Origin of the sequence: Reyranella sp., from assembly GCF_965229815.1 — a bacterium.
Taxonomy (GTDB): Bacteria; Pseudomonadota; Alphaproteobacteria; order Reyranellales; family Reyranellaceae; genus Reyranella.
The window spans coordinates 1,517,437-1,629,717 of the sequence record NZ_CBDDJN010000006.1; the positions used below are offsets into that span (position 1 = coordinate 1,517,437).

General features: G+C 68.7%; 107 protein-coding genes and 3 pseudogenes (2 of these 110 cut by a window edge). 51 read left to right on the top strand and 59 right to left on the bottom strand.

Going from position 1 to position 112,281, the window contains the following annotated elements; translation table 11 throughout:
- The 5 genes from ACO073_RS18615 to ACO073_RS18635 all read right to left on the bottom strand — a co-directional run.
- Positions 1–325, bottom strand: partial view of a VWA domain-containing protein gene (locus tag ACO073_RS18615; protein WP_421999196.1) — the start only. 668 nt of this gene lie to the left of the window's left edge; only the first 325 of its 993 coding nucleotides appear in the window; it begins with the start codon at positions 323–325; its stop codon lies off the left edge, out of view.
- Positions 319–762, bottom strand: a complete 444-nt coding sequence (locus ACO073_RS18620) for a DUF4381 domain-containing protein (RefSeq protein ID WP_421999197.1) — start codon at positions 760–762, stop codon at positions 319–321. The genes ACO073_RS18615 and ACO073_RS18620 overlap by 7 nt, the downstream gene beginning before the upstream one ends.
- On the bottom strand, positions 759–1,697 hold the full coding sequence (locus tag ACO073_RS18625; RefSeq protein ID WP_421999199.1) for a DUF58 domain-containing protein: 939 nt from the start codon (positions 1,695–1,697) through the stop codon (positions 759–761). Before ACO073_RS18625 ends, ACO073_RS18620 begins: the two co-directional genes overlap by 4 nt.
- Before the next feature lie 31 nt (positions 1,698–1,728).
- Entirely contained in the window at positions 1,729–3,369 is a 1,641-nt protein-coding gene (locus ACO073_RS18630; protein WP_421999201.1) for an arylsulfatase, read from the bottom strand.
- A gap of 195 nt (positions 3,370–3,564) precedes the next feature.
- Positions 3,565–4,539, bottom strand: coding sequence for an AAA family ATPase (locus ACO073_RS18635; RefSeq protein WP_421999203.1), 975 nt, complete (start codon positions 4,537–4,539; stop codon positions 3,565–3,567).
- Between the two features lie 450 nt (positions 4,540–4,989).
- Here ACO073_RS18635 and ACO073_RS18640 point away from each other — a divergent pair, with 450 nt between their 5' ends.
- The 3 genes from ACO073_RS18640 to ACO073_RS18650 all read left to right on the top strand — a co-directional run bounded on the left by ACO073_RS18640 (position 4,990) and on the right by ACO073_RS18650 (position 8,836).
- Positions 4,990–6,630 (top strand): arylsulfatase, encoded by a 1,641-nt coding sequence (locus ACO073_RS18640; RefSeq protein ID WP_421999205.1) that lies wholly within the window; start codon positions 4,990–4,992, stop codon positions 6,628–6,630.
- A gap of 128 nt (positions 6,631–6,758) precedes the next feature.
- Positions 6,759–7,511 (top strand): hypothetical protein, encoded by a 753-nt coding sequence (locus ACO073_RS18645; RefSeq protein WP_421999206.1) that lies wholly within the window; start codon positions 6,759–6,761, stop codon positions 7,509–7,511.
- A 101-nt stretch (positions 7,512–7,612) separates the two neighbouring features.
- The gene (locus tag ACO073_RS18650; protein WP_421999208.1) at positions 7,613–8,836 is read left to right on the top strand and encodes a cation:proton antiporter; all 1,224 of its coding nucleotides are present in this window, start codon (positions 7,613–7,615) and stop codon (positions 8,834–8,836) included.
- 6 nt (positions 8,837–8,842) lie between these two features.
- Here ACO073_RS18650 and ACO073_RS18655 read toward each other — a convergent pair whose 3' ends face one another.
- Positions 8,843–9,271, bottom strand: a complete 429-nt coding sequence (locus tag ACO073_RS18655) for a DUF333 domain-containing protein (RefSeq protein ID WP_421999209.1) — start codon at positions 9,269–9,271, stop codon at positions 8,843–8,845.
- A gap of 116 nt (positions 9,272–9,387) precedes the next feature.
- On the opposite strand from ACO073_RS18655, the gene ACO073_RS18660 reads away from it, so the two are divergent.
- Positions 9,388–10,449: a serine hydrolase domain-containing protein gene (locus ACO073_RS18660; protein WP_421999211.1), complete on the top strand. Its 1,062-nt coding sequence runs from the start codon at positions 9,388–9,390 to the stop codon at positions 10,447–10,449.
- A gap of 155 nt (positions 10,450–10,604) precedes the next feature.
- Positions 10,605–12,053, top strand: coding sequence for a DHA2 family efflux MFS transporter permease subunit (locus ACO073_RS18665; RefSeq protein ID WP_421999212.1), 1,449 nt, complete (start codon positions 10,605–10,607; stop codon positions 12,051–12,053).
- 16 nt (positions 12,054–12,069) lie between these two features.
- Here the strand turns inward: ACO073_RS18665 and ACO073_RS18670 are convergent, their stop codons facing one another.
- A complete protein-coding gene (locus tag ACO073_RS18670) occupies positions 12,070–12,564 on the bottom strand; it encodes a TspO/MBR family protein (RefSeq protein ID WP_421999214.1) in 495 nt (164 codons plus the stop codon).
- Positions 12,565–12,569: 5 nt separating this feature from the next.
- Positions 12,570–13,241, bottom strand: a complete 672-nt coding sequence (locus ACO073_RS18675; RefSeq protein ID WP_421999215.1) for a DUF1345 domain-containing protein — start codon at positions 13,239–13,241, stop codon at positions 12,570–12,572.
- 168 nt (positions 13,242–13,409) lie between these two features.
- Here ACO073_RS18675 and ACO073_RS18680 point away from each other — a divergent pair, with 168 nt between their 5' ends.
- The 4 genes from ACO073_RS18680 (at position 13,410) to ACO073_RS18695 (ending at position 17,993) form a co-directional block, all read left to right on the top strand.
- Entirely contained in the window at positions 13,410–14,192 is a 783-nt protein-coding gene (locus ACO073_RS18680; protein WP_421999216.1) for an orotate phosphoribosyltransferase, read from the top strand.
- Between the two features lie 169 nt (positions 14,193–14,361).
- A complete protein-coding gene (locus tag ACO073_RS18685; protein WP_421999218.1) occupies positions 14,362–16,008 on the top strand; it encodes a peptide ABC transporter substrate-binding protein in 1,647 nt (548 codons plus the stop codon).
- 87 nt (positions 16,009–16,095) lie between these two features.
- The gene (locus ACO073_RS18690; protein ID WP_421999219.1) at positions 16,096–17,073 is read left to right on the top strand and encodes an ABC transporter permease; all 978 of its coding nucleotides are present in this window, start codon (positions 16,096–16,098) and stop codon (positions 17,071–17,073) included.
- Positions 17,070–17,993, top strand: a complete 924-nt coding sequence (locus tag ACO073_RS18695) for an ABC transporter permease (protein ID WP_421999221.1) — start codon at positions 17,070–17,072, stop codon at positions 17,991–17,993. The genes ACO073_RS18690 and ACO073_RS18695 overlap by 4 nt, the downstream gene beginning before the upstream one ends.
- A gap of 18 nt (positions 17,994–18,011) precedes the next feature.
- Here ACO073_RS18695 and ACO073_RS18700 read toward each other — a convergent pair whose 3' ends face one another.
- The 4 genes from ACO073_RS18700 to ACO073_RS18715 form a co-directional block, all read right to left on the bottom strand.
- Positions 18,012–19,031, bottom strand: a complete 1,020-nt coding sequence (locus ACO073_RS18700; RefSeq protein ID WP_421999223.1) for a TauD/TfdA dioxygenase family protein — start codon at positions 19,029–19,031, stop codon at positions 18,012–18,014.
- A 31-nt stretch (positions 19,032–19,062) separates the two neighbouring features.
- Entirely contained in the window at positions 19,063–19,602 is a 540-nt protein-coding gene (locus tag ACO073_RS18705; RefSeq protein WP_421999225.1) for a hypothetical protein, read from the bottom strand.
- An 81-nt stretch (positions 19,603–19,683) separates the two neighbouring features.
- On the bottom strand, positions 19,684–21,354 hold the full coding sequence (locus ACO073_RS18710; RefSeq protein WP_421999227.1) for an ankyrin repeat domain-containing protein: 1,671 nt from the start codon (positions 21,352–21,354) through the stop codon (positions 19,684–19,686).
- Positions 21,355–21,519: 165 nt separating this feature from the next.
- A complete protein-coding gene (locus ACO073_RS18715) occupies positions 21,520–22,011 on the bottom strand; it encodes a GFA family protein (RefSeq protein ID WP_421999228.1) in 492 nt (163 codons plus the stop codon).
- Positions 22,012–22,105: 94 nt separating this feature from the next.
- On the opposite strand from ACO073_RS18715, the gene ACO073_RS18720 reads away from it, so the two are divergent.
- Positions 22,106–23,161, top strand: a complete 1,056-nt coding sequence (locus tag ACO073_RS18720; protein ID WP_421999230.1) for a Dyp-type peroxidase — start codon at positions 22,106–22,108, stop codon at positions 23,159–23,161.
- A 132-nt stretch (positions 23,162–23,293) separates the two neighbouring features.
- Here ACO073_RS18720 and ACO073_RS18725 read toward each other — a convergent pair whose 3' ends face one another.
- The 4 genes from ACO073_RS18725 to ACO073_RS18740 form a co-directional block, all read right to left on the bottom strand.
- Positions 23,294–31,864: a GH36-type glycosyl hydrolase domain-containing protein gene (locus tag ACO073_RS18725; RefSeq protein ID WP_421999232.1), complete on the bottom strand. Its 8,571-nt coding sequence runs from the start codon at positions 31,862–31,864 to the stop codon at positions 23,294–23,296.
- A 275-nt stretch (positions 31,865–32,139) separates the two neighbouring features.
- Positions 32,140–33,609 carry a DUF2252 domain-containing protein gene (locus ACO073_RS18730; RefSeq protein WP_421999234.1) on the bottom strand — a complete coding sequence of 490 codons (1,470 nt, stop codon included), beginning with the start codon at positions 33,607–33,609 and terminating at the stop codon, positions 32,140–32,142.
- 22 nt (positions 33,610–33,631) lie between these two features.
- Complete coding sequence (locus ACO073_RS18735; protein WP_421999235.1) at positions 33,632–34,750, bottom strand: HlyD family secretion protein; 1,119 nt, start codon at positions 34,748–34,750, stop codon at positions 33,632–33,634.
- A 10-nt stretch (positions 34,751–34,760) separates the two neighbouring features.
- Positions 34,761–35,078, bottom strand: a complete 318-nt coding sequence (locus ACO073_RS18740; RefSeq protein ID WP_421999237.1) for a DUF3302 domain-containing protein — start codon at positions 35,076–35,078, stop codon at positions 34,761–34,763.
- Positions 35,079–35,401: 323 nt separating this feature from the next.
- Here ACO073_RS18740 and ACO073_RS18745 point away from each other — a divergent pair, with 323 nt between their 5' ends.
- Positions 35,402–38,638, top strand: a complete 3,237-nt coding sequence (locus ACO073_RS18745) for a PAS domain S-box protein (protein ID WP_421999239.1) — start codon at positions 35,402–35,404, stop codon at positions 38,636–38,638.
- Between the two features lie 21 nt (positions 38,639–38,659).
- Here ACO073_RS18745 and ACO073_RS18750 read toward each other — a convergent pair whose 3' ends face one another.
- Together ACO073_RS18750 and ACO073_RS18755 are read right to left on the bottom strand one after the other, a co-directional pair.
- Entirely contained in the window at positions 38,660–39,649 is a 990-nt protein-coding gene (locus tag ACO073_RS18750) for a lytic transglycosylase domain-containing protein (protein WP_421999240.1), read from the bottom strand.
- Positions 39,650–39,656: 7 nt separating this feature from the next.
- Positions 39,657–40,301, bottom strand: a complete 645-nt coding sequence (locus ACO073_RS18755; protein WP_421999242.1) for a TetR/AcrR family transcriptional regulator — start codon at positions 40,299–40,301, stop codon at positions 39,657–39,659.
- A 100-nt stretch (positions 40,302–40,401) separates the two neighbouring features.
- Here ACO073_RS18755 and ACO073_RS18760 point away from each other — a divergent pair, with 100 nt between their 5' ends.
- Entirely contained in the window at positions 40,402–40,932 is a 531-nt protein-coding gene (locus tag ACO073_RS18760) for a DinB family protein (protein WP_421999244.1), read from the top strand.
- Entirely contained in the window at positions 40,929–41,324 is a 396-nt protein-coding gene (locus ACO073_RS18765; protein WP_421999246.1) for a cupin domain-containing protein, read from the top strand. Before ACO073_RS18760 ends, ACO073_RS18765 begins: the two co-directional genes overlap by 4 nt.
- Positions 41,325–41,331: 7 nt before the next feature.
- Here the strand turns inward: ACO073_RS18765 and ACO073_RS18770 are convergent, their stop codons facing one another.
- Positions 41,332–41,823 carry a CBS domain-containing protein gene (locus tag ACO073_RS18770; protein ID WP_421999247.1) on the bottom strand — a complete coding sequence of 164 codons (492 nt, stop codon included), beginning with the start codon at positions 41,821–41,823 and terminating at the stop codon, positions 41,332–41,334.
- Positions 41,824–41,990: 167 nt separating this feature from the next.
- Here ACO073_RS18770 and ACO073_RS18775 point away from each other — a divergent pair, with 167 nt between their 5' ends.
- Together ACO073_RS18775 and ACO073_RS18780 are read left to right on the top strand one after the other, a co-directional pair.
- On the top strand, positions 41,991–42,614 hold the full coding sequence (locus ACO073_RS18775) for a hypothetical protein (protein WP_421999249.1): 624 nt from the start codon (positions 41,991–41,993) through the stop codon (positions 42,612–42,614).
- 133 nt (positions 42,615–42,747) lie between these two features.
- On the top strand, positions 42,748–44,448 hold the full coding sequence (locus ACO073_RS18780) for an HAD-IIB family hydrolase (protein ID WP_421999251.1): 1,701 nt from the start codon (positions 42,748–42,750) through the stop codon (positions 44,446–44,448).
- Positions 44,449–44,481: 33 nt separating this feature from the next.
- Here the strand turns inward: ACO073_RS18780 and ACO073_RS18785 are convergent, their stop codons facing one another.
- The 8 genes from ACO073_RS18785 to ACO073_RS18820 form a co-directional block, all read right to left on the bottom strand.
- Complete coding sequence (locus ACO073_RS18785) at positions 44,482–44,979, bottom strand: host attachment protein (protein ID WP_421999252.1); 498 nt, start codon at positions 44,977–44,979, stop codon at positions 44,482–44,484.
- Positions 44,976–45,161: a hypothetical protein gene (locus tag ACO073_RS18790; protein WP_421999253.1), complete on the bottom strand. Its 186-nt coding sequence runs from the start codon at positions 45,159–45,161 to the stop codon at positions 44,976–44,978. The genes ACO073_RS18785 and ACO073_RS18790 overlap by 4 nt, the downstream gene beginning before the upstream one ends.
- Before the next feature lie 65 nt (positions 45,162–45,226).
- A complete protein-coding gene (locus tag ACO073_RS18795) occupies positions 45,227–45,688 on the bottom strand; it encodes a PPC domain-containing DNA-binding protein (protein ID WP_421999255.1) in 462 nt (153 codons plus the stop codon).
- Between the two features lie 68 nt (positions 45,689–45,756).
- Complete coding sequence (locus tag ACO073_RS18800) at positions 45,757–47,379, bottom strand: amidase family protein (RefSeq protein ID WP_421999256.1); 1,623 nt, start codon at positions 47,377–47,379, stop codon at positions 45,757–45,759.
- A 126-nt stretch (positions 47,380–47,505) separates the two neighbouring features.
- Positions 47,506–49,926, bottom strand: coding sequence for a TonB-dependent siderophore receptor (locus ACO073_RS18805; protein WP_421999258.1), 2,421 nt, complete (start codon positions 49,924–49,926; stop codon positions 47,506–47,508).
- 157 nt (positions 49,927–50,083) lie between these two features.
- A complete protein-coding gene (locus ACO073_RS18810; protein ID WP_421999260.1) occupies positions 50,084–51,124 on the bottom strand; it encodes a FecR family protein in 1,041 nt (346 codons plus the stop codon).
- A gap of 55 nt (positions 51,125–51,179) precedes the next feature.
- Positions 51,180–51,677 (bottom strand): sigma-70 family RNA polymerase sigma factor, encoded by a 498-nt coding sequence (locus ACO073_RS18815; RefSeq protein ID WP_421999261.1) that lies wholly within the window; start codon positions 51,675–51,677, stop codon positions 51,180–51,182.
- Between the two features lie 197 nt (positions 51,678–51,874).
- Complete coding sequence (locus ACO073_RS18820; protein ID WP_421999263.1) at positions 51,875–52,909, bottom strand: hypothetical protein; 1,035 nt, start codon at positions 52,907–52,909, stop codon at positions 51,875–51,877.
- Between the two features lie 235 nt (positions 52,910–53,144).
- On the opposite strand from ACO073_RS18820, the gene glk reads away from it, so the two are divergent.
- Positions 53,145–54,068, top strand: a complete 924-nt coding sequence (glk, locus tag ACO073_RS18825) for a glucokinase (RefSeq protein ID WP_422002177.1) — start codon at positions 53,145–53,147, stop codon at positions 54,066–54,068.
- Here glk and ACO073_RS18830 read toward each other — a convergent pair.
- Together ACO073_RS18830 and ACO073_RS18835 are read right to left on the bottom strand one after the other, a co-directional pair.
- The gene (locus tag ACO073_RS18830) at positions 54,061–54,429 is read right to left on the bottom strand and encodes a YciI family protein (protein WP_421999265.1); all 369 of its coding nucleotides are present in this window, start codon (positions 54,427–54,429) and stop codon (positions 54,061–54,063) included. The two genes, glk and ACO073_RS18830, sit on opposite strands and share 8 nt — an antisense overlap.
- A gap of 122 nt (positions 54,430–54,551) precedes the next feature.
- Positions 54,552–55,475, bottom strand: coding sequence for a YwqG family protein (locus ACO073_RS18835; RefSeq protein WP_421999266.1), 924 nt, complete (start codon positions 55,473–55,475; stop codon positions 54,552–54,554).
- A 149-nt stretch (positions 55,476–55,624) separates the two neighbouring features.
- On the opposite strand from ACO073_RS18835, the gene ACO073_RS18840 reads away from it, so the two are divergent.
- The gene (locus ACO073_RS18840) at positions 55,625–56,557 is read left to right on the top strand and encodes a 1-phosphofructokinase family hexose kinase (protein WP_421999268.1); all 933 of its coding nucleotides are present in this window, start codon (positions 55,625–55,627) and stop codon (positions 56,555–56,557) included.
- On the opposite strand, the gene ACO073_RS18845 is transcribed toward ACO073_RS18840, so the two are convergent.
- Positions 56,554–56,763 carry a hypothetical protein gene (locus ACO073_RS18845; protein WP_421999269.1) on the bottom strand — a complete coding sequence of 70 codons (210 nt, stop codon included), beginning with the start codon at positions 56,761–56,763 and terminating at the stop codon, positions 56,554–56,556. The two genes, ACO073_RS18840 and ACO073_RS18845, sit on opposite strands and share 4 nt — an antisense overlap.
- Before the next feature lie 408 nt (positions 56,764–57,171).
- Between ACO073_RS18845 and ACO073_RS18850 the strand changes: the two genes are divergently transcribed.
- From ACO073_RS18850 to ACO073_RS18875, 6 genes are read left to right on the top strand one after another with little or no spacing between them, the layout of a single operon-like run.
- Positions 57,172–57,750 (top strand): cytochrome c oxidase assembly protein, encoded by a 579-nt coding sequence (locus tag ACO073_RS18850; RefSeq protein WP_421999270.1) that lies wholly within the window; start codon positions 57,172–57,174, stop codon positions 57,748–57,750.
- Entirely contained in the window at positions 57,743–58,852 is a 1,110-nt protein-coding gene (locus ACO073_RS18855; RefSeq protein WP_421999272.1) for a c-type cytochrome, read from the top strand. Before ACO073_RS18850 ends, ACO073_RS18855 begins: the two co-directional genes overlap by 8 nt.
- Entirely contained in the window at positions 58,849–59,823 is a 975-nt protein-coding gene (locus tag ACO073_RS18860; protein ID WP_421999274.1) for a cytochrome c oxidase subunit II, read from the top strand. Before ACO073_RS18855 ends, ACO073_RS18860 begins: the two co-directional genes overlap by 4 nt.
- Positions 59,810–60,883: a sodium:calcium antiporter gene (locus tag ACO073_RS18865; protein WP_421999275.1), complete on the top strand. Its 1,074-nt coding sequence runs from the start codon at positions 59,810–59,812 to the stop codon at positions 60,881–60,883. Before ACO073_RS18860 ends, ACO073_RS18865 begins: the two co-directional genes overlap by 14 nt.
- A gap of 5 nt (positions 60,884–60,888) precedes the next feature.
- A complete protein-coding gene (ctaD, locus tag ACO073_RS18870) occupies positions 60,889–63,426 on the top strand; it encodes a cytochrome c oxidase subunit I (protein ID WP_421999277.1) in 2,538 nt (845 codons plus the stop codon).
- Complete coding sequence (locus tag ACO073_RS18875) at positions 63,426–63,761, top strand: hypothetical protein (protein WP_421999279.1); 336 nt, start codon at positions 63,426–63,428, stop codon at positions 63,759–63,761. Before ctaD ends, ACO073_RS18875 begins: the two co-directional genes overlap by 1 nt.
- A 62-nt stretch (positions 63,762–63,823) precedes the next feature.
- Here ACO073_RS18875 and ACO073_RS18880 read toward each other — a convergent pair whose 3' ends face one another.
- Positions 63,824–64,141: a plasmid stabilization protein gene (locus ACO073_RS18880; protein WP_421999281.1), complete on the bottom strand. Its 318-nt coding sequence runs from the start codon at positions 64,139–64,141 to the stop codon at positions 63,824–63,826.
- A gap of 182 nt (positions 64,142–64,323) precedes the next feature.
- On the opposite strand from ACO073_RS18880, the gene ACO073_RS18885 reads away from it, so the two are divergent.
- On the top strand, positions 64,324–65,199 hold the full coding sequence (locus ACO073_RS18885) for an SDR family oxidoreductase (RefSeq protein ID WP_421999283.1): 876 nt from the start codon (positions 64,324–64,326) through the stop codon (positions 65,197–65,199).
- A gap of 299 nt (positions 65,200–65,498) precedes the next feature.
- On the opposite strand, the gene ACO073_RS18890 is transcribed toward ACO073_RS18885, so the two are convergent.
- The gene (locus ACO073_RS18890) at positions 65,499–66,113 is read right to left on the bottom strand and encodes a hemerythrin domain-containing protein (RefSeq protein ID WP_421999285.1); all 615 of its coding nucleotides are present in this window, start codon (positions 66,111–66,113) and stop codon (positions 65,499–65,501) included.
- A gap of 98 nt (positions 66,114–66,211) precedes the next feature.
- Here ACO073_RS18890 and ACO073_RS18895 point away from each other — a divergent pair, with 98 nt between their 5' ends.
- The 3 genes from ACO073_RS18895 to ACO073_RS18905 all read left to right on the top strand — a co-directional run bounded on the left by ACO073_RS18895 (position 66,212) and on the right by ACO073_RS18905 (position 70,021).
- A complete protein-coding gene (locus ACO073_RS18895) occupies positions 66,212–66,817 on the top strand; it encodes a cysteine hydrolase family protein (RefSeq protein WP_421999287.1) in 606 nt (201 codons plus the stop codon).
- Between the two features lie 8 nt (positions 66,818–66,825).
- Complete coding sequence (locus tag ACO073_RS18900) at positions 66,826–67,191, top strand: DUF6766 family protein (protein WP_421999289.1); 366 nt, start codon at positions 66,826–66,828, stop codon at positions 67,189–67,191.
- Positions 67,192–67,825: 634 nt separating this feature from the next.
- A complete protein-coding gene (locus ACO073_RS18905) occupies positions 67,826–70,021 on the top strand; it encodes an ATP-binding protein (RefSeq protein ID WP_421999291.1) in 2,196 nt (731 codons plus the stop codon).
- 141 nt (positions 70,022–70,162) lie between these two features.
- Here ACO073_RS18905 and ACO073_RS18910 read toward each other — a convergent pair whose 3' ends face one another.
- Positions 70,163–71,449: a sensor histidine kinase gene (locus ACO073_RS18910; protein ID WP_421999293.1), complete on the bottom strand. Its 1,287-nt coding sequence runs from the start codon at positions 71,447–71,449 to the stop codon at positions 70,163–70,165.
- 2 nt (positions 71,450–71,451) lie between these two features.
- The gene (locus ACO073_RS18915) at positions 71,452–72,105 is read right to left on the bottom strand and encodes a response regulator (protein ID WP_421999295.1); all 654 of its coding nucleotides are present in this window, start codon (positions 72,103–72,105) and stop codon (positions 71,452–71,454) included.
- Between the two features lie 83 nt (positions 72,106–72,188).
- Between ACO073_RS18915 and ACO073_RS18920 the strand changes: the two genes are divergently transcribed.
- The 5 genes from ACO073_RS18920 to ACO073_RS18940 all read left to right on the top strand — a co-directional run bounded on the left by ACO073_RS18920 (position 72,189) and on the right by ACO073_RS18940 (position 77,146).
- A complete protein-coding gene (locus tag ACO073_RS18920; RefSeq protein WP_421999297.1) occupies positions 72,189–72,869 on the top strand; it encodes a hypothetical protein in 681 nt (226 codons plus the stop codon).
- A complete protein-coding gene (locus ACO073_RS18925; RefSeq protein WP_421999299.1) occupies positions 72,866–74,005 on the top strand; it encodes an FAD-dependent oxidoreductase in 1,140 nt (379 codons plus the stop codon). The genes ACO073_RS18920 and ACO073_RS18925 overlap by 4 nt, the downstream gene beginning before the upstream one ends.
- 5 nt (positions 74,006–74,010) lie before the next feature.
- Positions 74,011–74,646, top strand: a complete 636-nt coding sequence (locus ACO073_RS18930) for an NAD(P)-dependent oxidoreductase (protein ID WP_421999301.1) — start codon at positions 74,011–74,013, stop codon at positions 74,644–74,646.
- 93 nt (positions 74,647–74,739) lie between these two features.
- Complete coding sequence (locus ACO073_RS18935; protein WP_421999303.1) at positions 74,740–75,324, top strand: TetR/AcrR family transcriptional regulator; 585 nt, start codon at positions 74,740–74,742, stop codon at positions 75,322–75,324.
- 22 nt (positions 75,325–75,346) lie between these two features.
- A complete protein-coding gene (locus ACO073_RS18940; RefSeq protein ID WP_421999304.1) occupies positions 75,347–77,146 on the top strand; it encodes a CocE/NonD family hydrolase in 1,800 nt (599 codons plus the stop codon).
- A 253-nt stretch (positions 77,147–77,399) separates the two neighbouring features.
- Here the strand turns inward: ACO073_RS18940 and ACO073_RS18945 are convergent, their stop codons facing one another.
- The 3 genes from ACO073_RS18945 to ACO073_RS18955 form a co-directional block, all read right to left on the bottom strand.
- Positions 77,400–78,116 carry a class I SAM-dependent methyltransferase gene (locus ACO073_RS18945; RefSeq protein ID WP_421999306.1) on the bottom strand — a complete coding sequence of 239 codons (717 nt, stop codon included), beginning with the start codon at positions 78,114–78,116 and terminating at the stop codon, positions 77,400–77,402.
- A 113-nt stretch (positions 78,117–78,229) separates the two neighbouring features.
- Entirely contained in the window at positions 78,230–79,339 is a 1,110-nt protein-coding gene (locus tag ACO073_RS18950) for a CobW family GTP-binding protein (RefSeq protein WP_421999309.1), read from the bottom strand.
- Positions 79,336–79,824 carry a Fur family transcriptional regulator gene (locus tag ACO073_RS18955; RefSeq protein ID WP_421999311.1) on the bottom strand — a complete coding sequence of 163 codons (489 nt, stop codon included), beginning with the start codon at positions 79,822–79,824 and terminating at the stop codon, positions 79,336–79,338. The genes ACO073_RS18950 and ACO073_RS18955 overlap by 4 nt, the downstream gene beginning before the upstream one ends.
- 46 nt (positions 79,825–79,870) lie before the next feature.
- On the opposite strand from ACO073_RS18955, the gene hisI reads away from it, so the two are divergent.
- Both hisI and ACO073_RS18965 read left to right on the top strand, forming a co-directional pair.
- Positions 79,871–80,380 carry a phosphoribosyl-AMP cyclohydrolase gene (gene hisI, locus ACO073_RS18960; protein ID WP_421999313.1) on the top strand — a complete coding sequence of 170 codons (510 nt, stop codon included), beginning with the start codon at positions 79,871–79,873 and terminating at the stop codon, positions 80,378–80,380.
- Positions 80,381–80,410: 30 nt separating this feature from the next.
- On the top strand, positions 80,411–80,689 hold the full coding sequence (locus tag ACO073_RS18965) for a hypothetical protein (protein ID WP_421999315.1): 279 nt from the start codon (positions 80,411–80,413) through the stop codon (positions 80,687–80,689).
- Between the two features lie 34 nt (positions 80,690–80,723).
- On the opposite strand, the gene ACO073_RS18970 is transcribed toward ACO073_RS18965, so the two are convergent.
- The 7 genes and pseudogenes from ACO073_RS18970 to ACO073_RS19000 all read right to left on the bottom strand — a co-directional run bounded on the left by ACO073_RS18970 (position 80,724) and on the right by ACO073_RS19000 (position 86,210).
- Complete coding sequence (locus ACO073_RS18970) at positions 80,724–81,395, bottom strand: hypothetical protein (RefSeq protein WP_421999317.1); 672 nt, start codon at positions 81,393–81,395, stop codon at positions 80,724–80,726.
- 279 nt (positions 81,396–81,674) lie between these two features.
- Positions 81,675–82,187, bottom strand: a complete 513-nt coding sequence (locus ACO073_RS18975) for a hypothetical protein (RefSeq protein ID WP_421999318.1) — start codon at positions 82,185–82,187, stop codon at positions 81,675–81,677.
- Positions 82,188–82,335: 148 nt separating this feature from the next.
- A pseudogene (locus ACO073_RS18980) lies at positions 82,336–82,803 on the bottom strand (iron-containing alcohol dehydrogenase); the annotation flags it as partial.
- Positions 82,804–82,818: 15 nt separating this feature from the next.
- Entirely contained in the window at positions 82,819–83,064 is a 246-nt protein-coding gene (locus tag ACO073_RS18985; protein WP_421999320.1) for a hypothetical protein, read from the bottom strand.
- Between the two features lie 36 nt (positions 83,065–83,100).
- Complete coding sequence (gene zigA / locus ACO073_RS18990) at positions 83,101–84,309, bottom strand: zinc metallochaperone GTPase ZigA (RefSeq protein WP_421999322.1); 1,209 nt, start codon at positions 84,307–84,309, stop codon at positions 83,101–83,103.
- Positions 84,299–84,937 (bottom strand): DUF1826 domain-containing protein, encoded by a 639-nt coding sequence (locus tag ACO073_RS18995; protein ID WP_421999324.1) that lies wholly within the window; start codon positions 84,935–84,937, stop codon positions 84,299–84,301. Before ACO073_RS18995 ends, zigA begins: the two co-directional genes overlap by 11 nt.
- A gap of 628 nt (positions 84,938–85,565) precedes the next feature.
- The gene (locus ACO073_RS19000) at positions 85,566–86,210 is read right to left on the bottom strand and encodes a cation transporter (RefSeq protein ID WP_421999325.1); all 645 of its coding nucleotides are present in this window, start codon (positions 86,208–86,210) and stop codon (positions 85,566–85,568) included.
- Positions 86,211–86,277: 67 nt separating this feature from the next.
- Between ACO073_RS19000 and ACO073_RS19005 the strand changes: the two genes are divergently transcribed.
- Positions 86,278–86,703 (top strand): MerR family transcriptional regulator, encoded by a 426-nt coding sequence (locus ACO073_RS19005; RefSeq protein WP_421999327.1) that lies wholly within the window; start codon positions 86,278–86,280, stop codon positions 86,701–86,703.
- A 49-nt stretch (positions 86,704–86,752) separates the two neighbouring features.
- Here ACO073_RS19005 and ACO073_RS19010 read toward each other — a convergent pair whose 3' ends face one another.
- Complete coding sequence (locus ACO073_RS19010) at positions 86,753–87,115, bottom strand: hypothetical protein (protein WP_421999329.1); 363 nt, start codon at positions 87,113–87,115, stop codon at positions 86,753–86,755.
- Between the two features lie 24 nt (positions 87,116–87,139).
- Complete coding sequence (locus ACO073_RS19015) at positions 87,140–87,391, bottom strand: ArsR/SmtB family transcription factor (protein ID WP_421999330.1); 252 nt, start codon at positions 87,389–87,391, stop codon at positions 87,140–87,142.
- Positions 87,392–87,593: 202 nt separating this feature from the next.
- On the opposite strand from ACO073_RS19015, the gene ACO073_RS19020 reads away from it, so the two are divergent.
- The 4 genes from ACO073_RS19020 to ACO073_RS19035 are packed head-to-tail and all read left to right on the top strand — an operon-like array spanning position 87,594 to position 90,805.
- Positions 87,594–88,472 carry a metal ABC transporter solute-binding protein, Zn/Mn family gene (locus ACO073_RS19020; protein ID WP_421999331.1) on the top strand — a complete coding sequence of 293 codons (879 nt, stop codon included), beginning with the start codon at positions 87,594–87,596 and terminating at the stop codon, positions 88,470–88,472.
- Positions 88,469–89,263, top strand: a complete 795-nt coding sequence (locus tag ACO073_RS19025) for a metal ABC transporter ATP-binding protein (protein WP_421999332.1) — start codon at positions 88,469–88,471, stop codon at positions 89,261–89,263. The genes ACO073_RS19020 and ACO073_RS19025 overlap by 4 nt, the downstream gene beginning before the upstream one ends.
- The gene (locus ACO073_RS19030; RefSeq protein ID WP_421999334.1) at positions 89,250–90,068 is read left to right on the top strand and encodes a metal ABC transporter permease; all 819 of its coding nucleotides are present in this window, start codon (positions 89,250–89,252) and stop codon (positions 90,066–90,068) included. The genes ACO073_RS19025 and ACO073_RS19030 overlap by 14 nt, the downstream gene beginning before the upstream one ends.
- Positions 90,069–90,118: 50 nt before the next feature.
- A complete protein-coding gene (locus tag ACO073_RS19035) occupies positions 90,119–90,805 on the top strand; it encodes a superoxide dismutase (RefSeq protein ID WP_421999336.1) in 687 nt (228 codons plus the stop codon).
- Between the two features lie 13 nt (positions 90,806–90,818).
- Here the strand turns inward: ACO073_RS19035 and ACO073_RS19040 are convergent, their stop codons facing one another.
- The 4 genes from ACO073_RS19040 to ACO073_RS19055 form a co-directional block, all read right to left on the bottom strand.
- A complete protein-coding gene (locus ACO073_RS19040; protein WP_421999338.1) occupies positions 90,819–92,324 on the bottom strand; it encodes a hypothetical protein in 1,506 nt (501 codons plus the stop codon).
- Positions 92,324–92,965 (bottom strand): hypothetical protein, encoded by a 642-nt coding sequence (locus ACO073_RS19045; protein WP_421999340.1) that lies wholly within the window; start codon positions 92,963–92,965, stop codon positions 92,324–92,326. Before ACO073_RS19045 ends, ACO073_RS19040 begins: the two co-directional genes overlap by 1 nt.
- Before the next feature lie 161 nt (positions 92,966–93,126).
- A complete protein-coding gene (locus ACO073_RS19050) occupies positions 93,127–93,606 on the bottom strand; it encodes a host attachment protein (protein ID WP_421999342.1) in 480 nt (159 codons plus the stop codon).
- Positions 93,607–93,634: 28 nt separating this feature from the next.
- Positions 93,635–93,910: a hypothetical protein gene (locus tag ACO073_RS19055; RefSeq protein WP_421999344.1), complete on the bottom strand. Its 276-nt coding sequence runs from the start codon at positions 93,908–93,910 to the stop codon at positions 93,635–93,637.
- Between the two features lie 119 nt (positions 93,911–94,029).
- On the opposite strand from ACO073_RS19055, the gene ACO073_RS19060 reads away from it, so the two are divergent.
- Both ACO073_RS19060 and ACO073_RS19065 read left to right on the top strand, forming a co-directional pair.
- On the top strand, positions 94,030–95,712 hold the full coding sequence (locus ACO073_RS19060; protein ID WP_421999346.1) for an MBL fold metallo-hydrolase RNA specificity domain-containing protein: 1,683 nt from the start codon (positions 94,030–94,032) through the stop codon (positions 95,710–95,712).
- Between the two features lie 58 nt (positions 95,713–95,770).
- Positions 95,771–96,466, top strand: a complete 696-nt coding sequence (locus ACO073_RS19065; protein WP_421999348.1) for a CBS domain-containing protein — start codon at positions 95,771–95,773, stop codon at positions 96,464–96,466.
- A 19-nt stretch (positions 96,467–96,485) separates the two neighbouring features.
- Here the strand turns inward: ACO073_RS19065 and ACO073_RS19070 are convergent, their stop codons facing one another.
- A complete protein-coding gene (locus ACO073_RS19070) occupies positions 96,486–97,226 on the bottom strand; it encodes an isochorismatase family cysteine hydrolase (RefSeq protein ID WP_421999350.1) in 741 nt (246 codons plus the stop codon).
- Positions 97,227–97,379: 153 nt separating this feature from the next.
- Between ACO073_RS19070 and ACO073_RS19075 the strand changes: the two genes are divergently transcribed.
- Complete coding sequence (locus ACO073_RS19075) at positions 97,380–98,348, top strand: antibiotic biosynthesis monooxygenase (RefSeq protein WP_421999352.1); 969 nt, start codon at positions 97,380–97,382, stop codon at positions 98,346–98,348.
- A gap of 240 nt (positions 98,349–98,588) precedes the next feature.
- Here ACO073_RS19075 and ACO073_RS19080 read toward each other — a convergent pair.
- Positions 98,589–98,702 (bottom strand): annotated as a pseudogene (locus tag ACO073_RS19080) (oxidoreductase); the annotation flags it as partial.
- 787 nt (positions 98,703–99,489) lie between these two features.
- Here ACO073_RS19080 and ACO073_RS19085 point away from each other — a divergent pair.
- Positions 99,490–100,560, top strand: coding sequence for an endonuclease/exonuclease/phosphatase family protein (locus tag ACO073_RS19085; protein ID WP_421999354.1), 1,071 nt, complete (start codon positions 99,490–99,492; stop codon positions 100,558–100,560).
- Positions 100,561–100,737: 177 nt separating this feature from the next.
- On the opposite strand, the gene ACO073_RS19090 is transcribed toward ACO073_RS19085, so the two are convergent.
- Positions 100,738–101,175: a VOC family protein gene (locus ACO073_RS19090; protein ID WP_421999356.1), complete on the bottom strand. Its 438-nt coding sequence runs from the start codon at positions 101,173–101,175 to the stop codon at positions 100,738–100,740.
- 88 nt (positions 101,176–101,263) lie between these two features.
- Between ACO073_RS19090 and ACO073_RS19095 the strand changes: the two genes are divergently transcribed.
- Positions 101,264–102,112 (top strand): SDR family NAD(P)-dependent oxidoreductase, encoded by an 849-nt coding sequence (locus ACO073_RS19095; protein ID WP_421999358.1) that lies wholly within the window; start codon positions 101,264–101,266, stop codon positions 102,110–102,112.
- A 443-nt stretch (positions 102,113–102,555) separates the two neighbouring features.
- A complete protein-coding gene (locus ACO073_RS19100) occupies positions 102,556–103,734 on the top strand; it encodes an abortive infection family protein (RefSeq protein WP_421999360.1) in 1,179 nt (392 codons plus the stop codon).
- Between the two features lie 44 nt (positions 103,735–103,778).
- On the opposite strand, the gene ACO073_RS19105 is transcribed toward ACO073_RS19100, so the two are convergent.
- From ACO073_RS19105 to fghA, 3 genes are all read right to left on the bottom strand, one after another.
- Positions 103,779–104,447 (bottom strand): Shedu anti-phage system protein SduA domain-containing protein, encoded by a 669-nt coding sequence (locus ACO073_RS19105; protein ID WP_421999362.1) that lies wholly within the window; start codon positions 104,445–104,447, stop codon positions 103,779–103,781.
- Positions 104,448–104,450: 3 nt separating this feature from the next.
- Positions 104,451–104,603: a hypothetical protein gene (locus ACO073_RS19110; RefSeq protein ID WP_421999364.1), complete on the bottom strand. Its 153-nt coding sequence runs from the start codon at positions 104,601–104,603 to the stop codon at positions 104,451–104,453.
- 207 nt (positions 104,604–104,810) lie between these two features.
- Complete coding sequence (gene fghA, locus ACO073_RS19115; protein ID WP_422002179.1) at positions 104,811–105,656, bottom strand: S-formylglutathione hydrolase; 846 nt, start codon at positions 105,654–105,656, stop codon at positions 104,811–104,813.
- A 142-nt stretch (positions 105,657–105,798) separates the two neighbouring features.
- Here fghA and ACO073_RS19120 point away from each other — a divergent pair, with 142 nt between their 5' ends.
- On the top strand, positions 105,799–106,062 hold the full coding sequence (locus ACO073_RS19120; RefSeq protein WP_421999366.1) for an antitoxin: 264 nt from the start codon (positions 105,799–105,801) through the stop codon (positions 106,060–106,062).
- Positions 106,059–106,465: pseudogene (locus ACO073_RS19125) on the top strand (type II toxin-antitoxin system VapC family toxin). Before ACO073_RS19120 ends, ACO073_RS19125 begins: the two are co-directional and overlap by 4 nt.
- 429 nt (positions 106,466–106,894) lie before the next feature.
- On the opposite strand, the gene ACO073_RS19130 reads toward ACO073_RS19125, so the two are convergent.
- Positions 106,895–108,523, bottom strand: a complete 1,629-nt coding sequence (locus ACO073_RS19130) for an ABC-F family ATP-binding cassette domain-containing protein (protein ID WP_421999367.1) — start codon at positions 108,521–108,523, stop codon at positions 106,895–106,897.
- Between the two features lie 76 nt (positions 108,524–108,599).
- Positions 108,600–108,968, bottom strand: coding sequence for a hypothetical protein (locus ACO073_RS19135; RefSeq protein ID WP_421999369.1), 369 nt, complete (start codon positions 108,966–108,968; stop codon positions 108,600–108,602).
- Positions 108,969–109,189: 221 nt separating this feature from the next.
- Between ACO073_RS19135 and ACO073_RS19140 the strand changes: the two genes are divergently transcribed.
- Positions 109,190–109,360, top strand: coding sequence for a hypothetical protein (locus ACO073_RS19140; protein WP_421999371.1), 171 nt, complete (start codon positions 109,190–109,192; stop codon positions 109,358–109,360).
- Positions 109,361–109,826: 466 nt separating this feature from the next.
- On the opposite strand, the gene ACO073_RS19145 is transcribed toward ACO073_RS19140, so the two are convergent.
- Positions 109,827–110,255, bottom strand: a complete 429-nt coding sequence (locus ACO073_RS19145; protein ID WP_421999373.1) for a hypothetical protein — start codon at positions 110,253–110,255, stop codon at positions 109,827–109,829.
- A gap of 435 nt (positions 110,256–110,690) precedes the next feature.
- On the opposite strand from ACO073_RS19145, the gene ACO073_RS19150 reads away from it, so the two are divergent.
- The 3 genes in view from ACO073_RS19150 to ACO073_RS19160 are tightly spaced (at most 3 nt apart) and all read left to right on the top strand, a layout consistent with a single transcriptional unit that may run on beyond the window.
- The gene (locus ACO073_RS19150) at positions 110,691–111,152 is read left to right on the top strand and encodes an Rrf2 family transcriptional regulator (protein ID WP_421999374.1); all 462 of its coding nucleotides are present in this window, start codon (positions 110,691–110,693) and stop codon (positions 111,150–111,152) included.
- Entirely contained in the window at positions 111,142–112,035 is an 894-nt protein-coding gene (locus ACO073_RS19155) for an NAD(P)/FAD-dependent oxidoreductase (protein ID WP_421999375.1), read from the top strand. Before ACO073_RS19150 ends, ACO073_RS19155 begins: the two co-directional genes overlap by 11 nt.
- 3 nt (positions 112,036–112,038) lie before the next feature.
- Positions 112,039–112,281, top strand: partial view of a class I SAM-dependent methyltransferase gene (locus ACO073_RS19160; RefSeq protein WP_421999377.1) — the 5' end (the start) only. It continues 426 nt past the right edge of the window; only the first 243 of its 669 coding nucleotides appear in the window; its start codon is at positions 112,039–112,041; the stop codon falls past the right edge of the window.

A 112,281-nucleotide genomic window follows, 5' to 3' on the forward strand; every position in this document is an offset into this window, starting at 1 on the left:
CCGTGTCCATCGAGCCCGAGAGATCGACCAGCAGCAGCAGGTCGCGCGCCGGCTTGTCGTGATGCACGGGCGGCTCGACCCATTGGGGCCGCACCAGCGCGGCCACCGCCAGCAGCCAGGCGAGCACCAGCACCGCCGTGCGTCCCGCGCCGCGCCGCCCGACGACGACCCCGGCGCGCGGCTGCTGGCCCGTGAGCGACGCCAGACGGGCGAAGAACGGCACCCGCACGCCGGCACGACGCTCAGCGCGCGCGGGCGCCAGCCACCAGACGAGCAGCGGCAGCGGCAACAGGAGACCGAGCCAGGGATAGGCGATGCTCAGCATCGGTGGTCCCGCAGCCAGGCCCGGGCCGCCAATCGCGCCCCGTCCTGCTCGCTCGCCGTCGCCGAACCGCCGAAGGCAAGGGTCTCGATCGCCCGGCCCGGTCCCGAGGAGAACGCCGTCGTTCGACCGCTGCGGTCGAGGAAGGCGAGCCATGCCTCGCCGCTCAGGGGCGCCACTTCGGCGCGCGGCCAGGCCACCAGCGCGGCGCGCTTCAGCACCGCCGAGATGTCCGAGGCCGCGGCGTCCGCCAGCATACGCAGCGCCTCGCGGCGATAGGCATTGCGCCAGTAGCGTTGCACCCCCGCCAAGACCACCAGGAGGACCAGGGCCAGGAGAGCGGCCGCGAGTACCCACCAGCCGGGCGCCGGCGGCCACAGGGATACGTCCGGCGGCAGGGCGAGGTCGCGCAGGTTGGCGAGGTCGGCGGGGTCGTTCATGCCGCCCGCCGGCGGTGGGACAGCCGGTGGCCCAGCAGCTCGCGCATCTGGTCGGCGACGTCGCGATGGGTCGTGATCGGCAGGACCGGGATGGCGTGGTGCAGGGAGAAGCGCTCGACACGCGCCCGTTCCGCGGCGGCCTCACCGGCAAAGCGCCGGCGCAGCTCGCGCGCCGACAGGTCGATCTCGACCTGCCGGTCTCCCTCTGCCAGGACGGTGCGACCGATGTCCGGCAGCTCGGCTTCCAGCGGATCCTGCACCAGGATGGCCAGCGCATCGTTGTGCGCGGTGATCTCGGTCATGGACCGCACGGTCTTCCCATCGGCGCCGGCCATGTCGGAGATCAGGCACACCAGCCAGTCGTGATTGGCGAGCCGCGCCGCGTGCCGCAGCGCGGCGTTCAGCAGCGTCGCGTCTGGCGGTGGCCCTTCCGCCGACAGCAGGCGGTTCTGGCGCACGACCTCGGCCAGGATACGGCGCACGCCCGCCTCGCGCGCCCGCGGCCGGATCTCGACGAAGCCATGCTCGGAGAAGACGATGGCGCCCACGCGGTCGCCGAGCGAGGTCACGCGGAAGGCCGCCAGGGCCGCGGCTTCCGCCGCGGCGACCGACTTCATCGCGTGGCGGCTGCCGAAGAACATCGACTGCCGCTGGTCGACCAGCAGGAGCACGCTGCGGTCGCGTTCCTCGGAGTAGACCCGGACATGCGGCTCGCCCCGGCGGGCCGTCGCCGCCCAGTCGATGGTGCGCGTGTCGTCACCCTCGAAGTAGTGGCGCAGCTCCTCGAAATCGAGGCCTCGGCCGCGCAGCCGCGAGGCATGGCGTCCCGTCAGCAGCGAGTGCACCGGCTGGCGCGGCAGGAAGCTGAAGCCGCGCGCACGATGGCGCAGGCGCGTCAGTTCATCCAGGGCGACGGTGGCGCGCGCCCCTGCCATCTTCAGCCGGTGACGTCCCCCGCGCGCCGGCTCATCGTGGCGCCAGGGATTCGAGCTGTTTCAGCCGCCTCAGCGCCGCCTGCTGCTGCAGCAGGCTGTAGTTGATTCCCGCCGCATTGAGCGAATTGCCGAGCTGGTAGGGATACTGGTCGAAGTCGGCGAAGAAGTCCTTGATCTTCGACTGGATCGGCACCAGCAGCCAGATCTGGCGGGCGAAGAAGTCCATGGCGTTGCCGCCCTCCTTCAGCCCCCGCTCGTAGGGATCCATGCGCAGGTTGGTGATCATCGCCCAGGACGGCACCTCGCGCAGCGCCGTGGCGATGTTGCCCTCGGACGACACAGCGAAGCTGACCTTCCAGTCGTTCCAGCGGATGGCATTGAGATTGCCGCCCTGGTCGAAGTAGTAGATCGCATCGCGCGGCCCGGTCTTCTCCTCGCCCTTGAAGAAGGGCAGGAAGTTGTAGCCGTCGAGATGGACCTTGAAGGTCTTGGATCCTGCCTGGAAGCCGGTCTTCATCTTCTCCTTGATGTCGGGCAGGCCGGCGGCCGCGCAGAGCGTCGGGAACCAGTCGAGCAGCGAGATCGGCGCATTGACCTGCGTGCCGGGTTTGATCACGCCCGGCCAGCGCACCATCATCGGGATGCGGAAGCCGCCTTCCCAGGTCGTGCCCTTCTCGCCGTGGAACATGGTCATGGCGCCGTCGGGCCACAGCGCGATCTCGGCGCCGTTGTCGGTCGTGTAGAGCACGATCGTGTCGTCGGCGATCTTGAGGTCGTCCAGCAGCTTCAGGAGCTGGCCGACATGCCCGTCATGCTCGACCATGCCGTCGGCGTGGATGCCCATGCCGGTCTTGCCCAGCGATTCCTTCTTGAGATGGGTGAAGACGTGCATGCGGGTGGAGTTGAACCAGCAGAAGAATGGCTTGCTGGCCTTGCTCTGGCGGTCGATGAAGTCCTTGGCGGCCGCCAGGAACTCCTCGTCCACCGTCTCCATGCGCTTGGTGTCGAGCGGGCCCGTGTCCTCGATCTTGCCGTCGGCCGAGGACTTGATGACGCCGCGCGGGCCGTACTTCTTCCGGAACTCGGGATCCTTGGGATAGAAGTAGCCCTCGGGCTCCTCCTCGGCATTGAGGTGGTAGAGGTTGCCGAAGAACTCGTCGAACCCGTGCGCGGTCGGCAGGTGCTTGTCCTGGTCGCCGAGATGGTTCTTGCCGAACTGGCCGGTCGCATAGCCCTGCGTCTTCAGCACGTCGGCGATGGTCGGCATCCAGTCCTCGATGCCGTGCGGATCGCCCGGCATGCCGATCGTCAGCAGGCCGGTGCGGAACGGCTCCTCGCCGATGATGAAGGAGGCGCGGCCGGCCGTGCAGCTCTGCTGGCCGTAGGAATCGGTGAAGATCGCGCCTTCGGCGGCGATGCGGTCGATGTTGGGCGTGCGATAGCCCATGAGCCCCATCGTGTAGGCGCTGATCTGCGGAATGCCGATATCGTCGCCGAAGATCACCAGGATGTTGGGCTTCTTGCCCGTCGAGGGCGTGGCCTGCTGCGCCTGGGCCTGCTGCACCGCGCCACCGGCGGCCAGCGTGCCGACTGTGGCGAGGGCAGTGCCCGCGAGCAGCATGCGGCGCCGGCCCGTGCCCTTCCCTTCGTCGATCTTGCGTTCTTCGCTCATGATTCACCTCGTCCATCCAAGCGACCAGAGATGCGGCATCTCACGATGCCTCGAAGCTACGCGCACAAGCCGACACGGCACCCCGATACCCACGAGGATGCAGACAGGCTAGCAACGGCGAGGCCGCGACACCAATCCTTTGCACGGAGCGAACATGCGCGGCGCATCGTTTTCGATGCAGTCTCTGCATCGTGCTCACCCCGCCACGGCGACTTGCCGGACGATCTCGTCGATGACCTGATCCTTGCCGATGCCATCGGCCGCCGCCTCGTAGCTCAGCGTCACGCGATGGCGCAGGCAGTCGTGAGCGACGTCCTGGACGTCGGCCGGGAGGACGTGGTCGCGCCCCCGGAGCCACGCCAGCACTCGCGAGCAGCGGTCGAGCGCGAGCGAGCCGCGCGGACTGGCGCCGATGGTGATCCAGTCCTTGAGCCTGTCGCCGAAATCGGCCGGCCGCCGCGTCGCGGCGACGAGCGCCACGATGTAGTCCTCCACGGCGGTGACGCTCTTCACCGCGTCGATCTCGGCGCGCGCGGCGAAGATCGCCGCCTGCGGCACGGGTGGCGGTGGCGCCGCCTTCGCCCCCTGCGCCGCCTCGCCGCGCACGAGCTGGAGCACCTTCACCTCGTCGGCGTCGCTCGGATAGTCGATACGCACGTGCATCAGGAAGCGGTCCATCTGCGCCTCGGGCAGCGGGTAGGTGCCCTCCTGCTCGATCGGATTCTGGGTCGCAAGCACCATGAAGAGGTCGGGCAGCGCGTAGCGCTTGCCGGACACCGTGACCTGCCGCTCCTCCATGGCCTCGAGCAGCGCCGACTGGACCTTGGCCGGCGCGCGATTGATTTCGTCGGCCAGCACCAGATTCCCGAAGATCGGACCCTGGCGGAACTGGAAGGTGCCCGCCCCCGCGCCCTGGCTGAGATAGATCTCGCCGCCGGTGACGTCGGACGGCAGCAGGTCGGGCGTGAACTGAATGCGACTGAATTGCGATTCGAGCGCCCGCGACAGACTCTTGATCGCGCGTGTCTTGGCGAGGCCGGGCAGGCCTTCGACCAGCACGTTGCCGTTGGCAAGCAGCGCGACGACGAGACGCTCGACCACCCGCTCCTGGCCGATCACCGACTGGTTCACGCGCCGCTGGATGTCCTCGATCTGCTCACGGGCTGACATGGCATGCTCGACGTCCGTAGGCCGGCCCGGACGGTGACAATGCACCGTCGGCCATCACTCAAGTGGTGGCATGGCTCCCGCCCTCGGTGCAAGACCCGTCTCGCAACGCCACGCTCAGCCTCGAGGACCACAGCACACTCTCCAAGTTTTCAAACCGCATGGCTCTCGGCACGATTGCATATCTCCCGTGGAGTTGGGAGACGGATGGTGCGTGCTTTGGGGATTCGCCGTAACCTCGACACGTCCTGGTAAACGGACTTGGATGGTATCGCATTCTTGAATGTGAGCACGGCGAGCGATGTCGGCCGTCGTCCAATCCCGCATCCGTCGATGCGCGGAAGTTATTGGACTGAAAGCGGGTTCGGCTCGACCTTGAAATCCATCCAGCGGCCGAACTCCGGGCCCTGCGTAAGCGCGTGCGCGTCACTCCACCTTGCGAGGAGACTCTCTATGAGCACAGAAACTCCCAGCGGCCCTTCGCCGACGCCCTCTCCGCGCGACGTTGGGCGGCGCAATATCCTTCTCGGCGGCACCACGCTGGCCGGCGGCGCGGCCTTTGGCCTGGCGCCCACTCAGCTTGCCCAGGCGCAAACCCCACCAACGTCCCAACCTTCGGGAGGCGGCAAGCAGCCCAATGTTCTCGTGATCTGGGGCGACGATATCGGCATCTGGAACATCAGCCACAACAGCCGGGGCATGATGGGTTACGAAACGCCCAACATCGACCGGATCGCCCGCGAAGGACTGGCCTTCACCGACTACTACGGCCAGCAGTCCTGCACCGCCGGCCGCGCCGCCTTTCTCGGCGGCAACGTCCCGGTGCGGACCGGCATGACCAAGGTCGGCCTGCCCGGCGCCAAGGAGGGCTGGCAGAAGACCGACGTGACGATCGCCACCGTCATGAAGAGCCGCGGCTATGCGACCGGCCAGTTCGGCAAGAACCACCAGGGCGACCGCGACGAGCACCTGCCGACGCAGCACGGCTTCGACGAGTTCGTCGGCAACCTCTATCACCTCAACGCCGAGGAGGAGCCGGAGAATCGCGACTACCCGAAGGATCCCGAGTTCCGCAAGAAGTTCGGCCCGCGCGGCGTGATCAAGGCCACGGCCGACGGCAAGATTGAGGACACGGGCCCGCTGACCAAGAAGCGCATGGAGACGATCGACGAGGAGACGCTGGCCGCTGCCGTCGACTTCATCGACCGCCAGAACAAGGCGGGCAAGCCGTTCTTCTGCTGGTGGAACGCCACACGCATGCACTTCCGCACCCACGTGAAGAAGGAGCACCAGGGCATCTCGGGTCCGGACGGCGACGAGTATCACGACGGCATGGTCGAGCATGACGGCATGGTCGGCCAGCTGCTGAAGAAGCTCGACGATCTCGGCATCGCCAACGACACGATCGTCTTCTACTCGACCGACAACGGACCCCACTACAACACCTGGCCCGATGCCGGCACGACGCCGTTCCGCAGCGAGAAGAACTCGAACTGGGAGGGCGCCTATCGCGTGCCGGCCTTCGTGCGCTGGCCGGGGCAGTTCCCCGCGGGCAAGACCCTGAACGGGATCGTCAGCCACGAGGACTGGCTGCCGACGCTAGCCGCCGCGGCCGGGGATCCCGATATCAAGGACAAGCTGCTGAAGGGCGTCCAGCTCAACGGACGCACCTACAAGAACTACATCGACGGCCACAACATGCTCGACTACTTCCGCGGCCAGGCGAAGGAATCGCCGCGCAAGGAGTTCATGTACGTGAACGACGACGGCCAGGTCGTGGCCATCCGCTACGATGCGTGGAAGGTCGTTTTCCTCGAGAATCGCGGCCAGGCCTTCGAGGTGTGGCGCGAGCCTTTCGTCGAGCTCCGCGTCCCGCTCCTGTTCAACCTGCGGCGCGACCCGTTCGAGCGGGCGCAGCACAATGCCACCGTCTACAACGACTGGTTCCTGTCGCGGGCGTTCATCATCGTGCCCCTGCAGGCGTTCGCCACCAAGTTCCTCCTGTCGATGAAGGATTATCCGCCCAGCCAGACACCGGGATCCTTCAATCTGGAGAAGGTGCAGAAGCAGCTCCAGTCCGCGAGCGGCGGATAGGCTCGCCGAGGTCGCAGCCCTGGCGGGGGCCAGGGCTGCGACCACAGGCGGTCACCGCGGTCCGTCGCACCGGCATGGGCGCGGCTCGAAAGCCGCGCTAGTGTGGTGGCGTAACAGGGGGGAGTTGCTTGGTACCGGAGCTCATCCAGGCCGCGCTGCTGCTTGCCGGCGCGATGGTCGCCAGCGAGATCGGCTTTCAGCTGGGGCGCCTTTCGGGGCCGCGCGACGAGGCCTTCAGCAAGCAGCTGAGCGTCATCAGCGGCGCCACCTTCGCCCTGGTCGCCTTCCTCATCGGCTTCGGCTTTTCGGGCGCGGCGACCCGTTATGTCGACCGTCTCGACCTGGTGGTCAAGGAAGCGAACGCCCTCGGCACGGCCTACCTGCGGGCCGACGTGCTCCCGCAGCCGGCGCGTGGCGAGTTGCAGTCAGCGCTGAGGGACTATGCCCGCGGCCGGGTGGCGCTCCTGAAGACGGAAACGCGAGAGGAGGCCCAGCCCCTGCTGCAGGCGGTCGGCCCCGAGCAGCAGCGGATGTGGGAGATCGCTCTGCGGGGATCGGGCGGCAACGCGCAGATCATGCGCCTCGTCCTGCCGCCGCTCAACGAGGTCATCGACCTTCACACCACCCATCTGGCGTCGGCGCGGCGCCACATCCCGACCGCGATCATGGTGGCCCTGCTGATCAGCGCCGCCCTTTCTCTTGCCCTCGCCTCCTTCGCCAACGGCCAAGCCGGCCGGCGCTTCCCGGTCCTGAACTTCGTCTACGGCTTCGCCCTGGCGACCGCCCTGTGGATGACCATCGACCTCGACCATCCGCGCCGGGGCCTGATCCAGGAGACCATCCAGCCGCTGATCGAGACCCTGCAATCGATGAAGTCCTGACCCTCCCAGTCGGGAGGCGGCAAACCCCTCCCGCGGATTTGCATGGTTGATCCGGCCAACGGCGCACTACTATTGCGACCGGTCGAACCGGAGGCAACCACTTGGAGTTTCTCACGCATCTGCCGTCGCTGACGGCATTTGCCTTCACGCTGATGCTGACGCTGCTGCTGCCCCGGTTCATGGAGCGCCTGCGTCTTCCCGGACCGGTGGGGTATATCCTGGCCGGGATCATCCTCGGTCCCCATGCGCTCGGCGTCCTCAACCCGGACGGCAAGGTCGTCACCTTCTTCGCCGATCTCGGCAAGCTGCTCCTGATGTTCTTCGCCGGCTTCGAGGTTGACATCGCCCAGTTCAACCGGGCCCGCCGCAAGGCCGCGACCTTCGGCCTGCTCACCTTCGCCTTTCCCTTCGCGCTGGCCGTCGCGGTCGCGGCCTCGTTGGGCTATCCGCCCAACGCCTGCGCCGTGATCGGCGCCATCCTGGCCTCGCACACGCTTCTCGGCCTGGCCGTGGTGAAGAAGTTCGACCTGATGGGGCGCGAGGCCGTGGTCGTCACCATCGGCGCCACGGTGCTGACCGACATGGTGGCGATCCTCGTGCTCGCCATCTGCCTGCCGATCCACCTGCACGGCTTCCAGCCGAAGGCCGTGCTCGCGGTGCTGGGATGGCTGGTGCTCTACGTACCCGGCATCCTGTTCGGACTGAGCTGGCTCGCCCGGCACGCGCTCACCCGCCTGGGCACGACCAAGGCGGCGCGGACGCTGATCATGCTGACGGCGATCGCCATCGCCGCGCAGGTCGCCGAATGGATCGGCATGGAGGGCATCATCGGCGCCTTCCTCGCCGGCGTCGCGCTGAAGCGGGCCTTGGGCGAGGACACGGGCGACGATTCGCTCGAGGTGATGAGCCATGCGCTGTTCATCCCGATCTTCTTCATCGCCGCAGGGTTCCTGGTCGACTTCACGCTGTTCTTCACCACCCTGCGCGACCAGCCCGCGCTGGTCATCGGCGTCCTGGTCGCGCTGTTCGCCGGCAAGTGGCTGGCGGCCCAGGCGGGCGGCCGGCTGTTCGGCTACGGTCCGGCCGACCGCGGGCTGATGTTCGGGCTCACCGTGCCGCAGGTCGCGGCCACCTTGGCCGTGGCGCTGGTGGCCTACGGCACGCGCGACCCGGCGGGCCGCCGGCTGATCGACGAGCCGATGCTGAACGCCACCGTCGTGCTGGTGATCGTGTCGTCGATCCTCGGCCTCGTCATCACCGAGCGGATGGCGCGGAAGTCGCGGCCCTCCGCGCCCGAGCCGACAGCGGCCGCCGTCGCAGACTGACGCGGCTCAGCGCCCGCAGGCGCCGCGCCAGTAGGCCACGGCATCACAGACCTTGCCCCCCGGCAGGGCGCATTTCCCCTGCTCGTCGGGCAGGTTGCCGTTCGCCGCGACCGTGTAGCGTCCGCCGGTGATGGCGCAGTAGCGGCCGGCCGGGGTGACATAGCCGGTCACGCGCAGTCCGCCCTTCGGGCATTCGCCGCGGAACAGCGCCCATTCCTCGCACTGGTAGTTGTCCTCGAACAGGCAGACGCCGAACTGGCCGCCGTCGGGCCGCCGCTCGATGGCGAGCCGGCCGCCTTGCGCGACGCAATTCTCGGAGGCCGGATTGGCAAGGCGCGGCGCCGGTGTCGACCGCCCCGGTGCCTGGGCACCGGCAGAACCACCGGCCGCCACCGCGATGACCGCGCAGGTGATGAGCAGGACGGAGGGGCGCATGCGCTTCATCCTAGAGCGACAGAAGCGGCGATGGAATCCCCGACCACCCCGGGGCGCGCTTGCGGTTCGCGCCGGCGCGGCAGCAGAGTGGCGGCATGCTTCGACGACGCGTCCTGATGGCATCGATTGCCGCGAGTTCGCTCGCCGGCGTCGCGCCGGCGCAGGACCGATCGGGACTGCAGGATCGCCTCACCCGCCTGGCACGGCGCCATCGGATCCCGGGCGCGAGTGCCGCCGTGCTGCTCGACAGCGAGATCGTCGGCCGCATGGCCGTCGGCGCCGATCCGGACACGCTGTTCCAGGCCGCCTCGATCAGCAAGACGGCGAACGCGGTCGTCGTGCTGCGACTGGCCGAGCAGGGCCGGCTCAGCCTCGACGCGCCCGTCAACGCGATGCTGCGCAGCTGGTCGCTGCCCGGCGCCGGCGCCGGGGCGGTAACGCCCCGCCTGCTGCTCAGCCATCGCGCCGGAACCACGGTCGCGGGCTTTCCCGGCTACGTCCCGGACGGGCGCCGACCGGACCTGCGGCAGATCCTCGACGGCCTGCCGCCGGCCAACACGCCGCCGGTCCGCGTCGCCTGGCCGCCCGGCCAGGCCTTCCGCTATTCCGGCGGCGGCACGATGGTGCTGCAGCGCCTGGTCATGGATGTCTCGGAACGCGACTACGACGACCTCGTTCGCGACCTCGTGCTGTCGCCGGCCGGGATGACGCGCAGCGGCTTCTTCCAGCCGCCGTCGCCCGCCGTCACCGACAGGGCGACCGCCCACGATGGCGACGGGCGGCCCCTGCCCGGCGGCTTCCACGTCTACCCCGAGCACGCAGCCGCGGGACTCTGGAGCACGCCGTCGGAACTCGCTCGTCTGGCCCTGATGATCGCCGCAAGCTGGCGCGCCGGCGGAGTCCTGTCTCGGTCCATGGCCCGCGCCATGGCGACCCCCGTCGGCGGCGGTCCGACCGGCCTCGGGCTGTTCGTCCGCGCGCGCGGCGGCGACAGGCCGCCGTGGCTCTATCACTACGGCGTCAATGCCGGGTTCCGGTCGATCCTCGTGTTCGCCGCCGACGGCAGCTTCGGCCTAGCCCTGATGACCAACGGCGAGGGCGGTCGGCAGCTCATCCCGGCCTTCCTCGCGGATGCCTTCGCGGCCCACGGACAGGATCCTTTCCGCCCCGCCGAGTGAAGCCGCGCGCGGGCGGCGCGCCGCTCCCCGGCAAGGGAGATGTGCACCGATCCTGTTTGCACATCGAATGCCGACGCCGGCAAACTGACTTCCTCTCTCCCGGCCGCCGTCGGGCGGGCGGATCGGCCGGGCGCTCTCCCGGCCGCGGGACGAGGATGGCGTCAACGATACCGATCGCATCGCCCGACGAGGCGCTGAAGAGGCTCCTGCCGTGGCTGGTCGGCGTCGCATTCTTCATGCAGGCGCTCGACATGACGATCCTGAACACGGCGGTGCCGGCCATCGCCCACGCCATGGACGTCCGGCCGCTCAGCGTGAAGTCGGTGCTGGCGAGCTACATGCTGAGCCTCGCCGTGTTCATTCCCGTCAGCGGCTGGCTGGCGGACCGATTCGGGACGCGACGCGTCTTCGCCGGCGCGATCGCCCTCTTCACCCTCGGCTCGGTCCTGTGCGGCCTGTCGGACAGCCTCGACATGCTGATCGCCTGGCGAGTCCTGCAGGGTGCGGGGGGCGCCATGATGATCCCCGTCGGCCGCCTGACCCTGGTGCGGACCTACGACAAGAGCGACCTCGTGCGGGTGCTGAGCTTCGTGGCCCTGCCGGCCCTGGTCGGGCCGTTGATCGGGCCGGTGCTGGGCGGCCTGATCGTCTCCTATCTGGACTGGCGCTACGTCTTCTACGTCAACGTCCCGGTCGGCCTGCTCGGCCTCGCCTTCGTCGCCCGCCGGCTGCCCGACTACCGCGAGGCGTCGGTGCCGCCGCTCGACGCCGTCGGCCTGGTCCTGTTCGGCGGCGGCGTCGCCCTGCTCTCCTACGTGCTGGAGATCTTCGGCGAGCATGAGCTGTCGGCCGTGGAGATCCTGGCGCTGTTCGTCGTTTCGCTGCTGCTTCTCGCGCTCTATGGCGTGCGCACGACGCGTGTCGCCCACCCGATCCTCGACCTTTCGCTGTTCCGCGTGCGCACCTTCCGCGCCGCGGTGGTCGGCGGCTTCGTCGCGCGGCTCGGCATGGGCGGCGCGCCGTTCCTCTTCCCCCTGCTCTACCAGATCGGCTTCGGCCTGACGCCGGTCCAGTCCGGACTGCTGATCCTGCCCCAGGCCATCGCCTCGATCGGCCTGAAGCGCTTCGTGCCGGCGATCCTCGAGTGGCTGGGCTTTCGCGCCGTCCTGGTCGGCAACACCGTGCTGCTCGGCCTGATGATGGCATCCTTCGCCACCGTGGGCGTCGCGACGCCGATCTGGCTGATCGTCCTGCAGGCCCTCGCCCTCGGCTTCTTCATGTCGCTCCAGTACAGCGCGATGAACAGCCTCGTCTTCGCCGATGTCGCCACCACCCGGACAAGTGCTGCCAGCACCATCGCTGCCGCCGGCCAACAGCTCTCGGCGAGCTTCGGCGTGGCCGTGGCCGCGCTCACGGCCGCGTTCTTCGTCCCGCCCCAGCTTCACTCGCATCCGGCGGCGATCGTCGACGGCGTCCATCACGGCTTCCTGGCGCTCGCCGCCCTGACCATCCTGTCGGCCGCGACCTTCATGGAGCTGCGCGCCGACGACGGCCAGGACGTGAGCCGCCATCCTGTCGACCCCCACCCCGTGCACGAGCATTGAGCGGGTGGCCGACCTGTCAGGCCGTCGGGTTGAGCCGCCAGATCGAGATGTTGAGGACGGTGGCGAAGGCGACCCAGGCGAGATAGGGCAGCATCAGCAGCGCGGCAAGCCGGTCGACGGGGCGGAAGGCGAGCGCCGTCACGATGACTCCGACGTCGAGCACCACGATCGTGGCCAGGGCGGCGCCGATCTTCTGCAGGCCGAAGAACACGACGCTCCAGCCGAGGTTCAGGACGAGCTGCATGGCGAACAGGGTCAGCGGACCGCGCGTCATCTCGCGGTCGCCGCTGCGCCAGACCCGCCAGGCCGCGACGCCCATCAGGACGTAGAGCACCGTCCAGACCGGCCCGAACACGGCATTGGGCGGGTTGAAATCCGGCTTGGCGAGGTCGGCATACCAGGTCCGGACGCTGGTTTCCGTGACGGCGCCGCCCAGCGCGCCGATGCCGAGGCAGAGCAGCACGAACAGGGCGAGGGCGATGAGGTCGACGGTGCGGCTTTGGGCGGTCATGGCGCTCAGGACAGGAGGCTCGCGCCGACATTGATGGTCAGCGCCAGGATGGCGGTGTTGAACACGAAGGCCACGATGCCGTGCAACATGGTGAGATGGCGCATGGCGCGCGAGACGGTGCCGACGTCGCCGGTCTGGGCGGCACAGCCGATGACGAAGGAATAGTACAGGAAGTCGCGATAGTCCGGCGGCCGCCCGCCCGGGAAGTTGAGCCCGCCGGGCCCGTCCTCGTCGGGCCGGTAGTAGACATTGGCATAGTGCAGGGTGAACACGAGATGGGTGAAGGTCCAGGACAGCGCGACCGTGAGGCCGGTCAGGACGATGCCGCCGACCAGCGACTGGCCGTGCGCCCCGAGGCCCGGCAGCTCGGCGGCGATGCACACGAAGCTGGCCGCGGCCGATGCCACCACCAGGGCCAGGATGATCCAGTCGCCCTCGTCGTACAGGGCGGCCCGGTCGTGGCAATGCTCGACCGTGGAATGGGCGATCATCCACAGGGTGGCCGAGATGTAGAGGAGCGCCGTCAGGTCCCAGGCCAGGATCAGACGGGTCGTCTGTCGCAGGTCGGGCGGCAGGACCAGGAGGAGGACGAGCCCCGCCAGGACCGACAGGAGAAGGCGCTTGCGGCCGACGGCGAAGCGGACGATCCGCCAGTCGCGATAGGACGTCGTCGTCATGCGCTCCAGTTCTCCCCCCGGGGCCGGCACTCTGCCACCCGGTGGCCCCCCGCCACCAGTACCGGCATGCAACGGCTGGGTCGCGCGAGTCTCCCTTGCCGGTCCTGTGGATGAACGCTAAACACACGGCCGTCATCTAGTCGCGAGCCGCATGGGGGAAAAGGCAGCATGGCGACGAAGAAGAAGGCCAAAACGCCTGCCGCCGGGACTTCAAGAAAGCCGGCCAAGCAACTGAACGGCAACGGTTCTTCCGGGAGGGCAAGTCCGCTTGCCGAGGCCCGGGACACGGCCCGGCTGCTGCTCGAGATCGAGGCCATCCACTGCCGGCCCGACAACCCGTACATCTTCACCTCCGGGCGGGCGAGCCCGGTCTACATCGACTGCAGAAAGCTGATCTCCTACCCGGAAGCCCGGACCAAGATCATGGCCCACGCGCTGAAGGCCATCGACCGGGACATCGGCTGGAGCAAGATCGACGTCGTGGCTGGCGGCGAGACGGCCGGCATCCCCTTCGCCGCCTTCCTGGCGGCGCTGGCCAAGAAGCCGATGATCTACGTGCGCAAGCAGCCCAAGGGTTTCGGGCGCATGGCCCAGATCGAGGGCGACCTGAAACCGGGCAAGCGCGTGCTGCTGGTCGAGGATCTGGCGACCGACGGCGGCAGCAAGCTGGTCTTCATCGAGGCCCTGAAAAAGGCCGAGGCCAAGGTCACCGACTGCTTCGTCATCTTCCACTACGGCATCTTCCCGCAGAGCATCGAGATGCTGGCCGCCGGCGGCGTCAAGCTTCACGCCCTGGCGACCTGGTGGGATGCCCTCGAGGCGGCGGAGCGCCACAAGTACTTCGACGAGCGCGGCCTCACCGAGACGCGCGCCTTCCTCGAGGCGCCGGAGAAATGGTCGGCCAGCCATGGCGGCCGGCCGCCGGCACCGCGATCGCTGATGGGGCGCTGAAGCGCGGCGCCGGGCGCGCCACTCCCGTGGCGGCGGCACCTCTTTGGAGCGCGGACCTCCAGGTCCGCATCATGATCATGAGCGGACCTGGAGGTCCGCGCTCCGAATGACGCGCCAGCAGGCACGTGAGGTTGCCTCACGGGTCGACGGATGCGACGGTGCGGCGGAGATGATCCGCCGCTTTTTTCTTGTCGCCCTCGCCCTCGTCGGGTTCGCCGGCCCCGCCCTCGCCAAGGACGAGCTCGTCGTCGGCATGACCCAGACGCCGGGCACCTGGAACCCGCTGATCAGCTCGATGCTGGCCAAGTCGCTGATCAGCAACATGACCTCGCGGCCGATCACAGCCTACGACCCCCGGTCGCGGCTGGTCTGCCTGGTCTGCACCGAGCTGCCGACCATCGAGAACGGCAAGGCGCGCGTCATCGACCTTCCGGACGGAAAAAAGGGCATGGAGGTCGACGTCGAGCTGCGCGACATGCGCTGGGGCGACGGCGTGCCGGTGACCGCGAAGGATGTCGCCTTCACCCTGGAGGTCGGCCGGCATCCGCTCTCCGGCGTCGCATCGGCGGAGGCCTACAAGCGCATCCTGAAGTTCGACGCGCGCGACGACCGGCATTTCACCATGACGATCGACCGCGTCACCTTCGACTACAACAGCATCGGGCTTAACATCCTGCCGGCCCACATCGAGAAGCCGATCTTCGACGCCGATCCGGCCGAGTACCGCAACAAGACCGCCTACGATACCGATTCGACCAATCCGGGCCTCGCCTTCGGCCCCTTCCGCATCGTCGAGATCGTGCCCGGCAGCCGCATCACCCTCGAGCAGAATGCGAGCTGGACGGGCGAGAAGCCGCACTTCAAGCGCATCACCGTCAAGATCATCGAGAACACCGCCGCGCTCGAGGCCAACCTCCTGTCCGGCAATGTCGACTACGTGCTCGGCGAGCTCGGCCTGTCGCTCGACCAGGTGCTGGCCTTCGAGAAGCGGCACAAGGACAAGTACGACTTCATCTACAAGCCGGCCCTGATCTACGAGCACATCGACGTCATGCTCGACAACAAGCTGCTGCAGGACCGGCGCGTGCGGCAGGCGATGCTGATGGCGATCGACCGCAAGGCGATCTCCGACAAGCTCTTCGAGGGCAAGCAGCCGGTGGCCAACGGGCCGATCAGCCCGCTCGATCCGATGTACAGCACCGAAGCCCGTCACTATGCCTACGATCCGGCGACGGCGCGCAAGCTCCTCGACGCGGCCGGGTTCGCCACCATCCGCAACGGCGTGCGGCAGGATGCCGGCGGCGAGCGCCTGTCGGTCGAGATCACGACCACCGCCGGCAACCGCGTCCGCGAGCTGGTGGCGCAGGTGATCCAGAGCCAGATGCGCCAGGTCGGTATCGACGTGCGCATCAAGGCCGAGCCACCGCGCGTCTTCTCGGCCGGCCTGAACCGCCGCCAGTTCAGCGGGCTCGCCATGTACGCCTGGGTGCAGCAGCCGCAGGGCGTGCCGCGCTCGCTCCTCTTCTCGACCGAGATCCCGACCGCCGAGAACGCCTGGAGCGGCCAGAACTATCCCGGCTATCGCAACAAGGCGATGGACGAGGCGCTCGATGCCGCCGAGCGCGAGCTCGACGAGACCAAGCGCAAGGCGATCTTCGCCACCATCCAGAGCATCCACGCCGAGGACCTGCCGGTGCTGCCGCTGTTCTTCCGCGTCGATCCCTTCGTCATCCCCAAGCCGCTGAAGGGCGTGGTGCCGACCGGCCATCTCAACAGCTCCACCCTGTGGGTCGAGCAGTGGCGCTGGGAGAACTAGGTTGATGCCGGGGACGCGTCACTCCCGTGGCGCGATCATCCGTCGGTGCAGGCGAAGACGCGCGACGGAAGTCGCGCGCGCCCAGCCGTGAGCCGCTACCTCGCCAGCCGCGCCGTGCAGACGGTGGCCACGCTCGCGCTGATGAGCCTCGTGGTCTACCTGCTGATCGGCCTGATGCCGGGCGATCCGATCGACCTGATGATCGCCGGCGACCCGCACATGACCAGCGAGGACGCGGCCCGCCTGCGCGCTGTCTACGATCTCGACAAGCCCCTGCTCGACCGCTACCTCACCTGGGCCAGCCGGGCGCTGCAGGGCAATTTCGGCTACTCGCGCTCGTACAACCTGCCGGTGCTGACGGTCCTCTGGCCGCGCCTGCTCAACACCTTCGTGCTGGCCGGCCTTGCGTTCGTGCTGGCGATCGCGATCGCCTTGCCGCTCGGCATCGCCGCCGCCGAGCGGCCGCGCAGCACCGCCGACTACCTGATCAACCTGCTCTGCTTCGCGGGAATCTCCACCCCGCCCTTCTGGCTCGCCCTGCTGCTGATCACGCTGTTCGCCGTCAGCCTGGGCTGGCTGCCGGCCGGCGGCATGGCCGACGTGCGCGCCGGGACGCCGTGGTGGACGGCGCTCGGCGAGCGGCTGCGCCACCTGGCCATGCCGATGGCGACCCTGACCCTGGTGCAGCTCGGCGCCTACACGCGCTTCGTGCGCGGCGCGATGATCGAGGTGCTGCGCCAGGACTATGTGCGCACGGCGCGGGCCAAGGGCGTGCCCGAGCGCGGCGTGCTGTGGCGCCACGCCTTCGCCAACGCGCTGGCCCCGGTGCTGACCATCCTCGCCTTGTCGTTCGGCGGCCTGTTCTCGGGCGCGCTGATCACCGAGACCATGTTCGCCTGGCCGGGCATGGGCAAGGCGATCTACCAGGCCATCCTCGAGAACGACTACAACCTCGCCCTGGTCGGGCTTCTGATCGCCACGCTCGCCACCCTGCTCGGCAACCTGCTGGCCGACCTCGCCTATGCCTGGGTCGACCCGCGCGTGTCGCTGGCCGAGAAGCCATGACCGTGGGGACGGCGATCGCGACGACCAGCCCGCGCCGACTGTTCTGGTCGCGCCTGGCGCGCCATCGCCTGGCGCTGTTGTCTCTGGCCTTTCTCGCGGTGCTGCTGGCGCTGTCGCTGGCTGCCCCGCTGATCGCCGACCTGCGCGGCGTCGACCCGGCGCAGACCGACCTCTTCAGCCGCTTCGAGCCGCCGTCGGCCACCCATTGGCTCGGCACCGACGAGCTCGGCCGCGATCTCTTCCAGCGCCTGCTCGACGGCGGCCGCGTGTCGCTGCTGGTCGGCCTGTCGGGCGCGCTGCTGTCGGCGGTGATCGGCGCCCTGATCGGCGTCGTGGCCGGCTATCTCGGCGGCCGGCTCGACAGCCTGCTGATGCGGCTGACCGACGGCGTCATCGCGCTCCCGCTCCTGCCGCTCCTGATCGTCCTGGCCGCCGTCGACCCGTCCAAGCTCGGCGTGCCGGCCGAGATCGCGCAGTCCGAGACCTTCTCGCTCTACCGCATCGTCGTCATCGTCGGCCTGACCGGCTGGACGACGGTGGCCCGGCTGGTGCGCGCGGAGACACTGTCGCTCAAGGCCCGCGATTTCACCCGCGCCGCCCAGGCGCTGGGCGCGCGCCCCGGGCGCATCATGTTCCGCCACATCCTGCCCAACACGGCGGGCTCGCTGGTCGTGGCCACGACACTGTCGATCGGCAGCCTGATCCTGCTCGAGTCCACCCTCTCCTTCCTCGGCCTCGGCACCCAGCCGCCGGCGGCGAGCTGGGGCAACATGCTGACCGGCGCGCAGGAGCTGCTGCAGCAGGCGCCGGTGCTGGCGCTGCTGCCGGGACTGCTGATCTTCCTCACCGTGATGGCCTTCAACTTCCTGGGCGACGGGCTGCAGGACGCGCTCGACCCGCGCAGCGAGCGCCGCCAGTAGCGCGACCGGCAGCGCCGCTCAGTCGGCGGCGGCCTCCTCGGGGATCCAGCTCCGCTTCTCGCCGTCGTAGAGCGGGCCGGGATTGCCGCGCACCGTGGTGCGCCACATCATGCGCTGCTCGTTGGCCGCGTCGTACCAGGTCGCGGTGTGGATCAGGCAGCGATTGTCCCACACCAGCAGGTCGCCCTCGGTCCAGTCGTGGACGTAGACGAACTCGGGCCGCGTGAAGTGCGCCATCAGCTCGTCGAGCAGGCGCGCGCCGGCGCCGTTGGGGCCCGGCTCCATGCCCACGAACGGACCCTCGAACCAGTCCATCTGGCTGCGCTCGCAGACATAGAGCGCCTTGCGGCCGGTCACCGGATGGACGCGCACGACGGGCTGCGGCTGCGAGCGCTCGTGCCGGGCAAAGGACCCGGGCGTGCGGCCCGCCTCGGCGGCCTCGCGGTCGCGGCCCGTGCCGGGCTGGGCATGCAGGCCCTGCAGCGTCTCGACCCGCGCCTTCAGCGGTGTCGGCAGCGCCTCGTAGGCGAGGACGCCCGAGGCGAACAGGGTCTGGCCGGTGCCGCGCGACACCGGGTTGGCGGCATAGAAGAGCGAGATGTCGGGCGGCGGCCGGCGATAGCTCTGGTCGGTGTGCCAGCCGTGGCGATGGGGATACTGGACCGGGAAGCCGCCGTCGGCGGTGAGCGGCGGCTCGGGCCGGTCGGGCGGCGGCCGCGCGCCCGGCACCATGTTGGTCACCATCAGGATCTCGGGCACGGTCGGATGGGCCATGTTCAGCCGCGTCAGCAGCGTGCGGTAGTTCTCGACCTCGCTGCCCAGCCGGGTGCTCAGGCGCACCAGCAGGCCGGGATCCTCGGCGATCTCGAAAAGGCCCGGCACCAGCAGCAGGCCGCCCGCCTCGGCCAGCGCCTCGGGCAGGCCGTCGGGCAGCTTCGCGGTCAGAGGCGATGAAAGGCGCACGGTCGCGCCGAACGCGGCGCCGGGAAGGGGCGAGGTGATGGAGGAGATGTCGGTCATGGCCTGTGCCCGGGCCATACAATATCCATGCCGCCCGCCGCCGCGGCGATCACCCCTGCAGCAACGGCGTACCCCTGGCGACCACGTTCACGTCGTAGGGCTCCTCGTGCAGCGTCTCCGGATCCCACATGCTGCGCTTCGCGGTCAGAAACGGCCCGTCATAGACGTGGATCGCGGCGCTGATCTTGCCCAGCGGGTTGATCACCGAATGCACGATGTCGGCGCCCAGCAGCGTCACGTCGCCGGTGCCCAGCGCCTCGCCGCCTGCCGGCTCGATCGGGAAGCGGGCGCCGTCCGGCATGCGGCGCCAGAACGTGTTGTCCTCGCGGCCGCCGTACATGCCGATCACCGCGCGCATGCGATGGTCGTGCGGCAGCGTCACCTGCATCGGTGACCAGGCGAGGCTGATCACCGTGAGGTCCGGCGCCTTGTGCAGGACCTTCACGCCCGGCCGGTCCGGCGCGCCCAGCGCGGCCACGACGGAGGACGGGTCGGAGACGGCGCGAGCCACGACCTCCTTCATCGCCTGGCGGGAACGCTCGCCCAGGGTCGTGCGCAGGTCGGCGACGAACTGGTCCAGGCTGAACATGCGGGCTCTCCTCGGCGGCGGCAGGCTTGCATGCTGCCCGGTTTGCGGCGGCGAGGCCACCGCGGCATCGTTCCGCGGCCTTCACGGCGGCCCGCTCCGCCGGGCCTGACGCTCGCGCAGGAAGTCGGCGAGCTCGATCATCCCTCGCTTCCTGAAGCCTTCCTCGGCCGTCAGGCCGCCGGCGGCGTCGCGGATCTCCGGATCGGCGCCGCGATCGAGCAGGAAGGCGGCCATCTCCATCGCATCGTCCTCGTTCGGCGGCAGCGCGAAGAGCGGCGTGTATCCCATGCGGTGACGGGCGTTGACGAGGCCGGGATCGCCGTCGAACAGGTGGGCCAGCCTGGCCTGGAAGCCGAGATAAGTCAGGTTGTGCACGTCACGGCTGAGGGGAGCCAGAAAGGCCGCGATCTCGCGCCGGTCGAAATGGGCGGCGTAGCCCATCGCCCCGTCGCCGACGCTCGTCGTGGGCCGGTCGATGTCGGCCCCGCGGGCGACCAGCAGCTCGACCACCGCCAGCGACCCGCCGGCAACGGCGGCCTGAATCCCGCGCTGACCGATCTCGTCGGCGACATCGACGTCCACGCCCAGCTCCAGCAGCAGCGACACGACGTCGGCCCGGCCGCCACGGGCGGCCGCGAGCATCGGCTTGGGATCGCGCAGACAGTCGGGCTGGTCAGCCGCGATCGCGCGCGCCGCCGGCCGGTCGAGGCTCATGCACGCGGCCTGGAAGGCGGACAGGCCCTCCAGGGTTGTCCGTTCCGCACCCGCTCCTTCGAGCAGCGTCGCCATCACGACATGGCCGTGGATCAGGGCCTCCTCGCGCTGGGGCCGCTTCGAATAAGCGTGAAGGCTGTTGGGATCCGCCCCATGGGCCAGGAGCCATTCGGCCCGTCGGAGGTGATTGTTGGCCGTGGCATTGCCGAGCAGGTAGTCGAGCACGTTGCCCGCGACGAGGACGCCCGTCTCGGCCCGCCATGCGTCGAGCCGGCCCTGCCGTTCCGATCGGGTCCAGAGAAACTCCAGCCAGCCGGTATCGTCCTCGGTGATGGACGTGTTGTAGAGCGCCTGGGGGTCGAACGGGTCGGCCCCCCGCTCGATCAGCAGCGCCGCCAGCTCCCTCGCCTGCGGATGCGGCGGCTGGATGCCTTCGCCCTCGCCGATCGGCCCGGTCAGAGCGGTGAAGGCCGGCTCGCCCCAGGGACCGATCCAGCGGGCGTTGGGATCGGCGCCGTGGTCGAGGAGGAGCCGCGCGATCTCGACGCTCCGCGTCTCGCTGCCCGGCAGCCTCGAGTAAGCCAGGTAGAGCAGCGGCTCACGGTCGAGCGGTCCACCTTTGCGGTTGGCGGCGGCAGGATCGGCGGCGAGTCGCCGCGCGACCTCCGCCACATTGCCCGTGGCCGCCGCGGCATGGAGACTGTCCCGCCCGATTTCCGGCCAGCGAGTCAGGAGGCGCGCGCCGCCGGCGTGATCGCCCGCCCAGTCGGCCGACCGCAGCACGAGCTCGACGCGCTCGGCGTGGGAACGCCGGGCATCCTTCAGGGCCTGGGACACCACCGCCCAGCCGGGCAGACCATATTCGCGGGCCAGCGCCAGCTGAACGTCACGAAGGCCCGGCTCCGCCGGCGCCTCCGGCGTCACGGCAAGCAGCCGACGGCGCGCCATCGCATCGCCGGCCTGCAGCGCCTTGAGCCAGCGCTTGGCTTCCTTCTTGAGGGAATCGGGAGTCGAGCGGACGGTGAGCTTGCGGCTCATGGGCATCTTCCTTCCGTATCGCCTGGCGTCCGCTGAAACAGGCCGGAAGAAGAGGCGTGAAACGACTAGATCATTTCAGCATGGGTGGGAGCCAGCTCCCTTGCCGCGGACCGGTGGCGCCCCACGGCGCTCTGCGCGGATCATCCGTTGCCGGACTTGTCGTTGTCAACGAACCACGGTCCGCTTGCGCCGCCGTGGGCCCGTCCACAGCACGCCGGGAAAGCCCTTCAATGGTTTCAAGGGCTCGCCGCGATAGGCCCATTCGGGCTGGTCCTCGATGTTCACGTGGTAGAGCGGCTCGCGCCCGGTCCCGGCATCAAGCAGCGCGCGCGGCACGTTCACCATCTGCGGCGAGCGCTTGCGGGCATAGAAGACCGGGGTGCCGCAGCCGCCGCAGAAGGCGCGGACGTCGCCGGTCGCCGGGTCCTCGAAGCGCACCAGGCTGCGCGCGCCCCGGGCGAGGCGGAAGCGGCTGCGCCAGCAGCCGACATAGGTCGCGTAAGCTGCGCCGTGCGCCCGCCGGCTGACGCGCGAATGGTCGTGCCATGCCCAGCGTGCCGGCACGCCGATCTCGACCGCGACCTTGCCGCACAGGCACTGGCCGGTCGCCATGCCGGGCCCTCGCCTGCCCTCCGCTCCGGCGGTTGCCCGGACCATCTCGCCTCCCACTCAACCTTTCTCCGCGTGTTTGCGCTCGACCTTCCGACGCCGCAAGATGGCCGGCCACCGACCAGAGTCTCAGGAGCGCTGCGTGCCGTCCACGATATCCCAACCGGTCGCCGCGCCGCTGACGCGCGCCGCCATCTTCCTGGTCGTGACGATGAAGGACGGGCCGGACGCCGAAGCCGCCGTGAAGGGAGTCTGTGCCGACCTGTCGGCCCTGCTGCGCGCCGTCGGCTTCCGCGACCTCGACGGCCGGCTGAGCTGCGTCATGGGCATCGGCTCGGACGCCTGGGACCGGCTGTTCGGTGCGCCGCGCCCGAGGGACCTGCATCCGTTCCGCGAGATCAAAGGCCAGCACCACGCCGTGGCGACGCCCGGCGACCTCCTCTTCCACATCCGGTCCATGCGCATGGACCTCTGCTTCGAGCTCGCGACGCAGATCATGGCGCGGCTGGGCGACGCCGTCTCGGTCGCCGACGAGGTCCACGGCTTCAAGTACTTCGACGACCGCGACCTTCTGGGCTTCGTCGACGGCACGGAGAACCCGGTCGACCAGGAGGCGCTCGACGCGACGCTGATCGGCGAGGAGGATGCTACCTTCTCGGGCGGCAGCTACGTCATCGTCCAGAAGTACCTGCACGACCTCAAGGGCTGGAACGCCGTGCCGGTCGAGCAGCAGGAAGGCTTCGTCGGCAGGACCAAGCTCGGCGACATCGAGCTCGACGACGCCGTGAAGCCCACCTTCGCCCATGCGGCACTGACAACCATCGTGGAGAACGGCGAGGAGCAGAAGATCGTGCGCGCCAACATGCCGTTCGGCGAGGTCGGCAAGGGCGAGTACGGCACCTATTTCATCGGCTACGCCCGCTCGCCGCGCCGCACCGAGCAGATGCTGGAGAACATGTTCGTGGGCAAGCCGCCCGGCAACTACGACCGGCTGCTCGACTTCAGCCGCCCCGTGACCGGCACGCTGTTCTTCGTGCCGACCGCGACGTTTCTCGACGAGGTCGTGGCGGCGCCGGCGGACCCGGCGCCGGAGCCCGCGTCGGACGTTCCGCCCCCTACGGCCGCCGAATCGCCGGCCGACCGTGCGATCACAGGCTCGGATGGATCCCTCGGCGTCGGTTCGCTGAAGAAGAGCTGACCATAACCTGTTCGGTCAGGAACGGGTGAACGCGCCGGACCGTTCTCGTCCGCATCATTTCCTCGCCCAATCCGCAGGCCGCCGCCGCGCGCCGGCCCGGGCCTGCGATCAAAGACGAATGCGTGCGCCCCGTCAGCCGGCGGCTTCCGCCTCGTCGACCGCTTCGGCCGGGACCGCGCCCAACGTTACGGCGATCGCCTGCACCGCGCCGCCTGCCGCGAGGCGCAGCCGCGCGCGGCCGGCCACCGGGCGAAAGGCAGCGCCGTCGACCCCTACCGCCACGACGCCCCGGCTGACGCCCCCGGGGTTCGCGACCGTAATCTCGTAGAGGGCGCCGCGATAGCGGAGCGTGAGCGCGAAGCCCGGCCAGGACCGCGGCACGCAGGGATCGATCACCAGCCAGTCGCCTTCGACGACCAGGCCCAGGATCGATTCCACGCCAGCCCGATAAAGCCAGCCGGCTGAGCCCGTGTACCAGGTCCATCCGCCGCGCCCGACATGAGGCGGCATCGAGTAGACGTCGGCCGCCGCCACGTAGGGCTCGACCTTGTAGCGCAGCACGCCGGCGCGCGTGGCCGTGTGGTTGACCGGATTGATCAGCGTGAACAGCTCCGCGGCCTTGTCGCCCTCGCCGAGCGCGGCGAACGCCATGATCGACCAGGCGGCCGCATGGGTGTACTGGCCGCCATTCTCGCGGATGCCCGGCGGGTAGCTCTTGATATAGCCCGGATCGCGCGAGGTCCGGTCGAACGGCGGTTCGAACAGCAGCGCGAGACGGTCGCCGCGATGCACGAGGCGGTCGTCAACCGCCGCCATCGCCCGGGCGGCGCGGTCCGGCCCGGCCGCACCCGAAAGAGTCGCCCACGACTGCGCGATGGCGTCGATGCGGCATTCGTCGCTGCCGGCCGAGCCCAGCGGCGTGCCGTCGTCATAGAAGCCGCGGCGATACCATTCGCCGTCCCAGCCGTCGCGCTCGAGCGCTACGCGCAGGGCCTCGGCATGTGCCGTCCAGGCGGCCGCGCGCCGGTGCTCACCGCGCGCCTCGGCCAGTGGCACGAAGGCCCTGAGCGCGGCATGCAGGAACCAGCCCAGCCACACGCTCTCGCCCTTCCCGCCCTCGCCGACCCGGTTCATGCCGTCGTTCCAGTCGCCCGTGCCGATCAGGGGCAGACCATGCGCCCCGATTGCCAGGCTGGCATCGAGGCCGAGCGCGCAATGCTCGAACAGGCTCGCCTTGGCGTCCGCACGGTCGGGCTGGAAATAGAGGTCGTGGTCGGCCGGCTTCAGCGAAGGCCCGGCGAGGAAGGGCACCTCGGCATCGAGGATGGCGGCGTCGCCCGTGGTCCTGACATGGTGCGCGGCAACGGTCGCCAGCCATGCCTTGTCGTCCGAGATCCGGGTCCGCACGCCTTGGCCCGCGATCGGGAACCACCAATGCTGGACGTCGCCCTCCACGAACTGGCGGCCGGCCGCCCGCAGGATGTGCTCTCGCGCCAGTTCCGGCTTCACCACCGCCAGCGACATCGCGTCCTGCAGCTGGTCGCGGAAGCCGTAGGCGCCGCCGGCCTGGTAGAAGGCCGACCGCGCCCAGGTGCGGCAGGCCAGCGACTGGTAGAGGAGCCAGCCGTTCAGCAACAGGTCGAGCGCGGGATCCGGCGTCCTGACCTGCACGGTATCGAGGACGCCGTTCCAGAAGTCGACGACGGTGCGGTGTGTAGCGCCAGGATCGGCGGTCCGGTAGCGCGCGATCAAGGCGCGCGCGTCGGCCACGTCTGCGCCCTGGCCGAGAAGGAAAACGAACTCGGTCGTCCCCCCGCGTGGCAGATCCACCGACGCCTGAAGCGCGGCGCACGGATCGAGGCCGGCGCCGGAACGCTGCGCCAGGACTGCCGACCCCGCCAGCGCCGCCGGCCAGTCGAGGCTGCCGTTGCGGCCGACGAATTCTGTGCGGTCGGCGGTCCATGCGACCTGCCGGCCGCCGAGGTCGGCGAAGGCAACCCTCGTTCCGTGATGCTGATTCCAGGGATTCCGTGCCAGGAGGGCGCCTGTCTCGCCGTCCCGTTCGGTGATGACCGTGGACGCCGCCGCGCCGCGCGACAGGCCGAGCACCCATTCGACATAGGCGGTGAGCTCGAGGCGGCGCGGGCTTCCCGACAGGTTCCGAAGGACCAGGCGCGAAATCTTGACCGGATCGTCGGGGGCCACGAACTGCAGCAGCTCGAGCACGATTCCGTTGGCGATGACCTCGAAGCGGCTGTAGCCGCGGCCATGGCGGGCGATGTAGGTCGCCCCTTCCTGTCGCGCCGGCCGCGCGGTCGGCCCCCACAGGGCGCCGCTGTCGAGGTCTCGGACGTAGAAGGCCTCGCCCGCCTGGTCGGAGACGGGATCGTTCGACCAGGGCGTGAGCTGGTTGTCGCGGCTGTTCTGCGACCAGGTATAACCGCCGCCATCGGCCGCGACCTGGAACCCGAACGAGGGATTGGAAACGACGTTTATCCACGGCGCCGGCGTCGTCTGGCCGGGCCCCAGCACGGTGACATACTCCCGCCCGTCCGGCGAGAAGCCTCCGAGGCCGTTGAAGAACTTCAGCGCACCGGTCGCGGCGGGGGTCGACGTGGAAGGCACGAGGGCCGGCAGATTGCGGCGCGGCGGCGGCTGGCCGCGCGCCGCCGGCGCCAGTTCGAGCTGGTCGGCGAGGCTGCCTCGCCCGCCTAGAAGCACGACGCGGGCGAATGCGATCAGAAGCGCCCGCGTCTCCGGCGAGATCAGGTCGGTACGCAGGGCGAAGACGCCGCCATCCTGCGGTTCGGCTCCGCCAGGACGGCGCGCGCGGCTGCCCCGCACCAGAGCCTCCACCGTCACCTGCAGATCCTGTACATACGAGGCGCTCCGTTCGTTCAGCACGACGAGGTCCACCGCCAGACCCTTCATCCGCCAGTATTCGTGGGCGCGCAGCATCTCGCGGACGATGCCGATCTCCTCGATCTGGTCGATCCGGACCAGCACGATCGGCAGGTCGCCGGAGATGCCCTGGGCCCACAGGACCGGCGGCGGGGCGAGGCCCCGGCGGATCGCTTCCGGCGGTGCCCGCAAGGCGGGATTGGCGTAGAGGACGTGGCCAGCCAGCCGCTGGTAGCGGCCGGCCTCCGTGGCGCTCACGTCGAGGTGGCGCAATTCGACCTGGGCCTGGGTCCAGGCCAGCGTGGTGGCGCGGACGAAGGCGTTGGCGTCGCGGTGCTTGTCGATGAGGTCGAGGAGAGCCGCCCGCGACGCCGCCACCATCGTCCAGTAGGCGATGCGCACGGAGCCGCCGGCCGGCACGTGCAGCCGCCGGCGCAGGGCGAAGATCGGGTCGAGGACCGTCCCGACGGTCCCCGAAAGAGGCCGACCGTCGACAATGGCTACCGCCTCCCCGACCTCGTTGCCGCGCCCGAGAAAGCGCGCGCGGTCCGTCTCGAACTCCTGTGTGCCCTCTGCCTGGCCCTCGACGACGGCCAGATGAGCGGCCCACAGTTCGGGCTCGTCGGCGGCGCGGCGCCGTCGCGTGGCGAGGATGGCTCCAGCTTCGGCAAGATGCTCGGTATGCACGAAGAGCTTGGAGAAAGCCGGATGGGCGGCGTCGGCGGCGCGCGTCGCCAGCACGATCTCGGCATAGGAGGTGACTTCGATGACCCGGCCCGCCGCTCCTGAATTCGTGATCGTGAGCCGCCGCACCTCGGCATCCTCCTCAGGCGACACGACGATATCGAGGCGCGTGTCCAGGCTTCCGTCACGGCGCATGAACTCGACGCGGTCCTCCGCAAACATCACGTCGTGGCGATCCGGGCGTACGCCGCAGGGCCGGAAGGTCGGCGACCACACCGCGCCGCTCTCGACGTCGCGCAAGAAGAGGTAGCTGCCCCAGTCGTCCCGGGTCACGTCCTCGCGCCACCGCGTCACGGCGTAGCGGCCCCACAGGCTGAAGCCCGACCCCGCCGCCGTCAGCATCACCGAGTATCGCCCGTTCGACAGGAGATGGACCGAAGGACTGGCGGCATGGGGATTGTGCAGGCGGCGGACCGCGGCCACTTCACGCTCGGCCACGCCGCCGCCCGCGCCGTCCTCGGCGCGGCGCTGGGTAGCCGCAACCGTGCGCGGCGCGCGCTCTTGCAGCAGCAGCTCGGTCGCCTGCACCTTCGGGTCAGCGTGAAACCGGGAACGAATGATACCGCCCAGCAAGGCATTGGCGATGGCGACGATGGTCATCCCCTGATGATGCGCCATGCTGGCCCGCACGATCACCGCGCCCTCGCCTTTCGGGACTCGGCCCGGCGTGAAGTCCACCGCCTCGTAGAAGCCGAAGCGCGAACGCGCGCCGAGAGCCGCCAGCCGCTCGAAGTTGGCCACCGCTTCGTGCGGCTCGACCATGGCGGCGAGCGCCGTGGCATAGGGGGCGACGACGGCGTTCTCGCCCAGACCGCGCTTGAAGCCGAGCCCCGGCACGCCGAAGTTCGAGTACTGGTAGGTCAGCTCCTTGTCGCGCATGTTGTAGGCGGATTCAGAGATTCCCCAGGGCAGTCCGAGGCCCGCCGCGTACCGAATCTGTCGCCGGACGACCAGCCGGTTCGTCCTTTCGAGCAGGCTGCCGAAAGGCGCCCGCATGACCAGCGACGGCATCAGGTACTCGAACATCGAGCCCGACCACGAGACCAGCGCCGCACCTCGGCCCACCGGTACGGTCTCACGGCCGAGGCGGAACCAGTGGCGGGCGGGAATGGCACCGGCCGCGATGGCCATGAAGCTCGCCAGCCTCGCCTCCGAGGCGAGTAGGTCGTAGCAGTTGGGGTCGAGCCGATCCTCGGCCACGAGATAGCCGATCGACAGGAGGCGGCGCGATCGGTCGAAGAGGAACGCGAACTCCATGGCCTCCGCCAGGCAGTGCGCGGTTCGCTCGGCGGCCCGGAGGCGACGATCCAGCTCCGCGATCGCTTCGGCTTCGGCGCCGAGATCGCGGCCATGACTGGCGATCGCCCGGACCGCCGCGTCGATCCAGTAGACAACCTCCGCGGAGGCGGGATCGGCGCGCTCGCTCGCGAGCGTGCGGGCCAGGTCGAGCGCGGTGGCGGCCTCCGTCTCGATCGTGCCGGATCTGAGGTCGAGCCGAGACACGTCCGCCCTCAGCGCGGTGATCGCCAGGGCGAGCTCCGTCGGGGAGACGACGTGCGAGCGCCGGTCGTCCGGCAGCGCCTGCAGCTCCGCCGAGGCAAGATCGAGGCAGTCGGCGACGCCCCGAGCCACGTCAGGGGACTGCGCCGCCGGGCCACGCCAGGCCGCACAGGTCCCCGCCAGGGCGACGAGGTGTCCCGCGAGATTGCCGCTGTCGACGGTGGAGACGTAAAGCGGCTCGAGCGGCCGCAGGTCCGACGTGTCGTACCAGTTGAGGAAATGACCGCGGCACTTGTCCATTCGCTGCAGCGTCGCGAGGGTCGCCTCGATGCGCTCAACCGCCTCGAACCTGCCCAGCCAGCCGAATTCGCGGGCTGCCGCCGTCGACAGCAGCAGGAGCCCGAGATTGGTGGGCGAAGTTCGCCGGGCGAGCACCGGCTCGGGATCCTCCTGGAAATTGTCCGGCGGAAGCCAGTGGTCGTCGTCGGTGACGAACGTCTCGAAGAACCGCCAGGTCCGACGCGCCAGGAGCCGCAGCGCCGCGATATCAGCCGGGACCATCCGCAGGCTGGCGGCGTCGCGGGGCGCACGGCTTACCCAGAACGCGACCATCGGCGCGGCGAGCCACGCCAGCACGAACGGTGCGGCGATCGGCAGGGCGCCCGAACCCGCGCCGACAACGAAGGAGACCGAGAGCACCGCCACGACGAGGCTGCCGGCCATGGCCGAATGGACGGAGAGCCATCCCACCCGCCTGCCCTGCGTAACCTGCGCCGCCGTGATCCATTCGAGCAGGCGGCGATGGCTGAACCCGAGCCGGAACAGCGTCCGGCCGATGGCGTCCGTCATCAACCAGGCGTGATGGGCGAGGAAGACCACGAGAAGGAACGTCTGGGCCGCCGCGGCTGCAAGGTCTGACCCGAGCGCGGCGAAGTGGCTGCGCGGCGTGATGGTCGTTCGCCCCGGCATCAGGCTCGCGACGACGGGCAGCAGCGTCGGCTGGGCGACGACCGCCAGCACGAACAGCGTCCAGAGGAATGCCGCCGGAAGCGGCAACGTCCATCCCGCGAGCAAGGCGAGCAGAAGCGCCGGCGCCGAGAGCGTGCGGCGGAGATTGTCGAACATCTTCCAGAAGCCGATCGCGGTGAGGTAGCCCGCCTTGCGACGACCCGTGGTTCCCCTCACCAGCCCGAGCATCCAGGGCAGAAGCTGCCAGTCGCCGCGCGCCCAGCGATGCTGGCGCGCCGCGGCAACGTCGTAGCGCGACGGGAACTCCTCGACGACTTCGATGTCCGATGCGAGACCGGCTCGCGCGAAGACGCCCTCGAAGAGATCGTGGCTCAGCATCGTGCTGTCGGGTACCCGGCCCTGCAGCGCCGCTTCGAAGGCGTCGATGTCGTAGATGCCCTTGCCCGAATAGGAGCCTTCGCCGAACAGGTCCTGGTAGACATCCGAGACGGCCGATGCGTAGGGATCGATGCCGCTGTGACTGGAGAAGATGCGCTGGAACAGCGAGCCTTCCGTGCCCACCGGCAGGGACGGCGTGACGCGCGGTTGCAGGATTCCGTAGCCCTCGACCACCCGCCCGATCGCCGGGTCGAAGCGCGGCCGGTTGAGCGGATGGGCCATCTTGCCGACCAGCCGCACGATTGCGTCGCGCGGCAGCCGGGTGTCGGAATCGAGGGTGACGACGTAGCGGACGTCGGGCGGAAGTGGTCGCGCCGCCGCCTCGACGAAGGTGGTTTCGGCGGCCCCCCGCAGCAGGTGGTTGAGCTCGTGCAGTTTGCCGCGCTTGCGCTCCCAGCCAATCCATTGCTCTTGCGCCACGTTCCAGCCGCGGCGGCGATGCAGCAGGAAGAAGCGGTCGATATCCTTCTCGCCCGGATGGCGCCGGTTGAGACGATCGACTCCGGCGCGGGCGACCGCCAGCAGCGACGCGTCCTCGGGCATCGTCTCGGCGCGCGAATCCGTCCAGTCGGACAAAAGCGCGAAGTGGATCGCACCGCCGGGATTCGAAAGATGATGGACCTCGAGGCGCTGGATCTGCTCCTCGATCGCCGCCGCCGTCGTCAGCAGGGTCGGGATGACGACCATGGTTCGCCGGTCGGCCGGCACGCCGTCGCGCAGGGCAAGGCCGGGCAGGCGCGTGGCGCCGAAGCCGCCGGTGATCAGGCGATTGACCAGCAGCAGGGCGGCGTCGAGCGCCGGCAGCAGCCCGACGGCGGCCATGCCGGCGAGCGACCAGCCTGTGATGCCGAGGAGCCACAGGCCGATCAACGGCGGCAGCAATCCCAGCGCCGCGGTCAAGGCCACGCAGCCGACATAGCCCGCGATGCCGGCGCGCACGAAGCGACGATGAAGGGTCAGTCCGCGCGGCCGGAAGCCGATCGCGCGCTCGAAGGCGCGCCGGCCGCCGCCGATCAGGTGGTACCCTGGCTCGCTCGCCCGGCCGTCCTCCTCCTGCCCGGCGCCGGCCGCGGCGGCCACGGCCCGCCGGGCGATCTCGGGCTCCGGGATCGTGCTGCCGCGCGCCAGCTGCTCGATGGCGTTGCGATAGAGGTTGCGGGTGGCGAAATCCATGTCGGCAAAGACGCCATGGCGGCGCAGCACGCCGTCGACCGGGCTCACCGCTTCAAACAGCGCGGCCCAGTCGACATCCGAAATCAGGCGCATGCTGGTGATGACGTTGCGGACGGTGACGTTGAGGGCGCCTTGGAGCTGATGCTCCTGGCGAACCAGCGCTTCGGACGTGGCTCCCCGGGCCGCCAGGCGGCGCTCCAGCCATCCCACCGCGGGTGTCGAGTCCGGATCGTGCTCGCGCAGCCTCTGGATGAGCTGGACGACGAAGCCATTGGACAGCGGGGATCCCTCATAGGGCGCCAGAGCGGTGGAATCGGGCGCCTGCCCCTTCACTCCGAGCAGGCGGTCGGCCAGGAGGTTGGCCTGCTCACGGCCCGACCATTGGCTCACGATTAGCCTGGCCGAGCGCCGCAGGTTCTCCAGCAGCACGATCCGCAATGTGATGGCGACGGCCCACAGCTCGCCAATGCTCAGCGGCTGGACCGTCTGGTAGGCGCGCACGAAGCGCGTGAGCGTGTCCGGATCGAAGCGGCTGTCGGTATGGGCGACGAAGGCCCAGGCGATCCCGAACACCCGGGGGTAGCCCGCGAGCGGCCCGTCGCTGAGCTTCGGCAACTCGCGATAGTAGCCTTCGGGCAGGTCGGTGCGGACCTCCCGAACCTGCTGCTCGACGAGATGGAAGTTGTCGAGCAGCCATTCGGCGGCGGGGGCGAGCGGGCGGCCGCTGCCCGCGGTCGCGGCAATCGCGTGATAGGCCTCCAGCAATACCCGTTCGTTGGCGCGCAGACGCGCGACCAGCGATCGGCCGGTCGTCCGGCCGGGATCTACGGGCTGGTGGGCGGCCAGGCTGCGGGCATGCTCCTCCAACCGCTCGGCGCTGAAGAGCTCGCTCCGGATCGGGCTCTGCTCGTCTCCCCGGTCATCGCGTCGGCCGCGCGACCAGAGGCCCCTAGCGAGTGAAGCGAGCGTGTCCGCCATTTCCGGCGCTAGCGTCCGGACGCTTCGGACGCCGTTGCCGCACGCGCCGCACGATCGCAATCGGCGGCGCATCCTGGGTCGATTGTCATGATTCCCCTTTCCGGGGTCCTCCGCCGCCCGGGCGACGAGCCCACACGGCGAATGCGCCGCAGATGCGGCCAGAGACACCCGACATGGGGATCGAAGGGGAGAAATGAAAGGCGAGGTGGCCGCTTCCCGCGGGAAATTGCCGGCAAGCGGTGAGGCTACCGGTCCGTCGGGTTAGGCCGATCCGCCTACTTGACCACCTCGGACGTGGCGACCCGGATGCGGCCGGCGCGCCGTGCCTTGTCGAGCGCCTCGTAGTCCTGGCCGGTCTGGCGGTCGTAGGCCACGGCGAACCGCGCAATCGCCTCGTCGAGTTCCTCGCTCTTGCCGCAGTAGCCGGCGATCAGGGCGGCATCGCCCGACTTGGCGTGGGCGAGCGCCAGCGCCCAGCCGCACAGCGCCCAGTACTCGGCCAGCGACGACAGGGTCTCGCGCTCGCCCTCGAGGAACTTCACGCCGCCCTTGAGATCGGCGAGCTGGCGCACGTAGAAGTCAACCGCTCGCACCGTCCCGCCGGTCGTATTGCCCCATCCCAGGAAGATGTCCGGCGAGCCCTGGATCAGGCGCTGGCCAACGACGACCCGCCGGCCCTGGTTGTCGTAGGGCAGCGAATCCGCGACGTGCGGCGCCAGCACCGACGGCGGGGCCTCCTTGACCTGCAGGAACAGCGGATCGTCGCCGTCGAGGCCCATCATCAGCACGATCCAACATTCCGTGCCGACGCTGCCCACGCCGACCACCTTGCGGGCCACGTCGACGATGCGGTAGCGCGACAGGAGCTGGCGCCGGTCGTAGGCCAGCGAATCGATATAGGATCTCAGCACCGTGTTGATCGCGACGCCGATCGGCACCTTCTCCTCGGTGTGGGTCTCGCGCACGATGAGCGGCAGCTCCTCGATGATGCGGTGCTCTCCCTGCGTTTCCTCGGTCAGCCGGTCGAGCATGCGCATGTGGCCCTTCTCCCTGGCCTTGTCCATGACGCGCTCGGCGCGGCGGCGCACCTTGGGCGACATCGCCGCCAGCACCGCCTTCTCGTCGATGCGCTCGTACCAGACGCTCAGGTAGCCGGCCTCGGCATAGCGGCGGATATGCTTGCGGTACGCCGCCGTGATCGTGCGCGCCGCATCCAGAGCAGCATCCCGGTCGCCGCCCACGAAGCGGGCGGCCACGGCGGCACTCGCGGCCAGCCGCTTCAGGTCCCATTCCCAGGGTCCGGCATGCGTCTCGTCGAAGTCGTTGATGGCGAAGACCAGATTGCGCTCGGCCGACCCGAACAGGCCGAAGTTGGCGACATGCATGTCGCCGCACGCCTGGACGCGGATGCCGGTCGCTGCCGTGGGCGCGAGATCGGCAGCCATCACGGCGGCCGAGCCGCGCAGGAAGGCGAAGGGCGACGCCAGCATGCGCGCGAAGCGCACCGGCACCAGCTTGGCGACACGCGTCCGATTCTGCGCTTCGAGGATGTCGACCGGATCGGCCCTGTCGGCCGCCGGCCGATAGCGCGCGTGATCGGCGCGCGGCACGCGCTGCCGCAACGCCTTGCCGGCCTCGAGCCGTTCCTTCAGCGACGGGCGCTGGCCGATGAAGTCCAGCAGCGTGGCGATGTCGCGGCCGGCGGCCTCGGCCTCGACAACGCGGGGATCGACGATCTCGTCCAACTTTGCCTCCTCGTGCCGATCCTTACAGCACGTAATTCAGCCAGCTCTTCTGGCGCAGCAGGATGCGGCGGATGGCGGCGAACGGCCGCCAGTGGTCGCTGTAGAGGGCGACCTGGGCCACCGAGCCCGGCGGCAGGCTGCGGTCGGCCGGCATGTCCTTGAGCTCCAGTGAGACCGTGAGACGTCCCTCGGATCGGCTGCGGTCCTCGGGATTGATCAATGCCCCGGTGCTTTGCAGCTGGCCCGTCGAGATGGCGTCGTTGATCGCCTTGACCCGGCCCGCAAGGACTCGTCCCGGAAGGGCGTCGAAGGCTGCCTCGATCTCGCCGTCGACCCGGATACGCGCCGTCGCGGTCTGGGGAAAGGAGGCCGCGAACACGACGTCGTGACTGTGGATGAAGACCATGGTCGGCGTCGCCGGCGACACCGTCATGCCGGGCCGCAGCAGCATCTGGGTGACATAGCCGTCGGTCGGCACCGTCACTGTTGTCTGCCCGAGATTGTACTCGGCGGCCAGAAGCTCGGCCTGCAGCCGGGCGACGGCCGTGTTGACGCCGTCGATCTCCGCCGACGACGCGAGCCGCGCCCGTTCCGCCGCCGCGCGCGCGCCGGCCAGCGCCCGCTGCGAGGCTTCGAGGTTGCGCACGGCTGTGTCGACGGTCGCCTGGGCGACGACGTTGCGGTTCAGGAGCTCGACCTGCCGGTCGTGCGTCTGCTGCGCCAGCTCGGCCTGGGCCTGGGCGCGCTCGGCGGCGGCCGATGCCTGGTCGCGGGTCGCCCTGAGCTGGGCCACGTTCTGCTCGGCCTCGGCCAGGGCCGCCCGCTTCTGGTCGACGATGTACCGATAGGGCCGCGGGTCGATGCGGAACAGGACGTCGCCCCTCTTCAGCGGCTGGTTGGGCTCGGCGACGACCTCGACGACCTGATCGATGACCGTGGGCGCGATCGACGTCGTGTAGAAGAAGATCCGGCCGTCGGTGGTGAAGGGATGGTTGTAGTTCATACCGGCCAGCAGCCCGCTGACGACGACGGCCTCGCCGATCACCGCGGTCGTCACCGTCCACTGGTTGACGGGAGCGCGCAGCAGCCTGAAGGCCACCACGCAGAGGGCCGAATACCCAAGCAGGAGCAGCAGGGCCATGGGGCGAAGCCTACCGCCGGGCTCCCTGTTCGAGGGCGGCGACCCTGCGGTCGAGCGCTTCGAGGGCCGACAGGTCTTCGCCTCCCTCTTCGCCGGCGAAGCCCCAGCCGCGATCGGGCCGATAGGCCATGGCCCAGATCCACAAGAAGGGCCAGAGGACACCGAGCGTGAAGAGGCTGACCCACGTTGCTGCGCCGATCGCGTCGGCGTGCGGATGATGGCGGGCGCGGGCAATCTGGTGCGGGATGCCATAGACGGCGACGACGCCGTAGACGACCAGACAAACAACCACAATCAAAATGGCCAATGCCACATAGTCGAGCACCATGACGGCGCCTCCTCACTCCGGCGGGCGCGATATGGCATCAGCTTCCTGCCGGAACAAGGGAACCCTATCACAATGGCCGCAGGTCGACGAGTGTTCCGCCTCCCGCCCGGGAACGGAATTCCGGGAAAGGCGTTAATTCCAACGGCTCAAACCCGAGCCTGCGCAACGGGGGATGCGTGACGAAGGACATTCCGGCCGCCGCGCCCGCGGCATTCCTGGCGGGCCAAGGCGAAATGCCCCGGTTGATAGCGGCCCACGACTGGTCGGATACCCTGGGTCCGGTCGAGAACTGGCCGGCAAGCCTCCGGACAACCCTCGGTCTGATGCTGCATTCGCCGGTCCCCATGGTCCTGCTATGGGGGCCGCCCGGCATCATGCTCTACAACGACGCCTACGCCGCGTTCGCCGGCAACCGGCACCCCGGCATCCTGGGCGTGCCCGTGCTGGACGCCTGGCCGGAAGCCGCCGAGCTGAACCGCAGGGTGATGGCGGTCGGCATGTCCGGCGGCCGGCTCGAATACAAGGACCACGAGCTGGTCCTCGACCGGCGCGGCACCCCCGAACCTGGCTGGATGGACCTCTTCTACTCGCCCGTGATCGCCGAGGACGGCCGGCCGGGCGGGGTGATCGCCGTGGTCATCGAGACGACCGAACGCGTGCTGGCACGCCGCGATGCGGCCGCCCAGGGCCAGCGCCTGGCCCAGATGTTCCGCGACGCGCCGTCGTTCATGGCCCGGCTCGACGGCCCCGATCACGTGTTCGCGTTCACCAATATCGCCTACCAGCAGCTGATCGCGCACCGCGACGTCATCGGCAAGCCGATCCGCGAGGCGTTGCCCGAGCTCGCGGGCCAGGGCTTCTTCGAACTGCTCGATCGCGTATTTCTCACTGGCGAGGGCTTCGTCGGCCGCGCGTCGCCGGTCACCCTGCAGAGGAAGCGCGGCGCGGCGCCCGAACAGCGCCTGCTCGATTTCATCTATCAGCCAGTACGCGACGGAGTGGGCGCCGTCGTCGGCATCTTCGTCGAGGGCACCGACGTCACCGAGCGCGAGCGCGCCTCCGCGGCGGTGCGCGAGAATGCCCGACGGCTGGCCTTCCTCGACCGGCTGGGCACCGCGACGGCCAACAGCCACGACGCGGACGAGATCCTGGCGATCACGACCCGGCTCACCGGCGAGCATCTCGACGTCTCCATCTGCGCCTACGCCGACATGGACGCCGACCAGGACGGCTTCACGATCCGCGGCGACTGGTGCGCGCCGGGTTCGACCAGCATCGTCGGCCATCACAGGCTGGTCGGCTTAGGGGCAACGGCAGTGGGCGAGCTGCGCGCCGGCCGGCCGCTGGTCCTCGCCGACAGCCGGCGCGAGCTGCCGCCCGAGGCCGCGGCCACTTTCGAGGCGCTCGGCATCGCCGCCACGATCTGCATGCCGCTGGTCAAGGAGGGCCGGCTGACCGCCCTGATGGCCGTCCATCACAAGGAGCCGCATGCCTGGACGATGGACGAACGCGCCACGATGCGGGAGGTCACCGAGCGGTCGTGGGCCCACATCGAGCGCGTTCGCGACGAGGCCGCCCGCCACGAAAGCGCCGAGCGCCTTCGCCTGGCCACCGCCGCCGCCCAGATCGGAACCTTCGACTACGACCTGGTCGACGGCATGCTGCGCTGGGACGATCGCTGCCGTGCGCTGTTTGGCCTGCCACCGGATGCGCCCGTCGACTACGATGTCTTTCTCGCGGGTCTGCATCCCGAGGATCGGGAGAGCACCGACAGGGCCGTGCAGCGCGCGCTCGACCCGGCCATCCGCGCGCCCTACGAGATCGAGTACCGCACGCTCGGCCTGCAGGACGGCATCGAGCGCTGGATCGCCGCGGCAGGTCATGTCTTCTTCGCCGGCGCCGCGGCCGTGCGCTTCGTCGGCACCGTGTTCGACATCTCGGCGCAGAAGCGCTCGGAGGAGCGGCTGCGCGCCAGCGAGGCCCTCTTCCGCACCATGGCCCAGGCCATGCCGAACCACGTCTGGACCGCTCCGCCCGACGGCAAGCTCGACTGGTTCAACGACCAGGTCTACGCCTACAGCGGCGCCGCCGCCGGCTCGCTCGAAGATCGGGGCTGGACCGCGATGGTTCATCCCGACGACCTGCCCGAGACGACGGCCCGCTGGGAGCGTGCGCTGGCGACCGGGGAGACCTACCAGACGCAGTTCCGGCTGCGCCGGCACGACGGCGCCTGGCGCTGGCACATCGCTCGCGCCGTCGCCATGAAGGGTCCTGACGGCACGGTGACGCGCTGGATCGGCACCAACACCGACATCCAGGACCAGCAGGAGGTGTCGGCGGCGCTGGTCGACATCAACGCCGTCCTGGAGCAGCGCGTCGAGGAGCGCACGGTGCAGCTCCAGGTCGCCGAGGAGGCGCTGCGCCAGGCGCAGAAGATGGAGGCGGTCGGTCAGCTCACCGGCGGGCTGGCGCACGACTTCAACAACATCCTCCAGGGCATTACCGGCGCGCTCGAACGCGTGCAGCATCGCATCGCCATGGGACGGCCGGAGGAAGCCGACCGCTTCCTCAAGGCCGCGCTCGACTCGGCCAACCGCGCCGCCGCCCTGACCCACCGGCTGCTGGCCTTCTCGCGGCGCCAGACGCTCGATCCCCGGCCGCTCGACGCCAACCGGCTGATCGCGGGCATGGAGGAGCTGGTGCAGCGCACCATGGGGCCGGACATCGCCGTCGAGGTGGTGGGCGCGGCCGGCCTGTGGACAGTGCGGGCCGACGGCTCGCAGCTCGAGAGCGCCCTGCTCAACCTCTGCATCAACGCCCGCGACGCCATGCCCGACGGCGGCAAGCTCACCATCGAGACCGCCAATAAATGGCTCGACGACCGCACGGCCCGCGAGCGCGACCTGCCGCCGGGCCAGTACGTGTCGCTCTGTGTCACCGACACCGGCACGGGCATGACGCCGGACGTGATCGAGCGCGCCTTCGACCCGTTCTTCACCACCAAGCCGCTGGGGCGCGGTACCGGCCTCGGCCTGTCCATGATCTACGGCTTCGTGCGCCAGTCGGGCGGCCAGGTGCGCGTCTATTCCGAGGTCGGCAAGGGCACCACCATGTGCCTCTACTTCCCGCGCTGGATGGGCGACGCGGAATCCGACATCGCCGATGGCGAGGAGCCGGTCGAACGCGGGTTCGGCGAGACGGTGCTCGTGGTCGACGACGACCCCACGGTGCGCATGCTGATCGCCGAGGTCCTGGCGGAGAACCACTACCGCCTGCTCGAGGCCGGCGACGGTCCTGCCGCGCTGCGCATTCTCGAAAGCCGCCAGCGCATCGACCTGATGGTGACCGATGTCGGCCTGCCGGGCGGCCTCAACGGCCGCCAGCTCGCCGACGCCGCCCGCGTGCTGCGTCCCGATCTCAAGGTGCTCTTCATCACCGGCTACGCCGAGAACGCCGCCATCGCGAGCGGCCATCTCGACCCGGGCATGGCGATCCTCGCCAAGCCCTTCCCGATGGCGTCGCTGGCCAACAAGGTGCGGGAGATTCTCGAGGAGCGCTGAGCCGCGGCGCCGGCGCGCGTGTCAGCCGCGCGGATTGCGATAGACCACGCACGCGCCGCCGGCGGCACGCAGCCTGGCGCACAACGCGGCCGCAGCCTGGCGGCTCTGCTCGGAGACGCGCACGACGAAGCGCCGGCGCGCGTAGAGGACCAGCGGCAGGCGCTCGCCCAGCACGGCGTCGTAGCGGCGCCGCAGCCTCTCGTAGGTCGCCAGCACATGTCCCTCCGACCAGTGGCCGGCAAGCTGCACGCCCCATGGACCCCAGGCCGGATTCTCGGTGAGGGGCGGGCGGCGACGCGAACGCTCGATCATCGCCTTGGCGATGGCGACGCACTGCGTGCCGGAGGGCTCGGCGGCGCCGGACGCGGCGGCCGCGAGTTGCGGCGGCGTGGGCGAGGCCCAGGCCTCGGCGCTGTGCCCGGTGACGATGAAGACGTAGGCCTGGGTCTCCGCCGGCAGGCGGCGGCGACCGGCCAGCCAGGCCTCGACCTGCCCCGGCCCGGCATTGTAGGCGGCGGCGGCGAGGCCAAGGCTGCCGCGGAAGGTCGTGCGCAGCTCGCCCAGGTAGCTGGCCGATTCCTGCAAGGCCTGCAGCGGCTCGAAGGCGTTGACCAGCCCGCGCAGCTTGGCGGTCTGCGGCATGAACTGGGCGATGCCCTGGGCGCCGGCGGGGCTCACCGCCTCCGGATCGAAGCGGCTCTCCTGCCAGATCAGGCGCGTGAAGAATTCCTCGGGCAGGCCATTGTCCGCCGCGGCCTGGCCGAGCGTGCGGCAGATCTTCTCGACCGAGGGACTGGACTCCTCCTCCGGCGCTTCCGCGGCCGGTTCGGTCGTCGCGGCCTCTTCCGGCGCCTCGGCGTTGGGCTTCTGCACGGCCACAGCCGCGTCGGGCCCATCGGCCTCGACGGCAGGACGGACCGGCGGAACCGGCGGCTCGGCGTGCGCCACCGCCACGAACGCCAGCACCACGGCCGCCAGCCACGTTCCTCTCGCCGGGAGCCACTGACGCACGGCTCGCCTACGCAGCCTGCCGGCCGCCGGCCGGCTGCAGGTAGCCCACGATCAGCCGCGTCACCTCGTCGACGAAGCGATTGCGATCGCGCTCCCGCGCCTCGGGCTGGCGGATCACGAATTCATGGGTCAGCGCCTCGACGGTCGTGACGCAGATGGAGGTCGCGGTGTCGAGGTCGGCGACCGCGATCTCGCCCCGGCGCTCCGTCAGGTAAGCGCGAACCAGTAGAAAGGTCTCGTGCTGCAGCGCCTCGATGTTGGCGAGCTGGCCCATGCGCGGGACCTGCTCGGCGAAAACGCGGTGCAGGGGCGAGTCGACCAGATGGGCGTCCAGCGTCGCCCGCGTCAGCTCGCGCATCGCCGTTCCGAGGTCGCGCGAGGCGACTTCCGCCAGCGCGGCGCGCACGAGCTCCAGCATCTCGCGATTGTGGCGGGCGACCAGAGCCGCGACCAGCGCCTCCTTGTTGGGGAAATACTGGTAGAGCGAGCCGACGCTGACGCCGGCCCTGGCGGCGATGCGGTTGGTGCTGGCGCGATCGTAGCCGTCGCGCACCAGAACGCGAGCGGTCGCGTCGAGCAGGGTCTCCACCGTGGCGCGCGAACGCTGCTGGGAGGCCGATTTGCGCGGGATCGTCGGGATCTTGCGGGCCATGCTAGGATCGTCCGCCAATGCGAGTAGACAATGTGAGTCATAGCTCGCAAATTCATCGTCGGCAACGCCGCTGTCCCATCCCATCGGAAAAGGCCCCGCGATGTTCACCACCCTTGCCTATCGCACCCTGATGCACCAGAAGCGCTGGGCGACGAATGGCCTCAACGCCGTTCTCGCCGACGCCGAGGACGGTCTGCCCGACGACGATCGCGTCGTCGTCCGGCGCCTGCTCGATCATGTGCAGACAGTCGACGATATCTTCAGCCATACGCTGGAAGGCCAACCGCACGGGCACCGCGCGCCGCGTTCGAGCGAGCTTCCCTCCCTCGAGACACTGGCGCGGCAGGCGCGCACCACCGCCGACTGGTACGTCGCCTACGCCGACACGCTCGATCCCGACAGGGTCGACGAGACGATCGCCTTCACCTTCACTAGTGGCGAGCCGGCGCGGATGACGCGCGGCGAGATCCTGCTGCACGTGGCAACCCATGCGGCGGGCCATCGCGGCCAGGTGGCGTTGCTGCTGCAGAAGAACGGCATGCAGCCGTGGCCCGACCGTCTCACCGATTTCCTCGCCGCCGCGCCGGCACGGTCGCCGCAGGAAGCACCCGGCGCGCAGGGCACGCCATGACCGTTCCCCTTTCGCTCGCGCGCTTCCCGCTTCATCTCGGCCTCGGCGCAAGCGCCCTGCCCCAGCCGGAATTCACCGGGATGGAATGGTACGAGGCGTATGGGCAGCGCACGGCCGCCGACGGTGCCGAAGGCCGGCTCGTATCGCTCTACACCTTCACCGAAAGTTGGACGAGCTGGGAGCGCCATCCCGCCGGCGCCGAGGCGGTGATCTGCACCGCCGGCGAGATCACCCTGATCCAGGAAATGCCCGATGGCCTGCAACGCGTCACCCTGCGGCCCGGCGAGTACGCGATCAACCCGGCCGGCGTCTGGCACACGGCTGATGTCACGGGCTCGGCTTCGGCCCTGTTCATCACGGCCGGCCAAGGGACCGAGAACCGGGCGCGATGAGCCGGAGTCAGCGCCGGCGGGGCTCGCTCGCCTCGCCGTAGGCCGGCCACGGCGCGGAGTCGCCGCTCTGCCCCTCGTCGTGGCGGAGGGCGGATCGGTCGGGCTCGGCCGGCGAGGAGATCGAGCTCAGCGTTTCGCCCGCGCCGCGCACCCGGTCTGCCGCGAGGTCGCCCAGGGCGACGATGCCGACCAGGTTCCTGTCCGAGTCGACCACGGGCAGCCGGCGGATCTGGCGCCGCGCCATCTCCCCCTCGACCTCGTCGACGGCATCGTCCTCGAGACACCAGCGCACGTCCTCGCTCATGACTGCCCGCACCAGCGTGGTGTCCGGACGCATCCCGTCGGCCGTCGCCCGCACCGTGATGTCGCGATCCGTCACCATGCCGACCAGCCGCCGCCCGTCGCAGACCGGCAGCGAGCCGACGTTGAGGTCGTCCATGAGCCGCGCCGCCTGTCTCACCGTTGCGTCGGGCCGCACGGTGACGACGTCCCGCGTCATGATCTCTCCTGCTCGCATCACCCTCTCCCTGCTGCGGTCGAATTCCGATCCGGGAGACAATGCGTCGCGACCGCTCCCGGTTGCCGAAATGCCCGTCGCCCGTCTTGACCTGCATCAAGGCAGGCACCATCTGCGGCTCTAGGGTGGTTGCCCGACGCTCAGCCCCCATGACCCCCTTCAGAACGCCCCGCCTCCGCCGCTTCCTGCCCCGCCTGCTGCTGGCAGCCGCGCTGGCCGTCGGCCTCGCCGGGACGGCGCTCAGCGCCGACCCTCCCGGATGGACCGTCGAGCCGGACGTCGATCCGCCGAGCTATGCTACGGTCCAGCCCCTCGCCACGGCCCTGAACATCGACAGCGTCGTGCTGGCCTGCGAGGCGATGGCCGGCGTCCGGGTCCTGCAGTTGCAGCTGTACCTGACCGACGACGGACCGCTGCGGCCGATCGACCCGATGCGACGACTCGAGGACGATCCCCGGGCCGTTCTCGTGATCGACGGCGCGACGTTTCCCGCATCCCTTCTGTTCAGCGAGGACCATGTCGTCGTGGCCGATTCCCGGGAGGGTTTCGTCCCCAGACTGTCGGAGGCGCTGCTCGACGCCCTGCAGGCCGGCTCCCGGATGACGCTCCGCGTTCCCCTGCTCGACGGGCGGACCGGCACTCGCCGGGCCTCAGATGGCGACACCGTCGTCGACCTGCAGGCCGGAGGCGGGCACGATGCGGTGGCGGCACTCCGCCGTTGCACCCGACCGGGCAGCGATCGGCGAGAGCCGACGCCGGTTGCCAGCCTCTGAGGCGCGGCGGCGCACGCGATCCGCGAGGCGCCGCGTGCGGATCGGCTGTCCGGCCTGTCCCTGCGGCAGCAGAGGCGCCCAGTGATCCGATGGTGCAACCCACGGGACATTCCAGGACACGAGGGCTTCCGCGATGTTCTTCCGGGCTCTGGCGACGGACTACGACGGCACCATCGCCCATCATGGCGCGGTGGACGAGGAGACGTGCCAGGCGCTCCAGCGCCTGAGGCAATCGGGCCGACGCCTCGTCCTCGTCACCGGGCGCGAGCTCGCCGACCTCAAGCACGTGTCGCCGCAGCTCGGCCTGTTCGACCGGGTCGTCGCCGAGAACGGTGCGGTGCTCTACCGGCCGGACCGTGACGAGACGACCTTGCTCGCGCCGGCGCCGCCGCCGGCCTTCGTCGCCCGGCTGCTCGCCCGCAAGGTGGAACCGCTCTCGATCGGACACTGCATCGTGGCTACTTGGGAACCCCATCAGGCCGCGGTGCTCGAGACCATCCACGAGCTGGGGCTCGAGCTCAAGATCGTCTTCAACAAGGGCGCCGTGATGGTGCTTCCTCCCGACGTCACCAAGGCGAGGGGACTCGAGGCGGCCCTTGCCGACCTGAACATCTCTCCGCGCAACGTCATCGGGGTCGGAGATGCCGAGAACGACCATGCCCTCTTCCAGGCCTGCGGATGCGCCGCCGCCGTCGCCAACGCGCTGCCGCCGGTCAAGGAGGCGGCGGACATCAGGCTTCGCGGCGAACACGGCAGCGGCGTTGCCGAGCTCATCTCGCGGATCGTCGATGACGACGAGCGCCTGATGCCCGTGGCGAAGCTCGGCCTGCCCTTCGGGACCGACACCCACGGCAACGACGTTCCGTTGATGCCCGACCGGAACGTCCTGGTGATCGGCCGTTCGGGTTGCGGCAAGTCGAGGTTCGCCAGGATGCTGACCGAGAAGATGGTGGAACGGCGGTTCTCCTTCTGCGTCATCGATCCGGAAGGCGACTATCATGGCCTCGAACATTCGGTTTCGATCGCAGAACCGGCCGCCCAGCCGCACTGGGAGGAAGCGGCGGCCCTGCTGCGGCAGGCCGCTGCTAACGTCGTCGTCAACACCGTGGCGCTCGACGCGGCCGGCCGCCGGCGGCTGGTCGGTGACCTCCTGAAGCCGATCTCCGACCTGCATGCGAAAAGCGGGCGGCCTCACTGGGTCGTCTTCGACGAGGCCCACCAGACCTTCCCCGCCGGCCACGACACTCCGCTGGAGCTGCCGCAGGCCTTTCCCGCGTCGCTCTTCCTCACCGTCTCGCCCGAGAACCTCTGCGACGACATCCTGGGACGGATCGACGCCGTGATCGCCTTCGACGGCGCCGCGGTCGACCGACTGGGTCGCCTCGGCAAGGTCCCCGGTTTCCGGCCCACGCCGCCCGTCCGGCCCCTGGGGAGCAACGAGGTATTCGCGTGGTTCCGCGACGACGATTCGGGCCTGCGGACGGTCAGGATCGAAGGTCCCCGGCAGGTTCACCGACGCCACACCGGAAAGTACGCCGTAGGCGACGTCGGCGAGGAGCACAGCTTCCATTTCCGCTCCCCGGCCAACCTGGCCATGGGGCGCGCCCGCAATGCCTGCGAGTTCGTTCATCTCGCCCGACAGCTCGACGATGCGACCTGGGAGCACCATCTGCGGCGCAGCGACTACTCCGCGTGGTTTCGCGACGTCATCCGCGACGAGGAACTGGCCCAGGAGACGCGCAAGGTCGAGGACGACCGGAGCCTGTCTCCAGACGACAGCCGCAGCCGGATCGCCGACCTGGTCCTCTCCCGCTACGCGGCCCCGGAGTCCTGAAGCCGCGCCCCGGGCATCCCGGCGACGGCGGCGTCACAGCGGCAGCGAGCCCAGCGTCTCGGCCAGGGCACGCTGACGCTCGACCGGCGGGACCGTGGTGAGATCCTTGGCCACCTCGCAGGCCACCGCCTCGCTGACGCGGGGCGACAGCAACGAGCGCAACTCGCCCAACGTGCGAGGCGGAGCGACAAGGACCAGACGCTCGAACGCACCGTCGGCGCGATCGGAGTCGAGGACGTCGGCAAGACGCCGCACGAAGGCGTGCTTCTGCATCTTTTGAACATCATGCGGCGGCTCGAAAGCGTGGCGCGCCGCGCTCCCGGCGGACCTGAAGCCCCGGCCCGGCTTGTCCGTGACAATGTCGCGCGCCGGACGACGGGCCTCGGCCGCCGTCATGTCGCCCCGTTCCGCTGCGACAAGCCGGCTGCCTTCCCCGAACTCCAGGAAGGACGCCCGCGAACTGTCGGCGACGACGACGAGAGTACGCGGCCGTCGCTGGCCGGGAACCGGCCCCTCCTTCGGCAACGTCAAATTTCACCTCCCATCAAGAGCACCCCGACCAGCAAGGCGACGACGATTGCCGCCCCGCCGAGCGACGGCCACGGATAACGGGCGAAAAAGCGGCCACGACGCCGGGGCACAGCGATCCGCGGCGCCTGAAGGGGCGGAACCTCGCGTGTCCCCGCGGAGTCCGGCCGGTGAATGTCGGCCATGCCAAAATCCTCCCCGGCAACAGGTGTCTTCGATCCAATGCCGCGTACAGGCCAAGGGTTGCCGCTCAAGCCCTTCCGCCGGCCGTGGCATCCAGCCGGATCAATGCCAGACCGCTTTCCGGATCATGCCGCTTGCGCAGATGGGCCGGCGATTCCTCGAGCACCAGTTCCAGCGTCGGCCGCACGGTCGCTTCGAGCAGGTGGCCGGCCAGCGCGCTCGAATCGCGGCGTCCCAGCACGACATGGATGTGCACGGCGGGCTTGCCATCCGGCCCGAGGGCGACGTCGCCGACCAGCGAGGCGACCTCGACCTGCTCGGCGACGTGATGGCGCTGGTAGTCCTTCCGGTCCCAGTCGAAATAGCCCAGCGTCACCTCGCTAAAGGCGCCGATGGCCGTAAAGCGGGCCGCGGACAGGTCGTGCTCCTGCGCGAACTGCTTCAGCAGCGACAGGACCTCGTCGCCAGTCTCGAAGATCAGGGCGTAGGTCCTTTCGCCCTCGACCTGGTGCAACAATCTCGATTGCACGTTGCCTCCTGGGTATCAGTAGACAATGCGTGAGGGGCGGCATCGTTGCATCGCCGCCTCGTTCCCCTTTACGGGACAGCGAGGCCGGGCGGCGGTCGGCGGGCGCGCGAGGCCTGCTCGTAGGCGTAGGCGAACCGCAGCAGCGCCGGCTCGCTCCACGCGCGGCCCGTGAAGGTGAGACCGATCGGGAAATCCGGCGTCTCCCGTCCGTCGACGCCCGACATGAAACCGGCCGGGACCTGGACGCTGGGATAGCCCGCCTTGGCGGCGATCGATGCGCCCATCGCCCCGGGGAACACGACCGCGTCGAGCCGGTGGCGCTCCATGTAGGCATCGAGCCCCAGCGCCTTCGCAGCCCTGAGGTCCATGGCGCGCGCCGACCGGTACTCGGCCTCGCGGAGATCGCCGCGCGTCGCCTGGGCGGCGAGGAACAGGTCCTGGCCGAAACGCAGAGCGCGGCGGGCATGCGCCTCGTTGAAGGCGATGATGTCGGCCATCGCGCGGATGCGGGTGCCGGTCGCCCAGTCGCGCAGGTAGAGGTCGAGGTCGCGCCGGATCTCGTAGACGAACACGATGGGCGGCGTGGCCAGCGCGCCGCGGTTGCGACTGAGCGGATTGCGGTTCAGCACCGGCATGGTCGTGCCGGGCCCGCCGATCCAGCCGGCGGTCGGCAGGCTGGCCCGCACCAGCCGGGCACCGCAGTCCTGCAGCGCTTCCAGCGCGCGCTTCATGGTGCGCTGCGCGCGCGGCGGAAGCTTGCCGAAATAGACGTCGTTCAGCGGATCGTCGGGATCGCTCGGCACGCCGATCCGCGCGCCCTTCAGCCCCTGCCGGTCGAGACCGGCGGTGTAGTCCTTTGGCCGCTTCAGGCTCCGCGTCACCGGATCGAGCCGATCGCGTGCCGCCAGCACGTTCAGCAGCAGCGCCGAATCGCGCACCGTCCGTGTCAGCGGCCCCGCCGTGTCCTGGCTGTGGGCGATCGGCAGGATGCCGGCGCGGCTGATCAGGCCGACCGTGGGCTTCACCGTGACCAGGCCGTTCTGCGTCGCGGGGCTCAGCAGCGAGCCCGAGGTCTCGGTCCCGATCGCTGCGGCGCACAGACCGGCCGCAACGGCGACGGCGGAGCCCGAGCTCGACCCGCCGGGCGACACGAGCGGCGCGTCGCGATGGTCGCGCAGCGCCGGCGCCCAAGGGTTGCGGACCTGGCCGCCGAGCGAGCTGTACCCCGCCGGCATGTCGACCGCGAGGAAGTTGGCGAACTCCGTCAGGTTTGCCTTGCCGAGGATCACCGCCCCCGCCGCGCGCAGCCGCTTGACCAGCGACGCATCGTCCCGCGCGCCGGCGTCGGCCAGCGCCAGCGAGCCCGCCGTCGTGCGCTGCCGGTCGCCGGTCGCGATATTGTCCTTGAGCAGGATGGGAACGCCGGCCAGCGGCTGGCGCGGCGAGGGCCGCGTCCCGTCGAGCGCGGCGGCGATGGCGCCCGCATCGGGATTGATCGCGCGCACGGAATTCAGCTGCGGTCCCTTGCCGCCGCGGGCGACAGCACGGTCCAGCGTGGCGATGCGGGCGCGGTAGGCGCGGACCAGGCTGCTGGCCGTGACCCGGCCCTCGGACAGCGCCTGCACCACGTCGGCCAGCGAGGCGTCGGCAACGGCAAATCGCTCATCGGCACGGCCGGGAGGCCCATCCACCGATCGCCGCCGCCTTCTCCCCGTCGCCATGCCTGCCCCCTTCGCCGCTGCCCGCACCTTTTCGCATAGTTGGGGGACTCCGCGCCACGACGGTGCGGGCGATGCGAGGTGCCGCGCCAAGCTTCGTCAGAACTCCGTCGTCAGCGCAAGCCGGAAGGTGCGCGGCGCACCCAGCATGAGTGAGGTCGCTCCTCCGCCGCCGGCCCAATAGTTCGAATCGAGGACATTGTCGACGTTGAAGCGCACGACGATGGGACGGTCCGTCGGCTTGAAGTTGTCGACGGTGTAGCGAACGCCGACGTCGAAGCGGGTCCACTCGGGCAGCTGGCGCCGCGGCCAGGTCGTGTCGATGTACTGCGGTCCGGTATAGATGGCCCTTCCCAGCAGCGTGAGTCCGGGAACGCCGGCGACGTCGACCTCGCCGCCGAGGTTGAACTGGGCACCCGGCGAGAACGGCGCGATCCAGCCATCGGTCAGGCCGCCCTGCGTCTTGGTCAGCACGGCGCTCAACAGCATGACACCGCCCAGGACGCGAAAGCCTTCCGTGACCTCGCCGAAGAAGTTGAACTCGAGTCCCTGGTTGCGCTGCTCGCCGCCCAGGAACTGGGTGTTGGTGGCGACGTTCGTGAGGATGCTGGGCTGGCTGATCTGGAACAGGCTCATGGTGGTGGTCAGCCTGCCCCAGTCGATCTTCACGCCCGCCTCGTACTGGGTCGACTTGTAGGGCGGGAAGATCTCGCCGGCATTGGCGAAGGTGCTGGGCACGACGATGCCCTGCTGCAGCCCCTGGATGAAGTTCGCATAGAACGAGACATTGTCCCACCACGGCTTCACGACCAGGGCGACGGACGGCGTGAGCGCGCTCTGATTGTAGATGCTGGTCTGTGCGCCCGTCGTCGCGTTGAAGTTCTCCGCCTGGATCTGCTGCAGGCGGCCACCCAGGGTGAGCTGGACGCGCTTGTCCGCGGCCGACAGCGTGTCCGCGACCGCGAAGCTGGTCTGAAAGAGCGCCGCGACCTTGTTCGAGGCGGGCTGCACGAGGTTCGGCCGGGCGATGACGTTGGGTCCATAGATGTTGGTGGCGAAAGGCGTGCCGTTCACGGTGCCCAGACCGTTGATCCGCGAGAAGGTCATCGCGCTGAACGCGAACTGATGGTTGATCGGGCCGGTATCGGCCACGCCCCGCAGGCCGCCCTCGCCCGTGAAGAACGTCTGGTAGACGCTCTGATTGTAGGGGGTCGAGGTGGTGTTTCCGGTCTGGTTCAGGAAGGTGAGGCGCGCGCCGCCCGACAGCGCGGCCTGCCGGAAGTCGTGGGCACCGAACGACGCATAGGCCGTCACATTGTCCATGATATCGACTTCGCCGCGAACGACCCCGAACAGGTCCTTGCGCTCGCTGTAGTTCCACGGCTCGCCGAAATTGCCGTCGTTCTTCGGCGCCCAGGGCAACGGCACGCCGACGCCGACGCCGAGGTAGGGCAGAGCGCCGCTGACGTACTGATACTGGTAGCCGAGGTCTGCCGAGAGCCGCACACTGTCGCCGCGGAAGTCGAGGCCCGCGATCGCCAGCGCGCGCTGATCGGCCGTCCACTGCACGGGCGTCTGGCCGGCGCGGAAGACGCCGTTGAAGCGAACACCGAACTGCTTCTCGTCGCCGAAGCGGCGCGCTACATCGGCATGCGCCCCGAACTGGGAGTTGGACGTGTAGCCGGCCGTGAGCTGAGTCAACGGCTGGTCCGGGGCCCGCTTGGGAACGACATTGACCGTGCCGCCGATCGCCGTCAGCGGCGGCATGCCGTTCAGCATCGCACTCGGCCCCTTGAGAACCTCGATACGCTCGGCGAGTTCGGCCATGATCGAGAAGGTCGGCAGCATGCCGTAGAGGCCGCCATAGGCGAAGTTGGCAGCGGCCACTGGGAAGCCGCGGATGTAGACCGTATCGTCGGCGGCGCTGGCGTCCGGATACGCGATGCGCACCGACGGATCGTCGATCAGCGCGTCCCTCACCGTCTCTGCCTGCTGGTCCTGCGCCTTCTTGGCGGTGTAGCTCGTCTGGTTGAACGGCGTGTCCATCACGCCACGATTGCCCAGCAGGCCGAGCTGACCGCCGGTCGCCACCTGGCCACCGGCGTAGGGCGGCGGGATGTTGTCGATCATCGCCTGGGAGGGAACCGGGTTGCCCTGGACCTGCAGGGGATCGAGCTGGATGGCGCCGCTCGCTCCGGCACCCGCGCGCTCCAGCGTCACCACCGACCCGTTGATGCGGTAGGTCAGGCCCGTGCCCGCAAGCAGCGCCGCCAGCGCCTGCTCCCAGCGCATGCTGCCCTTGACCGGCGCGCTGCGCCGGTTCTGGGTCAGGGCCGCATCGACCGAGGCGGACAGGCCCGCCTGACGACCGAACTGGACCAGCGCCTCGGCAAGCGGCTGGCCGGGAATGTCGAACTCCCGCACGGAAGACTGCGCCTGGCCCGGCGTCGGCGATTGCGCCCGAGCACCGGACGCGAGACCGGCAATGCCGAGGACGGCCAGCGAGGCGAGGGACGCCACGAAAACGCTCTTCAACTCACCGATCGACAACTCTGCCTTCGCCATCGCGCCCTACTCTCCCCGGAGGCCCGATACGAACGCTTCTCAATCGCCTCCACCCAACAAACGCACGACCCGGCAAGACTTCCAACGAGGCGTGCGACTTTTCACAGGGGAACTAGGGGCCAGCCGATACGACGACGAGCAGCCAGGGCGAGAGCTGGTGCACGCTGGCGCCATGCGACGCCGCCACGCCACGCAACGTGCTCGCCGGATCCTTGAGGTCGTATATGCCGCTCACGCGCCGCGACGCGAAAGCGCCGCTTTGCACGACGATCAGGCCGGCATGGTAGCGACGCAGTTCGGCGACGATCTCGCCCGCCGGACGATCCATCGCGACAAGCTCGCCACGGCGCCACGGCGCCACGTCATCGGGCTTCATGGCGCCGTGCTCGATGGGATAGCCGGGCCGGATCCGGGCGATGGCGCCGGCCTCGAGGAACGCCGGCCCCGACTGCAGCGCTCTTCCGCCCTCGACTCGGACGCGGCCTTCCTGGACGGCCACCAGCGTTTCCGCATCGTCGAGCCGTACCTCGAAGGCAGTGCCGAGCACCGTTATCGACGCGTCGCCGGCCTCGACCCGGAAGGGCCGCGACCTGTCGGGCACGACCTCGAAGAACGCCTCGCCCTTGAGCAGGCGCACCTCCCGGGTCTCGGGCCCGACGGAAAGCTCGACGGCGCTCTCCGGTCCAAGTTGAACGCGTGAGCCGTCTGCCAGCACCAGGCTTCGCACCTCGGCGGTCTCGGTGACGACATCGGCCTCGAGCCGCAGGAGCCATCCGGGCAACAGCGCCGTGACAATCAGTGCCATCCAGGCGGCTGCGGCGAGACCGGCGGCGATGCGCCAGCGCCGGGCGGCCCGTGCCGCCGGGGCACGCGCCCGCGACGGCCCAGGCGCTGCCGCGGCGGGAAACGGCCGCCCCGCGCTCCGCTGCGGGGTACGGGGCTGCCAGTGTTCCGCATGCCGTGGTGCATGCCGACCGATCAACTCGTAGGCAAGCCGGGCGCGGTCCCAGCTTTGGGCGTTCAGCGGGCTCGCTGCACGCCAGGCCTCGAATGCGGCGCGCAGCTCGGCGTCGCCCCCGCCCTCCGACAGACGCATCAGCCAGTCCGTCGCCTCTCCTTCGGCGCGATCGAGGTCTGTCGGGGACACGGCCATTCCAGTTCCTTGCTCCGCGCCGGTCAGGTCCGGACGCGACGCTGGGTATCGGCGGCTAGAGGGAACGCATGCAGTGGCGCACGCCTTCCGCAACCAGCACCTGTGCCATGGATACAGAGATTCCCAAGTGCTCGGCAATTTCCTTGAGCGTGCAGCCGCCGAAACGGTGCATCTCGAGAGCGATGCGCGTCCGCTCCGGCAGAGCCTCGAGCGCGTCGAACACGCGCCGCAGTGTCTGGCGATCGATGAGCTCCTGCTCGGGCGACGGCCTGCCTTCCGGGACCGCCTCGGCGATCCGCTCGGCGCCATCCTGGAAATAGCGCTTCTCGAGAAGTGACCGGCGCCGCCGGTCGAGCGCCAGGTTGCGGACGATGCGATAGAGGTAGCCCACCGGCTCGTCGAGCAAACGCTCCGGTGTCGCGCCCTTGAAGCGCAGGAACGCTTCCTGGACGACATCCTCCGCCCGACCCGGATCGCGCACGATGCCGTTGGCGTACTCGACCAGCTTGACGCGATGGTCGAGGTAGAGCCGCAAGGTTCGTTCGTTCCCCACGCCGTGACTTTGGCCCCTGTCGCGGCGCGACCGTCGTGCGGGAAGGTCGCGACGCCAATTGCGAATGCTTCGCAATAGCTATTATCCGAGTCGCGGATGCCGTGCAATGCTCCTCGTCGGTCCTGCCCGATGGCGTGGGGATGCCTGTCGTGACTGGTGCCGAAGGCTCAGATGGGTACGGCAGTGCGCGGTAGCGCCTAGAGGCGCGGCGCCGGAGGCACGCCGCCGCCGCCCACCTTCGCGGCCACCGCGGCGGCGAGGCCGCACACGGTGCTCGCGAAGGCGCAGAAGCCGGCGACGGGCTGTCCCTGGGCGAAGGCCGACCGGATCTGGCGGTCGATGTCGGACTCCTCGTGATCCGGCCGTGCCGGCGCCAGCGCGGAAGCGACGGCTAGAAGCAGCGTCTCGACCGGCACCTGGCGCCCGCCCGTCCAGGGATGCTCGTGACGCAGCCAGATGTCGAGGTCGACGGCAAGCTGATGGTGCTCGTCGCGCGCCGCCGCGACATCGAACGCCGCCGCGATGAGACCCGCCGGCGACTGCTGCGGCGCGGGCGACACCGGCGCGTGGACCAGCAGCGGGGCGTCGGCCACGGCGGCACAGCTCTGCAGCAGCGGCGCGTCGCCGGCAACGAGGCGCACGAGCGCCTCGGCGAGGCCCGCGAGGTGATGATGCCGGCCCTCCCGCGCCAGCGCCGTGAGGTCGGCCGCGACCTGCACCTGGCGGCCGAGCGCCACCAACCAGCCGGTCGTCGCCGACGCCTCGCCGCCGATCTGCTGCAGCAGCACCTCAGCCCGGCGGCGCCGTGCCAGGCGAGCCTGCTCGTTGCCGACATGATCGAGCGGCGCCTCCGTCTCCTCGACCATCTCGGGCGCCACGATCCCTTCGGGACTGAACTCCCGGCTGGAGCCGATGATCTGGCCGCCGGCGGCGACCACGACATCGTCGCCGCGCCACGCCACGTTCAGGCGCAGCAGGCCCGGCGCGCGCAGCCGCAGGTGCACGGTGCGCACGACCTGCGTGGCATGGCCCGCGCGCGCCAACTCGACCCGCAGCCGGCCCGACGGCTTGGCGCGGACGGTCAGCGCCCGGCGGCCGTCGCGCTGGCGGACCAGGGTCTGGGTGACGCCGGGCGGCCAAGACGGGACCTGCACCTCGACGAAGAGATTGCCTTCCGCGAGGTCGTCGGCGACGGCATGGGGCGGTCGGGTGGCCTGGGCGAAGTCGGTCATCACAACCTCCGGCTGAGGTTCCGCCGCACGATGGCGGCACCCCGGCGGCGCCACCTTGCGATGCATCAAACATCGGCCGGGTCCACCGGCCGTTTGAGGCAGGTCAATCGCCCGGTCGCCGGCCCCTGTAGCGTCGGTCCGAACTTCCCAGCCGTAGCCGCACCGGAGCCTCCGCATAGCCACGAGACGACGCGCGACCGCCGACGCATCTCCGGGCGCCTGTCTGCTGGCCGACATCGGCGGTACCCGGGCGCGCTTCGCGGTGCTGCGGCCATCGGGGCTCGGCCCCGTCGATTCCTTCGCCACGCGCGACCACGCGAGCGCGGTCGACGGCTTTCGTCACTTCCTCGACCGCCACGCCGACGACCGGATCGAAGGCGTCGTCGCCGCCGCCGCCGGCCCGGTGCGCGACGGGCGCTGCACGCTCACCAACGCCGCGTGGACACTCGACGGCGCGGAACTAGCGCGCGACCTGGGCCTGCGTTTCGTGCGCATCGTCAACGATCTCGAGGCGCTCGCCTGGGCGGTGCCCCGCCTTGCTGCGTCGGACGTTGCGGCGGTGGGCGGCGGAGAGCCGGTGAACAGCGCGCCGGTCGCCCTGATCGCGCCCGGCACCGGCCTCGGCATGGCCTGCTTCCTGCCCGGCGTCGGGCCGCAGGCGCTGGCGAGCGAAGGCGGCCACGCCACCCTCCCCGCCACGACCGAGGACGAAGCGGAGGTCATTGGTATCCTGCGCCGCCGCATCGGCCATGTCTCGGCCGAGCGCGTCCTGTCGGGACCGGGCCTGGTCCGCCTGCACGAGGCGCTGGGCGGCAGGCAGGCGCCGTGGGAAGCGCCGCCCTCGCCGGAGGAGATCGTGCGCGCGGGCGTCGCGGAAGGATCGGCGGCGGCGCGCCGGACGCTCGACCTGTTCTGCGCCTTCCTGGGCAGCGTGGCGGGCAATGCGGCGCTCACCTTCGGCGCCCGCGGCGGCGTGCTGATCGGCGGCGGCATCGTCCCGCGCATCGTCGAGCGGGTGCGCGCCTCGTCGTTTCGCGAGCGCTTCGAGGGCAAGGGCCGCCTTCGCCCCTATCTGGCGCAGGTGCCGACCCGAATCATCGTGCGCCCCGAGCCGACGTTCCTGGGGCTCGAGGCGCTGGCCCGCTCGGCGTTCAGCTGAAGTCTGACATCTCGTAGAGCGGCCGGATCTCGATCTCGCTCGGACCCGGCATCGGGTTGGGGCAGCGCTTCACCCAGGCCACCGCCTCGTCCATGTCCTTGACCTCCCACAGCCAGAAGCCCGCGACCAGTTCGCGCGGATGGACGAAGGGCCCGTCGATCACCGTGCGTCCCGCGCCGTCGAACGCCACGCGCTTGCCTTCCGAGGAGGGCTTCAGCCCATCGGCGTCGCGCAGGATACCGGCCTTCGTCAGCTCCTCGTTGTAGCGGCCCATCGCCTCCATCATCGCCTGCGTCTCGGGCGTCGCCACGAAGCCCTTCTCGCTGTCCTCGGTCGCCTTCACCAGCACCATCACCCGCATCTGCCGTCTCCTTTTTGCCAACCGGACCCTGCCGGCATTTCATCGGAACGACGAACGGGAAGGCCGGATGCCGACGGCATGTGCCGAGAACCAGTACGACATGAACTCTTCGGCTTACCCATTCACGTGCATTGCAGGATCGTCCAGGCGCGCTCGAACCGCCGTTGGGCGAGGTCCTCCTCGCGACACCAGAAGTAGAGCTTGCCGCAGTCGCCCCACAGCCAGTCGAGCGCCTCGTCGGAGTCGAGCTGCAGGAGCAGGCGCCAGTCCTTTGCGCGCTCCCGGAGCGTCGCCATCCTCGGATCCCCGTACGCTTCCGACTGCCCCGGATTGAGGCCGTGCCGGACCATCTCGCATTCGATCTCCATCGGACCCTGGACCTCGCAGGGCCAGCCTCCGAATGCATGGCCCTCGAACAATATTTCCTGATGGTCCTCCTCGCTCAGCTTCCCAAGCTCGTCGTGGAAGGCGGAGACGCCGTATCCCGAATCGCCCTTCATCTCCTGCTTGAGCCAACTCCACTCCGGCAATCCCTGCGAGGGCTGAAGCTGGAGGGGACGGACGGGCGACCATCGCCCAACGCCCTGGACGGGGCGCCGCGTGGCCGTTCCGGCCCTAACGAACAGGACCTGCGTCCCCGGCGCGTCGAACGGTTCGCTGCCCCAGGGCTGCACCTCCGCGTCGTAGAAGAACAGGAGCAGCCCGGCCGACGGCAGCGGCAGGTCGCATCCCGCCGCCGCCACGTCGGCCAAGTTGATCTGGGCCAGGAAGGAGAGCGACTGCGTCTCCCAGGCCTCCGGTGGCCGATAATCGTCCTCCTCCCGCGTATAGGCGTAGGGACCGCGGGTCGGCCAGGCGACGCCGTCGGGCAGGTCCGGCAGGCCGCCCAGCTTGCTGGTGCCCGGCGGAGTCGTGTCCTCGTCCAGCGACGAGGGGATCAGCCGGATGTTGGACCGGGCGAACCTGGACCAGGCATCGGCCAGTTCGGGATCGATGCCCCGCTTCTCCAGGAAGCGGCGCCAGACCGCCGGATCTCCATACCGCATGTCGCCTCCATCCTTGCTGCGAGGAAGACGTCACGATCGCCGAAGCCGTTACACGGACCACGGCGAATGCCCACGCACGGCGTGCGCTTGACCTGTGTCAAGGCAGCGCCTGTTCCGGACCGTCACGGTCGGCGCAAGGGAGAAGATGCATGCCCGCGCGCATCGCGACGCTCACGGTCAATCCGGCGGTCGACATGGCGACCGTGGCCCCGTCCGTGCGGCCGGGCCACAAGATCCGGACCTTCGACGAGCGCTACGACGCCGGTGGCGGCGGCATCAACGTCGCCCGCGTCGTCGGCGAGCTGGGCGGCCAGGCGCTGGCGCTGTTCGCCTCGGGCGGCGTGACGGGCCGCTTCGTCGAGGAGTTCCTGACGGCGGCCAGGGTGCCCTGGCAGACCGTCGGCATCGCCGGAGCCTGCCGCATCAGCGTCACCGTGTACGACCAGTCGACCGGCCAGGAGTATCGCTTCGTCCCGCGCGGCCCCGAGGTCGCGCCGTCGGAATGGGCGACGATGCTGGAGAGGCTGCGCCAGGTCGAGGCCGACTGGGTGGTCGCCAGCGGCAGCCTGGCGCCCGGCATGCCGACCGATTTCTACGCGCAGGCCGCACGCATCGTCGCCGCCCGCGGCGCCCGCTTCGTCCTCGACACGTCCGGCCCGGCGCTGACCGCCGCGCTGGGCGCCGGCATCTTCCTGCTGAAGCCCAGCCTGTCCGAGCTCGAGGCCATCGTCGGCCGGCCGGTCGACGACCTGCCGAGCCAGCTCGCGCAGGCCAAGCGGCTGGTCGAGGACGGCGCCGCCCGCATGGTGGCGCTGACCCTCGGAGATGCCGGCGCGATCCTGGCGACGGCCGACAGCGTCATCCACTCGCCGGCGATCGCGGTGAGGCAGAAGACCGGGGTCGGCGCCGGCGACAGCTTCCTGGCCGGGCTTGTGTTCGGGCTCTCGGAACGGCAACCGCTCGACGAGGCGTTGCAGCTCGGCCTCGTCTGCGGCGCCGCGGCCGTCCAGGGCGTGGGCACGGCGGCCGTCCGCCGCGCCGACGTCGACGCCCTCCTTGCCCGGCTGCGCAGCGACGCCTAGCCCTGCGTGGCAATGATCGCTGCGACAGGATCCTGCGCATGACTTGCCGCGCTTCCCCGACCACCCGACTGTCCTCGGAAGTGCGCGGCCATTGACTGATCGCGCTTCGGCGAACACCGGAGTGAACGGCGGCGTTTGCGCGAATCGATGTTCATGGCGATGTTCAGAATCGTATCGGGATGGCGCGCCGTCGCGTCGCGCAACATTGCCCGACCGTAAAATCGTCCAGCCATGTTGCGTGGCGGTCCCGAGGCTTGCGTCTGCCGGGGCGCGCAAGCCTGCGGCGGCCGCGACATCAGCCGAATCCGCGAGTCGGCCGATCGGCATGTGGACCGACTGCCTCCGGCCCCCCGGGCGGTCGCCCCGTCCCGCCCATGGGACTTCCCCGAATGCTTGGAGGAAGCCGACCGAGCAGAGGTTGCCAACCAGAGGCGCTTTTTTGACGAAATGCAGCAACCGCACCCATACCGAGGCGTTTCGGTAGGCACCCGCGGGGTTTGTCGCATTCTTGGGGTTCCCGTGGAGTTCCGTTTCGCCGCGCACGACCCCATGCATTCGCCAGACTTCTCCACAGCCGAAACCGCGTCGAACCGGGAAGCCCGATGCACGAGCACATGGACGCCATTCTCGCCGGCCTTGGGCACCTGAGCACCGCGATGGGCGCGCACATCCTGCTGATGAACCTGCTTGCACCCGCGGCTGCCCTTTGGATGACGCGCGCATCGCTTCCCTTCCCGGCCGGAGTCTCCGACCCGTTGGCGCCGACGATCGTGCAACTACTGCTCCTGTGGGGATGGCACACGCCTCCTGTCTTGACGGCCGCAATGGAATCGCCGGCCTTGCATCTCACGATGCAGCTTTCGCTGATGGCAAGCGCGGTGTGGTTCTGGCGGACAATCGTGGGTGCGGCGGCATCCTGCCCCTGGCGTGCCATCGCCGCCCTTCTGATCACGAGCAAGCTCTTCTGCCTGCTGGGCGTTCTCCTGACGTTTGCGACACGCGCAATCTACCCGGCGATGACGCACCACACCGGGGCAGCATTCGATCCGCTGGCCGATCAGCAGCTCGCCGGGCTCATGATGCTGATCGCCTGCCCCCTCAGTTATCTCGTGGCCGCCGTGGTCGTCGCGACGCGCTGGCTGACTCGCTCCGAGCTGGCTACACAGCAGGACGAGGGCGCCAGGATTGCCTAGGCTCTTCGGCCTCTCGGTGCGGCAGATCCTGGTCGGCGGCATCGCCGCCACGGCGCTGTTTCTCGTGGGCGCGACCATCTTCGTCCTGTCGGGCCTCTACAACGTATCGGCGTCGCGCGAGCATCTCGACGTCACGACCTGGCTGCTCGAGGTCGTGCGGCGGCAATCGATCCGCACGCACAGTCTCGCTGTCGGCACGCCTCCGCCCGTTTCGGAGGGCGCGTTGCGGCTCGGCGCCGTGCATTACGAGCTGGGCTGCGCGGGCTGCCATGGCGCGCCGGGCCGCCCGCCGAGCAAGATCCAGGACGCGATGATTCCGTCGCCTCCGTCGTTTGCCGAGGCCGCATCGGCATGGACTCCCCGGCAGCTCTACTGGATCGTCCTGAACGGCCAGAAGTACACGGGCATGCCTTCCTGGCTCGCGCCGAGCAGGCGCGACGAGGTCTGGCCGATGGTCGCCTTCCTGACCCGTATGCCCGATCTCGATGCGGCGGCCTATCGACGGATGGCCGGCCCGGCCGAGGGGCGACCGGCCGCTCGGCCGGCGCTGGGGGCTCAAACGGTCGGGCTGCAGGTCTGCGCCCGCTGTCACGGTGCGCCGGGAGAGGACCCGCCGATCGCCATCGTCCCGCAGCTCAGCGGCCAGAACCAGGCCTACCTCCTCCGCTCGCTGCAGGACTACGCCGAAGACCGGCGGCCGAGCGGCTACATGCAGCTCATTGCAGGCATGCTCGACGAACTGGAGATGCGCGAGCTCGCGGCGGCCTATGCCGGCGCCCCGGCACCGAGGCGTCCGGCACCGGCACCGGCCACCGACGCCGGCATTCTTCGGCGCGGCGAGATCATGGCGCGACGCGGGCTTCCCGAGAAACGGGTGCCGGCCTGCCTGGCCTGCCACCTCCAGGCGCACAACCCCGCCTTCCCGAAGATACTCGGCCTGACGGCGGACTACATCGAGCAGCAGTTGCGCCTCTTCCGCGACGGCACGCGCGACACGCCGACCTACGGGTCGATCATGCGGGCGGTGGCACAGCGCCTGAGCGACGACGACATGGCCGCGGTCGGCGCCTACCTCTCCGCAATGCCGGGACGGACGCCATGAGGCGGCTCGGCCCGATGTCCTGCCTGCCCGCGCTCCTGCTGGGTTGCTCGGGCGAGCAGGCCGCCCTGGCACCGCGCGGGGCGGAGGCGGGCGAGATCGGAAGGCTCTTCTGGACAACGACGACGTTCACGGGTGTCGTCCTGGTCGGCGTCTGCGCGGCGACGCTGCTGGCGATCGCGGGGGGAGATCGGGTGCGGAACCTCCTGTCCGCCCGTCGCTTCGTGATCGGCGCCGGCCTGGTGTTTCCGATCGTGTCGCTGCTGATGCTGCTGGCCTACGGGCTGTCGGCCATGACCTCCCGGATATCGCCCCGGACGTCCGACGCGGTCGTGCGAGCGACCGTCGTCGGCGAGCAATGGTGGTGGAGGGTCGTCTATCACCTGGCCGACGGGACCCGGCTGGAAACCGCCAACGAGCTCGTGATCCCGGTCGGGGAGCAGGTCGCGCTGACCCTCGAATCGGCCGACGTCATTCACAGTTTCTGGGTGCCCAGTCTCGCCGGCAAGGTGGACATGATTCCCGGCCGCTCGAACCGGCTCGTGCTGCAGGCCACGCAGCCCGGCGTGAGCCGCGGCCAGTGCGCGGAATACTGCGGCGGCGCGCACGCGCTCATGGCCTTCCACGTCACCGCACGGGACCGGGTCGGGTTCGACGCCTGGCTCGAGGCACAGGCCGAGCCGGCCGCCGTCACCGAGGGCGAAGGCGCCGCGCTCTTCGTCCGCTCGGGATGCGGCGCCTGCCACACCATTCGGGGCCTTGAATCGGCCGTCGGCACGGTCGGCCCCGATCTCACGCACGTCGGCAGCCGGCCGACACTCGCGGCGGCGGCGCTGCGCAACGATCCCGAAGCCTTCGCGAGCTGGATCCGGGACAGCCGCCACGTCAAGCCGGGCAGCCGCATGCCGCCCTACCGCATGCTGACGGACCGCGAACTCGGCGTGCTCGCAGGTTACCTGGATGGACTTCGGTGAGGGCGGGATGATCGACTTCAACAGCCTGGGTCTGGCCGCCAACCTTGCCATCTTCGCCGCTGCGGCAGCCGTCGTCTGGGTGGCCGGCGTCCACATCACCCGCTACGCCAACGTGATCAGCGTGAGGACCGGCATCGGCCAGGCCCTGGTTGGCATGCTGCTGCTGGGCGGCGTGACGTCGCTGCCCGAGGTCGCGGTGGCGGTTTCGGCGGCCGCGCACGGTCAAGCCACGCTCGCCGTCAACAGCGTGCTGGGCGGCGTGGCCATGCAGGTGGCGATTCTTGCCATTGCCGACGTGGCGATCGGGAAGAGAGCGCTGACGGCGGTGGTCCCGAATCCCGTGGTCTTCCTGCAAGGCGCCTTGAAGGTCTTCCTTCTGTCGGTCGTGGCCAGCGCCATCGTGGTGGGCGATGTGGCGTTTCTCGGCATCGGCCTGTGGATGTGGCTGCTGCTCGCCCTCTTCCTTTTCGCGATGTGGACCCTGAGCAGCACCAGCACGAGAAGGCCCTGGCGTGTCGTAGACGACGAGGATCTCGAAGGGCAGGAGAAGCGTCGGGCGAAGCAAGAAGCGGAGCGCCAGGCGTCGCGCGGCCTCGGTTCGACCATCGTCCGCGCCGTCATCGCGTCGGCCGCCATCATCGTCGCGGGCTACGTCCTTTCCCGCACCGGCGACGCCATCGCGACGCAGACCGGCCTGGGCGAGAGTTTCATCGGGGCCGTCCTGGTGGCCATCGCCACCTCGCTGCCGGAGGTCAGCACCGTGCTGACAGCGGTCCGCTCGGGTCTCTACACCATGGCGGTCTCGGACATCTTCGGCACCAATCTCTTCGACGTGGCGCTGCTGTTCGTGATCGATGCGGTGGCCGGCGGCGAGCCGGTGCTCAACAGCGCCGGCCGCTTCTCGACCTTCGCCGCCGTCATCGGCATTACGACCACGATGATGTTCGTGGCGGGAGTCGCGGAGCGTCGCGACCGGGCCGTGCTGCGCATGGGCATCGATTCCATCGGCGTCCTGGTGACCTATCTCGCCGGGCTCGTTGTCCTCTACTTCCTCAGGTGAGTGCGATGCCCGACCCCGCGCTCCCCATCAGCAAGACGCCCCGTCCGCCCGGCGAGGAAGAGGAACTGCTGCGCATCTGGGCGACGCCGACAGGATGGCGCCTCCCCAGCGCCGTCAACAACACCGTCATCGGCCTGATCTACCTGGGGGCGGCGCTGCTGTTCTTCGTGCTCGCCGGCATCCTGGCGCTGCTGATGCGGCTGCAGCTGGCGCAACCGGACGGGCAGTTCATCGGCCAGGAACTCTACAACCAGATGTTCACCGTCCACGGCACGACGATGATGTTCCTCTTCGCCGTGCCGGCCATGGAGGCGCTGGGCGTCATGCTGCTGCCCCAGATGCTGGCAGCCCGCGACCTGCCCTTCCCGCGACTCAGTGCCTTCGCCATCTGGGCGTACATCATCGGCGGCCTGGTCTTCTTCTCGACGATCCTCTACGACCTCGCGCCGGCCGGCGGCTGGTTCATGTATCCGCCGCTCACGCTGACCGAGTACCAGCCCGGCGACAATGCCGACTTCTGGCTGCTCGGGATCGGTTTCATCGAGATCTCGGCAATAGCCGGCGCGATCGAGATCGTGATCGGCGTGCTGCGCACGCGACCGCCCGGCATGACCCTCTCGAAGATGCCGATCTTCGCCTGGTCGATGCTGGTCTTCGCGGCGATGATCGTGTTCGCCTTTCCGGCCGTCATTCTCGCCACCATGCTGCTCGAAATCGAACGCGCGTTCGGCTGGCCGTTCTTCACCGCCGCGCGCGGTGGCGATCCGCTGCTATGGCAGCACCTCTTCTGGTTCTTCGGCCATCCGGAGGTCTACATCATCTTCCTGCCCGCGGCAGGGCTCGTCTCCATGATGGTGCCGACCTTCGCGCGCACGCCGCTGGTCGGCTACCGGCTGATCGTCGTTGCCCTGATCGCCACGGGCTTCTTCAGCTTCGGGCTCTGGGTGCATCACATGTTCACCACGGGCATACCGGGACTGAGCCTGGCGTTCTTTTCCGCCGCGAGCATGGCGGTGGCGATCCCGTCGGGCATCCAGGTCTTCAGCTGGATCGCCACCATGGCGGCGGGCCGGACGCGCTGGCGGATCACGACGCCGTCGCTCTTCATCCTGGGCTTCCTGTTCATCTTCGTCGTGGGCGGCCTGACAGGCGTGATGGTGGCGATGGTGCCCATCGACTTCCAGGTGCACGACACGTACTTCGTCGTCGCCCATCTCCATTACGTGCTGGTGGGCGGCATGGTCTTCCCGCTCTTCGCGACGTTCTACTACTGGGCCCCCATGCTCAGCCGCAAGCCGTTGTCCGAGCGCCTCGGCCGATGGTCGTTCGGCCTCATGTTCGTGGGCTTCAACGTCGCCTTCTTCCCGATGCACATCACCGGCCTGGCGGGCATGCCGAGGCGCGTATGGACCTATCCGTCCGGGCTGGGATGGGACGATCTCAACCTGCTGTCGACCGTCGGCTCCTTCGTTCTCGCCGCCGGCGTGCTGGTCTTCCTCGTCGATCTCGCCTGCAACTTCCGCCTTTCCGATCGGGGGGCGGGCAACACCTGGGATGCGGGAACGCTCGAATGGTTGCCGGGCGACGTCTATTCGACGCGCAGCATTCCCCACGTCACCGGCCGCGATCCGCTGTGGGATCGGCCGGAGCTCGCGGCCGAGGTGGCGGCCGGCGCCCACTATCTGCCCGACGCGCCGACAGGCGGCCGCGAGACCCTGGTTACCAGTGCGGTGGAGGCGGAACCGCAATACGTGCTGCAGATGCCCGGCGCCGGCTGGCCCCAGGTCCTGACCGCGGTGTTCACCGCCGCCTGCTTCCTGCTGCTCACGATCAAGGTCGTGCTCCCGGCGGTCGCCGCGGCCGTTCTGGCGATCGTCTTCGCCATAGTGTGGCTGTGGCCCCTCGATCCCGGGCCGGCCAAGGGACGCGTGGACGTCGGCGCCGGGCTCCGGCTGCCGACCTACATGACGGGCCCCCAGTCGCACGGCTGGTGGGCAATGGTCGTCCTGATGCTGGTCGCCGGCTCGCTCTACCTGTCCTATTTCTTCTCCTATCTCTATGTCTGGACCGTGTCCCCCGAGGTCTGGCCGGCCGGAGGGTCACCGGCGCTTCCGGGGCCGGGCCGGCCCCTGCTGTCCGCCGCCCTGTGCATCATGGCCGTGGTCGCCTTCCGGGCCGGAGACCGCTGGTTGCCCGCACCGGGGACGCGCGCAGGCCTGCCGTCGCTGCTGAGCATCGCAATCGGCTGCGCCTCCCTCGTGGCCGCCGTGACGGTGGAGATCGAGGGCCATTGGCAGGCGGGGCTGAGGCCGCAGGACACCGCCTACGGTGCGATGGTCTATCTCGCCGGCCTGCTGGCCGCGCAGGTCGCCGTCGTCGTCGTGCTCATGGGCCTGTTCACCGCAGCCCGACTGGTCGTGGGCCGCACCGATCGCGAATGCCGCAACAGCTTCGACTACACGGCGCTGCTCGGCTACTACGCCGCCGGGCAAACCTTGCTCGGGCTCGCGCTGGTGCACGGCTTCCCGAGGCTCGTCGCCTGATGCGCGCCACCCTTGCCCTGCTGTTCGGGCCGCTGGTCTGGCTGATCCACCTGGCGGTTCTCTACGGCACGCACTCCTCCGTCTGCGCGGCCGCTGGACGCACCAACGGGCCGCTCACGCCGCTCATTCCGGTCTTCGCCCTGGCGACGGCAATCGCCCTCCTGCTCGCCTCGCTGCCGCTGGCCATTCCGGCGCGCTTCGAGACGTTCTTCTTCGGGAGCAGGTCGGAGCAGGAGCGGCGGTTCCTGATGTCGGTGATGCGCTGGCTGGCTGGCCTCTCGATCGTCGCCGTGATCGCCAACGGCATTGCCGTGATGATCGTGCCGCCCTGCTGACCCTGGCAGCTCGAGACCCTTTCTCGGCCGACGGCACGTCGTAGCGGAAGAGCCCCGGGAGCTCAGCTCGCGCGACGCCTGGCGTTGCGCTTGCGTGTGGCCGCTGCCTTCTTCGCCGAGGCCGAGCGGCTGGCGGCCGAACGCCGCGCCGAGGCAGTGCCACCCTTTCGGCCTCCCTTGTGCGCGGCCGGATGCCCGGTCTGGGTACCTCGCCCTGATCCGCCCTTCTTCTTGCCGCCACCATCGTCCTTGTTGACGGTCGCCCAGGCCCGGCGCTTGGCTTCCTTCTCGGAAACGCCGCGCTTCTCGTAGCCTTCGGCGATGTGATCGGCCTTGCGTTCCTGCTTGTCGGTGTACTTCGACTTGTCGCCGCGTGGCATCGACTCCTCCCTCCAGTGCCGTGATTCGCGGTCAACGACACGCGTGGCGACCGGTTGCGCTCCCTGCTTTTCACGGGCCGCGTGTAGCGCGCACCGGGTGCCAGCGTTGGTTTCTCGACTGTCGCCTGCTGGTCTCTTCAGCGACGCCGCGGCGATTCCCTCCTCTTCACCGGAGCCTCGCGATGGACGATCCGACGAGCAAATATCCGCGCCCACCGTTCGCTCGCCAGTCGCAGCCCTGGCCGGGGCTCGGCGGCAATATGGAACCGCGGCCCGATCACGGCGAGACCAGCTATCGCGGCTCGGGTCGCCTGACCGGCCGCAAGGCGCTGATCACCGGCGGCGATTCCGGGATGGGCCGTGCCGCGGCCATTGCCTTCGCGCGTGAAGGCGCGGACGTGGCCATCAACTACTTTCCGACCGAGGAGCCGGATGCCGCCGAGGTCATCGACCTAATCCGCGCCGAGAAGCGCGTCGCCGTCGCGGTGCCTGGCGACCTGCGTGACGAGGGCTTCTGCCGGAGTCTGGTGGAGCGCGCCGCGAGCGGGCTGGGCGGCCTCGACATCGTCGTCAACAACGCCGCGCGCCAGCAGACCCGGGAGTCGATCCTCGACATCTCCCTGGAAGAGTTCGACGCGACGATGAAGACCAACATCTATGCGCCGTTCTGGATTCTCCGGGCCGCCCTGCCGCTCCTCCAGCCCGGCGCCGCGATCATCGCCACCACCTCCGAGCAGGCCTACGACCCCTCGCCGCAGCTCTACGACTACGCGCAGACGAAGGCGGCGACCATGAACTACGTGAAGTCGCTCGCCAAGCAGCTGGCGTCGCGCGGCATCCGGGTCAATGGAGTCGCGCCCGGGCCCATCTGGACCCCGCTGCAGGTGAGCGGCGGCGCCACGATGGAAAAGCTCGAAACGTTCGGCGGGCACACGCCGTTCGGACGCCCCGGGCAACCTGTCGAGCTGGCGTCGATCTACGTTCAGCTTGCCGCAGCAGACGCCAGCTATGCGACCGGCCAGATCTATGGCGCATCCGGAGGCGCGGGGCAGCCCTGACCGGCTCGTGACCGGGGCCCTGCACGAGCTTAACGATGAAGTCCTGTCGTGGCCGGTGCGGCCACTTGGCGTCCCGCGACGATCCAGATCGCTTCACCTGACGACCGGCCTCCGCGGCATCGCGGGGCCGGCGAGATCGCCGCCGCCGCGCTGCCCTCGCCCTTTCCTCAGCCGTGATCACTTGTTGAACCCGCAGGGCGACCCGGATTCCTGACATATCTCGCGCCGAGCGAGCGACGGCGTACCGTCGCCCGCCCGCTCAGTCACGCCGACGGTGAGCCGCCCTGGTGCGGGGAACCTCAACGAGCCCCGTCGACGGGCTGGCTCTGGACCAGCTTATGACCGGTGAAGCTGCGGGTCTGGGGCGGCGGGAGAGCCTTCTCGAATTCGGCCAGAAGCTCCTGCTTGCGCGCCACCAGGCGCTCCCCCAGCGCGTCGACGTCGAGGCCGGCGTCGCGCGCCTGCGCGAACAGCCCCTCTGCGCGCTTCTCCTCCTCCTCGACGTGATGCTTGATCATCTCCGACAGGACGGTGACCTTGGCATCGTAGAACGCGTCGTCGGGGCTGCCCTGCGCGATCTCGGCGATCAGCACCTTCGCGCCGTCGTGCTCGACGTACGATTCCTCCAGCAGGTCCTCGTCCTCGATCTTGCCCTTGCAGGAGGGATAGAAGATCTCCTCCTCGATCGTGGCATGGACTGACAGCTCGGTGCAGATCTCGTGCGCCAAGTCGCGCTTGCGATCCGCGCTTCTGGCCTTCTCGAACTTCTCGAACAGGTCTTCGACCTTGCGGTGATCGGCCTTCAACAGGGCGACCGCATCCATCTTCGCAGGCATGATTGATTCCTCTGGGTGGGTTTCGATGGCGCTCAAACGGCGCGCCCAATCCGGCGTTCCCGACACCAGCGCAGGCACCTCTCGCGGGAACATCGAGCGCGGTCGCACCCCTGCCAGGCGCACGGACCCCGGCAGCGTGCTGGCAGCCGAGCGGCGGCTCGACCGTTACGCCGTCCATGGGACAGCCGACCCGCCCCTTCCCCCTCGGCCCGGGAACCCGCCATCTCTGCATCGACCTGCAGCGCTTGTTCGCGGAGGAGACGCCGTGGCAGGTGCCCTGGCTGAAGACGGTGCTGCCGGCCATCGAGGAGATTGCCGGCCGGCACGCGCGGCAGACCATCTTCACGCGCTTCGTGCCGCCATCCACGCCGGCCGAGGCTCTCGGCGCGTGGCGCGACTTCTACGGCGCCTGGCCCAACATGACCCGCGAAAGGCTGGAACCGGCGCTGCTGGACCTCGTGCCCTCGCTGGCGCGGCTGGTCCCTCCCGCCCGACTGCTCGACAAGCCCGCCAACTCGGCGTTCAGCCGGACGGGCCTCGCCGCTGCGCTGCGGCGACGCGGGGTCGACACGCTGATCGTGACGGGCGGGGAAACCGATGTCTGCGTCCTGGCCACGGTCATGGCAGCGATCGACCTAGGCTTCCGGATCGTGCTCCCGACCGACGCGTTGTGCAGCACGCGCGACGGCACCCACGACGCCCTGCTGAAGCTCTACCGCGAGCGCTTCGGCCACCAGGTCGAAGCGACGACGTCTTCCCTGGTGCTGGAGAGATGGCGATGAAACATGGCATGTCCCTTTGGCGCGCCTACGCCTATGCCTGGATCACGATCGGTCTGTTCCTGTTCGCCCTCGTGGGCCACTGGTTGTTCGGCTGGTTCGCCTATGTCGACGAGCAGACGTCCCACGGTCAGGCCATCCGCATCGGCGCCTATCTCGTCCTGATGATGCGGGACACTCTCGAGAACTGGCAGTCCGAATTCCTGCAATTGCTGTGGCAGGTCGGTGGTCTCGCGTTCTTTCTCTACCTGGGTTCCCCCCAGTCTCGGGAGGGAGACGAGCGAAAGGAAGCGAAGCTCGACGCCATCCTGCGACAGCTGGGGCCAGAGGGCGAACGGACGATTGCCGAGCTCGACCGCAAGTTTCCCCGGGTTTGAAGCCCGTCTGGCTGCCAGCCCCGGGGCGCAACCATCCAGCGTTTCGCGCATTCGTTCCGAGCAATGCAGCCGCCGACGTCGGGACGAGGATCGCTGCACAGAAGCGCACCGATCAGGAGATCACCATGAGCGATCGGACGCGATACGACGGAGAACGCCGCGACGACTGGCCCGTCCGCCCCCCACTCCCCATCGACTTGCCTCCGATCGCCCTCTTGCTCGGCCTTTGCGCCATTGTGCTCTTCGGTCTTATCGAGGCGGTCGCCGGCGCATTCTGAGTGGACAGGATCGCTTGTGACCTATCCGTGGCAGTCCCCCCGAACGGCATCCTTGCATTCCCCGGGTGGACTAGGGGATTGATCGGGATCGGTGCGGCACTTCTGATCGGCATCGACCTGGCCAACTTGGCCGGATTCGCCGGACTGGAACTCATTGCATTGCGATGACCGGCGACGATTCGTCATGTGATCGCATTCGCGGCGCAAAATCGTTCGTTCAAGAAGCGAGGCCTGCAACGAGATTGATTGGACCTGCGTTGCCAAGCCGCTGCTCTTCCGACCGCGGCCCCTTATCGTGCGTCTAGTGGAAGGAACGAGACTGAGAACCCAAGCGCAAATCCCTGCTACGATTTGGCATGCCTCAACGTCCTCCCCTGCCGGAAACCATTACCGCCTCGCAGTGGCGACAGATCGTTAACGGGGCGACGGACACGGCCATCATCAGCACCGATCCCGAAGGACGGGTAACAAGCTGGAACGCCGGGGCGCAGCTAATCCTTGGCTGGACCGAGGCCGAGATGCTCGGTCGGACTCTGGAGATTCTTTTCCCCGGGGAGGACGGCCCCGGGCGCATTGCCCGGGAGATGGCCGATGCCGTCGCCACCGGCCGCGGAGGCGGCGACGAAGGATGGCGCCGTCGAAAGGATGGAACTCTCTTCTGGGCAACGGGCGAGGTCGCCCCGATCCGCGAGGATGGCTCGGCGATCGTCGGCTTCATCAAGATCGTTCGGGATCGCACCCAGCGGCGACAGGCCGAGGAAGCGCTCCGAACACATCGCCACCGGCTGGAGATCCTGAACAAGGCGGGCTCCGCCCTGGCGATCGAGCACGACCTCGAGCGGCTTGTCCAGATCGTCACGGATGCCGGCGTGGAGCTCATCGGCGCACAGTTCGGGGCCTTCTTCTACAATGTGCTGAGTGATGCCGGCGAGAGCTACATGCTCTACACCCTCTCGGGCGCACCTCGCGAGGCCTTCGCGGGTTTCCCGATGCCGCGCAACACGGCGGTGTTCGCGCCGACATTCGGCGGCGAGGGTATCGTGCGGTCCGACGACATTACGCAGGATCCCCGCTATGGCCAGAATGCTCCGCGCCAGGGAATGCCCGAGGGGCATTTGCCCGTGCGCAGCTATCTGGCGGTTCCGGTCATCAGCCGGTCGGGCGGGGTGATCGGCGGCCTGTTTTTTGGCCATGCCGAGCCCGCGATCTTCAACGAGCAGTCGGAGGGGTTTCTGCTCGGGCTCGCCGCCGAAGCCGCGGTCGCCATAGACAATGCGCGCCTGCGCCAGGCCAATGAGGCGGAAATCCGCGATCGACGCCGTGCCGAGGAAGCGCTGCGGCAGCTCAATGCCACTCTCGAGGCAGAGGTCCGCCAACGCACCGAACAGCTGCGAACGCACGAGGAGGCGCTCCGCCAGGCGCAAAAGATGGAAGCGATCGGGCAGCTTACCGGTGGTGTGGCCCACGACTTCAACAACCTGCTGCAGATCATCATGGGCAGCCTGGAAACCCTGCTGCGCGAACTGCCGCCCGAGTCGAGCCGGCTCGCACGGGCCGCCGCGAATGCGATGACCGGCGCGCGCCGGGCCGCGTCGCTGACGCAGCGCCTGCTGGCGTTCGCTCGCCGCCAGCCCCTGGCCCCCAAACCGCTCACCGTCAACCTCCTGGTCAACGGCATGTCGGAGATGATCCAGCGCACGCTGGGCGAGACGATCGCGGTCGAAGTTGTTGTGGCGGCCGGAGGCTGGACGGTTGAGGTCGACCCCACCGAACTGGAAGGCGCGATCCTCAATCTCTGTGTCAACGCGCGCGATGCCATGCCCGAGGGCGGCCGCCTCACGATCGAGACCGCAAATGTCGAGGTCGACCGCGCCTATGCCGCCTCTCACCCGGACGTCGCGCCGGGACAGTACGTGACGATCTCGGTGTCGGATACCGGAGTGGGCATGACCTCCGAGACGATCGGCAAGGCCTTCGAGCCTTTCTTCACGACGAAGCCGGTGGGCCAGGGTACCGGACTCGGCCTCAGCCAGGTCTATGGCTTCGTCCGCCAGTCCGGAGGCCACGTCACGCTCTATTCCGAGCCGGACCAGGGAACGACGGTCCGGCTCTATCTGCCTCGCTTCCATGGACGGACAGAGGAAGCGTCGGCTGCAGCAGAGCCGCCGATGCCGGCGGGATCGCCGGAAGAGACGATCCTGGTGGTCGAGGACGATGCGGACGTCCGCGCCCAATCCGTCCAGACCTTGCGGGATCTCGGATATCGTGTGATCGAGGCCGGCGATGGGCCGACGGCGCTCAGGACCCTCGAAACGGCGGACCGGCTCGATCTCTTGTTCACCGATGTTGTTTTGCCGAACAGTATGACCGGCGCCGAGCTCGCGGCGCGAGCGGGCGCGTTGCGCCCTGCGCTGAAGGTCCTGTTCACGACCGGCTACGCCCGCAATGCCATCGTCCATCATGGACGGCTGGACCGGGGCGTGGAATTGCTGGTCAAACCGTTCAGCGCCACCGCGCTGGCCGCCCGGGTGCGCGATCTCCTGGATTCTTGAGAGACCTGAGAAACTGCGCTCGCGACTCGTCGCCAGCCGATCGCCCCCGACTTCTGCTCGCGAAGCCTCGCAAGGCGAAGCCATCGTTCGATACTCCCGGAGGGGCGGTGCGACTGGCCCGCCCGACCAATCATCGGTCCGTCATCGGAACCGATCGACCTCCGGCATGTCGAAGGTCAGTCGAAAGATTGCCCCGTTGCCTTCCCGTGGTCGATGCTCGACGTCCCCTCCCATCGCGCGCATGAGCGTCGCGGCGATGAAGAGGCCAAGGCCGCTCCCCTCCTCCTCCGCTGCGGCGGCAGTCGTGCCGCGATGAAATTTCTGGAAGAGGGTCGCGCGTTCCTCGGGGGCGATGCCGGGACCGGAATCGGCGACCTCGCACCGCCAGAACCCATCCTCGTGCAGGAGGTGGACGCCCACCAGGCCGCGGTCGGGCGAGAACCTGACGGCATTGAAGAGCAGGTTGTCCAGCACCTGTCCCATGGCCACCGGATCGATCCGCACGATCGCAGGCGTACCGGGCAGCCGAATATCCAGGACGATCGAGCGGGTCTCGGCGCGCGGTCGAACCCGGTCCACCGCCTTCTGCACGACGTCTCGCAGATCGCACGGGGCCAGCAGCAGCGCCTGCTCGGCCCGTTCCTCCGCCTCGTGCGCGCGCAACAGCCGGGTGACCAGCCCCACCAGGTCGACACACGCATCCATGACGCGATCGAGGATCTGGCCGCGCTTGCCCGGGTCCGGCGCCTGGCGCGCGAGACGCAACAGGTCGCGCATGCCGAGCAGCGGGCCGCGCAGGTCGTGCGCCGTGATCGCCATCAGATCGTTCAGCTGTTCATTGCGGCGCCGAAGGAAGCGGTTGGCGACGGCAAGCGCCTGGCGTTGCCCGTATGCTTCGCGTTGCGCGCCAAAGAGGAGAAACGCCACGAGGCCGGCCACGACGGCGCCGGTGGTGTTCTGGATCAGGACAGGCAGGAGTTGGCCGTCACCATCGGATTGTCCGAAGAGAAGCACGCAATAGACGAGGTGATTGGCGAGGAGCAATGGCAGGAACCACACAGGGGGCAACAGGAAGATGGTCGCCGCCATGATGGTCCCGAGAATGTAGGATGGGTTCTGTCCGAACGAGCGCGCGACCAGGAAATAGTAGCCATCCATGTAGCCGAGCGCGAGGACGACGGCCGTCCAGACGTACGCAGGTCGCCAGAACGATTCGGGCGGAAGCCGCCGAACCGGACCATTGAGCGCAAGGAAAAGCGACGCGCTCGCGACATCGACCAGCAGGGTGGTGCGCAGCCATGCCATCTCCGGATCGCGCCAGAAGGCGGCAAGGGGCCACAGCGCCAGCGCCATCGCCGCCACGAGAAGCCACGGGATGCGGCGCAGATTGATCTCGATCGCTTCACGAGCGAAGGATGGCAACGCCACGACTAGAGAATTCCCGTACGGACGAACTCGATGGCACGACGCTCGAGCTGCGAGGCGTTCTCCGCGCCGAGCTTGACCTTCAGGCGCTCGCGATAGGTTCCGACCGTCTTCATGCTGAGGGAAAGCTGTGCGGCAATCTCCGCCGAGCCGAGACCGCTGCCGAGCAGCCGCAGCACCTGCATCTCGCGGTCGGACAGATCGGCCAACGGCCCGCCCGCCGAAGCCCGGCCGGACGTCGCCTGCTGGAACATCGCACGTTGGACCGGATCGCTGGCATAGCGCTCGCCGAGCATCAGGACCGCCAGCGCCTCGGGGACTTTCTCGATGCCCGCATCCTTCATCAGGTAGCCGGCGGCACCGGCGCGGAAGGCTCGGGGTGCATAGACCATTTCCGGCTGCGCCGAGAACACGAGGATCCGGAGCCCGGGAGTCCCGGCGCCGAGTTCCTGGAGCCATCCAATCCCGTCGCGCCCGCCCAACACGAGGTCGACTATCGCGAGATCGGGCCGGCATGCCTCGACCTGACGCTTCCCCTCCAGGGCGGTCGCCGCCTCGCCGCACACCGCAAAGCGCGGGTCGGAGTCGAGGACCTGCGCCAGTCCGAAGCGGACGATGGCGTGATCGTCGATGATGAGGACGCGGGCCGGTTGCGACATGACGTGTCGGTGGAGAACCTACACGAAAAATAGGTTGCGCGCGCCGACGCCAGGGAAGCGTCGAACGCGCCACAGTGCGCGCCATGGAACATCGATCGGTTCGCCTCCACGCGATCGCCCTGCTAGTCACCTGGCTCGCCGGTACCGTGGTGGTGCTGATCGCCAGCGCGGCAGCGCCCATCGCCGTCGCCGATCTCGACCTGCTTCGTGCCAATGCCGGCTGGTATGCCGCGGGCTACGGGCTCTTCTTCCTCGCCGACGGCGCCATCGCGCTGCTCGGGGTCTCGGTCGTGACCGCCACGGAACCCGACGGCCGCTTCCGCGGACCGGCGATCATCGTGCTGTTCGCGCTTTCCGGCACCCTGGGCGTACTCGCCGACGTGCGGATGGTCGCCGCCGCCCAGCTGCTCGCGGTGGGGTCACCGGTGCTCGCGCCCGCCAACGCCGCCGGCTTCCTGAGCGAGCTCAATGCCACCTGCAACTGGCTGTCCACCGCCAGTTTCCTGCCCGCAGCGCTGGCCACGTGGCTGGCGGCGCGGACCGCCCATGCCGGGCCGGGCTGGGTCGTGTTCACCCGCTTCTCGGCGCTTTATCAACTGGCGACAGGCATCCTTTCCGCCGCAGCCTTCTTCACTTCCGAAGCGGCATTGACCGACTTGGCGCTCGCCGCCGCGGTGGTCGGCCTGCCCGTGTTCGCCGCCGTGTGGCTCATCTGGATGCTGCGCGACATGCATATCCGCGTCCACAAGGAGAACATCGCATGAAGATCATCATCGCCGGTGCCGGCATAGGCGGCATGGCGTTGGCGGCACTGCTGCGTCAGCGCGGCGTCACCGCCGAGATCTATGAACGCGCACCGAACTTCGATCACAGCGGGTACATGCTGGGTCTCTATCCGATCGGCGCCCGCGTCCTTCACGGGCTCGGCCTGATGGACGACTTCCTCGCCACCAGCGAAAGGATGGACATCTACACGGTCCGCAACGGCCACGGCCAGGAGATCCATACCTACGAACTCGGCCGGATGCTCGACAGCTTCGGATATTCGGGTGGCATCATGCGCGGCGAGCTGCTGGCTCTGCTGCGCAGGCGGTGCGAGGACGTGCCGCTGCATTTCGGAACGAGCGTGACGGGCTTCGAAGAGGCGGGCGACACGGTCGAGGTCAAGCTTTCCGATGGGTCGACCAACAGCTGCGATCTGCTCGTGGGCGCCGACGGGATCCATTCCGCGATCCGCCGCCAGCTCGCCGGCGCGCTGCCCGATCACGAGACCGGTTGGGGATGCTGGGTCTGGGTGGTGCGCAACACCCGGCGACCTCCCACTGCCGTGGTCGAGCATTGGGGAGCCGGCCGTTTCCTCGGCCTCTATCCCGTCAAGGGCGGGCTGGGCGTGGTCGCCGCCGCGCCGACCCGCGTCATGGGGCCGAGCGTCGTGGGAGAAGACGGCCGAAAGGTGAAGACACATTTCGCCGCTCTGGGCGACGGCGTCGCCGACGTGCTGGCGGCCCTGCCCGATGACCTCGGGTCGACCTTCTGGTGGCAGCTCTCCGACGTCCGCAGCGAAAGCTGGCACCGAGGCCGCGTGGCCCTGCTTGGCGACGCCGCCTGCGCCTTCCTGCCGACGGCCGGAGTCGGGGCGTCGATCGCCCTCGAATCGGCGGCCGTGCTGAACGACGAACTCTCGCGCACGGATGCGCGCTTCCTTCCCAGCGCCCTCGCCCGCTACGAAATGCGGCGCAAGCCACGAGCCGAAGCCTTCCAGGACGATTCGCGCAAGCTCGCGTCGATGATGATGATCGAGTCGGTGGAATTGTCCTGGGGGCGCGACCAGCTCATGCGATTCTACACCCTCGACATGCTGGCCAAGACGATCGCGCAGTCGCTGGCCAAGCCGATCTGAGCGCCATGCGAGTCCTGCTGCTCGGCGCGAGCGGCGGCGTTGGCCGCCGCCTTCTCGAGCAGGGCACGAAACGCGGCCACGTCATCCGGGCCCAGACGCGCGTGCTGTCGCGCCTCGCGGACGCGCCGGCTGGCGTCGAGGTGGTGGCCGCCGATCCGACCGATGCGGCAGCGCTTCGTGCGCTCGTCGCCGGGCAGCAGGCGGTGGTGATGGCTCTCGGGGCGACACCGGGCCGACGCACGACCCTGTTCTCCGACGTCACGGCGAAGCTGATCCTGGCGATGCGCGCTGAGGGAACGACGCGACTGGTGGCGATCACGGGAGTCGGCGCCGGCGAGACGCGCGGTCATGGAGGCCTTCTCTACGACAACGTCATCTATCCGCTGTTCACCCGGCCTCTCTATGCCGACAAGAATCGCCAGGAAGAGCTCGTCCGCCGGTCTGCCCTGGACTGGGTGCTTGTCCGACCGGCACCGTTCAAGTCCACGTCGGGCATGACGCCCCTGCAGGCCATAACGGAAATCAGGCCCACGACGCGACTGACCCGCATAAAGCGCGAGGAAGTCGCCACGTTCGTTCTCGATGAGCTCACGAACGATCGGTACCTGCACAAGGCTGTTTTCATCGGACACGCAAGCTGATGCCCCCTCGAACGAAGGCGCCCTGAGCTTCACAGGAACCGGTTGCGCGCACTATCCGGCCATGCTTAGTTGGTATACCTACCTAGAGGGCGGATGACGGGCACTACCGATATTCGGGCGACAATTCTGGCGGCGGCACTCGCCATCGTCCGAAAGCAGGGCCTCGGGGCGCTGACGCAACCGCGCGTCGCCAAGGCGAGCGGCGTTTCCCAGAGCCACCTGACCTACTACTTCCCGACCCGCGCCGACCTCGTCCGCGCCGTGCTCGAAGCGGCGGTCGCAGGCCAGATCGCCAATCTCGGCAGCGCCATGGCATCCCGCGACTCGCAGGAAGCGCGCCTCGCCGGCCTCGCCGCCGCGCTGTCCAACGCCGAGAACACCCGCATCCTCGTCTCGATCGTACTGGCCGCCGACGCGGACCCCGCCTATCGCGAACTCTACAACCGCCTCGTGACGGCGATGCGCCAGCGGGCCGAGCTGATGCTCCGGACCGGCGGTCTCGAGCCGACAGCCGAGCAGGTGATGCTCCTGCACGCCCTGGGCACCGGCCTCGCCGTCATGGGCGCCGCGCTCGGCCCCCAGACGGGACGAGCGGTGAGCACGACGGTGCTCCGCGAGCTGTTCCGGCTGCTCGCCCGCGACGCCGGGCAGCGGACGCCCCCTGACGAAACCACCTGAAACGACTTCCAGGTACTCTCCCATGCCTTCCTGGCTCGACAACCTCATCTCCATCAAGCCGCCGGCGCTGGTCCACGAGCAGCTCGCGGGCTGGACGCCGACGCGGGCCGAGCGCGAAGGCCTGGGCTGCCGGCTGCTGGCGGACCAGCGCATCCCCGTGGATGACGCCACGACCCTCTCCGTGGACGTCTACGTGCCGAGGGTCGCCGGCCGCTATCCGGCCATCGTCCAGTTCGCCGCCTACTCGCGCGAGCTCCACACGGCAGGCGTGCCCACCGGCAGCAACGAGATCGGCTCGCCGCCGGTCTTCACCAGCCGCGGCTATGCGCAGGTGGTGGCGATGCGCCGCGGCATGGGCCGCTCGGGCGGCAAGGAGGCCGTCTTCCTCTCGCCCGAGGATGTCGACGACCATGAGCGGGTGATCGCCTGGGCCGCGGCGCAGCCCTGGTGCGACGGCCGGGTGGTGCTGTTCGGCACGTCCTACTACGGCATGACGCAGCCGCTCGTGGCGGTGCGCCGGCCCCCTGCCCTCAAGGCGTTCTTCTGCAACGAGATCTGCACGGACTACTTCCGCCACCTCCTCCATTTCGGAGGCGTCTGCAATCTCTACTTCTTCAATCTCTGGATGGGCGCCAACTTTACGCAAGCCATGTACGACCTGCGGGTGCCGCCGGTGGTCCGGGCGCTGATCAGCCATGTCGCCAATTCGCCGCTGAAGCGGCTCTGGCAGCCGATGATGATGAAGCGGGTCGACGCGATCTATCGCGCCTTCATGGCGAAGACGCCGACCCGGTTCGTGCGGCAGGTCTATGCAAACTGGATGTTCGACGCGAAATCGCGGGCGACCTCGTGGCTGCAGTCCGGCCCGTCCGAGGCGCTGGCCAGGATCGAGATCCCGTTCGTCGTCGTGCAGAACCTGGGCTACTTCAACCTCCACCAGTTCGGGACCTACGATCTCTTCGACAAGGCCGGCACGCCCGCGGATCGCAAGTGGATGATCCTGGCACCGCCCGTCTACGAACTGCCGGTCTATGCCTGGCAGCTGGAGGCGCTGGCCTTCTTCGACCATGTGCTGCACGGAACGGACAATGGCTATGCCGCGCAGCCGCCGGTGCGTTACTGGCTGGAAGGCGAGGACCGCTACGCCGGCGCCGTCGACTTTCCCCCGCCGGACGCCGCCGAGCGCAGGCTCTACCTGGCCTCCGGCGGCGCCGACGCCGACACGCACCGGCTCTCCGACGTTCCCGGCGAGGGCGCGAACCGCTGGGCGGCGGTTCCGCTCGGCCTGCCCGTGCTCGGCGGGCTGGACGAGGTGGCCAACCAGAAGCTCACCTTCGAGTTCACGGCCGAGCAGCCGATGACGCTGGCCGGACCGCTGTCGCTGAACCTGTCGTTCAGCTCGAACGAGATCGATTCCAATCTCGTCGCGCGTGTCGGCCGAATCGACCGGGACGGCACCTACCATCTGCTGTCCCTCGGCGCCATGAGCCCCGCACGGCGCCAGCGCGATCCCGCCCGGGACACGCGATGCGAGATCGTCCACGACACGTCCGTGCGCCTGCCGCTGGTGCCCGACGAGCCGGTGGACCTCGCCTTCAGCCTGACGCCGGGGCCCACCCGGCTCGAGCGCGGCGATCGGCTGCGGCTCGACGTCGCCAGCCGTCTCGATCTGCTGCGCAGCGACGTGAGCCGGGGCTATGTCCATTTCGACATGCCCGGTCCGCCCTACTTCGCGCGCAACACCCTCCACTACGGCGCCGGCACGTATCTCAGCGTGCGTATCGTCGAGGAGCCGGATACGTCCATCACCCGCGGGAACTGACAGCGGTTCCTGGCGCCGGCGCCCGTCGACCGCTGCCGTCGGGCGGCGCAGGATGGTCGTCACCCCAGGGAAAGGAGCGATCGGCGCGCCGATACCATCAGGGCCGTCACGCCATGGAGTAGCTCAGGCGATCCTGGACGCCAGCGTTCTCATCCGACGGCGAGCCGTGGCGCGGGCTTCCGCGGCCATGAGACGGCCGAAGCCCGGAAAGCTCGTATCTGACGGGCCGACGCAGCGGTTGCTGCTGAAACCGTCAGGCGTAGGCGATCCAGCCGCGCCAGGTCAGGCCTGCATAGAACAGGGAGATGTCCGAGAAGCCGGCCTGATGCAGCACGGTTTCGTCCTGCTCCGGGTCGAGCACCGGCAGATGGGCATCGACCGCAGCGCGCATCTTCTCCACCTGGTCGGGATCGGCACCCGATGCGCGGGCGAAGGCCGCGTAGCGTGCCATCCACAGGCTGCGGGCACCGTTTCCCTGCGGAAAGCTGGAATGCGCCACGATGAAGGGCGCCCCGGGCTTCAGCCGGCGGTGGACCTCGCGGACCGTGCGTGTCCGCTCGCCGGCCTCCAGAAAGTGGAGCGTCAGAAAGCACGTGGCGGCGTCGAACGGACCGTCGGGAGCGTCGTCGATATAACCTTCGCAAAAGGCGACGCGCGCCGCGTCGGCGCCGAGCACGCGCCGCGCCTCGTCCAGCATGGCGGCTGCCGGATCGACTCCGACGAAGCTCCAGCCCGGCTGTGCATCGGCCAGGGCCCGCAACTCGAGGCCGCCGCCCGCCCCGAGCGCCAGCACGCGCGCGTCGCTACCCGCACGCTCGGCGAGCAGGATCGCCGCCATGCGATGGAGGTCGGCCATGCCTGGCACGAAGCGCCGCGGGCCGTCGCCGTACTGCCGAGCCTTCTCGGGATCGTTGAAGGAAGCCAGCAGCGACTGCATCGCCTCGTCAACCCCATGCGCCGCCCCCGCCACGCGGTTCGCCTTCGCGCGGTCTGTCGTCGCGCGATGGCCCCATTTCCGAGAGCGGCGCCGGTCCGGTTGCGCGCCGGAAGGAGACTTCCTCATTGGGGTCTGTCGCATCCCGTTCACGATGCCGCGGCCGTGTAGGACGGATCGTCCGTGAACATCTTCAGCGTATCGCGCAACGCTCCCTCGTCGATGTCCCGCGTGATGAAGACGATGCGCGAGCGACGATCGTTCGATGGCCATTTTTTCAATTGCACCGGCGGATGGAAGACGTGCTGGACGCCATGGATCACCAGCGGCCCGTCGAACTCCGCGACGTTGAGGATGCCCTTGACGCGAAGCAGGTCTTCCCCCTTGAGCGCCAGCAGCACGCTGAGCCAGCTCTCGAGGGCCGCTGTCGGGATGGGATCGTCGACCGTCAGGCAGACCGCCTTGATGTGCTCGTCGTGGCGGTTCACGTCGTGACGGTGCGCATGCCCGTGATGATGGTGGTGGTCATGGTCATGGTGGTCGTCACCAGCCAGTCCGTAGGCTTCCGCCTTCAGCCAGCGCTGGACGTCGAGGCTCTTGGTGGTGGGATTGAACAGGCCCGCATCGAGGATCTCGCTCGGATGCACCTCGCCATGGGAGGCGATCACCAGGGGCGCCGCGGGATTGATGGTGCGCAGTCGGTCGACCACGGCCTTTGCCTCGGCAGCCTCGACGAGGTCCGACTTGGTGAGCAGCAGCCGATCGGCGACCGCAACCTGCTTCACCGATTCGACCTGGCGGTCCAGCGTGGCCTGGGCCGTCGCGGCGTCGACCGTGGCAATCACCCCATCGAGCCGGTAGGACGTCACCAGCGCCTCATCCGACATCAACGTATGCAGAATGGGCGCCGGGTCGGCCAGGCCGGTCGTCTCGATAATGACCCGCTCGAAGGGCGCGATGCTGCCGCCAATGCGCCGTGCCATCAGGCTGCGCAGCGTGTCGATCAGGTCGCCGCGGATGGTGCAGCAGAGGCAACCGCTCTGCAGCAGCACCATGTCCTCGCTGGAGCTCTCGACCAGCTCATGGTCGAGGCCGATCTCGCCGAACTCGTTGATGACGACGACCGTCCTCGCCAGTTCCGGCCGCCGGACGAGATTGTTCAGCACGGTCGTCTTTCCGCTTCCCAGGAAGCCCGTGAGGAGTGAGACCGGCACGAGGTCGCCGCGCCCACGCGGCCGCATGGCTGGCCCGGAAGTCATCGAGCTGCCTCCCCGCTCTCGGCGCATCGGCCGCACGTCCCGCTGCATTCGATGACGGGACTGCCCAGGCGAAAGCCGAGGGCGGCCGCGTCCCCGGCGATCAGCCGCATGAGCTCCGGATCCTCGACCTGGACCGTGCTCTCGCAGTGATTGCAGAGCAGCACGACCGAAGGCTCTGATTGCCCGGGTCGCTCACGAAGGACATAGACGGCCCGGGAACCGAGACGGGCGACGAGACCGGCGTCGATCAGGAACTCCAGGGCGCGGTAGACCGTGGGAGGATCGATCCGGCGGTCCAATCGACGGCCAAGCAGCGGCATCAGCCGATAGGCGCTGATCGGACCGTTGTCCGCGACCTCCTCGAGAGTCGCCAGGCGCAGGTCGGTAAGGCGCATCCCCCGTGCCCGGCAGATCTCCCGGGCGACCTCGCCGAGGGCTGCCGGTCTGGTCCGTTTCTCCTGGACCGGAGGGTCGTTCTGCTGCATGTCGGGCCACCTTGTTATTTATTATGTTATAACATATACTTTCTAGATGCAACCGGACCACGCAGTGCCCCCAACCGAACGACTCCGATTTGCCCGGCGAACTTCCGTCGAGCAGGTCGAAGAAGGCACGTTGCTGGCACCGAAATTCGACCGCGACGGATTGATTCCGGTCGTCACCACCGATGCCGACACCGGCGAGGTGCTCATGGTCGCTACGATGGATGCCGAGGCCTTGCTGCGGACGGTCGACACGCGGGAGGCCCACTACTGGAGCCGCAGTCGCCAGGCCCGGTGGCGCAAGGGCGCGTCCAGCGGGCTCGTCCAGGACGTCGTCGAGATTCGGATCGACGACGATCAGGACGCGGTGTGGCTGCGCGTCCGCGTTCGCGGGTCGGGTGCGAGCTGCCATGTCGGATACCGGTCCTGCTTCTACCGGTCCGTGAAGCCGGGAGGTGCCCTGCCCGGCGGCCCCGTCGAGCTGCGTTTCGAGGAGACCGAGAAGGTCGTGGATCCGAAGGAACTCTACGGCGACGCTCCGACTCCGACCCGCCTCTAGCCAGCTGTTCCCGCCGCAGGAGACCGACCCATGGGCGACGCCGTCATGCGTCTGCGAGAGGCATTGGAGCCCGAGCTGGCGCGCCTGATCGACGCCGCGAAGGCCGTGGACCCCGTGACTGATCCCGTTACCGTCGGCTCCCTGTTGCTGCTGTACGGCGTCGAGATCTCCCTGACGGTCGGCGACATCGCGCCGGAAAGGATGGCGGACTATCTCAGAGCCGTCGCGGACGCCGTCGACGATCGTACCGGCGCGCTGCCGACATTGGGACGCCTCCATATCGAAGATGACGACGAGCCGACCTTCTGACGGCGGCCCGCACATTGCCTGCCGGCCCGGTGTCTCACGCGGCCCAACCCATCTGGCGCGCCGCCGCCCCAAGGATGAGGATCGCGCCGGTTGCAATCACGACGACCGACGCGCCCATCGACACGAACCGGCCGAGGTCCCGGGCCTGGCTTTCGACGATGATCAGCCGGTGTGCCAGCATGGAGGCGAAGCCCAGCCCGGCGAGCGCCACGGTCATGCCGGCCGCGATCGCGAGCACGCCCACGACCCCGGCCCATGGAACGTCGAGCGCCAGGGCCAGCAGGATCAGGATCAGGGCGCCGGCACACGGCGCGACCCCGGCGGCGCTGAGCAGCACCAGCCCCGAGGTGCGGTGGAAGAATCCCCTGGGCCGGCCGGCGCGACGCTCATGGTGGCCGGCATGATGATGCCCGTGCTCATGGCCGCACTGATGATCGTGCGCGTGATGCCCGCAATCGTGCGCCCGCCCCGCCATCGCAACGCGCAGGCGCCAGCCGCCGACCGCGACGATCAGCGCGTAGGAGACCAGCTCGAGCAGGCGGTTGTGGGCGAGCGCGCTGAACAGGCCGGCGGTACTCGCGAGCTTGAGCATGATCGCCAGCACCAGCGCCGAGAAGGTATGGGTGATGGCAATCCAGGCACCGGCAAGCACACCGTCCAACCAGGCCCTGGGCTCGTTGCCATCGAGGAAATAGGCGACGATCACCGCCTTGCCGTGCCCCCGGTCCCAACGTGTGCACGACGCCGTAGCTGAAGCATAGGGACATCAGGAACCAGTAGGCTGCTGCCGAGCCACCCTCGACATCCCGCATGGACGTGGTGAACAGAATCTGGATCTGGCGCTGGTAGGCCGCCGATGCCCGCGCCAGATGAGCCAGGCCGTCCGAGAAGAACAGCGCCGCCCCCAGCGCCGCGAGCAAGGAGAGGCCCAGCCAGAAAAGCGGTGAATGCACGCCGGGAAGCGACTTGACCTTCATGAAATCTCCTACAGCGCAGCGGCGAACAGCGAGGCATAGGCGGCTGCATCGGCCGGCCGCGGGTTGGTGCGGGTCGACAGATCGGCCACCGCGTGCGGCACGAGATCGGCGATCATGCCCTCGCCGATCCCCATCTCGGCGAGTCCACCCGGCAAGCCGAGCGAGCGGTTGCGGGCGCTGACGGCGTCGGAGAGGTCGGTCGCCTTCGGCAAGCCCATGGCCTCGGCCAGCCTTTCGTACTTCTCGGGAGACGTACCCTCGTTGAAGCGCAGGATCGTCGGCAGGATGACGGCATTCAGCGTGCCGTGATGCAGCTTCAACTCCGGCAGGCGGCCGGCGGCATGACTCATTGCATGGACGGCGCCCAGGCCCTTGACGAAGGCCATGGCGCCCTCGGTGGAGGCCATCATCATGTGCCAGCGCGCCTCGCGGTCGGCGCCGTCCCGCACGGCCGCTTCGATGTGCCGCCACGCCCGTCGCAGCCCGTCGTAACCGATGCCCTCGGCCGGCGGGTTGACCACCGGCGAGAGGATGGCCTCGATGCAGTTGCGTCACCGCGTCCATGCCCGTGGCGGCGGTCAGGGCCGGCGGCAGGCCGAGCGTCAGCTCGGGGTCGCAGATCGCCACCCGTGGAATCATCTTCGGGCTGGCGAAGGTGAGCTTGCGGCCATCGGCCATCACGATGACGAAGCCCACCGAGACCTCGCTGCCGGTCCCGGCAGTGGTGGGAATGGCGACGATGGGCGCGACATCGGAAATATGCCGTACCCCGCCGGCGAGCGGGTCGTAGCGGTCGAGCGGCCCGCCGCTGCCGGTCAGCAGGGCCACCGCCTTGCCGAGATCCATCGCCGAGCCGCCGCCCAGCCCGATCACGCCGTCGCATCCCGCCGACCGGTAGAGGTCGACGGCGGCAAGGACCGCAGCTTCCGTTGGATTGGGCGGCGTCGCGTCGAACACGGCCAGGTCCCTGCCCTCCTTCAACGAGCCGAGCACCTGATCCAGCAGGCCGGCGGCGCGCACGCCCCTGTCGGTGGCAACCAGCGGCCGCCGCACGCCCAGCCGGTCCAGCTCCTTCGGAAGCAGGCGCACAGCGCCGAAATCGAAGTGAGTCGTCGTCAGGTAGGAAAGAACAGCCATGACGGGCGCCAGGCCTCAGTTGGCGGTCGCGGGAATGGTCGACTTGTCGATCAGGGTCGCCAGGCCCCGGAGATAGGCCGACATGCGGCCGGGTTCGGCTCCCCGGGCCGCACATTCGATGAGTTCCTGGACGAGCGCGTCGGCGATGGCATTGACGGGAATCCAGCGATCGCGCGCCGCCGAGAGGGCGTCCCCCAGCAGCTGGCGCACGACGGCGACGTCGTCGGAGTGAACCTGGGCGATGGTTTCGTCGGAGGTCATGAGGGGCTCTCCATGGCAGGGACGAGGATCGGCGGCTCAGTCGTGACCGGACAGTTTCCAAACCGGGAACGGATCCTGGAAGCGGGCCCACATCGGCGGGTCCAGCGCCATTTCAGCGTCGGTCAGCAGGCAGGCATCGAGGCGCTCGGTCAGCGTCTGCCTGTCCATGCCCTTCGTGCCGATGAACACGATCTCCTGGCGACGGTCGCCGTACGGGCTCTTGAAGGCGTTCCGTATGGTTGCACGCCACGTCGCGTCCTGCGGCCATTCGCTTCGGTCGACGGCCGCCCACCAGGCACCGGCAGCCTCGTGGCGCAGCATGCCGCCGGCCTGGCTGATCGAGCCGGCGATGGCCATGCGGGAGGCCAGCCAGAAGAAGCCCTTGGAGCGGATGACGCCGTCCCAGCGGCCGTTCAGCAGAGCATGGAGCCGGGCGGGATGGAATGGCCGGCGCGCCTTGTAGACGAAGCTCCAGAAGCCGTAGGTCTCGGTCTCGGGCGTGTGGATGCCGCGCATCTCCTGCATCCAGCCCGAGGCCTGGCTCGCCTTCTCGTAGGAGAACAGGCCGGTGTCGAGCACCGCGTCGAGGGACACGCGGCCGAACTCGCTGGTGACGATGCGCGCCTTGGCATTGAGCCGACGCAGCATCGACATCAGGAAACGGAGATCGTCGGCGGAGACGAGGTCGGCCTTGTTGACGACGATCACGTCGGCGAACTCGACCTGCTCGACCAGGAGGTCGACGACGGTGCGCGCGTCCTCCTCCCCAGCGGTCTGGCCGCGATCGCGCAGGAAATCGGCGGTGCTGTAGTCCTCGAGGAAGGAGCGGGCATCGACGACGGTGACCATCGTGTCGAGGCGAGCGACCTTTGCGAGGCTCTTGCCGGTCTCGTCCTCGAACTCGAACGTGGCGGCCACCGGCATGGGCTCGGAGATGCCGGTCGACTCGATCAGCAGGTAGTCGAAGCGACCTTCGCCCGCCAGCCGCTCCACCTCCTTCAGCAGGTCCTCGCGGAGCGTGCAGCAGATGCAGCCGTTCGACATCTCGACGAGCTTCTCCTCGCTGCGGCTGAGCTCCGCCCCGCCCTGGCGGACCAGGGCGGCGTCGATATTGATCTCGCTCATGTCGTTCACGATCACGGCGACCTTGCGGCCCTCGCGGTTGTTCAGGACATGGTTGAGCAGGGTCGTCTTGCCGGCGCCCAGGTAGCCCGACAGCACCGTGACCGGCAGTCTATCCATCATCGTCGACCTCGTTCAGGCAAAGGAAAAGTCTGGTCTGGCCGCTTCTGGCCACGGGTGGCGAGCGGTGGACGATCGCCTTGCCGCCGGCACGCTTGACGCCCTTGAAGAGCCCCGCCGAGAAGCGCGGCAACTCGTTCAGCGGCCCGCGATAGCGGCGCTGCGACCGCAGCGCCCGCTCGGCATAATCCGACGGGAGCCACTGCGTTCCCGGGCCACGGAAGGTGGCATTGAGCCGATAACCGACATTGTCGCGATGGAAGCGCCAGCACGAATCGTGCTCGACCGCCTCGAGCCGCAGGTCGACATCGGGATGTCGGGTGACCGAAGCAAAGGCGCGCGCGAATCGAGCGACCTCGGCGACGAAGTCGCGCCGCTCGGGACCGTCCTCGATCTCCACGAGATCGCAGAGGGTCGACACCCGTGCTGGCACACAGGCCGCCGGGCCGACGAAACGACCCTCCGGAAGGCGATCGACCGGCAGCGCGTCGAGCCAGCGGGCCAGCGCCTTTGTCGACGGTCGGTGCCAGATGGCCAGAGTCACGTCTTCAGCGGTGATTCTGCCGAGGGCACGTTGCTCCGCTCCCTCCACGACCCGCGGCACCGACTGTGAGCGTTCGAGTTGGATCATAGTAATGTTATAATATAACAATTCGTGAAAGCAACCGGTTCCGATGAGAAGATCACCGGGCATCAGTCGCTAGCGCTCCTGAGAAACCGGACGGGGTGGACGAATCGACCGCCCAGGAACACGTACGACATCTGCCCCTCGGTCTGAGCCTCCGAGAGGATTCCCACAGGACAAGTCTGTGCGGCGATATCGCGGTCGCAAGCTCCGGCCAGCTCACCTCGAGCGTGACCGCCGTGACCAAGTTGACGCCGCTCCCGCTCTCGCCGACGCGGGGCTCGGCGACCGCCTGACGCCAGCCCGCCGCCGACAATGTCCGCCGGTCGTTTCGAAATCGCAGCGCACGACGCATTGAGCTGGAGCTGGAATCCCCGCAACTGCACGTTCACCGAGCTAGGTCTTCTCGATATTCCATCGCGCCAGCGCGACCCGGTATGCTACCGCCGTGCCGGCCTGCTCGAGCGAGCCGAGCCAGGCGCGATAGCGCCAAGGGCTCCCTACGCTCGCGGTGCCATTGCAGGGTTGCACCTGCCCACGCGAGGTCCAAACATCCGGCACGCGCAGCCAGCTTGGTGCGTGTTGCCGTGCGGTCAGCAGTGTCCCCTGCTCTTCGCAGTCTTGCTGCCGCTGCCTACTCGGCGGCGGCCAACGAGCCTTGTGCGGATTCCCGCAATTCGCCGAGCGCCTGGCGCACGATCTGCACCCCGCCGGTCAGTCCGAGAAGACCGATGATGGCCGCGACGATCAGGTCCGGCCAGCCTGTGCCCGTCCCGAACACGCCCGCCGCGGCCGCGAGAACGGCCAGATTGCCGATTGCATCGTTCCTCGAGCAGATCCAGACCGACCGCATGTTGGCGTCGCCGCCGCGATAGCGGAAAAGCATCAGTGCAATGCTGGCGTTCGCGACAAGCGCGGCAACACCGACAATGCCCATCACGTCGGCCTCCGGCAGCGTGCCGGCCCAGGCGTGCCAGATGACGCTGCCCAGAACCCAAAGCGCGAGCGCCAGCAGCGTGGCGCCCTTGACCAGAGCCGCGCGCGCCCGCCACACGAGGGCCATTCCGGCCACGCCCAGGCTGACGGCGTAGTTGGCGGCATCGCCCAGGAAGTCGAGAGCGTCGGCCTGCAGCGAGGTGGAGCCGGCGGCAGCACCGGCGGCGATCTCGATAAAGAAGAATCCGGCGTTCACGGCCAGCGCGATCCAGAGCGTGCGGCGCCAGCCTGGACTGTCGAGCCGTTGAGTGTCGGTACACGTGTCATTTGAACAGCAAGCCATGGCCTCACCTTGACGATTGGCAACGGCCGGCAGATATGCACCCTGTAGTCACTACAGGGTCAAGTTCATGCCAACGGGAAGAATGGCGATCGGCGAGCTCGCCCGCCTGACCGGCACCAAGGTCGAGACGATCCGCTACTATGAGCGTATCGGCGTCCTGCAGGTGCCGGAGCGGACTGGCGCCAACTATCGCGCCTACGCCCGGCCCGACGTCGAGCGACTGAGCTTCGTGCGACGGGCGCGCGAACTCGGCTTCACCCTCGATCAGGTGCGGGCGCTGCTTCGCCTGTCGGATGATCGCGAGCAGTCCTGTGCCGAAGTCGATCGGCTGGCGGGTGCGCAGCTGGCCGAAGTCGATCGCCGCATCGCCGACCTGATGGCGCTGCGCCGCGAGCTGAGCGACCTTCTCGGACAGTGCCGTCACGGCACGATTGCAGACTGCCGCATCATCGAGGTCCTGGGATCGGCCTTCCAGCGTCAGCCCGGCTCATGAGGCCGGCGCGGCACCTTCGTCTCGATGCCGCGCCGGCCGCTGCCCTGTCCTAGCGGGCCCCAACCATCGTGATGGCCCCATGGTCGTCGCAGTGCGTGCCGTGGGGATGATGGAGATGGCCGTTCACCAGGTAGTCGACATGGTCCCCGTGTGGCACCGCCTCATGGCCGCAGCCCGGCCCGTGCCGGTGCTCGCGGTCGTGGCCGCCGCAATCGTGGTCGGGGGTGCAGCGGTCGGGGTTGCCGGCCCCGATCTCGATCGCGTGCTCGTCGACATGCCCTTCATGCGGGTGATGGAGGTGGCCGTCGTGCAGGTAGTCGACATGATCGTCATGCTTGATGGCGACATGGCCGCAGTTGGGACCGTGGGTGTGGGGATGATCCTGATGGATCCGATGGTCGTGATTGGTCATGACGCTTCTCCTTCTTTCTGGAACTCAGTGCTCGGTCGCATGAGCGAGCGCATTTCTGACGAGGGTCAGAACGTGATCGTCGGCAATGCTGTAGATGATGCTCCTCCCCTCGCGCCGGCGCGCCACGAGGCGGGCCGCGTGCAGGACCTGCAACCGTGCCGAAACGGTCGTCATCCCTTCGTCGAGCCGCTCGGCGAGTTCGGTCACGCTTTGCTCCTTCTCCGCCAGGAGGAGGAGAAGCTTCAGCCGTGGCACGTCCGCCAGCGCGCTGAACATGGTGCTCACCGCTTCAAGCTGGACAGGAGTGCGATGCCTAGCCATTCCGTCATTCCTATATTCCATTGTTATTTGGAATATTGGACTGTCGATGTCAAGCGGTGCCTTTTTCCGTTTGGCCCCGCTCGCGGGTGGAAATCCTCCCGGTTGAAATGTGATGTTATAACATCCTATTCTTGGAGCCTTGCATACGGGGAGAGTGATGAAGCAGCTTCTGATCGGCGCGATGGCCCTGTTCGCCGCGCAGTCGACCCAGGCCGAGGTCGTGGCCCAGGGCGTCCTCTCGATAGTCGCCGCCGAGAATTTCTATGGGGAAATCGCCCAGACGATCGGCGGCACCCAGGTCGCGGTCACCAGCATCCTCTCGAACCCCAACCAGGACCCGCACCTTTTCGAGGCGAGCCCGTCCACGGCGCGCGCCGTCGCCCACGCCCACATCGTGATCGTGAACGGCGCCGCCTACGACCCCTGGATGGACAGGCTTCTCGAGGCCTCGCCCAATCCGAAGCGCGAGGTCCTGAACGTCGCCTCGGTGACCGGCCACAAGAGAGGCGACAATCCCCACCTCTGGTACGACCCCGCGACCATGCCGGCCGTGGCGCGCGTTCTGACCGCCCGGCTCACCCTGTGCGATCCGCCGAATGCCAATGCCTACCGCGAGCGGCACAACGCGTTCATCCGCTCGCTCGTGCCCCTGACCGAAAAGGTCACGGCGCTGAAATCGCGCTTCGCCGGCACGCCTGTCACGGCGACCGAGCCCGTCTTCGGCTACATGGCCAGCGCCCTGGGGCTGGAGATGCGCAACGACGGCTTCCAGCTGGCGATCATGAACGGAACCGAGCCCAGTCCCCGCCAGGTCGCCGCCTTCGAGAGTTCGCTGCGGGACCGCACGGTCAAGGTCCTGATCTACAATTCGCAGGTGTCCGACGACACGACCTCGCGCCTGAAGCGGATTGCCGACGAGGCCGGCGTGCCCGTGGTCGGCGTCACCGAGACGATGCCGGCCGGCAAGACCTACGTGCAGTGGATGGTCGACCAGCTTGAGGCGCTGCAGGCGGCGCTGTCGCAGGGCGACCGGTGAGCGCCATCCGCTTCAGGACCGTCACCCTGGGCCACGGTCGCCGCCACACGCTCGAGAAGGCCTCCTTCGACATTGCGACCGGCAGCTTCATCGGCCTCCTGGGCGCCAACGGCGCCGGGAAGACCACGCTCCTGCGGGCGCTGCTGGGCCTCCTCCCGCCGCTCGACGGTTCGATCGAGGTGCTGGGATCCCGGCCTGCGCGCGGCGATCGCCGCATCGGATACGTGCCCCAGATGCACCGGACCTTCAGCGAGATCCATCTTGCAGGCAGGGACCTGCTGATCGGGTCCGTGGCGGGCCTGCGCCTGGGCTGGCCGTTCAGCACGGCGGAGGATGAGCGCGAGGTTGCCCGGGTGCTCGATCTCGTCGATGGACGCGACCTGGCGGACAGGCCGATCTCCTCCCTTTCCGGCGGCGAGCGCCAACGACTCCTGATGGCGCAGGCGCTGCTCGGCCGGCCCTCGATGCTGCTGCTCGACGAGCCCCTGGTCAGCCTCGATCCCAACCACCATATGGGCGTCGTGGAGCTGGTGAGCCGCGTCCGCGAGGAACTCGGCATGACGGTCTTGTTCAGCTCCCACGAGCTCACGCCGCTCCTGGGAAGCATCGACGGCGTGCTCTATCTCGGGCGCCGGTCGGTCGCGCTCGGTACCGTCGACGACGTCATCACGCCCGAGTGTCTTTCGCGGCTCTACGACGCCCCCATCGATGTCGTGCGCGCGGGCGGGCGCATCTTCGTCGTCGCCGCCGGAGAGGTCGGCCGGACCGGACGGGCGCATGCTGCAGTATGATTTCATGCAGAACGCCTTCGCGGCGACGTTCATCGTCGCCTGCGTCGCCGGCACCATCGGCTATTTCATGGTCCTGCGCGGCCAGACCTTCGCCGGCCATGCGATGTCCCACGTGGGCTTCGCCGGCGCGACGGGCGCGGTCCTGGTCGGCCTGTCCCCCCTGCTGGGGCTGACGCTCTTCACGATGGCGGCAGGCCTGGGTATCGGCCTTCTCGGCGAGCGGGCGCAGGGGCGCGACGTGGCGATCGGCATCGTGCTCTCGCTGTCGCTCGGGCTCGGCCTGCTCTTCCTGCACTTCTACACGGCCTTCGCCGGCCAGGCGACGACGCTCCTGTTCGGCAACATCCTGGGCGTTGGACGCCCGACCTTGTGGTTCATGCTGGCCATCGGGCTGGTCGCGCTGCTCGTTCTGGGCGCCATCGCCCGCCCCCTGATCTTCTGCAGCCTCCAGCCCGAGCTCGCCGAGGCGAAGGGCATGTCCCCCCGCGCCATCGGCACGGTGTTCATGGTGCTGGTGAGTCTCGCGGTGGCGGAGAGCGTGCAGGTCGTGGGCATCCTGCTGGTCTTCACCCTGATGGTCGCGCCCGCCGCCACGGCGATGCATCTCAGCAGCAGGATCACGACGGCCGTCGCCCTGTCCGTGCTGCTGGCCCTGGGCGAGGCCTGGCTCGGTCTCGTGCTCGCCTACCAGACCGACTGGCCCGCCAGCTTCTGGATCACATTCCTTGGCGCTTCCGCTTACCTGGTGGCGTGGGGCCTGTCGCGCCCCCTATCCTTCTACAAGTCGAAGGTGACCGCAAACTGAGGGGGCATCGCCGCCGTCCCCTGTCGGGAAACTCTAAGGAGGAGACAGCCATGACGCCCCTTCCTCGACGCAACATGATCACCATCGCGACGGCCGCGCTCGTCACCACCACGGCGGCACCGCGGATCGCACGGGCGGCGCGCCCCTTCACGCAGCCACCCCTGCCCTTCGCCGACGGCGCCCTCGCGCCCACCATCTCGCCGCAGACCGTGCAGATCCACTACGGCAGGCACCATGCCGCCTACTACGCCAACCTCAACCGGATGACCGAGAACACGCCCTATGCGGCGATGTCGCTCGAGGAGATCGTCGTCCGCAGCGCGGCCGTCCCTCGCGACAGGGGGCTGTTCAACCAGGCCGGCCAGTGCTGGAACCACGACTTCTACTGGAAGGTGCTGAAGCCCGGCGGCGCCCGGCGGCCGACCGGCAAGCTCGCCGCCGCCATCGATCGCGACTTCGGCGGGTTCGACCCGTTCCGCCAGGCGTTCGCCGCCCGGGCGAACGCGGTGTTCGGCAGTGGCTGGGCCTGGCTCATCGAGGATGCCGGCAAGCTCGCCCTCATGGAGACGTCGAACGCCGACACGCCGCTCGCGCATGGCAAGCGTCCCCTGGCGACGATCGACGTGTGGGAGCACGCCTACTATCTGGACTATCAGAACCGCCGCGCCGATCACGTCAACGCCCTGCTCGACAGGCTGATGAACTGGGACGTCGTGCGCGACCGGATGTCCGCCTGATCGCGGCCGCCGCTCAGACGAACCGCAGCCCCTTCAGCAGGTGGACGAACATGCACGGCGTCTCTTCCACGCGGCCGCCGGCGAACTTGCCGCAGCCGACGGGGATGTAGTCGTCGCAAAGATACTTGTCGGTGAACGAGATGTTCGAAAGGCCCGGGATGACGCCGTAGCTGCGCGGACAGAGCATCTCCCCGCCGAGCGTCGACTGCATGATCTGCCCGGCCATCAGCACCGCGGCCCAGGCCTCGCGCACGCGGTCGGGAAGATTGAAGGCCGTTCGGCCGCCGGTCGAGATGATGGGAGGCGCCACGGCCTCGAACAGCTGCAGCAGGCCCGAGGCCGAGCGATACGCCTTGTGATCCGTCTGGAGCCGCAGCCGCAGCAGGGGCACGGCAAAGTGCTGGGCGCAGTAGGATTCCCAGATCCGGATGGAGCTCAGCAGCGACCGGTCGTCCCTCACCGTGTCCCAGTCGCCGCCCTTCTCGTACTCCGCGAGAAGCGTTGCGTAGACCCGGGTGATCATCCGGCTGGCGGGAACGGTGCCGGCGACGAGGTCGTCGACCGACGTCCCTTCCAGCACCTCCAGGACTCCCTTGCCGACTCGGGTCGCCTCGATGGTCGTGTCGGTGTCGGAGATGTGCGCGATCTTGAGGTAGGCCCGGCCGAGCGCCTCGTCGGCGATGCCGAGGACCGCCGCTCGGTCGAAGGTTTGCGGCCCGCGGGCGCGGACGAACTTCGTGATGAGCCGGTCGAGCACCATGTACGGAAGCACGGCGCGGCCACGATCCTCTTCCTCACCCCGCCGGACCTCGATCGCGTACACGTCCTGCGTCAGGCGATCCGCCACCACCTTCGGCACGTTGTGCTCGACGAAGCTCCGCGTGACCGCGTGGGCGCTGGCCTCGAACAGCGCCTCGACTCCCAGCGGATGCATGATGGTCTTCGGCACGGGCTTGCCGTCGCTGCCGAACTGGGCGACGCGGATCGGCGCGACATCGACGGGATGGCCGCTGTTCGTGACGGCCTCGTCCAGGAGGGAATCGGCATGGCCGTCCACCTCCAGACCGTTGAACGCGGCCAGCAGCAGTTCCGCGCCGGTGCGGAAGGACCGCGACTGGCGCACGAAGCGGCGGATCTCGACCGGGCTCGCCTTGTCGGCCGCCCAGGCCGACACCGGCCAGCGCCATTTGCCGTCCTGCGCCGCGATGAACGTGACGGCCTGGTCGAAGCTCTTCAGCGCCTCCATGAAGTTGGCGAAGAGGGAGATGCCGGCAAAGGTGCCGAACTGGTCGTAGAAGTGCCGGGCTTCGTGCAGGAAGCTCGCGCCCTGGTAGGCGAGGTGGAGCATCGCCGCCCTTTCGCCCGCGGTGGCCGGTTCCTTGACCGGCTGCTCGCCCGGCCCGACGCCCCTCATGACGAGGTCGAGGGCCTCCCGGGTCATCGAATGCTCGACGATCGCATAGGGGTAGTGGAAGGAGCCGAACTGGACGCCTTCTCGCGATCTCAGGACAGTGGGCATCACAACCTCACCTTCCAGCGATTGAGGGGATGGTCGAGGTCCTCGGCCTGGTCGCCCCAGCTCTCGACGTCGACGACCTTCCGGGTTCGCAGGAGGCCGAGCGCCGTCCGGGCGGCCTTCTCGTCCAGCCCGGTTGCCGCCAGGATGTCCTGCCAGGTCGGCGCCCTGGCTCCTTCGGCGACCTTGGCGGCGCCGACCCGGCCCACCGCGTCCAGCACGCGGATGGCGGCGGCGTCCTCGGGCTCGCGAAGGATGACGAGCTTCTGCCAGAGCGTTCTGACCGCCCCGGCGGCGGCAACGCCGGTGCCGAGCGCCAGCGGGCCGCCGAAGACCGCCACCAGGATGCCCAGCAGCGGGAGCGCGCTGTCCGAGAAGCCGTCCTTGAAGCTGAACGTGACGACCTTCCGGCGCTCGCCCGGCCCGCCGCCCCGGAACAGGACGCTCTTGAACGAGGATGGCACGTCGATGGAAGCCTCGGCGGTCTCGACCAGCAATGGATCCTGCGCCTCGACCAGCGCCTCGGCGAGCGCGCGGCGAAGGTTGTCGGTCCCGTCGGGACCGAGATGCCGGCTGAGCTCGACCTTTTCGGTGCCGAGCGGCGCGAAGAAGAATCCCAGAAGCTCGTTTTCGTAGACAACCATGCCGGTCGCTCCAAGCTGCCGCCGTCAGCCGGGGGAACGTTACTGCGAGAAGAGCGCACGGCCTGTGACAAAACCCACGTCGGTCGATCGGTCACGAAGCGGACACAGTGCCGTTGCTGCCGCTCTCGTCGTCTCGCGGGCGAACCGCTCTTGTCGATCCGCTAGGAAGCGCGGGGAATTGGCCCCAGCAGCGACACCAGGCGGCGGCGGAGCCTGCTCGGCGGCTCGCCGGCCAGGTCCTTGGCGACCTCGTGCCCTATGCGGTCCTGCACGCGCTTCGACAGAAGGCTGCGGAGCTCGCCCAGGCTGCGGCGCGGCGCAACGAGGATCAGGTCGTCGAACGCACGCCGGCCGCAGGCCTCGTCGAGCGCATCGGCCAGCACTTCCATGAAGCGATGCTTCTCGAGCTTGTGAGGGTCGTGCGGCGGTTCCAGCGCGTGCCTGGCCCCGCTGCGCGACGAGCTGAAGCTGCGGCCGGGCCGGTCGCTCACGAGATCGCGCGGGCGCTGCCGGCTCCGGGGCGACACGAGATCGGCCGGTCCGGCCGGCACGAGCTTGCTGGTTCCGGTGTCGAGGGCGAGGAAGCGCGCACGCGCGCCATCGGCCACGACGATCCAGATCCTTGCGGGCTTCTTCGCCATGATTGCCACCTCACCTGAAGATCCGCGGTCACGGCCGGGGCGGCAGCGGAATCCGCTTGTCCGTCAGAAGTTGCTCGAGCGTTCGGATGCCCCGGTCGTAGGCCCCCTTCTCGCAATCCAGCCGGGCGCCGACGATGATCATGTTCGCGCCGCCGGATCCCTCGCCGCGGCGCGTCAGGAAATAGTCCGCCGTGCCGGCCAGCGTCGCGCACCACCGGGCCTTCTCGGCATCGGCGCTTCCCGCCGCCGCAAGGGCAGGCTCGCCCAGCAGCAGCAGGAGCCAGATCGATCGTCTCCAGGCCATCGCACGCTCGCAATTTGGCGGCCGAGTATCGACGAAGCGGCCGACCCGTGACTTGATCAGCGTCAAACCCGCCGGGGCGGCCGTCGATAGGGTGTCCCGACGAAGCGGAGGAACGGCCGGTGGGCGTCTCGTTGCACATCCATGGCGCCGCGGGGACCGTGACCGGTTCCTGCTTTCGGCTCACGACGCCGAACGGCGATCTTCTCGTCGACTGCGGCCTGTTCCAGGGGCCGAAGTCGGTACGCGCCCTGAACTACCGCAGCTTTCCCTTCGACGCGCCGGCGATCGGGGCCGTCCTGCTGACCCACGCCCATATCGATCACACGGGTCTCTTCCCCAAGCTCGCGCTGGCCGGGTTTCGCGGCAAGGCCTGGACGACGGAACCGAGCCGCGCTCTCCTGGAGTGGCTCCTGCCCGATGCGGGCGCCATCCAGGAAGTCGAGGTCGAGCGGCTCAACCGGCGGAACAGCCGACGCGGCGAGCCGCATGTCGCGCCGATCTATGCGCGGGTCGATGCCGAGGCCTCGCTCGCGCTTCTCCACGTCGCAAGGTACGACAAGTGGTTCGAGCCGTTGAAGGGCGTGCGCGCACGTCTCCGGAACGCCGGCCACATCCTGGGAAGCGCGTTCATCGAGATGGAGATCGACGCCGGGCCCCGGCCCGTGCTGCTGGTCTTCTCGGGAGACCTCGGCCCCCGGGAGAAAGCTCTCCAGCTCGACCCGTCGACACCGAACGACTGCGACATCCTTCTCCTGGAATCGACCTACGGCAATCGCCCTCGCAGGCATCTCACCGCGGCCGAGCGCCGGGCGCTGCTCGGACGCGAACTGACGGCGGGCCTGACCGCCGGCGGCAACATCATCATCCCGGTGTTCGCCGTGGAACGGACGCAGGAAATCCTCGACGACATTGCGGCCCTCAAGCGCGAAGGCCTGGTCGCGGCCGCCCCGGTCTTTCTCGATTCGCCCCTCGCGGGCCGCATCACCGAGGTCTTTCGCCGCCATCAGGCGAGTCTCGAGCCGGCCGCGGACGGCACGGTCTTCGACGCCACCGGCTTCCGCCTGACCGAGACCGTCGAGCAGAGCAAGGCGATCGGCCGGATCCACGGCGGCGCCATCATCCTCGCCGGATCGGGCATGTGCGATGCCGGCCGGGTGAAGCATCATCTCATGAACCATCTATGGCGGCCGGATTCGACCGTGCTCTTCGTCGGCTACCAGGCGCCGGGCACCCTGGGCGCGTTCATCCGGGACGGCACGCCGCGGGTTCGGATCCACGGGGAGGAAGTCAACGTCAAGGCGCGCATCCGATCGATCGATGCCTATTCCGGCCACGCCGACCGGGACGAGCTGATCGCGTGGGCGCAGGGCCTTCTTCCCACGCTGGGCTCCGCTGTGCTGGTGCACGGCGAGCCCGACGCCGCCCTCGAGCTCGCCGACGGCCTGGCCGCCGCGGGACTGGACCGCGAGCGGATCAGCGTGCCGACGCTCGACCAGTCGTTCGACCTGTCATTTCGCGACGGGCGCTGGCAGGCGGAGCCGTCGCAGGCCGTCGCGCCGCCGCGCCTCACCCGGTCGCAGGCGACGGCGCCTCGCGACTGGCACAACGACTATGCCGCCGCCCTGCTCGACCTGCGCGAGGCCCTTCGCGGCGAGAACGACGACCGCAAACGGCAGGCGCTGCTGGACGAGGTGCGCCGCCTGATCGCCAGCCGCAGCGCCGGCCGCCGCGCTGTCCCGCCGGGGGGCAGCGCCGCGCAGTCGCTTGACCTGGGTCAAGGCAGTCCGGCACCTGGCCCGTGAACCTGCCGCCATCACGATCCGTCCGAGAACAAGGACCTCAGTACCGGAGGAGACTGTCATGCGCGCACGGGACATCATGAGCGAGGAAGTCGTCTGCATCGACGTCAAGGAATCGGTGTTCGATGCCGCGGAACTGCTGCTGGGCGCCCATGTCAGCGCCGCGCCGGTCACGAACAGCAAGGGCGAGATCGTCGGCATCGTCAGCGAGGCCGACCTGATCCGGCGCAAGGAGATCGGCACGACTGCCAGCAAGTCCTGGCTGGCACGCCTGCTCGGCAGCGACGAAGGCGCCGCCCGCGAGTTCGTCGCCTCGCAATCGCGACGGGTTGCCGACGTCATGACGAAGGACGTGGTGACGGCTCCCGAGGACGCCCCGCTGCGCGACCTGGTCGACCTGATGGAACGCCACGGGATCAAGCGCATCCCGATCGTGCGCGACGGCGCCGTCGTCGGCATGGTGAGCCGCGCCGACCTGCTGCGCGCCCTGCTGTCACGCGAGCCCGAGCACCTGGTGCTGCAGCCGACCGACAAGGCGCTCCGCCGCCACGTCATCGAGGCGCTGGAGCACCGGCCCTGGACGTCGCGGTGGCCGGTCAACGTCAGCGCCAACGGCGGCGTCGTCCATCTCTGGGGCTTCGTCGAGGGCGATGAGGTGCGCGAGGCCTATCGCGTGGCGGCCGAGAACGTTCCGGGCGTGAGGAAGGTCAAGAGCCACCTGCGCCGGATGCCGGCCGCGGTCGGCATGGGCATCTGACGGTCCTCGCCACGGCGGCTCAGCGTGGGGCGGCGGCGAAAGCGGCCATGAGGTCGTCGCTGTTCAGCGTCACGCCGTAGAGCAGGCGCACGAGATAGTGGATGGCGTCGCTCACATTGGACGGCGAGCCGGTGGCGCAGGCGTCGGTGACCATGAGGCAGCCGTAGCCGAGGAAGCTCGCGTCGCAGAGCGTGGAGAAGACGCAGCGGTCGGTGTTGGTGCCCGAGAACAGCAGCGTGTCGATGCCGCGGTTGCGCAGCACCGTGTCGAGCTCGTTGTCGTGGAAGCCCGACAGCCTGTGCTTGTGCACGACGAGGTCGGACGGATCGGGCCTGAGCGCATCCACGAGCTGCGAGCCCCACTCGCCCGTCACCAGGATCCGCCCGTGTCCCGACGCCGACGGATCGGCATAGACCGGCCGCGTGCCGCCGGCCGACATCTTGTTGAGGATCGGCGCCGAGAGCTCGGCGCGGTCCGGCCGCACGCCCCAGTTCAGCCAGACGACCTGCACCCCGGCGCGGCGCGCCGCGGCGGTGAGCTCGATCAGCCGGGGAATGATCGCGGCCAGCGGCGCGGGATCGAATCCCAGCCGCGGAAACCAGCCGTCCGGGTGCAGGAAATCGTTCTGCATGTCGACGACGAAGAGCGCGGTGCGCGACAGGTCGATCTCGGCGCGCTGCGGCTCGGCATCGAAGGTGACCAGGCGGGGCGGCGCGAGCGGCCGCGCGAAGCTGAGGACGGGAGCGTCCGGCGAAGACATGGGCGGTGATCCTGCTGCGGCGGCACGGGAACGGGAAGCCGAAGCTTAGGGCGCGGCGCGACACGATCCATTGTTTTTTCCGCGGGCTGCGGCCTGAATGGGCGCTTCCCATCCCTGGTGGCTCGCCGGGGAAGCGTCGAGACAGGATCCGCCATGGCCCAGCCCGAGACGATGAACGACACGCCGGTCGCGCTGGTCGTCCAGCACCGCGTCGCCGAATCAGGCTATGCCGACTACACGCGCTGGCTGGCCGGCCTGAAGGAGCGGCTGCGGCGCCAGCCGGGTTTCGTCGCCGAGGAGGTGATCCCGCCGGTCCCGCCGGCGCAGCCCGAGTGGATCCTGGTCGCCCGCTTCGCCAACGCCCGGGCCGCCCACGACTGGCTGGACAGTCCCGACCGCGCCGCCGCCCTGGCCGAGATCCGCCGGAAGCATCTCGTCGCCGACGAGGAGGTGCACGTGATGACGGACCGCAGCCCGGCCCGGCAGGGCGGCGCCTCGGCCTTCCTCGCCTACACGGTGCCGACCGGCAAGGAAGCCGCGTTCCAGGCGTGGCAGGAGGCGATCCATGCCGAGGAGATCCGGCAGCCGGGCTACCTGCGCCGCAAGATCGAGCCGCCGGCGCCGGGCGGCAACGAATGGATCATCGTCCTCACCTTCGACACCGACGCCAACCTCTCGGCCTGGCTGAGCTCCGCCGAACGGCAGGCGATGCTGAACAAGGGCCGGCCGCTCGCGCTGGCGCCGCGCCTTTCGCGCACCAGCTACGGCTTCGACTTCTGGTTCCGCGGCGACGAGGCCTCGCGGCCTGCCGCAGGAACCATCCTGAAGAACAATCTCCTCGTCCTGCTGGTCCTCAACCCCATCGTGTTCCTGTGGGGCCTGGGGCCCGGCTCGGCGCTGGCGGCGCACGGCGTGCCGCCGTGGCTCGGCCTGTTCATCGGCGACCTCGTCAGCACGCAGCTCCTCGGCTGGTGGTTCGCGCCCGCCGCCTTCCGGGTCTTCGGCTGGTGGCTCGCCCCCGCCGCCGGCTGGCGGACGACGCTGGCCGGCGGGGCGCTGCTCGCCGCGCTCTTCGCGCTCTCCATGGCGGTCCACGCCGCGCTGCTCCGGCTGATCGGGTAGCGCGGGCGGGTCCTTGCCAGTTCGACGATGAATAGAGCGATCGGGGCCGGCACGGCGGCAACGACGCCGCGTCGACAACTCGATAATAACTTAAGTTCTCGCCGGTTTCCAGCGCGCGCCGCTGGCGGCGGAAATTTTCTTGCGACTTTCTGGGCTCCGGGGGACGCCATATCTGGCAGCGATCCGGCGCCGCTGCCCATCTAATGGTTGTCTGACGGCAGTGCCGTCAAACCGCCGCCGCTACTGCTGCGCGGTCGGGCGGACGACGATGCTGCCGATCTCGACCTCGGCCGGCTGCTCGATCGCGAAGGCGATGGCGCGCGCGATCGACTCGGGCGCAATGGCGATCTCCTCCCGGAGGCCGACGCCAACACGTCGCCGGCCTGCCGCATGCCGTCGATCCAGCGCTGCGACTCCTTGGCCGCCGTCTTGCGCTCGCGCCGGCTCGACCGCTGTCCCCCGCCCGGCCGATTCCACACCTGCATCGACACCAAGCCCAGGAGGGCCTCGCTGCCGACCTCCACCGCCAGCACCGGATGCAGCAGCAGCCCACCCAGAGCGCCGCCCTTGCCCACCGGACCATAGCCCGCCGAACGAGCGCGCCGGCCGCCCAGAACCAGCTCGCTGGTGTCCTGGATCGCTACGACCTCGCGGCCCGATACCCGACCCGCCGTCTGCTCTCCGGCATGCCGCGACATCGCCGCCGCCGTCACAGAGCGGTTGCGCAGGAACCGCGTGAACTGCATCTCCCGCGCTCGCGTCCCGCCAAGGCGCCGAATGCACGACCCGGGACGCGCCACCAGCGCGGCATGCAAGCAGGCCCCCCTTTTTCCAGACGCCGGTCCCCGAACCCGCCAAGCCCGTATTCGATACCTGACATCCGTCTCTCCGTCCCGCTCTCCCAGACAGAGAATCAACCTTCTGGCCCACCCGCAACCGGGATGTGTGAATACGACAGCACGCCATGCGTGGGGAGGTGTCCGCGTGAGCGGACTCATGACCCCTCCGTCGGCGCAGACGCCGACACCTCCCCAACGTCGTTGGGGAGGAAGCTGCCGACCGACACTATTGTCGGCCGCGTCCATCTCCGCGACCATCCCGGTCGCGAGGCGCAGGTTCCCGGAGGCGAGACGGACACGACATGATCGAATGGATCGGCATCGGCGCGGCCGTGCTGTGCGGCCTGATGACCGCGGCCACGGCGCTCGCGCTCATCGACACGGACAAGTGGTGGATCCGCGTCCTCGACTTTCCGCGGCTGCAGTTCGCCGCGGTGCTGCTCGGCGCTCTCGTCGTCACCGCCGCGACCCGGCCGGGCGGAGCCGTGGCGCTCGCCGTCCTCGCGGCCGGCGGCGTCGCGCTGGCGTGGCAGGTGCGGGTGATCCTGCCCTACACGCCGCTGTGGAAGCGCCAGATGCGCGCCGCGCCGGGCGCTCCCGACGCGGAGCGCGTCCGGCTGCTGATCGCCAACGTGCTGCAGGACAATCGCGACTCGGCGCGCCTGCTGCGCCGCATCGAGGAGACCGATCCCGACCTCATCCTGCTGACCGAGATCGACGGGCGCTGGACGCGCGAGCTCGCGCGGCTGGCCGAGACGCATCCCCACACGATCCTCGAGCCGCGCCCCAACACCTACGGCATCGGCCTCTGGTCCCGCCTGCGGCTGGCCGGCGGCGAGGTCCGCCACCTGCTCTACGACGACATCCCCTCGATCCGCACGCAGGTCGCCCTGGACTCCGGCGCCACCTTCACCCTGTGGGCCGTCCATCCCTCGCCGCCGCGCCCCGGCGACGACACCGCCGAGCGCGACGCCGAGCTGCTCGTGGTGGCCAAGGAAGCGGCGGCGACGCCCGGGCCGGCCATCGTCACCGGCGACCTCAACGACGTCGCCTGGTCGGAGACGACCAGCCTGTTCCAGCGCATCAGCGGCCTGCTCGACCCGCGCGTCGGGCGCGGCTTCTACGCCACCTTCAACGCCAACTGGCCGCTGCTGCGCTGGCCGCTCGACCACCTCTTCGCGTCGCGCGACTGGACCCTGGGCGAGTTCCGCCGGCTGGGGCCCATCGGCTCCGATCACTTCCCCATCCTGGTCGAGCTGCACCACCATCGCGAGGCGGCGGCGGGCCAGGAGAGACAGCACGAGAAGCCCGGCGATGCGGAGAAGGCGGAAGAGCACATCGCCGACGGGCGGGAGGCGGCTTCCGGCGCGTGAGGGTGTAGCGCGCCAGAGAGTCGGTGCTCCCCCATGGCATCTCCTCCCCACGCAACGCGTGGGGAGGTGTCCGCGCAGCGGACGGAGGGGTCATGGGCAGCACCGACGCCGTGACTCATGACCCCTCCGTCGGCGCAGACGCCGACACCTCCCCAACGTCGTTGGGGAGGAAGCTCTTCAGCCCAGCTCCTGCGCGAGCCCGATGAGGATCCCCTCGGGCCCGCGGATGTAGCAGAGGCGATACATGTCCCGGTACCGCACCACCTCGCCCACGAGCTGCGCGCCGTGCGGGCGCAGGCGGTCCAGCGTCTCGCCGAGATCGTCGACGGCGAACATGACGCGCAGGTAGCCGAGCGCATTGACCGGGGCGTTGCGGTGGTCCGCGACCACGGCCGGCGCCAGGAAGCGCGACAGTTCGAGCCGGGAATGGCCGTCGGGCGTGCGCATCATGGCGATCTCGACGCGCTGGTCGCCGAGGCCGGTGACCCGCCCGGCCCATTCGCCCTCGACCATGGCCTTCCCTTCGAGATCGAGCCCGAGTTCACGAAAGAACGCGATCGCCGCGTCGAGGTCCTCGACGACGATCCCGACATTGTCCATCCGCTTGAGCGCCATGGCGTCCGATCCGCAGGCTGTTGTCCGATGCCCTCAAGCCCTAGCATGCCAACCCAACGACCGCGCAGCGGCATACGGGAGAAACGCCATGGAGATTTCCGGCAAGACCGCCATCGTCACCGGGGCCGCCTCCGGCATCGGCTTCGGGATCGCGACGGCGCTGGCCGAGGCCGGCGCCAACGTGGTGATGGCCGACATCGAGAAGGAGGCGGTCGAGCAGGCCGCGCACCGCCTGTCTGGCACCAACAAGTCCGGCACCAACAAGCAGGTCCACCCGGTGCGCATCGACGTCACCCAGGAACAGTCGGTGATCGCCGCGCTCGCCGAGGCCGAGCGCCGCTTCGGCAGGCTCCACATCGCCTGCAACAACGCCGGCGTGCCGATGCACGGCACGAAGCTGGTCGACGTGCCGGTGGCCGACTGGGCCTTCGTCCTCGGCGTCAACGTCTGGGGCGTCATCCACGGCATCCGCCACTTCGTGCCGGCGATCCTGAAGCACGGCGAGGACGGGCACGTCGTCAACACCGCCTCGGTCGCCGCGACGCAGAACCGCCGCGGCACCGACCAGGGCCCCTACTCGATGAGCAAGTACGCCGTGCTGTCGCTCACCGAGGCGCTGGAGCACGAGCTCGACGGCACCCGGGTCGGCGTGACCGCGCTCTGCCCCGGCCCGATCGCCACCAACCTGGCCCAGGGCGCCCGCCACCGCCCCGACCATCTCGGCGGCCCCGAGACGCGCCCGACCGCCGAGGCGGTCATGGCCGAGCGCCTGGCCCGGACCGGCATCGACCCGATGCGGGTCGGCGAGCGCGTGATCGAGGCGATCCGCAACAAGACCTTCTATGCGTTCGTGAGCGCGGTGCCGGTCGACACGATAAAGGCGCGGCACCGGCGGATCGAGGAGGCGATGGAGAGCCGGTGGGTGACCGCGTATTAGGGGCTACGGACCGGTGCAATGGAACCTCATACTCTAGAGATGCCGTAACTTCCTGGCATCGAACAATGCCGAGCCACCATCTCCTATCCACATTGGCAACCTCGGTGGCGCGGATTCGGCGATCAGGCTACTGCCCATGAACATCGGTCCTATGCCTGGTCAGCGGGGCGCGAACATCATTCCAAATAAGTCATGCCAAGCGGCCCGCGCTAGATCGCTTGTTCAAGACGTGGTCAGCAACCCCGTCACGCCAAAACTGGCGGTCAGCATGCCAAGCAGGCAGTAGTTGGCTGCGATGCACTATCTGAGATGACGCCGCTGAGGGAAGGCTTGGCATTGCGCCGCCGTCGCCCGCCAGGGTTACTGGGCGACGCCCTGGATATAATCACAGGACCCTTTACTTACCGACTCTCGGACCATCTCCGTCGGCTATACTGGCGATCATGGCCAAATCCGTCCCGCCTGAAATGTTGAGAGAGCTGCGCCATCAGCTTGCGTTAGCAATATCCGATGCAAAGGCGTATGAGATACCGGCGCTTTGCCGGCAGCTCAACCTTGCCGATGGAAGCCAACAGGAAGCATTTGCGAGTAAGTATAGGTACGCCCAGAGACGGCTTACCGAAGTTAGTGGCGCTGAGGTGATCGCGAGTGCTCGCGCCTATCTTGTCGAAGACGACCATTTCGCTATTTCCGAACAAGTGGCCAAGATCGACGAAATAGGCGGGCCGCCTATTTCGACCCTCACTCGTCGTCGGCTTATTGCTCTATTCGAAAGTGGCCCCCTCGCGACAGAAGTCGACGACATCGAATTGCTTCGATCCGTTTGGCCAATCTCCAAGATGCCTGCACCAAGCCAAGGCCCCGGATACACCCTAGAGGACGACATCCTCCGACATACCGTTCGAAACGAGGATTGGAGCCAACGACAGTTGCTAGAAACTATTGGACTCCTGACATGCTCGCGTATGTTGCTGTTTAAATTCCTCGCCGCAGTTACAGCGCCAGACGTTCAAACGGCATCGGCTCAAACGAAACTCGCGGCAGCCATTGACCGCTATCTACGCTCCGACGGATACACGCTCACAGTTGTCGGCAAGATATCCGGGAGTCCGAGCTACGCAGTGCAACTCCTTCCTAGCGGCTCTCCGGCAGACGAGGCCATCTCTATAAAACTCGCTGCATTTGATCCAACCCAAGTGCATGCTCGATGGGCGGCCGCATTGGAGCGCCGGACGACAGAGCCCGAAGGCGCAATAACATTGGCGCGCACGCTTCTGGAAGATGTTTGCAAATGGATACTTCATCACGCTGACGAGTCCTGGCAGGAAGGCGACGACCTTCCCACACTGTATCGAAAGCTGGCCAAGGTGCTTAAACTTGCGCCTGACGAACATACGGAGCAAGTTTTCAAACAGATCCTAGGAAGCTGCCAATCCGTCGTAGAGGCTCTCGGCTCCCTGCGAAACAAGTTGAGTGATGCCCACAGCAGCGGACCCAAGCGTGCTCGCCCTCATCCACGTCACGCTGAACTCGCCGTCAATCTTTCTGGAGCAATGTCTACCTTTCTCGTTTCAACTTGGGAAGCGAGGCAAAAAGAACGATCATGTACTCTCAAAGAATAATGACGCAACCCATAACGACTTGCGTCCGACGCCTCTCCAAATGGCTAGCGCCGCTGACGTACTTCTAAGTCTGACCTTAACCTACTGATAATTCGACGATAGCTCACAACATCAATCTTAGAGTTGTTCCCCACATAATTTGACCTGCACTGTCGCTGCGCATCACTTTCTCTCTCAGAGTCGCCGATTAAAAGTATTGCGCCTTCCGGTTGCACTAGCTCCGAGACATGAACATTGCTCCGGACGGCATCGATATAATTCTGAAAGTGGTCTAAGTAGGCATTGCATTGCGCGATCGCCTTGTTGCCTTCCGCGCTATAGCCATCTCCAGCTCGATTGGCGAACTGGACGTCAAAACGTTTGAGCTCCACGACGTGCCAGTAGTAGCCAAGAGATGACCGCGTTGCGATCAGAAAGTCAGGCACGAGCCCGCGTGTTCCGTCCGCGCCTCTAGGCTTGATCATCGCTTTGGGAAATACCCAAATGCCCTGATGGCCAGATCCTTTGACGGCGTACTGAATCAGGTACGGATTCGCCGTTAGGACCTTTTGAATAGCTTCCTCGCTACCTGCCCTAAGCGCAACTAGCAGCATATCCAAAAGCGAAGATTTTACGTCTGGAGGCCAGCCAAACTTAGCGCTCGGAAATTGTTGAACAAGCTCCCGTCTGGTCGCGGCCAAATCCTCAGAAGTAACTCGCCTAAAGGTGATCACTTCTCACTCCCGCTCAATCGCCCCCGGCGGCTTTGGCGGAATGTTAACCGTCACCCGGTTGATCCCCCCGCACCTCGTGATGACGTGGTTGGCAACGCGGCCAAGGGCAAGGCCGCACGGATCGTAGTCCACCATCATGCTGTCTGTCGACGTCACGCCTCATGGTGAGGCGTCAGATCATGGCGCAGGGCGACACGGCAACGAGATGGTTAGTCGGCTCGTTGAGCACCAGGAAGTTGGGCGAGTCGAACAGCATCAGGGCCAACCAGGCGGGCCTTCTCGAAATTCGAGGAACACGTCCGGCGCGTCTGGTCCGTCATTGCAAAGCCAATCTCGGGGGCCGAGGAGCCGCGCCGTTCCCAGTCAAAGCGGAGCCCCGAGCCTCTCGGCATGCCACCTCAGGTGATCCTCGATGAAGCTCTGGATGAACCAGTAGGAATGGTCGTAGCCCTCGTGCCGGCGCAGGATCACCTCCTGCCCGGCGTCGCGGGCGGCCGCTTCGAGTGCGTCGGGGCGGAGCTGGCTGTCGAGGAACTGGTCCTGCAGGCCCTGGTCGACCAGGATGGGTCCGGGAAACGGCGCCTTGCGCATCAGCAGGGTGGCGTCCCAGTCGGCCCAGCGCGCGCGATCGGGGCCGAGGTAGCCGCCGAAGGCCTTGATGCCCCACGGCACCGAAACCGGGTTGGCGATCGGCGCGAAGGCCGAGACCGAGCGCCAGGCGCCCGGCGTCTTCAGCGCGACCACGAGCGCGCCGTGGCCGCCCATCGAGTGGCCGAAGATGCCCCGGCGCTGCCCGTCGGCGGGGAACCGGGCCTCGACCAGCGCCGGCAGCTCCGCGGTCACCCAGGAGAACATGCGGTAGTGGCGGCGCCACGGCTCGGCCTCGGCGTCGAGATAGAAGCCGGCGCCGCTGCCGAAGTCCCAGCTGTCGTCCTCCCCCGGCAGGCCGAGGCCGCGCGGGCTGGTGTCGGGCGCCACCAGGATGAGCCCGAGCTCGGCGGCGAGGCGCAGGGCCCCCGCCTTGATCATGAACGTCTCTTCCGTGCAGGTGAGCCCCGCCAGGAAGTAGAGCACCGGCCGGCGGCGGCCCGCGACGGCGGCGGGCGGCAGGTAGACGGCGAAATTCATCTCGGCGCCGATCTCGCGCGACGCATGGGAATAGAAGCCGATGGTCCCGCCGAAGCAGGCCTGCTCGCTGCGAACTTTCAGCACGCTTTGTCTCACACACGGTTGCGATGGGCCGGGCATCGTAGAGAGAAGGCTGGCCGAGCGCCATGATCCGGGACACTCCAGGCTTCAAGAATGGAAGTCCGCGCCGTATATGCCTGCAAGCGTATTCACGAGGCTGTCCATGCTCCAGTTCGCCAAGGTGTTCCGCTCCGGCAACTCGCAGGCCGTCCAGCTGCCCAAGGCGTTCCGCTTCGACGTCGAGGAGGTCGAGGTCTCGCGCGAGGGCAATGCGGTGATCCTGCGGCCCCGCCGCAGCGGCTCGACGCGCTGGGCCTCGCTGCGCGCCGCCGTGGAGCGCGGGTTCAGCGCGGACCTCATGGCGGACGGCCGCGAGCAGCCGGACGCCCAGAACCGGCCCGGCCTCGACGAGGCTTTCGGCCGTTGACCTGGCTGCTCGACACCAACGCCGTCATCGCCCTGGTGACGCGCCGGTCCGAGCCCTTGCTCCGTCGCGTCGGGGCGGCGGCGCCGGGAACGCTGGCCGTTTCCGCCATCGTCGCGCACGAGCTCTATTTCGGCGCCTATCGCAGCCAGAAGGTCGAGAGTTCAACCTCGAGACTCTGCGCCTGCTCCTGGCCGATCTCGTCGTGCTGGATCTCGACCGGGAGGATGCCCGGGCCGCCGGCGAGATCCGGGCCGCGCTGGCCCGGCAGGGCACGCCGATCGGCCCCTACGATGTGCTGATCGCCGGTCAGGCAAAGGCGCGCGCCCTGACGCTCGTCACCGGCAACCTGGCCGAGTTCCAGCGCGTCGAGGGGCTGCGAATCGAGGATTGGACGCGGCCCTGAAGCACGATGACTTGAGATCCATCGTCATCTTGGCGGGGGCGCGCCACGCCGAAGTGTGAAGCTACCGGAGCACGCCCGAGCAACGACAATCGGGTTCCTCTCGCCCGTTAGACCAGGGGGAGAGGCCAGGTGAGGGGGTAGAAGGCTGCCTGCAGCCCCCTCACCCACCCTCTCCCCCTAACGGGGGAGAGGAGCATGAGGAAGAATGCGTTCTTTCACATTCTCTCCGCGGCGCGTCGTGGGAGCGCGGACCTCCAGGTCCGCCTCATGATCCTGAGCGGACCTGGAGGTCCGCGCTCCCATGGCTTTCCAACCTCTGCGCGGCACTCATGGGCTGTCGTCGCCAAGACGCGTCCATTGACGCGCGCCCAGTCCTGAATCGATCCGATGTCATCCCGCTGTAGGCGGACCGAAGAGCGCCGGCTCCTTCTAGGCCCCCGGATGCAGCCCCGGCGCCTCGCGGCCCGTCCGCGCCACGTACTCCGTGTAGCCGCCGCCGTACTGGTGCACGCCCTCGGGCGTCAGCTCGAGCACGCGGTTGGACAGCGCGGCCAGGAAATGGCGGTCGTGGCTGACGAACAGCATCGTGCCCTCGAAGTCCGCGAGGGCGGCGACCAGCATCTCCTTGGTCGCCATGTCGAGATGGTTGGTCGGCTCGTCGAGCACCAGGAAGTTGGGCGGGTCGAACAGCATCAGGGCCATGACCAGGCGGGCCTTCTCGCCGCCCGAGAGCACGCGGCAGGGCTTCTCGACGTCGTCGCCGGAGAAGCCGAAGCAGCCGGCCAGCGTCTTCAGCGCGCCCGTGCCGGCCTGCGGGAAGGCCGCGTCGAGGGATTCGAAGACCGTGTCGTCGCCGTCCAGCAGGTCCATGGAATGCTGGGCGAAGTAGCCCATGCGCACGCTGGCGCCCAGGCTCACCGTGCCCCGGTCGGGCTCGGTGGCGCCGGCCACCAGCTTCAGGAGCGTCGACTTGCCGGCGCCGTTGGCGCCCAGCACCGCCCAGCGCTCCTGGCGGCGCAGGCGCAGGTCGAGCCCGGCATAGACCGGCTGGGGACCGTAGGCCTTGTGGACGTCGCGGAAGCTCGCCACGTCGTCGCCCGAGCGCGGCGGGGTGCGGAACTCGAAGCGCACGGACTGGCGGCGGCGCGGCGGCTCGACCTTCTCGATCTTGTCGAGCTTCTTCACGCGGCTCTGGACCTGGGCGGCGTGCGAGGCGCGCGCCTTGAAGCGCTCGATGAACTTCATCTCCTTGGCCAGCATCGCCTGCTGGCGCTCGAACTGCGCCTGGCGCTGGCGCTCGCCCAGCGCCCGCTGCTGCTCGTAGAAGTCGTAGCCGCCGGAATAGGTGGTGAGCGCGCCGCCGTCGATCTCGACGATCCTGCCGACGATGCGGCTCATGAACTCGCGGTCGTGCGAGGTCATCAGCAGCGCGCCGTCGTACTGCTTCAGGAAGTCCTCCAGCCAGATCAGGCTCTCGAGGTCGAGATGGTTGCTGGGCTCGTCGAGCAGCATGGCGTCGGGCCGCATCAGCAGGATGCGGGCGAGCGCCACGCGCATCTTCCAGCCGCCGGAGAGCAGGCCGACGTCGCCGTCCATGCGCTCCGGGCTGAAGCTCAGCCCCGCCAGCACCTCGCGCGCGCGGGCCTCCAGCGCGTAGCCGTCGAGCTCCTCGAAGCGGGCCTGGACCTCGCCGTAGCGCTCGACCAGGGCGTCCATCCTGTCGGCCTGTTCCGGGTCGGCCATGGCGGTCTCGAGCCCGGCGATCTCGGCGGCGAGCGCGCTCACCGGCCCGACGCCGTCCATCACCGCCGCGACCGCGCTCCTGCCCGACATCTCGCCGACGTCCTGGCTGAAGTAGCCGATGGTCGTGCCGGGATCGACCACGACCTGGCCGTCGTCGGGCGCCTCCTCGCCGGCGATCATGCGGAAGAGCGTCGACTTGCCGGCGCCGTTGGGCCCGACCAGCCCCACCTTCTCGCCCTTCTGCAGGACCATCGAGGCGTCGATGAACAGGATCTGGTGGCCGTGCTGCTTGCCGATATTGTCGAGGCGGATCATGGGCGCCGGTATCGGCGGGCGCGCGCCGTGGTGCAAGCCGCGCGACGCCGCAGGACGGCGGCGGCGGAAAGCCCGCTCAGTACGCCTGCTGCAGCATCAGCCAGTCCTTCGCCTTCTGCCGGCTGCGGAAGAGCTTCATGCGCCGCTCCGCCGCGGCCAGGGCGCCCAGCAGCGGCGTGAAGCGGTTGGCCTGGTCCTGGGTCACGAGCATCGCCAGCGGCCCGATCGGGCCCTTGTCGTGGAAGGAGCGGATCTGCCAGACGAGCTCCAGCACCTCGTCCGGGGCCATGGACGACGTCGCTTCCCGGCTGTCGAACAGCTTGCGAAAGCCGAGCTGGGCGGAGATCGCGTCCAGGAAGTCTGCAGCCTCGCGGAAAGAAATGTCGCCCTCGGCGTCCGCGGACAACATCCGGGATTCGAGATCGACGACATAGCGGATGGGCATGACGCGGGCATTTTAGCAGATTCGCGCCGCGGGCCTTGGCCATATTGCGCAAACTCCTGCAACAATCGTTTGCACGCCGGGGGAAGATATCGGCGCGCAAGGTTTGCCGGCCGTCGATCGGCGAGAGCCCGCGTCACCGAATGGACATCGGGCCCCCGGATTGAAGGCCGGCGCGGGCCGGCGCTATATCGGCGGAGTTAACCCATCCTCGATCGAGTGAAATGCAGCATTCCAGGAACGAGCTCATGGCGACCGCCCGGATCATCGCCCGCGTGATGGCCGACCTCCGGCCGCCGGCCGAGGCACAGATCCCGGACTCCCCGTCCGCCAAGCAGACCGCCGCGGCCGCGACTCCGCTCCCCCGCAACGCGGCGGGATGGGTGGTTCACTGAACCGGGACGGCTGACGGGTTCACCTTCGGTCGAGGCGACCGGCTCCCGGCCTTCACCGAATTGACATCCATTCCTTGGATTGAAGCTCCCCAGGCCGCGGCGCTATATCTACGATCCTGACGTCATCCATTTGAGTGATATGGCCCATTCAAAGGAAGTCCTCCTGGCGACTGCCCGGGTCATGGCGCGGGTGATGGCCGACCTTCGGCAGGCCGAAGGAAAGACCCCGGACTCCCCCCTTCCCGCCACGCCACCCGTCACGGCGCCTCTCCCGCGCAACTGGGCGGGATGGCTGGCTCCCTGACGCGACACCGGCGGCCCGAGCCGGGCCCGCTGGCTTCCAGCCGGCTCATGATCCCGAGCGAGCCGGAGGCTCGCGGTCCGGATGACGGCAGACCACCCCGTCGAGCGCAACAAGGGTCGAGTGCGGCTGGCCAGAATGATCCTCAGTCGGCAAACGCCGCGGTCATCGCGCCGGAAAGATCTCCGCTTCCTCTTCCTCCGTGTAGGCCGTGCCCACGATCAGCTCGCCCGCGTCGAGCCTGTAGGGGACGACGACCTTGATCGCATAGTCGTCCCGGTGCTCCAGCGACACGGTGATCGCATCGGTCCTTTCCCCGGTCACGGGGAACGTCACCCATGCGTCGCAAGCGACCGCGGTCGCCTTGTACTCGCCCGCCCGGGCCGATGCGCCGAAGGCTCCCTTGAGCAGGGCGATCATTTCGGTCGGTCTCATGGGATCGCCCTCGTGGTAGACGCCGATCTGGACGACCTGCCCGTCGGGCCGCATCCCCGCGCCGAAGGGGCTGAATCTGCCCAGCTCGGTCAGGAGTTGCCGCGCCAGCGGCAGCACCGAATCCAGGAGGGCCCCACAGTCGGCGATCGCATCGCTCATCGGTCGTCCCGGTCTCCCGGAGAAAGCACCGTGCCGACGGGTGTCTCCCCTCCGACGCCCCCCACTCCCACTCGATTGTTCCGAGCCATGGCAACCATCTGAATTTGAAGAAAATATTCTTCCGCTCAACTACTACCGGCCCAGGATCCGTCAGAAAATTCGCTGCTGATATCGTTACGGAACTTCAGCCAGCCTCCGCGAGCCATCTATCGACTACTATCGGCTCTCGGCGGGCTTTCTATCCTGACGTTCGAAGCGCGAGCGCGTTCAAAAGGTACCGTCAGGCATCTATCCAACGATAGCTGCGCAAGCAGAGGAAACCGAGTCTGCATCAAGTTTCCTCCACTCACAGGAGGATGGAAAATTCCCTCGGAGGTTCTGCCTCGCGAAGCACGTCACTTGACGTTTCCCCTTTCATGCATCAAATGAAGTTGCATGAGACGAGACGGCCGACTTTCCGGAGTGCTCCACGTGCTCCTGCACATGGCCGAGCGACCCGAGCCACAGACATCGGAGACGCTGGCGCGAGCCATGGGGACCAACCCGGTCGTGATCCGCCGTGTGTTGGCGGGCCTGCGCGACCGGGGTCTGGTCCGGTCCGAGAAGGGCCATGGCGGCGGCTGGACGATCGCGTGCGATCTCGCGGCAGTCAGCCTCCGCGACGTCTACGTGGCACTGGGGGAACCGGAGATTCTCGCGATCGGTAGCCGCACCGATGCGCCTGGCTGCCTCGTCGAACAAGCGGTGAATGCTGCCCTCGGTAAGGCCTTCGCTGATGCAGAGGCGCTGCTGCTGCAGCGCTTCGGCGAGGTAACATTGGCGCAGCTCAGCGCAGATTTCCACCGGCGCATGGCAGCGCGCAGAATAACCGGTACTGAGGATGCTCATGCGGCATGATGCGATCATCGTTGGCGGCGGCTTCGCCGGCCTCGCGGCCGCAACCTATCTCGTGCGAGGCCGCCGAAATGTTGTGGTGCTGGACACGGGGAAGCCACGCAACCGCTTCGCCGCTGCATCGCACGGCTTCCTTGGCCAAGACGGTAGCGACCCGCAGGCGATCATGGCCACTGCGCGCGAGCAGCTGCTACGCTACCCGACGGTCGAGTTGGTCGAGAAGGAGGTGGTCCATGCGCAGGTGGACGGTGACGGTTTTTCTGTCGACCTGGCGACGGGCGGCACACTCGTTGCCAGCAAGCTGATCCTCGCGTTCGGCCTTACCGACGAACTGCCCGACATCCCCGGCCTGCGCCAGCGCTGGGGCAAGACCGTGCTGCACTGTCCCTATTGCCACGGGATCGAGTTCAGCGATCAGCCGCTAGGCGTGCTCTATCGCGTGCCCATGTCAGTGCACCAAGCAAGCCTCATCGCCGAGTGGGGACCGACCACGCTGTTTCTCAACGGTGCTTCGCTGGGAGACGACGAAATGGCCATCCTCGCCGCACGGAAGGTGCAGGTGGAGTCAGTCGCCATCGCGGGACTGAGCGGTGACGGCACGGAACTGGCCGCAATCGAACTGCAGGATGGGCGCACGCGCGAAATCGCGGCGCTCTATACCGCCCCCGACTCCCGCTTCTCCAGCCCGTTGGCGGAACAGCTGGGGCTAGTACTGGACGAAACACCCATGGGCGCGATCATTCGGACCGACGGCGAGAAGATGACATCGGTGCCCGGTGTCTACGCGGCCGGCGATATCGCGCGCATGCCGCACGCTGTGGCTTGGGCGGTGGCGGACGGTGTGACGGCGGGCGTGTCGGCACATCGTGCCCTCGTCTTCGGCTGAGCGATGGACACCGTCCGGCCCTTCACCAATCGGGCGGCGATCGCGAGCTATGCCGAGGATACGCCGCGCAAGGTACCGGGCTATGCCGACCTGCACCGCATGGCGATGATCCTGCTGGCGGAACAGGCTCGGCCGGAGGCGCAGATACTAGTCTATGGCGCCGGTGGCGGGCTAGAAATCAAGGCGTTCAGCGAGTTGCAGACGGGTTGGCGCTTCGTCGGTATCGATCCGTCGGCCGAGATGCTC

Bases quoted from the DNA above. Each gene is read 5' to 3' on its own strand.
- ACO073_RS18620 (WP_421999197.1), bottom strand. From the start codon at position 762: ATGAACGACCCCGCCGACCTCGCCAACCTGCGCGACCTCGCCCTGCCG.
- ACO073_RS18625 (WP_421999199.1), bottom strand. From the start codon at position 1,697: ATGGCAGGGGCGCGCGCCACCGTCGCCCTGGATGAACTGACGCGCCTG.
- ACO073_RS18630 (WP_421999201.1), bottom strand. From the start codon at position 3,369: ATGAGCGAAGAACGCAAGATCGACGAAGGGAAGGGCACGGGCCGGCGC.
- ACO073_RS18635 (WP_421999203.1), bottom strand. From the start codon at position 4,539: ATGTCAGCCCGTGAGCAGATCGAGGACATCCAGCGGCGCGTGAACCAG.
- ACO073_RS18640 (WP_421999205.1), top strand. From the start codon at position 4,990: ATGAGCACAGAAACTCCCAGCGGCCCTTCGCCGACGCCCTCTCCGCGC.
- ACO073_RS18655 (WP_421999209.1), bottom strand. From the start codon at position 9,271: ATGCGCCCCTCCGTCCTGCTCATCACCTGCGCGGTCATCGCGGTGGCG.
- ACO073_RS18660 (WP_421999211.1), top strand. From the start codon at position 9,388: ATGGCATCGATTGCCGCGAGTTCGCTCGCCGGCGTCGCGCCGGCGCAG.
- ACO073_RS18665 (WP_421999212.1), top strand. From the start codon at position 10,605: ATGGCGTCAACGATACCGATCGCATCGCCCGACGAGGCGCTGAAGAGG.
- ACO073_RS18670 (WP_421999214.1), bottom strand. From the start codon at position 12,564: ATGACCGCCCAAAGCCGCACCGTCGACCTCATCGCCCTCGCCCTGTTC.
- ACO073_RS18675 (WP_421999215.1), bottom strand. From the start codon at position 13,241: ATGACGACGACGTCCTATCGCGACTGGCGGATCGTCCGCTTCGCCGTC.
- ACO073_RS18680 (WP_421999216.1), top strand. From the start codon at position 13,410: ATGGCGACGAAGAAGAAGGCCAAAACGCCTGCCGCCGGGACTTCAAGA.
- ACO073_RS18685 (WP_421999218.1), top strand. From the start codon at position 14,362: ATGATCCGCCGCTTTTTTCTTGTCGCCCTCGCCCTCGTCGGGTTCGCC.
- ACO073_RS18695 (WP_421999221.1), top strand. From the start codon at position 17,070: ATGACCGTGGGGACGGCGATCGCGACGACCAGCCCGCGCCGACTGTTC.
- ACO073_RS18700 (WP_421999223.1), bottom strand. From the start codon at position 19,031: ATGGCCCGGGCACAGGCCATGACCGACATCTCCTCCATCACCTCGCCC.
- ACO073_RS18705 (WP_421999225.1), bottom strand. From the start codon at position 19,602: ATGTTCAGCCTGGACCAGTTCGTCGCCGACCTGCGCACGACCCTGGGC.
- ACO073_RS18710 (WP_421999227.1), bottom strand. From the start codon at position 21,354: ATGAGCCGCAAGCTCACCGTCCGCTCGACTCCCGATTCCCTCAAGAAG.
- ACO073_RS18715 (WP_421999228.1), bottom strand. From the start codon at position 22,011: ATGGTCCGGGCAACCGCCGGAGCGGAGGGCAGGCGAGGGCCCGGCATG.
- ACO073_RS18725 (WP_421999232.1), bottom strand. From the start codon at position 31,864: ATGGCGGACACGCTCGCTTCACTCGCTAGGGGCCTCTGGTCGCGCGGC.
- ACO073_RS18735 (WP_421999235.1), bottom strand. From the start codon at position 34,750: ATGGCCCTGCTGCTCCTGCTTGGGTATTCGGCCCTCTGCGTGGTGGCC.
- ACO073_RS18740 (WP_421999237.1), bottom strand. From the start codon at position 35,078: ATGGTGCTCGACTATGTGGCATTGGCCATTTTGATTGTGGTTGTTTGT.
- ACO073_RS18745 (WP_421999239.1), top strand. From the start codon at position 35,402: ATGCTGCATTCGCCGGTCCCCATGGTCCTGCTATGGGGGCCGCCCGGC.
- ACO073_RS18755 (WP_421999242.1), bottom strand. From the start codon at position 40,301: ATGGCCCGCAAGATCCCGACGATCCCGCGCAAATCGGCCTCCCAGCAG.
- ACO073_RS18760 (WP_421999244.1), top strand. From the start codon at position 40,402: ATGTTCACCACCCTTGCCTATCGCACCCTGATGCACCAGAAGCGCTGG.
- ACO073_RS18765 (WP_421999246.1), top strand. From the start codon at position 40,929: ATGACCGTTCCCCTTTCGCTCGCGCGCTTCCCGCTTCATCTCGGCCTC.
- ACO073_RS18770 (WP_421999247.1), bottom strand. From the start codon at position 41,823: ATGACGCGGGACGTCGTCACCGTGCGGCCCGACGCAACGGTGAGACAG.
- ACO073_RS18775 (WP_421999249.1), top strand. From the start codon at position 41,991: ATGACCCCCTTCAGAACGCCCCGCCTCCGCCGCTTCCTGCCCCGCCTG.
- ACO073_RS18780 (WP_421999251.1), top strand. From the start codon at position 42,748: ATGTTCTTCCGGGCTCTGGCGACGGACTACGACGGCACCATCGCCCAT.
- ACO073_RS18790 (WP_421999253.1), bottom strand. From the start codon at position 45,161: ATGGCCGACATTCACCGGCCGGACTCCGCGGGGACACGCGAGGTTCCG.
- ACO073_RS18810 (WP_421999260.1), bottom strand. From the start codon at position 51,124: ATGGCCGTGTCCCCGACAGACCTCGATCGCGCCGAAGGAGAGGCGACG.
- ACO073_RS18820 (WP_421999263.1), bottom strand. From the start codon at position 52,909: ATGACCGACTTCGCCCAGGCCACCCGACCGCCCCATGCCGTCGCCGAC.
- ACO073_RS18830 (WP_421999265.1), bottom strand. From the start codon at position 54,429: ATGCGGGTGATGGTGCTGGTGAAGGCGACCGAGGACAGCGAGAAGGGC.
- ACO073_RS18835 (WP_421999266.1), bottom strand. From the start codon at position 55,475: ATGCGGTATGGAGATCCGGCGGTCTGGCGCCGCTTCCTGGAGAAGCGG.
- ACO073_RS18840 (WP_421999268.1), top strand. From the start codon at position 55,625: ATGCCCGCGCGCATCGCGACGCTCACGGTCAATCCGGCGGTCGACATG.
- ACO073_RS18845 (WP_421999269.1), bottom strand. From the start codon at position 56,763: ATGTTGCGCGACGCGACGGCGCGCCATCCCGATACGATTCTGAACATC.
- ACO073_RS18850 (WP_421999270.1), top strand. From the start codon at position 57,172: ATGGACGCCATTCTCGCCGGCCTTGGGCACCTGAGCACCGCGATGGGC.
- ACO073_RS18860 (WP_421999274.1), top strand. From the start codon at position 58,849: ATGAGGCGGCTCGGCCCGATGTCCTGCCTGCCCGCGCTCCTGCTGGGT.
- ACO073_RS18865 (WP_421999275.1), top strand. From the start codon at position 59,810: ATGGACTTCGGTGAGGGCGGGATGATCGACTTCAACAGCCTGGGTCTG.
- ctaD (WP_421999277.1), top strand. From the start codon at position 60,889: ATGCCCGACCCCGCGCTCCCCATCAGCAAGACGCCCCGTCCGCCCGGC.
- ACO073_RS18875 (WP_421999279.1), top strand. From the start codon at position 63,426: ATGCGCGCCACCCTTGCCCTGCTGTTCGGGCCGCTGGTCTGGCTGATC.
- ACO073_RS18880 (WP_421999281.1), bottom strand. From the start codon at position 64,141: ATGCCACGCGGCGACAAGTCGAAGTACACCGACAAGCAGGAACGCAAG.
- ACO073_RS18885 (WP_421999283.1), top strand. From the start codon at position 64,324: ATGGACGATCCGACGAGCAAATATCCGCGCCCACCGTTCGCTCGCCAG.
- ACO073_RS18895 (WP_421999287.1), top strand. From the start codon at position 66,212: ATGGGACAGCCGACCCGCCCCTTCCCCCTCGGCCCGGGAACCCGCCAT.
- ACO073_RS18900 (WP_421999289.1), top strand. From the start codon at position 66,826: ATGTCCCTTTGGCGCGCCTACGCCTATGCCTGGATCACGATCGGTCTG.
- ACO073_RS18905 (WP_421999291.1), top strand. From the start codon at position 67,826: ATGCCTCAACGTCCTCCCCTGCCGGAAACCATTACCGCCTCGCAGTGG.
- ACO073_RS18915 (WP_421999295.1), bottom strand. From the start codon at position 72,105: ATGTCGCAACCGGCCCGCGTCCTCATCATCGACGATCACGCCATCGTC.
- ACO073_RS18920 (WP_421999297.1), top strand. From the start codon at position 72,189: ATGGAACATCGATCGGTTCGCCTCCACGCGATCGCCCTGCTAGTCACC.
- ACO073_RS18925 (WP_421999299.1), top strand. From the start codon at position 72,866: ATGAAGATCATCATCGCCGGTGCCGGCATAGGCGGCATGGCGTTGGCG.
- ACO073_RS18930 (WP_421999301.1), top strand. From the start codon at position 74,011: ATGCGAGTCCTGCTGCTCGGCGCGAGCGGCGGCGTTGGCCGCCGCCTT.
- ACO073_RS18935 (WP_421999303.1), top strand. From the start codon at position 74,740: ATGACGGGCACTACCGATATTCGGGCGACAATTCTGGCGGCGGCACTC.
- ACO073_RS18940 (WP_421999304.1), top strand. From the start codon at position 75,347: ATGCCTTCCTGGCTCGACAACCTCATCTCCATCAAGCCGCCGGCGCTG.
- ACO073_RS18950 (WP_421999309.1), bottom strand. From the start codon at position 79,339: ATGACTTCCGGGCCAGCCATGCGGCCGCGTGGGCGCGGCGACCTCGTG.
- ACO073_RS18955 (WP_421999311.1), bottom strand. From the start codon at position 79,824: ATGCAGCAGAACGACCCTCCGGTCCAGGAGAAACGGACCAGACCGGCA.
- hisI (WP_421999313.1), top strand. From the start codon at position 79,871: ATGCAACCGGACCACGCAGTGCCCCCAACCGAACGACTCCGATTTGCC.
- ACO073_RS18965 (WP_421999315.1), top strand. From the start codon at position 80,411: ATGGGCGACGCCGTCATGCGTCTGCGAGAGGCATTGGAGCCCGAGCTG.
- ACO073_RS18985 (WP_421999320.1), bottom strand. From the start codon at position 83,064: ATGACCTCCGACGAAACCATCGCCCAGGTTCACTCCGACGACGTCGCC.
- zigA (WP_421999322.1), bottom strand. From the start codon at position 84,309: ATGATGGATAGACTGCCGGTCACGGTGCTGTCGGGCTACCTGGGCGCC.
- ACO073_RS18995 (WP_421999324.1), bottom strand. From the start codon at position 84,937: ATGATCCAACTCGAACGCTCACAGTCGGTGCCGCGGGTCGTGGAGGGA.
- ACO073_RS19000 (WP_421999325.1), bottom strand. From the start codon at position 86,210: ATGGCTTGCTGTTCAAATGACACGTGTACCGACACTCAACGGCTCGAC.
- ACO073_RS19005 (WP_421999327.1), top strand. From the start codon at position 86,278: ATGCCAACGGGAAGAATGGCGATCGGCGAGCTCGCCCGCCTGACCGGC.
- ACO073_RS19010 (WP_421999329.1), bottom strand. From the start codon at position 87,115: ATGACCAATCACGACCATCGGATCCATCAGGATCATCCCCACACCCAC.
- ACO073_RS19015 (WP_421999330.1), bottom strand. From the start codon at position 87,391: ATGTTCAGCGCGCTGGCGGACGTGCCACGGCTGAAGCTTCTCCTCCTC.
- ACO073_RS19020 (WP_421999331.1), top strand. From the start codon at position 87,594: ATGAAGCAGCTTCTGATCGGCGCGATGGCCCTGTTCGCCGCGCAGTCG.
- ACO073_RS19030 (WP_421999334.1), top strand. From the start codon at position 89,250: ATGCTGCAGTATGATTTCATGCAGAACGCCTTCGCGGCGACGTTCATC.
- ACO073_RS19035 (WP_421999336.1), top strand. From the start codon at position 90,119: ATGACGCCCCTTCCTCGACGCAACATGATCACCATCGCGACGGCCGCG.
- ACO073_RS19040 (WP_421999338.1), bottom strand. From the start codon at position 92,324: ATGCCCACTGTCCTGAGATCGCGAGAAGGCGTCCAGTTCGGCTCCTTC.
- ACO073_RS19045 (WP_421999340.1), bottom strand. From the start codon at position 92,965: ATGGTTGTCTACGAAAACGAGCTTCTGGGATTCTTCTTCGCGCCGCTC.
- ACO073_RS19050 (WP_421999342.1), bottom strand. From the start codon at position 93,606: ATGGCGAAGAAGCCCGCAAGGATCTGGATCGTCGTGGCCGATGGCGCG.
- ACO073_RS19055 (WP_421999344.1), bottom strand. From the start codon at position 93,910: ATGGCCTGGAGACGATCGATCTGGCTCCTGCTGCTGCTGGGCGAGCCT.
- ACO073_RS19065 (WP_421999348.1), top strand. From the start codon at position 95,771: ATGCGCGCACGGGACATCATGAGCGAGGAAGTCGTCTGCATCGACGTC.
- ACO073_RS19070 (WP_421999350.1), bottom strand. From the start codon at position 97,226: ATGTCTTCGCCGGACGCTCCCGTCCTCAGCTTCGCGCGGCCGCTCGCG.
- ACO073_RS19075 (WP_421999352.1), top strand. From the start codon at position 97,380: ATGGCCCAGCCCGAGACGATGAACGACACGCCGGTCGCGCTGGTCGTC.
- ACO073_RS19085 (WP_421999354.1), top strand. From the start codon at position 99,490: ATGATCGAATGGATCGGCATCGGCGCGGCCGTGCTGTGCGGCCTGATG.
- ACO073_RS19090 (WP_421999356.1), bottom strand. From the start codon at position 101,175: ATGGCGCTCAAGCGGATGGACAATGTCGGGATCGTCGTCGAGGACCTC.
- ACO073_RS19095 (WP_421999358.1), top strand. From the start codon at position 101,264: ATGGAGATTTCCGGCAAGACCGCCATCGTCACCGGGGCCGCCTCCGGC.
- ACO073_RS19100 (WP_421999360.1), top strand. From the start codon at position 102,556: ATGGCCAAATCCGTCCCGCCTGAAATGTTGAGAGAGCTGCGCCATCAG.
- ACO073_RS19120 (WP_421999366.1), top strand. From the start codon at position 105,799: ATGCTCCAGTTCGCCAAGGTGTTCCGCTCCGGCAACTCGCAGGCCGTC.
- ACO073_RS19130 (WP_421999367.1), bottom strand. From the start codon at position 108,523: ATGATCCGCCTCGACAATATCGGCAAGCAGCACGGCCACCAGATCCTG.
- ACO073_RS19135 (WP_421999369.1), bottom strand. From the start codon at position 108,968: ATGCCCATCCGCTATGTCGTCGATCTCGAATCCCGGATGTTGTCCGCG.
- ACO073_RS19140 (WP_421999371.1), top strand. From the start codon at position 109,190: ATGCAGCATTCCAGGAACGAGCTCATGGCGACCGCCCGGATCATCGCC.
- ACO073_RS19145 (WP_421999373.1), bottom strand. From the start codon at position 110,255: ATGAGCGATGCGATCGCCGACTGTGGGGCCCTCCTGGATTCGGTGCTG.
- ACO073_RS19150 (WP_421999374.1), top strand. From the start codon at position 110,691: ATGAGACGAGACGGCCGACTTTCCGGAGTGCTCCACGTGCTCCTGCAC.
- ACO073_RS19155 (WP_421999375.1), top strand. From the start codon at position 111,142: ATGCGGCATGATGCGATCATCGTTGGCGGCGGCTTCGCCGGCCTCGCG.